Source organism: Mesorhizobium metallidurans STM 2683, assembly GCF_000350085.1.
GTDB lineage: Bacteria > Pseudomonadota > Alphaproteobacteria > Rhizobiales > Rhizobiaceae > Mesorhizobium > Mesorhizobium metallidurans.
This window is the reverse complement of the sequence record NZ_CAUM01000006.1, coordinates 113967-200105: the sequence shown is the minus strand read 5'-3', so window position 1 is coordinate 200105 and position 86139 is coordinate 113967. Positions and strand designations below refer to the sequence as shown.

Genomic DNA, 86139 nt, shown 5'->3' with positions numbered 1-86139 from the left:
GTCCATCTTGATCGAAGAGGCCATCGTCAATTCCCCTCGAACACCGGTTTCTCCTTGGCGACGAACGCCTTATAGGCGCGCTCAAAATCCCCCGTCTGCATGCAGATCGCCTGCGCCTGCGCTTCCGCTTCGATTGCTTGGTCGAGCCCCATCGACCATTCCTGGTTCAACTGCGTCTTGGTGATGCTGTGCGCAAATGTCGGTCCGGAGACGATACGTGCCGCCATCTCCAGCGCGTCGGCTTCGAGCGCGGCGGCCTCGACCAGCCTGTTATAGAAACCCCAGCGCTCGCCTTCGGCGGCACTCATGGTGCGGCCGGTGTAAAGCAGTTCGGCGGCGCGGCCCTGGCCGATGATGCGCGGCAGGATCGCACAGGCGCCCATGTCGCAGCCGGCAAGGCCCACGCGGGTAAACAGGAAGGCGGTCTTCGCCTCGGGCGTGGCTATGCGGATGTCTGATGCCATGGCGATGATGGCGCCGGCGCCAACCGCCACGCCGTCGACCGCCGCAATGATCGGCTTGCCGCAGTTGAGCATCGCCTTGACGAAATCGCCGGTCATGCGGGTGAAGGCAAGCAGCGCCTTCATGTCCATCTTGACCAGCGGGCCGATGATGTCGTGCACATCGCCGCCGGAGCAGAAATTGCCGCCATTGGGCAGGAACACCACCGCATCGACATCGTCGGCATAGACGAGGTCGCGAAAAGTGTCGCGCAACTCGGCGTAGCTGTCGAAGGTTAGCGGGTTCTTGCGCTCCGGCCGGTCGAGCCGGATCTTTGCCACCTTGCCTTCGACCTGCCACAGGAAATGCTTCGGCTTGCGGTTTGCCATCCTTGTCATTCCCGTCCCTCCCAATTGCTGCGGAACGAATTCAGCATGCCGGTCAGCCGGCGCGCCTCATCCTCGCTGACGGTATCGAGCAGTTCGCCGACCCACCCCTCATGCGCGGCGGCGATCACGGCGAAGGCGTTTGAACCGTCCTCGGTCAGCCGCACCATCGAAGTGCGGCGGTCGCCATTGCGGCGGGCGCGGGCGACCAGGCCTTCGGAAACCAGCCGGTCGACGATTCCAGTCACATTGCCGTTCGACACCAGAAGGAAGCGCGACAGGTCGCTCATCAGCATGCCTTCCGGCGCACGGTAGAGTGCCGCCATCACGTCGAAGCGTGGCAGCGTGGTGTTGAACTCCTTCTTCAGCCGCTCGCGCAGCTCCGCCTCGATCGTGCGCGATGCGCGCAGCAGACGTATCCACAGGCGCAACCGGTCCTTGCCAGGCCCGGAGCGCGCGGGCAGGGGGCCGGCTACCATGTCTCGCCTCCCGAAACAGAAATCGCCTGGCCGGTTATCGACCCGGCCGCATCGCCGCACAGCCACAGCACCGCGGCGGCGACTTCCTCCGGCTGGATGAAATGGCCTTGCGGGTTTGTCGAGGCAAGGCTCGTCCGGGCTTCCTCAATCGAGCGGCCGGTCTTTTCGACGATGCGCTGGACGGACTCTTCCAGCATCTCGGTTTCGACGAAGCCCGGGCAGACGGCATTGACTGTCACCCCGGATTTCGCGGTCTCGGCGGCCAGCGCCCGCATCAGCCCGACGACGCCATGCTTGGCCGCGACATAGGCCGAGACGTAGGCGTAGCCCTTCAGCCCGGCCGTCGATGCGACGAACACGATCCTGCCCGCCTTCCGCGCCGCCATGCCGGCCAGCGCCGGCTTCACCGTCAGGAATGCCCCGGTGAGGTTGACGTCGAGCGTGCGCTGCCAGTCTGTTAGGGAGGTCCTATGCGCCGGCGCGCTGCCGGACATACCGGCATTGGCGACAACGATGTCGAAAGGTCCGCGCGCTGCTTCCGCGTTGCTGTAGAGCGACGCCATCGATGCTTCGTCGGTGACGTCGGCCGCGATACCGAAGATGCGATCGCTCCCCCCCGCGACTTCGGCGAGCGCCGCCTTGCGCCGGCCGCAGATGGTGACAGTGATGCCGGTCCCTGCCAGTGCCAATGCGATGGCCCGGCCGACGCCGGAGCCGCCACCGGTGACAAGGGCGTGCCTGCCCGCGATTGTTCCGGCCGCGCTCATACTTTCAGCCCCGCTGCGGCGTCGCGTTCGGCCAGACGGTAAATCTGGTCGCGGCCGGGCAGATAGGGATCCGGCCATTTGACGCCGCGATCGCCAAGCGTCACGGCCGCATGCAGAGTCCAGTAGGGGTCCGTAAGATGCGGCCGCGCCAAGGCGACAAGGTCGGCGCGGCCGGCCATCAGGATCGAATTGACATGGTCCGGCTCATAGATATTGCCGACCGCCATCGTCGCCATGCCGACCTCGTTGCGGATGCGGTCGGAAAACGGTGTCTGGAACATGCGGCCATAGACCGGTCTGGCGTTGGCCGAAGTCTGGCCGGCCGAGACGTCGCAGATGTCGACACCGGCCTCGTGCAGCAACCTGGCGATCTCGACCGCATCGGCCGGCGTCACCCCTTCGATGCCGACCCAGTCATTGGCCGAGATGCGCATGGAAACAGGCTTTTCGGCTGGCCAGACAGTGCGCACGGCACGGAAGATCTCCAGGGGATAGCGCATGCGGTTTTCCAGCGAGCCGCCATAGGCGTCGGTGCGCCGGTTGGTCAGCGGCGTGATGAAGGACGACAGGAGATAGCCATGCGCGGCATGGATCTCCAGCATGTCGAAGCCGCAACGATCAGCCATCTCGGCCGAGGCCACGAACTGGTCGCGCACCAGATTCATGTCGGAGCGGTCCATCGCCTTCGGCACCTGATTCTCAGGCGACCATGCGACCGCCGCCGCCGCCATGACGGGCCAGTTGCCGGATGGCAGTGGCACGTCGGTTCCCTGCCAGCCGAGCCGGGTCGAACCCTTGGCGCCGGAGTGGCCGATCTGGGCGCAGATTTTTGCTTCCGTCTCGGCATGGACGAAGTCGACCAGCCGCTTCCACGCCATTTCATGCTCGGGCGCGTAGAAGCCGGGACAGCCGGGCGTGATGCGGCCTTCCGGGCTGACGCAGGTCATCTCGATATAGACCAGGCCGGCACCACCCTTGGCGCGTTCGGCATAGTGGGCGAAATGCCAATCGGTCGGGCAGCCGTCGACGGCCTTGTACTGTGCCATCGGCGAGACGACGATGCGGTTGTTGAGCGCCATATCACGCAGCCGGAACGGCGCGAACATCGGTGCACGGCGCAAGCTGTTGCCGCCGGCGCCTGCCTGGCGCTGGAACCATTCTTCCGCGCCGGCCAGCCACTCGGCGTCGCGCAGCCTGAGATTCTCGTGGCTGATGCGCTGCGAGCGCGTCAGCAGCGAATAGTTGAATTGTACTGGATCGAGGCCGAGATAGCGCTCGACCTCCTCGAACCATTCGAGCGAATTGCGCGCCGCCGATTGCAGCTTCAGCACCTCGGTGCGCCGCGCGTCCTCGTATTTGCGAAACGCCGCCTCGAGGTCGGGCTCGGACTTGACATAGTCGGCCAGCGCCACGGCGCTTTCCAGCGCCAGCTTGGTGCCCGAACCGATTGAGAAATGCGCTGATGCCGCCGCGTCGCCCATCAGGGCAAGATTCTCATACGACCAGCGCTCGCACAGCACGCGCGGAAAATTGATCCAGGCCGAACCCCTGATGTGATTGGCATTGGTCATCAGCGCATGGCCGCCAAGATGCTTGGCGAAGATCCGTTCGCAGACGGCGATCGATTCCTGCTGCGTCATCGCGCCGAAGCCGAAGCCGTTCCAGGTCTGCTCACTGCATTCGACGATGAAGGTCGCTGTCTCGCTGTCGAACTGGTAGGCATGCGCCCACACCCAGCCATGCTCGGTCTTCTCGAAGATGAAGGTGAAGGCATCGTCGAATTTCTGGCTGGTGCCAAGCCAGACGAACTTGCATTTGCGGGTGTCGATATCCGGCTTGAAGATGTCGACAAAGGTGTTGCGCGCTTTCGAGTTCAACCCGTCGGCGGCGACCACCAGGTCGTGGCTCTCCATATAGGGCCGGGGGTCGGCGATATCGGTTTCGAAGACGAGCTTGACGCCGAGTTCGCGCGCCCGCCGCTGCAACAGGATGAGCAGCCGCTTGCGGCCTATGCCGCAGAAACCGTGCCCGGTCGAGACCGTGCGCACGCCGTCATGAATGACAGCAATGTCGTCCCAATAGGCGAAGTGTTTTTTGATCCAGACGGCACTGACCGGATCGTTCCTGGTCAGATTGTCGAGCGTCTCTGCCGACAGCACCACGCCCCAGCCGAACGTGTCGTCGGCGTGGTTGCGCTCGAACACCGTCACCTCATGGGTGGCGTCGCGGAGCTTCATCGAGATGGCAAAGTAGAGCCCGGCTGGTCCGCCGCCGAGAACCGCAACCTTCATGCCTGCGATCTCCTTTTCGCCTCGGGTCGCCGGCAAGGCAGGCGATCCCGATTTTCAGTATCGCGCCACATGTGCATTATTTCAAGCTTAAAGTTTTATGTTGAAACGAATCGGGCGTCGCGCGATACAGACAGCCCCGCGAGAAGCGGAGCGTACGCGGCGAGCCTGCGGGATACGAACTCCGTGAAGAGCCGCACGCGCTTCGTCTTGCGTGTCTCCCCCTGCGTGAGGAGCCAGAGCGTTCCGTACATGTGCAGGTCGCTGCCCGGCACCCTCACCAGTAGGGGGTCGGCATCGCCGACGAAGCACGGCAGTGTCGTGATCCCGAGCCCCTGCCGTACAGCAGCGATCTGCGCCTCGGCGTCCGTGGTCCTGAATGGAACCCCCGTGGTGCGAACCTCACCCTCGCTGGCCCAGTCCGGGATTCCATGAATGCTTATGACGATCCACCGGATGGGATCAGGCGCGCCCGCACGCCACGCGGCTAGTCGATCGCAGGACATGTAGACGCCGCCGAACAGCTCCGGTCCCTTCAGGCCGTGAAGATTGAGCGGCAGGGTTTTGCGGTCGTAGACGACGCGGATCGCCACGTCGGCCTCTCGGCTGGTCAGATTTGCCAGCTCGCCGGACGATAAGATTTCCATCTCGATGTCCGGATGCAGACGCGCGAAATCGGCGAAGTGCGGCATGAGCAGGTGTGTCGCGAGGGGCGGCGCCAGCGTCACCCGCAGAAGCCCGCGCACGCTCTGGTCGCGCCCGAAGACGCGCGTCTCCAGCTGGTGCGACGACGCCTCCATCTGGTTCGCGAACTCGAGGACCTCCTCGCCTGCAGCCGTCAGGCGGTAGCCCGAAGGCAGCTTTTCGAACATCTGCGCCCCGAGGCGTTCCTCGAGCTGAGCGATGCGTCGCAGCACGGTCGAGTGATTCACCCCGAGGCGCCCGGCGGCAGCCCGCACCGAGCCTCCGCGCGCGACGGCAAGAAAGTAGCGAACGTCATCCCAGTCGATCATGGTGCAATCCGGCACCGCGCGGTGCGCCTTCCAAAGCCCGTATCTAACACATCGAACAGCAGTACGGGCCGTTATAATAGCCTATGTCGACGAGCGCGACCCAATTCCGAACGGCGGACACCGATCGTCGCGGCTGGTGTCAGTCGTCCAGCCGGATCGATTTCGCACCACCGATGTGCGCGCTTCCGCACTCAACGCCTGACTCCGGCGGACCTATTTTGGGGTTCTCGGGGGCAGATGCTGTCCCGACACCACAAAAGGAGAAATCATGGGAAAGCTTGAGGGTAAGGTTGCAGTCATCACGGGTGGATCGAGCGGCATGGCGCTGGCGAGCGCCAAGCGGTTCGTTGAAGAAGGCGCCTATGTTTTCATCACGGGCCGGAGGCAGGAGGCGCTTGACGAGGCCGTCAAGCTGATCGGCCGGAACGTGACCGGCGTGCGCGGCGACGCGGCCAATCTCGACGACCTCGACCGCCTGTTCGACACGGTCAAGCGGGAAAAGGGCGAGATCGACGTCCTGTACGCGAGCGCCGGCATGGGCGAAGGCGTCCCACTGGGCGAGATTACCGAGCAGCACTTCGATGCGACCTTCAACCTGAATGCGCGCGGCACGCTGTTTACGGTTCAGAAGGCGTTGCCGCTGTTCAACGATGGCGGATCGATCTTGATGACCGGGTCAGTTGCTTCGATCAAAGGTTTTCCTGGTTACAGCGTGTATGCGGCGAGCAAGGCGACGTTGCACGCATTCGCACGCGGTTGGCTCAACGAACTGAAGGGCAGGAATATCCGGGTGAACGTGCTGCACCCGGGGCCGACCGCCACACCGATGCAGGACCAGGTTCTCACCGAGGAGGCGAAGCAGATGTTCGAATCCCTGATCCCGCGGGGCAAGATGGGTCGTTCCGAGGAAATCGCGGCGGTCGCGCTGTTTCTTGCTTCAGACGATTCGAGCTTCGTGAATGGGGTGGAGTTGTCTGTCGACGGCGGCTTCTCGGCCATCTGACTTCGCGCCGGATCGCCGGAAGTGGCTGACCGTCCGGCCGCGCCGAAGTCGTTCACGGCGGGACGTGTACGCGAAGGTCGCCACACAGCGGAACGGATGACCCAGCGCCGTTGAGGGCCGGGGAATCAATATCAACACGGATCGGAGAAGTATCATGAGCTACGCGATTATAGGATTCGGTGCGGTAGGCCAGGCCCTCGCCCACGCCTTCGCCCGTAAAAACGTCAAGGTGGCCGTGGCGAGCCGCCGGCCGCCCGAGGCGTTGGCGCCGCAGGCTCAGGCGATTGGACCCACGGTCGTCGCCAAGTCGCTGCGGGATGCACTCGAGGCCGACACAATCATCTTGGCGGTCCCGTTCGGGGAGCATCGCGAGGTTGCGAAGGCCCTGCCGAGCTGGAAAGGCAAGACAGTCATCGATGCGATGAACGCGTTTCCAGTCCCTGAAGAGCTGGGCGGTCTCCCGTCCTCCGCCTTCGTCGCGAAGTCGTTCACCGGCGCCAAGTTCGTGAAAGGTTTCAATCACCTGGTTGCGGCCACCCTGGCTGCCGATCCGATCGTCGAGGGCGGGCACCGGGTCGTCTTTCTGTCGAGCGACGACGAGGACGCGATCGCTCCCGTGGCGGCCTTGGCCAAACAACTCGGGTTCGCACCCGTCAAGCTGGGAAAGCTCAACGAGGGTGGCGCGCTGGTGCACGCACGCGGCCGCACTTGGGGCCAGCTGATCTTCCAGGACCTGTTCAAGAAGGAGCAGTAACGGATTTACTGTCCACTATCAGAGGTGCTGCTTGCCCGGGCCCGTCCATGAGTCCACGCGGGCTAAGTCATAATCCGAGGTCCGGAAGCGGCGAGGGCTTCGACGTCCCCTTTCCACCCCCAAGCGAATTTCAGGAGGTCGGCTTTCCAGACAGCGGCCGTCGCGCCGCCATCTCTTGATCAGGTTTCTGCACAGCCTGAGGGGCGTGCTTGCGGCTGGTTCCGCAAGCACGCTCCCGCTTACTTTTCCGGGCTCTTTGGGCTCCACAACGCCGTCTCGGCGCCCTTCTCATAGGCCATGCCTTCGGGATAGCTGATCGCCTCCAACTGCAGGCCCCAGGGCGCCTGGAAATAGAGGATGGTCTGCCCGGCGGCCGGCCCCTCCTTGACCGGCAGCGGCCCCATTCGTGTCTTCACGCCCTTGGCATCGAGATATGTCTTGGCGGCTGCGACATCATCGACATAGAAGGCGATGTGGAAGCCGCCAATGTCGCTGTTCTTCGGTGTCGCGTCCTTCTGGTCCGGCGCGGTGTATTTGAACAGCTCGATGTTCGATCCGTAGCCGCAGCGGACCAGGGTGATCTCCTCGATCACCGCCTTGGGGTCGACGCCAAGCAGATCCTGCATGAACGTGCCCTTGTCGTCGGCGAACGGGCCGAACGCCATCGCCTTCTTGCAGCCGACCACCTCGGTGAAGAAATCGACGGCCTGCTTCATGTCTGGCACGGTGATGCCGGTGTGGTCGTGGCCGCGCATGCCAGGTATCGCATCAGCCGAGGCCGCACTCATTGAGCCGAGCATGGCGGCCACAAGCATCGTGTGTCTGATCGCGTATTTCATTCCAGTCACCCTCCGTTTCGCGGGCTGACTTGTCGGCGCACGTCCGAGGCCCGCTTTTCGGCGTGCGGATGCGTTGAGCTTTCTCATGTCGGGGCTTTCGCGGCGGGCCGCAGCCAGTCCGCGTCGATCTCGGGCAGCGGAATGGCCGCGATCAGGTCGCGCGTATAGGCCTGCTGTGGATTTTCGAACAAGGCGTCGGTGGCGCTGGCTTCGACGATCCTGCCTTCGCGCATGACGATCACCTGTTTGCAGAGCCGCCGGATCACCGATAGATCGTGGCTGATGAAGGCGACGGTCAGGCCCATCTCGGCCGCCAGTTTTTCCAGCAGCGTCAGGATTTGCGCCTGCGTCGACACGTCGAGGCCGGAAACGATCTCGTCGGCCAGCACGAATTTCGGTGACAGCGCCAGAGCGCGCGCAATGCCGACCCGCTGGCGCTGGCCGCCCGACAGTTCGTGCCGGTAGCGGCTGGCAAAGCTTTGTGGCAAGCCGACACGCAGCAAGGCTTCGGAGACGCGGGCCTTCAGATTGTCGCCAAGCCCATTCTGCTTGAGCGGGGCGGCGATGATGCTGGCAATGGTGCGGCGCGGATTGAGCGACGACATCGGATCCTGAAAGATCATCTGCAGATTGCGGCGCAGCGGCCGCAGCTCCGCCTCCGGCAGATGCGTGATATCGCGGCCGTCGAAGCTGATGCTGCCGGCGCTTGGTTCCAAGAGACGCACCAGGGCGCGGCCGAGCGTCGATTTGCCCGATCCGGATTCGCCGACGATGCCGGTCACCGAGCCCTTGGGCAGGTCGAAGTCGAGGCCTTTCAGGATCTCGGCCAACGGGGCGCGGCCGATCAGCGGCTTGCGCGTCATGTCGGGTAGGGCAACCTTCAGCCCACGCACGGAAAACAGCGGCTCAGCCATGCGGGCGCCTCCAGGCCTGGTCTGCAGCGGCGATCTCCGAAGCAAGCCCGGCCAGCACCGCCTCATCCACCGGCTTCAGCGAGGCGAGCGGATCGGTGTAGCGCGGCGTCGCCGCCATCAGCGCCCGCGTATAGGGGTGCTGGGGTGCTGCGAAGAGATCAGCCGTCTCGGCTTCTTCCACCACCTTGCCGGCATAGAGCACCGACACTTTCTGGCTGATCTTGGCGACGACGCCGAGATCGTGGGTGACGAACAGGATCGCCGTGCCATGATCGCGCTGCAATTGCGCGATCAGGCGCAGGATCTGCTTCTGCACGGTGACGTCGAGTGCGGTGGTTGGCTCGTCGGCAACGATCAGCCTTGGTTCGGCTGCGAAAGCGGCTGCGATCAGCACGCGCTGGCGCATGCCGCCTGAAAGCTCGTGCGGATAGCATTTCAGCACGCGGTCCGGCTCGCGGATCTGCACCTCGTCCAGCAATTGCCGAATGCGGGCGTCCGCCCTTTGTCCACTCCAGCCAAGGATGCGCACCAGCCTATCCGTCATCTGCGGGCCGATGCGGCGCGACGGGTTGAGCGCGGTCAGCGGGTCCTGCGGGATCAGCGCCGTGCGGGCGCCGATCAGCGTGCGCCGTGCCTTCGGTTGAAGCTTTCCGAGGTCCTCGCCCTCAAGCAGCATATCGCCTTCGACGATACGCACGCTCGAAGGCAGCACGCCGAGCACCGCCTTGCCGATCATCGTCTTGCCGGCGCCGCTCTCGCCGACCAGCGCGCGCACCTCGCCGGGCTGGACGGAGAGCGACACCGAGCGCAGCACACGCTGGCCGTTCGCCAGCACGGCGCTGAGGCTGCGGATATCGAGGCAGGGTTTGACGGCCAGACTCATCGCAACACCGGATCGAAACGTGCCTTCAATGCTTCGCCAAACTGGCTGAATGACAGCACGGTCAGGATCAGCGTGATCAGCGGGAACACCAGCACCCACCACGCCTGATGGATCGACAGCCGGCCCTCGGCGATGATGCCGCCCCAGGTCGGGTCGTCGGTCGAGATCGACAGATTGACGAAGGACAGGATCGCCTCGACGATCACGGCGATGCCCATCTCCAGCGACAGCAATGCGACGATCGACGGCACCACATTGGGCAGCACTTCGCGCAGCATGATGCCGATGCGGCCATAGCCGGCGATGCGGGCATTCTCGATATAGTCCATGCGCGACTGGCCCATCGCCTCTGCGCGGATCACCCGGCAAAAGCGCGTCCAGTCGATGATGGCTATGGCGAGGATGACGGAGCTGAGGCCTGTGCCGAGCACGGCGACCAGCAGGATGGCGAACAGCACCGGCGGAAACGCCATCCAGACATCGACGATGCGCGAGATGATGCGGTCGGCCCAACCGCCGAAGTAACCTGCGATCAGGCCCAGCGTCGAGCCGACCAGGCAGGCGGCAAAAGCCGCGGCGAAAGCGACGATAAAGGCGATGCGGCCGCCGAAGATCAGCCGCGACAGGAGATCGCGGCCGAGGCTGTCGGTGCCCAGCCAATAGCCGGGCTCGGCTCCATCAATCCAGAATGGCGGCAGCCGTTCCAGCATCAGATCCTGCGCCAGCGGATCCTGCGGCGCGACCAGCGGCGCGAAGATCGCAGCCAGCAGCGCTATCAGAAGCCAGCCGCCGGCCAGCCACAGGCGCGGCGACACACCTCGCCTTCGTGCGCGGCCCTCATCCATGGCGCAGCCTCGGATTGAGCAGCGCATACATCATGTCGACGCTGAGATTGATCAGCACGAACAGCAGTGCGAAGACCAGCACGATGCCCTGGATCAGCGGCAGGTCGCGGTTGATGACGGCGTCGATCGCCATGTTGCCGAGACCTTCATAGGAAAACAGCCGCTCGACGATGACGGTGCCGCCGATGAGGAAGGTGAACTGCACGCCGACCAGCGTCAGTGTCGGCAAGGCGGCATTCTTCAGCGCCTCGCGCAGGATGACCTGCGTTTCCGAGAATCCCTTCACCCGCGCCAGCGTCACGTAGTCGAGCGTGATCACCTCCTTGAGCGACATCTTCAGCAACTGCGAAATGATCGCCGCCAGCGGCAGCGCCAGCGCCAGCGCCGGCAGGACCATGTGGCTCATCAGATCCCGCGTTACGTCGAAGCGTAGCCGCAGAATGCTCTCAAAGAGATAAAACTGGGTGACGAAGGGCAGGTCGAGCTGCGGCGACACGCGGCCGGAAATGTCGAACACCGGGATCAGCACGCCGAACAGCAGGATCAGCACCAGGCCCCACAGGAAATCGGGAATGGAAAGCGCCGTGCCGCTGGCGATGTCGATGCCGGCTTCGACCGCCGTGCCGCGTTCGCGCGCCCCGAGGATCGCCGCCGTGCCGCCGATCGCCACCGCCATCAGAAGCGCTGTGACGGCGAGCTCCAGCGTCGCCGGCAGCCGGTTGAATACCAGCCCGAGTACGTCCTGCCTCAGCGAGATCGACGTGCCGAAGTTGCCCTGCAACACGCCGGACAGCCAGATGAAGAATTGTTGGACGATGGTCTTGTCGAGCCCGTAGAGCCCGCGCAGCCGGGCGATATCGGCATCGGTAGCACCTGGCGGCAGCATCATGGCAATCGGGTCGCCGGGCGCGACGCGGATGACGACGAAGACCACGACGGCCACGCCGAACAGCGTGATCAGCATCGTCAAAAGACGGATCAGAAATCTTGCAGAAGCATGCTGGCTGAAGCCTAGTGCGTTTCAGTGGCTGATGGAACGAACCGCCCCCTCATCCGGCCGCTTCGCGGCCACCTTCTCCCCGAGGGGAGAAGAGGTCGCAAACGGCTGAGCCAGTCTCTTCTCCCCAGCGGGGAGAAGGTGGCCCGAAGGGCCGGATGAGGGGGCCTGCGTCGCTGGAGGAGACACGCCACCGTGCCTCCTCATATCTATTAGGCCGGGGTCATCAGCGCCGGCAGCAGCGCGCCTGAGACATGCTGCACCACATTGACGCCCTTGGCATGCACGATCGGCTGCGCATATTGCATCAGCGGCAGCACATAGGCCTGCTCGGCGATGTATTTGTCGACCGCCTTCCAACCGGCGATGCGCTTGACCTCGTCCTTCTCACCCCACAGCGGGTTGATGATGTCGATCAGGTTCTGGCTGTCCCACACTGAATGCGGGCTCGGCCCGTACATGGCAAAGCCGGTCGACGTGGTCGGATCGCCGATCGCATTGCCCCAATTGTAGAAGGCTGCCGGCGCCAGCTTGTCTGCGGCGCGCAGCTCGTAGTGCTTGGCGATCTCGTAGACCTCGATCGTCGCCTCGATGCCGACCTTGCGCCACATGCCGACGATCGCCTGGATCATCTCGTAGTCCTTGGGCTTGAAGCCCTTGGTCGTCTGTATCGTGAACTTGACCGGCTTTTCCGTCGAATAGCCGGATGCGGCCAGCAATTCCTTGGCTTTTTCCGGATTGTGCTCGACCTTGATCGATGGATCGTAGGCGGCGTATTCCGGTGTTTCCAGCGTATCGATCGGCTGGCCGTAGCCGCGCAGCAGGCGGTCGACCAAAAGCTTCTTGTCGACCGCCATCACCGCGGCCTGGCGAACGTTCTTGTCCAGCATCACCTCGATGTCGTTGAAGAAGATCATGCCGATGTCGGAGACGTTCTTGCACGAGCCGGCAAGCCCGTCCTTGGCGATCAGCCGGTCATACTCCTCATAGGGGATTTCGATCGTCACCTGCGAGGAACCCGACTCGATTTCGGCGACACGGCTCGCCGCGTCGGTGACGAACTTGATCGTCAGATTCTCGAAGGCCGGCTTGCCGCCCCAATAGTTCGGATTAGCCTTGAGGCGCAGGAAGGCGTTGCGCTCGAACTTGTCGACCATATAGGGGCCGGTGCCGATCGGCGCCTTCTCGAAACCCTCGGCCCCGACCTTCTCGTAATAGGCCTTCGGCATGATGTAGCCGGTCAGGAACGACATCCACTTGAAATACACCGGGTCGAATTGCACCACGTCGCCGGTGATTTTGTTGCCGTCGATCTTGAAGTTGTTGACGTTTTTCCAGACGAACTGGATCGGGTTGCCGGTCTTTTCGTCGCCCGCCCGCTGCAGCGACCAGACCACGTCCTCGGCCGTGAACGGCGAGCCGTCATGCCAGGTCACGCCCTCGCGCACCGTCATCATGATCTTGGTGCGGTCGTCGTTCCAGCCCCATTCGGTGAGCAGGCCGGGCGCGAAGGACAGGTCCGGCTTCTGCGGGATGAACTGGTCGAACACCGACTGGTAGAGCCCCTGGATGGTCGGATTGACCGCCGATGGCCCCGTGGTCGGGTCCCAGGACGGCAGGTTGACATTGTAGGCGATGGTCAGTTCGCCAGCAGCCTTGGCGATCTGCGGCAAGCCGATGGCGGCCGCGCCAAGTGCTGCGGCACTGTATCCGAGCAATTCGCGTCTGTTGATAGTCATGGTCGTTCCCCTGTTGGTTGTATTTTCTTTGCGCGGCGTCTGTGACTAATCAGTGGGTTCAGGCTCCTTGGGCGGCCGCGCCTCGCCCTCCTTCACACCAGAGTTTCCTTCACCCGGAAGAATCCTGTTTCTACCTCCCGCCAAGCTGTTGCGCGAGCATGTAGCCCGAGGCCGCACCGGCGCCGGCGCCCGGCCATGTCGCTGCACCAGTGAGATGCAGATTGCCGACCGGCGTGTTCCAGCCGGCGTATCCGCGTGCCGGGCGAAACAGAAAATTCTGCGCCAGATGGTGGCTGCCGCAGACCTGGTCGCCGCCGACGAGGTTGGGATTCTCGCGTTCGAGGTCGAGTGGCGAAAACACGGCGCGGCCGAGGATCTTCTGTCGCAGGCCGGGCGCGTAGCTCTCGATGATGCCGAGCACGCGCTCGGCATATTGCTCCTTGACCAGATCCCACCGTCCCGGGGCGATCTGGCCTGCCGCATCGCCGGATATTTCGGCCGGCAGCATGCGCACCTGCACCCACAGCACATGCTTGCCTTCAGGTGCGCGAGAAGGATCGATCGCGGTCGGCTGGCCGACGACCAGCACCGGCTCGTCCGGCAGCATGCCGGCGATCGCCTGCTGATAGGTGCGCGACATGGCGTCGAGCGACGGCGACAGATGCACATAGGCGAATTGACGAAGCTCGGCGCCGGCGCGCCAGTCCGGCAAATCGTCCAATGCCAGATGGATCATCATGGTGCCCGGCGCGTGGCGGAATTTTTTCATTGCCGCGTCGAAGCCGGCATCACCGGAACCATTGGGCAGAAGCTTGCCGGGCAGCGCCCTTGGCGCAACACCGGCGATGACCGCCTTGCTGGCGATATGGAAGTCGCCGGACGCGAGCCGCACGCCGGTGGCCTTGCCGGCGGCAACGGTGATCTCGGCCACCTCGGCGCCGGTGGCGATCTTGCCGCCGGCTGATGTGACCATGCCGGACAGGGCACGGATGATGGTGTCGGCGCCGCCCTTGCCGAGCACCATGCCGAAGCACTGGTTGGCCATCGATTCCAAATAGGGGAACACCGCGCCGCCGGCGATATCCGGGGCGAAGTCGAGATGCATGCCCCAGGCGGCGAGCGTCGTCCTGACATGCGCGGACTCGAAATTTTCCTCCAGCCACGCGCGGGTTGAAGACAGCAACAACCGCCCGGTATCGAGCGCGCCGGACATGCCTTTCTTGCGCCACAGGTTCCACGCGGTGCCGGCAACAGCGCGGGCGCTCATCGGTGAGCCCAGCACCCTGAACAGATGCTCGGCCTCTCCGGGGAAGGCCGCGACCAGCCGGCGCCAGGTGGCGGCGTCGGCTTGCGAGAAGGCGGCGATGCGCGAGGCGGTCTTTTCCAGGTCGTTGCTGACGCCGAACCAGCGACCGTCCGGGAAGGCGCTGGCGAAGCAATCGGCAACGGCTGAGAATTCCAGCCCGTGGCTTTTCAATTCATTTGCATATTTCCGATGGAAGGCCGAGCCGGCGAACAGGCTGAGATTCATCGCGCCGAAATCGTGCCGGAAGCCGGGCAGTGTGAATTCGCGGGTCTGGACGGCGCCGCCTATCGTTTCGCTGCGCTCGAAAACTCCGGTTTTCCAACCCTTGAGCGCCAGATGCGCGGCGCATGCCAGACTGTTGTGGCCCGCCCCGACGAATATGGCGTCAAACTCGCTCACGCCCACCCAGCCCATTTCCTTTATGCTTAAAGATAATTGCAGATGCATATGTTTTCGTCTAGTAGGATATTAAGGGCCGCAACGAGCCTTCAGAGCTATCCACCAAGAGGGAACAGAGACCATGGAAACGCAAAAACTCCTCGGCGAAGTCGCCGGCCAGCTTCTTTCAGGCGCCATCCAGGTGGTCGACCTGTCGGCGCCGCTCGGGCCGGACACGCCGCTGATCAAGCTGCCGCCGGAGCTTGCCGTCGACACGCCGAAGGTCGAGATCCATTCGATCTCCCGCTATGACAAGAACGGCCCGTGGTGGGCCTGGAACTGGCTGAAGCTCGGCGAGCATTCGGGCACGCATTTCGACGCGCCGCAGCACTGGATCACCGGCAAGGACTACCCGGACGGCGCCACCGACACCATTCCGGCGCAGAACTTCGTCGGTCCGGTCAACGTCATCGACTGCTCGAAGGAAGCCGCCGCCGACTACGATTTCCTGCTCACCGTCGATCACATCAAGGCTTGGGAAGCCAAGCATGGCGCGATCAATGCCGGCGAGTGGGTGGTGATGCGCACCGACTGGTACAAGCGCAACGGCTCGGAGGCCGAATTCCTCAATGCCAACGAGACCGGCCCGCATACGCCCGGACCGACGGCCGAAGCCATCCAGTTCCTGATCGGCAAGGACATCAAGGGCTGGGGCAGCGAGACCATCGGCACCGATGCCGGCAAGGCCGGCGGCATGGAGCCGCCATTCCCGGCGCACACCCTGATGCACAAGGCCAACCGCTACGGCCTCGCCAGCCTCTGCAATCTCGACCGGCTGCCGCCAAAGGGCGCGATCCTGATCGCAGCACCGCTCAAGATCGAGCACGGCACCGGCAGTCCGATCCGCGCGCTGGCGCTGGTGCCGAGGCAATAGGACGAGGTGGCGGTCTTCGGGAGAAGATCATGCTCGCAGGTAACGCTGTAGGGACGGATCGGGAGCGGCAGCGTTACAACGCTGGCGCTCTACGACGCCCCCCTCTGTCCTACCGGACATCTCCCCCTCAAGGGGGGAGATTGGCCGTCGCCACTGCCTTCGCCAATTTTCAACGTTGCAGGAATGAGCGGAGCGCCGAAGCCGCTAATCTCCCCACTAGAGGGGGAGATGTCCGGCAGGACAGAGGGGGGCGCGAAGGAACGCCAACCTGCGCGATTGAATCTCAACTCCCAGCGAGCAAGCAGCGATGAACGCGCCCGATCACATCATCGTCGGCAGCGGCATCAATGCGCTGGTCTGCGCGGCGATGCTTGGCGGCAAGGGCGCGAAGGTGCTGGTGCTTGAGCGCAACGACCGCATCGGCGGCTGCATGCGCACCGAGGAGATCACCGCGCCCGGCTTTATCCATGATGTGATGGCGACGACCTTCGTGCTGTTCATCACCTCGCCGGCCTTTGCCGCACTAGGCAAGGATCTGGCGCGGCACGGGCTGGAATTCTGCCACACCGCCACGCCTACAGGCGTGCTGCGCCCCGATGGCAGCCATGCCGTGCTGCGAACTGACCGCGCTGCCAACATCGCGGCGCTCAATGCCATAGCTTCCGGCGACGGCGATCGCCACGGCAGCGATGTCGGCGACATCGAGCGCAATGCCGGCCTGCTGTTCGGCCTGCTCGGCGGCAGCCTGTGGTCCTACCCGACGACGAAGCTTATGGCAGGCGAGGCCTGGCGGCGCAAACCGCGCGGCCTTGCCGCTTTCCTCGGCGAAGCGCTGGTGCCGGCGCGCGGCTGGCTGGAAAGCACCTATCAGTCTGAAACCATCCGCGCGCTGTGGGCGCCCTGGGTGCTGCATGCCGGCCTCGGTCCGGAAGACGCCTTCTCCGGCCAGATCGCCAAGGTCATCGCGTTTGCGCTGGAGGTCGCCGGCGCGCCGATCGTCAAGGGTGGGGCGAAGAACCTGCTTGCCGCATTCGAAGCCTTGATCGGGGAAAGGGGCGGCGAAATTCGCACCGGCGCCGACGTCGCCTCAATCGTTCAGAGCGATGGTCGCGCCAGCGGCGTGCGGCTGGTATCGGGCGAGACGATCACGGCGAGCAAGAGCGTCATCTGCTCGGTCGCGCCGACGCAGCTTTACGGCCGGCTGTTAGGCAAGGACGCGCCGGAGGCTGCCGTCGAGGCGACCCAGAAATACCGCTACGGCAAGGGCAATTTCCAGATCCATTATGCACTGAAAAAGCCGCCTGCCTGGCACGGCGAGGGACTCGACAAGGTGGCGCTGCTGCATTTGACACCGGGTCTGGACGGCGTCTCCAAGGCTTGCAACGAGGCGGTGCGCGGCCTGCTGCCGGAGGTGCCGACCATCTGCGTCGGCCAACCGCACGCGCTCGACCCGTCGCGCTGTCCCGATGGCAAGGCGATCCTGTGGCTGCAATTGCCCGAGGCGCCGCGCCACATCAAGGGCGATGCCGCCGGCAAACTCGAGACACCGGCCGACGGCCGCTGGTCCGAGAAGCTGCGCGAGGCCTATGCCGATCGCGTCGAAGCAATCCTAGCCAGCCACATCGACGGCTTCAAGGACAGCGTGATTACGCGCCGCCCCTATTCGCCGGCCGATCTGGAAGCCATGAATATCAACCTGGTCGGCGGCGATCCCTATGGCGGCTCCTCGACCATCGACCAGTCGTTCCTGTGGCGACCGTTCAAGGCAAGCCGCAATCACGACACCGGCATCAAGGGCCTCTACCATATCGGCGCCTCGACTCATCCCGGCGCCGGGCTGGGCGGTGGTTCCGGCTTTCTGCTTGCGGGGAGGCTGTGATGGAACAGAAGGTAGCCGAAAAACGCCAGCGCATCTCGACCCTCGGCCAGATCGGCCTGCAGCAATTCGCGCCCTATCTGATGAATCGCATCATGGGCCGCTACAACGCCACCTTGCGCGACGATTTCCGCAAGCAGGGCCTGACCATCCCGCAGGTCCGCACGCTGGCGGTGCTGTCGGTGACCGACGGCGTCACCATCAACGACCTCTCGGTCTATACGGTGATCGAGCAGTCGACCCTGAGCCGCACGCTCGATACGCTGGAAGGGCAGGGCCTGGTGCGGCGCGAGCAGGGCGTCACCGACAGCCGCATTCGCCATGTATTCCTGACCGACGATGGCCGCGCCGAGTTCACCCGTGCCTGGCCGGCCATGCATGATGCATTCGAGGCGATGTTCGACGGCATTGACGATGCCGAATATGCAGCACTGATCGCTACGCTGCTGAAGATGCTGAAGAACATTCGCAAGCACGAGATTTGAGTTGATGTACGCGCCGCCCTGCCGGGCGGCAACGGAAGGAGGCCACCATGGCCGAACGGTCTTTTGCCAAGGAAGTCGAAAAACTCCGGCTCGGCGCCGGCGAGGAGTTCGCCGGCGAAGGTATCCTCGCCATCACCAAGGCGCTGCTGCAATGCGGCGTCGGCTATGTCGGCGGCTACCAGGGTGCGCCGATCAGTCACCTGATGGACGTGCTGGCCGACGCGCAGGACATTCTGGGCGAACTCGGCGTGCATTTCGAGGCCAGCGCCTCGGAAGCAACCGCCACCGCCATGTTGGCCGCCTCGGTGCACTACCCGATCCGGGGTGCGGCCACCTTCAAGTCGACGGTCGGCACCAATGTCGCCTCCGATGCGCTCGCCAACCTTGCCTCCGGCGGTGTCACCGGCGGCGCGCTGATCATCGTTGGAGAGGATTATGGCGAGGGCTCCTCCATCATGCAGGAGCGCAGCCATGCGTTTGCCATGAAGAGCCAGGTCTGGCTACTCGATCCGCGCCCTAATTTGCCGTCGATCGTCAAGGCGGTGGAGGACGGTTTTGAGCTGTCGGAAGCCTCCAACACGCCGGTCATGCTGCAGGTCCGCATCCGCTGCTGCCATGTCCACGGCCATTTCATCGCCAAGGACAACAAGCGGCCGCCAATGTCGGTGGCCGATGCGCTGGAAGCGCCGCGCCGCGACACCGGCCGCATCGTGCTGCCGCCAGCCTCCTTCCTGCACGAGAAGGAAAAGGTGCAGAAGCGCTGGCCGGCGGCGGTGGATTTCATCAAGAGCCGCAAGATCAATGAGTTCTTCGGCTCGGATCATGGCTCGGTCGGCATCGTCATGCAGGGCGGCATGTACAATGCGGTCATCCGTGCGCTGCAGCGTCTCGGCCTCGCCGACACCTATGGTGTGACCGACGTGCCGCTCTATGTGCTCAACGCCGTCTATCCCCTGGTCGACGACGAGTTCCTGTCCTTCTGCGAGGGTAAGGATGCCGTGCTCGTCGTCGAGGAAGGCCAGCCCAACTATATCGAGCAGGCCTTTGCCGCGATGCTGCACAAGGCCGGACGTGGCACAAAGCTCGTCGGCAAGGAGCATCTGCCGATGGCCGGCGAATACACCGGCCAGGTCATGCTCGATGGCATTGGCTCGTTCCTGCGCGCTGAAGCCCCGCATTTGCTGCCGGGCGAGGTGCGGGCGCCGAACAAATCAGGCGAGGGCGTCGATACCGCCGACCTGATCAACGTCGTTCCCGGCCGTCCGCCCGGCTTCTGCATCGGCTGTCCGGAGCGGCCGATCTTCGCCGCCACCAAGCTGGTCGAACAGGAACTCGGCAAGCACCACATCGCCTCAGACATCGGCTGCCATCTGTTCTCGATCATGCCGCCTTTCGAGCTCGGCGCCACCACCATGGGCTATGGGCTGGGGCCGGCTTCCGCCTCGGCGTTCAATTCGCCCGATGCCAAACGCCGCTCGATCTCCTTCGTCGGCGATGGCGGCTTCTGGCACAACGGCCTGACCTCGTCGATCGGCAATGCCGTGTTCAACAAGAACGACGGCGTCATCGTCATCGTCGACAATTTTTACTCAGCGGCGACGGGGGGACAGGATATTCTTTCATCCCGTGCGGGTAACAAGACCAAATCGACCAAGCATCCGATCACCGAAGCGGTGAAAGGCATGGGCGTCAAATGGCTGCGTCACATCGACCGCACCTACGATGTCGGCAAGATGCAGGCCACGCTGCGCGAGGCGCTGACGACGGACGAGAAGGGGCCAAAAGTCATCGTCGCCTCGTCCGAATGTATGCTCAACCGCCAGCGCCGTGAAAAGCCGCTGGTCGACAAGGCGATCAAGGGCGGCGAGCGGATAGTGAAGCCGAAATTCGGCGTCGACGAGGACATCTGCACCGGCGACCATGCCTGCATGCGGCTTTCCGGCTGCCCGTCGCTGTCGGTGAAGTCGCTCGACGATCCGCTGCGCGACGATCCGGTGGCGCATATCGACCAGAATTGCGTCGGCTGCGGCAATTGCGGCGAGGTAGCGGATGCCGCGGTGCTCTGCCCGTCCTTCTACCGCGCCGATGTGGTCCACAATCCGAGCCGCTGGGACCGCTTTCTCGAAAGCGCTCGCCGTTCGACGATCGGCATCCTGCAGCGGCGCCGCGAAAGCCGGCGCCTGACCTTCGCCGATGCTTGACGCTGTCCCATCATCTCGCCCTGGGGCCGGCGCTTCGGACGAGCCCGTCATCAAGCTTGCCGTGCTGGCGGTCGGCGGCCAGGGCGGCGGCGTGCTGGCCGACTGGATCACCGACGTCGCCGAGCGCAACGGTTATGTCGCGCAGTCAACCTCGGTCGCCGGCGTCGCCCAGCGCACCGGCGCCACCATCTACTATGTTGAGATGTGCCGCGACACCGGCCGGCTGCCGGTCTTTGCGCTGTCGCCGTCGCAGGGCGACGTCGACATATTGGTCGCCGCCGAGCTGATGGAGGCTGGCCGCGCCATCATCAGGGGATTTGTCACGCCCGAGCGCACCACGCTGATCGCTTCCTCGCACCGCATCGCCGCCGTGTCGGAAAAGATCGAACCCGGCGACGGTCGCGCCTCGTCCTCAAAAGTCCATGCAACTGCCGAAGCGGCGTCCAGGCGCTTCATCGCCTTCGACATGGAGAAGATCGCCGCCGACAATGGCTCGATGATCTCGGCCAGCCTGCTCGGCGCGCTCGCTGGCTCCGACGCGCTGCCCTTCACGCGCGAGAGCTACGAGCAGGCGGTCAGTGCCGGCGGCCGGGGTGTAAAGGCCAGCCTTGCCGCCTTCGGTGCCGCCTATGACCGCGCGCGTGGCATTGCCGGGGCTGACCCATCTGGCGACAAGCTTGAGAAGCCGGCCGTTTCTGAAACCGGTCCGGGTGTCATTGGACAAGTGAGCGGCCCGCAAAGTCTCTTGCTGGGCTGGCAGCAGCTGGCTGCCCGCATCGATGATTTGCCGGCTTCTGTTCGCGACATGGCCATGCTCGGCCTGAAAAAAGTCGTCGACTATCAGGACATCGCCTATGGCCGCGAATATCTCGACCGGCTCGACCGGGCCGCCGCTCTGGACAATGCCGATGGCTACGGGGCCGACCATGCCTACGCGCTGTCGATCGCTGCGGCAAAGCATCTGGCCAATGCCATGTGCTACGACGACATGATCCGCGTCGCCGATCTCAAGACCCGCTCGACCCGCGACAAGCGGGTGCGCCGCGAGGTCGGCGTCAAGGACGGGACGGTCCTGCAGGTGACCGAATATTTCCATCCGCGCATCGAGGAGTTCTGCGGCACGCTGCCGGCGGGGTTGGGCAGCTACATCGAGAGCCGGCCGAAGCTCGCGGCCTTTCTCGACCGCCGCATCAATCGCGGTCGCCACATCCGCACCGACAGCTTTGCCGGTTTCGCCGCGCTCTGGGTCATTGGCGGCCTGCGCCGCTGGCGCCGCCGGCTGCTGCGCCACAAGATCGAGACCGCCCATATCGAGCGCTGGTATGATCTGGCGCTTGGCCATGTCCGGCAAGATTACGCGCTGGCCGTCGAGATACTCAACTGCCGCCGGCTGATCAAGGGCTACAGCGACACCCATGCCCGCGCGCAATCCAAGTTCGGCCGCGTGCTGTCGGCGCTCGACCTTGTCAAGGGCCGCACTGATGCGGCCGACTGGATCAGGCGCCTGCGCGAAGCAGCGCTCAAGGACGAGAAGGGCGACATGCTCGATGGCGCGCTGAAGACCGTGGCGTCGTTGGGCTCGCATCTGGAAAATTGAAGCGCTCCGGGTCCGAACCACTCAGGAATATCGAGCAAGCCAGTCATCTCAAAGATGACTGGCTTGCTCGTCCTTCTAATCAAAGACGCTATATCCATTCGCGGAAGCGCGTGCCCGCCTTGAGGAATGCATCCATGACTTGGAATTCTGCGAGGCGTTTCTTTCGTCTCTCAGGAGTCCGCATTTTGAGAGAGTGGAATTCCACATATGCGGCATAGAGATCGCGATGGCTTCCGGACCGGATCATGTCGTCGAGGATCTCGTACTCCGCCCCTTCGACATCGAGTTTGAGAACGACCACGTCGTACAGTTCACGCTTCGCTCGGATCATCTGTGACAGCGAAAACGTTTCGACGAGGTCCGGGGTAAATCGTAGCGATTGATACAAGCTTTCGTTGTGGTCAAAGACGATCGAGCAACCCAGATGGGTGGGACCCGACCGCTCCGGAGGGGGACCAAACAGTTCAGTATAGCCATCTTTCACGCTTGCCGCCTTGACGACGATCTCCATCGTCGCATTTTCTGAACGCAAGGCATCAAGATGCGGCAGGCAATTCTTGTTGGGTTCGACCAGAACGTAGTCGTAGCGGTCGGGAGTGTAGTACCGAGAAAAGTATTTATATCCCTGGCCGATGTTTGAACCACAGTCGATAAACAATCCGCGCTTTCCCTCTGCCTTGAGCTTGGACGATGCCTGCCTTGCATCGGTCCCAACACGGCGACGGAGCCATAGCGACCTAAGCGGTTCGCTCAACGACCAGGCTGACAATTGGATGAACCGACCAAACCCCTCGGCTCTCAAAATATGCGCTGCTTGCTGGGTCTTTCTATTAAGCTTTGTTGCCAATTGGACAATCGGCGCCGTTGCAGCAATGAACATCCTCTGCCTCCGGATTGCCCCCCGCCCAAGGTTGACCGTTCCGTTGGATATAAATGCTTGAACTTCGTACAGAGCTTCCGATCCGCAATGCTACTTGGGAAGCGAGCGTGGGAAACTACGCTTAAATCCGGGCCTGTCTTCGTCCGTTCGAGGGATGCCCTTGTGGACAATCACAGTGATGTGGGTTGATCGCGCGCATCAGCGTTGTGGCGAGGTCCAGAAAGGAGGTGGCCGCCAGCGCAGCCACACCGGTTTGGCGACCGGGCTGCCGCTTTGGGAATCCTCATTGTAAACAGGCCTTAATGCGATTGCGGCGGGAAGACCCTGCGGCAATCTCAGAAACGGAGAACTGTTACTGATCTCTGTCTCACCCGAGGGGTGCACTTCACATGGTAACACTTTTGGCTTTTGGCTGGAGGTGTTGATGCCGTGGAAGGAGTGTTCGGTGATGGAGGAACGTCTTCGCTTTGTGGCTCGTCTTCTCGACGGGGAAGGCATGAGCGATGTGTGCCGGGAGTTCGGCATTTCGCGCAAGGCCGGCTACAAGATCTTCAACCGCTATAAGGAGGACGGGCTTGAGGCGCTGAGCGATCGCTCGCGCCGCCCGGTGCGCTATGCCAACCAGTTGCCCGTCCAAGTCGAGCGGCTGATCATCGATTGCAAGCGCGACAAGCCGCATTGGGGGGCGCGCAAGGTCAGGGAGTTGCTGGTCAGGCGGCTGGCCGGCGACGTGCGGATACCCGCCAGGAGCACGGTGCATGCGATCCTCGATCGCCACGGGCTTGTGAAGCGCGCCCGCCAGAGGCGGCGCTTCACAGCCGAAGGCACGACACTGTCGCAGGCGATGGCGCCCAACGATCTGTGGTGCGCCGACTTCAAGGGCGAGTTCAGGCTCGGCAACGGTCAATACTGTTACCCGCTGACGGTGACGGATCAGGTCTCGCGCCACCTGCTTCTGTGCGAAGCCCTTGAATCGACCAAGGAAGCGCCCGTCATCGAAGCCTTTGTCCGTCTGTTCAAGGAACGGGGCATGCCGGCCGCTGTCAGAAGCGACAACGGGCTTCCCTTCGCTTCGCCCAATGGCCTCTATAACCTGTCGAAGCTGTCAGTGTGGTGGCTGAGGCTCGGCATCGAGATCGAACGCATCAGGCCTGGCCATCCGCAGCAGAACGGCCGTCATGAGCGTATGCATCTGACGCTCAAGCAGGAGACGACACGCCCGCCGGGCATGAACATTCTGCAGCAGCAGGCCAAGTTCGACAGCTTCATCAGCGAATACAATGAGGAGCGGCCCCACGAGGCGCTCGCCATGGCCTGCCCGGCCGACTGCTACACCCATAACTCTTGACGAAACAGCATTTGGGCTGGCCGGCGTCGTCGTCGGGGAGGCTGAGGGTACGGTGGTCGGCCACCTCATCGTGGCCATGGACCGCTCACCTATGGCAGTGCTCAAGAGTTGTCGCTGGCCTGTACTGCGCTTGTCGCCGTATCGCCAAATCCTGTTGCGGCAAGCTTTTCTTCGGTCGCAGTGATAAACTGATATCAATCCTTCCGCGCCACCCCAAGTCGAATGCAGCGCCCCTCGAACTGCCATTGCAGCGTCCGAACCTGGGAGGTTGCAATTCTCCAAGAGGATCATTATCTAGTGCGCTAGATACTAGTTCGCCAGTGAACTCTGATTTGTCTCTTTAGGTACGGTATGGGACCTCAAAAAAGCGCGTCACATCAGGTTCGAATGCAAATCTCGTTCGCCCTCTACGGGGCGGCGGGTCGGATGGCACGCATGCACAAGCCGTTCCTCGATCCGCTGGACCTGACCTTTCCCCAGTACCTTGTGATGCTGGAGCTCTATACGTCCGCGCCTCGGTCCGTAGGTGATCTTGGAAACGCTTTGGGGATGGACACCGGCACGATCACGCCATTGCTCAAGCGGCTCGATACCTGCGGGATGGTGACCAGGATGCGCGATCCTGAGGACGAACGCCGGGTCCTTGTCGATCTCACACCTGCCGCTCACAGCATCAAGGACGAGGTTTGGAGTATCTCCGGCAAGATCAAGAGTGCCTGTCAAATGTCCGAGGACGAGATCATTGCGCTGCGAGACACTCTTCATGACTTCGCTCACCCTGCCAAAATTTGAAAACCAAAGGATGTAGAATGAAAATCGGAATCATTGGGGCGGGCAACATCGGCTCGCTGCTCGCAAAAAAGCTCGACGCCGCTGGCCACCAGGTGAAACTGGCCAACTCGCGTGGCCCCGAAAGTCTTGCCGACACAGTTGCTGGCACCGGCATCCAGGCCGTTGAGGGAGAGGCGGCAGTGGATGCCGATGTGGTCATCCTCTCAGTACCCTTCGCCAAGAACCCAGACCTGGCCACGGTTCTTGCCGGCGCCCCTGCTGGTGCAATCGTGGTAGACACCTCCAATTACTATCCCGCCCGAGACAGCAAAATCCCCGAAGTGGAGGGCGGCAAACCGGAGACCGTTTGGGCCAGCGAACAGGTGGGGCGCCCCCTAGTTAAGGCTTGGAACGCCCTGCTAACGCAAACATTAGCCGAGGCCGGTTTGGAGGCCGGTGCTCCAGATCGCATTGCGATCCCGATTTCCGGTGACGACGCCGCGGCCAAAGCACTTGTCTCCGATCTCATCAGCGTCACTGGCTTCGATACGGTGGATGCGGGTACTCTTGAGGAGTCCTGGCGACTGCAGCCGGGCACTCCTGCCTATTGCACTGAGTTGACCGCCGACGAGCTCAAGGCCGCGCTTACTGCCGCTGACAAGAAACGCGCACCATCGAACCGCGACGCTATCATGGCATCGTTCTCCAAGCCGGGTGCAGAGTTCACCCGAGCTGGCGCAGTCGCAACCAATCGGTCTTTCTCTGCCTGATGAAGATATGGGCCGCACGCGTTCAGCGGGCGACCCCTTGGTATGGCTTAGACGACCGGAATCAGGCTGACATTTGTGAGCCTTCTGCTTACCTGGTTCGGTAAGGGCCGCCGTGGTTGGCCGGTGTGAAAACTGTCGCTTTCAAACCATGTGTGGTCGACTGCGGCTACTGGAAACGCCGGGCACATAAAAGCACGTCATCTCGGCCACCCGGGGCGTTCCGGCTATAAGGCTCTACACCAGATCCCCTAAGACAGGGCCGTCCTCTAGAACGGGCCACACTAATCCCGCACCGGCGGGTTCGTCCAATCCTGTTAATGGGCGAGGAACCGAGGGTTACGCGAACTGTGGCAAGTCGTCATGTATCTCGTACCACACCGCCTTCGACGTGACGAAATAATGCGCGGTCGGCGGCGCCAGCAGCGGCGTATCGAGCGTGCCCAGCCGCAAGCGCACTACATCCGGCATTGCATCGCGGCTACTGATGACCGGCGAACCACAGTTGGAACAGAAGATGCGATGTACGCCTGGCGAAGAATCGAATGTCTTCAGTGCCGACTCGCCCTCGATGACGAAATCACTGGCCGCGACGGCCGCATTGGTCGCGAAGGCCGTAGCCGTTGCCTTGCGGCAACGCGAACAGTGACAATAGATCGCCGCACCAAGCTTACCGCGAACTTCGTATTTCACTGTGCCACAGAGACAACTGCCTTTGTGCATCAAAGTTTCTGTCATTGTATCTCCATTGGGGCGTGACATTAGTTCGAGGACAACAAGAAACAGAGAGGTCGGATGGGATCGACTTAAGTTGGCTCTGTTGCAAAAAAATCTTGTGACCACATTTGGTGCCTGGAGTTTGATCATCAGGCCGAGCAGACGCGAATTTTCTTTCGATTAGCCGCGCTCAACCGCAGCCTCGATCAACATCTTGGCGGCGTCGCGCGTTGCCAGAGTTTCAACGCCCCCCCTCATCGCTTGTGCGTTCACGAGCGAGCCCTGGATGAGCGCCAGGATCTGGACAACCACGCTCCCCTGATTTTTCAACTTCAAGGGGTGGATGAGCGATACGACAAAGTCATGCAAGTCTTGAAAATACGCCGCGAGCGTTGCCTGCACCTCTGGCGTTTCCGCGTCCGGGCCGAACTCGGCCAGTCCTCGAACGAAAGGACAGCCGCGGAAAGTAGGCGCACGAAAGGACTCGTTCAGTGCGTCGAAAACGGCTAGCACTCGATCCAGCGGCACGGGTCCGGCTTGTTCGGTTGCTGTCGCCAGCATGTCGAACCACAGCGCGCTTTTATGGCGCAGATAAGTGGCTACAAGATTGGCCTTCGACGGGAAGTGCTTATAGAACGTCATCTTTGCAACGCCGCTCTCGGCGATGATGCGATCGATTCCCACCGTATGTACGCTGTTTCTGTAAAATAGTTCAGACGCTATTTTCAGTATTCGCTCCCGTGGAGCCAGGGCGTCTAGCGACAGCGATTCAAGGTCGCCGTACTCACTTGCATCCATAGTTTTCATTCTCGCCTGCCAGTGCGCGTTCGGTGCCAGAAACAGAATAGTCTGTCTATTTTCCCTTTGCAAGGGACATACAGGTCTGTATATACCCCCCTTGTCCCGTTAGGTGGGCAAGCGAGAGGATCGAGAAAATGAGCAGCAAGGTTGTAGTTGTTACCGGCGCGAGCAGCGGTTTTGGAAGGCTCACCGCCTTGGAGCTTGCCAGGCGCGGTCACGTGGTGGTCGCGACCATGCGCGACATCGGAGGTAAAAACAGCCAAATCGGCAGCGAGCTAATCGACGCTGCAAAAACCGAAGGGCATGAGTTGCATGTCATTGAGATGGATGTGACGGACGACGCGTCAGTCAACTCTGCGATTGATCGGGTGGTTAGGCAACACGGCAGGATCGATGCGCTCATCAACAACGCAGGCACGATGTTCGTCGGCGTGACCGAAGCCTATACGGTGGCAGACATCGAGGAGCAATTTGCGGTGAATTTTTTTGGGGCCGTAAGGGCCGATCGCGCCGTCCTACCCCATATGCGTGCAGCTGGTAGCGGCGTTCTCATTCACGTCACGTCGTTGATGGGGCGGGTCATCTTTCCGTTCTTTGGGGTCTATTCCGCAAGCAAATTCGCTCTTGAAGCGCTTGCCGAGGCGTATCGATATGAACTGTCCAGCTTCGGGGTAGACTCAGTGATCGTGGAACCGGGGCCATTTCCGAGCAATCTGCTTCCATCCAGCCTAGCGCCCTCCGACGAGCAGGTCTTGGCGACATATGGCGCAGTTGCGTTGGTCCCAGGCCAAATCAAAAACAACTCCGACCAGGGACATGATCCTGCGAATCCACCCCGCCCTCAGTTGGTGGCTGACGCCATCGCACGGCTAGTCGAGGCTACGGAACGGCGCCCGTTGCGCACCGTCGTCATGCCAGAGGGCATGGACTTCGGGGTGGAGGAACTGAATCAGGCCGTCGCTCCTATTCAAAACAACCTGCTTACTGCGCTCGGCATGTCGAACATGATCTGACAGCGGTTACCGCCATTGGCGGCCGCTGAGGCGCAATCCGAAGCGAAGATTGCCTCCTGGATCTTGCACTGGGCGTGCCCACACCGCTAGCACCCGACAATTTCGACCGCTGCCTTTGTGGCAGCGGTCGCGCGATTTGCATCTACGGGATGTTTAATTTGGGTAGTATTTGGAAGTCTTACAGACAAAGTCGCTTCGGCTGACACCATCCAGATGCCGTCGAAACGTGGCCTGCTGCTTACGCGGAAATTGCCAGCATCTGATCGGCACTCTCGCAAACGCCATAACTCACTGTTTTTATTGACGAAACTGGCACACCCGAAGAGATTCGAACTCTGACCCCCAGATTCGTAGTCTGAAGGGGATGGTGCTGGCGGTCGGACTCGAGCCGACAAATCCGTCATGACCGCGGATTCTATCCGCTGCGGCAAACGGGACTGACGAGCGCCGCCGTCGTCTTCGGCCAGTATGTACTCCAGCGGCCGCTTCGCCCACGCCGCATCGCGATTGGCGGAGCGTCGAGGCCAGGAACGTCGCCGCAGTTCGCCATCCGTATCCGGCAGCCCGCATTTTTCTGGAGACAACGTGGAGACAAAGGCTTGGCGCAAAGCGATGTCTCCAACTCGACCGACCGGATGGTTGGATCTAGACCCTTGGTTTTACTGAGAAAATTTGGTGCCGCTTAGGTGACTCGAACACCTGACCCCATCATTACGAATGGCGTATACGCGCACCGATTTCTCCCGTATTTTCAACATCTAAGCCGCCTCCGCCTTCTTTTCCGGGGTTTTTTCCGGGACTGGGCAAGCTGCTCCATCGCCTCCGCGACTTCATCCTCCAGAACATGGGCATAACGGGCCGTAGTCGCGATGTTGGAATGGTTGAGCGCCTTCTGCACCAAGCGCATGTTTCCCGTCTTCCTCAACAGCTTGGTCGCCACGTCATGACGAATGTCATGGAACCGGAAATCCTCCACCTTCGCCCGCTTCTTCAGCCGTCGCCATTGCGACTTCGCCCCTTCGGACGTGATCGGGTATCGATCACCCTTTACCCGTCCTTCGACGGGGCGCTGACAGATGTAGGTGAAGACGAACTGATCGTGGTGCCCCATGCACTGGTCAAGGATCGCGCGAACGGTGGGGGTGATTTGTGCCGTCACCTTCTTGCCGCGCTTTCCCGTGGTGACGATCTGTTTGAGCGTCACGTTCTTCCACCTGATCAGGGTTTCGTTCCGGCGTAGGCCGGTCACACGGGCGAACTCAAACCAGAGGGCATAGTCGTCGCGGACTGAGGCGTCCAAGGCTTCAGCTTCCTTGTCGTCCAGTTCCCGCACTCGTTCTTCCGGCATCGCCAACCAATGGTCCCGCCAGTTCGGTTCGAGAGGCAGGGGGTACTTCCATGTGCGTTTGGCTCGGGTGAAGATCGCTTTCAGCACCACAACCGTGGAGCGGTTTACGGTCGAGTTCGACACCGTAGCGACGGGGTTGCCGTCCTTGTCTTCCGTCTTCCCGTGGAGGGTGTGCCTACGCCGCCACGCGATAAGAGCGGACACGTCGGCGTCGGTGATTTCTTCAAGCCGCTTGTGCTTGCCGAAGAACTGAGTGAGCAGTTCAAGATAGTGCCACGTGTTCTTGTGGCTGCTGCCCCGGTGATGTTGCCCGACTTCATTCCAGTAGCGCCCCGCCGCCAGGTCGAGTGTCATGGGTCCATTGCCGGTACGCTTCTCGCGTTCGATGTCATCCTTGGCCTTCGCCTTGATTTGGCGCTCTACTGTTTCAGCGTCTTTCTTGTTCCGGGCTTTTGTAGAACCGAAAAAGCGACGACCGTCGAGTTGGAAGTCATAGGCGTAGTATGGGCTTTTGGAGCTTTTATAGACTGACACGGGGGAGCCTCACGCAACTTCTGACCTTCGATAAACGACTGAATGTTTTTGTCGGTAAACCTTCGACGCTTTCGCTTCTTGCCAGTGCCGACGATGATGGAACGGATGCGACCTAGCTCGATATGCTCACGCAGGGTCTTGATGGATATGCCGAGTATCTTTGCTGTTTCTTCGGGGGTGTGGAGGGGTTCAACCATGCATCGTCCCCTTCAAAGCCCCGGCTAGTTCGTGCCATCCCGCCGTTGCGCAATGCTTGGCGAACTTGGCGAGGGTTGCCTTTGGCAGGTGATCCCTCAACAGCGCCACGGCGTCGTGAACGGCTGAGTTGTGCACTTTCTGGCCTGCCTGATCGGCGGGCATCATCGCCACTACATTGTCAGCCGCATGCTGTGCGGCGATGGCCTTCTTGACCCCGGCCCCCGTCTTGGGGATGGTGCCGTTCTTGATCGCGGCCTTTACGTCTTCCAAGAAGTCCGGGTGAACGCTCGCATGCGCCAGAGCATACAGGGCGCTTAGCGGCAGGTCGACGTCTATGGTATCAGGATTGACTTCCACGAACTCGGCAACGCCCATGTAGTTCTGAGCGGTGCGAACGGACATTTGGAACTCGGCTTTGAGGTAGTTGCCGAATTCGCCGTGCTTATGCTTCTTTACCGTCGCAAGATCGCGCCCGATCTCGATTGCCCGTTTCCTGATCACGGCAGCGCTGGCCTCAATCGCCTTGACGTTGGCGTGAATGCGGTTGGTCGCTTCCTCCAGCGTCTCGGGGGAGGGGATGTGCGTCACACTTGGCAGGATGGCTTTGGGGTTCGTGGACTTCAACTTCAACATGTCATTATTCCTTACTCGTCAGGGCCAGCGCGTCTTGCGTTGTAGATATACCTATGTTATACCTAAAAGGTGCACTTTGCAATACCTACTACATACCTTGGAGGTATAGGGGCCGAAATGGTGAACGAGCGACGGAAGCAGGCTGGACATCAGATGCAGATACGCTTCCCTGAAGGGTCAGACCTCCGCGATAGGCTGAACGAAGCGGCCCGCCTGAACAATCGATCCTTGACTGCCGAAATCATGCACCGGCTGGAAATGAGCATTGCCGGGATCGAGGCGCGGCTTGGCGGCAACGAACGGGGCATCCGCGACGTGGGAGACCTAAGCTCCGATCAGGATGACAGGTTATGGGAATTGTCTGCCAGCGTGGAACGTCTCGAAGATCAGGTAGCGACGATCCTCAATCGTATTGGTTTGCCAGACGGAAAATCCTCTAAGCCGAGCAAGCGCAAAGTCGGCTGATCAAATACGCAACTGTTGCGTATTTGGAAGTGAAATTGATTTCACAAACGACGGAACAGTCTGCTGATTTTGCTGGTCGTCGGGTTAGCACTGCGCCCGTCCAGATGTTCGTGCATATGCGGCATTCTTCGTCTTGAAATCATGTATCATCTCGACTGATGGACGCCGACAATTCAATCACACCGCCGATATCCATATTGAAGTCATTGTGGTCCCGCACGTCGGATGGTCGATGGGCTATCACTAATCTGAAGGGAATTGATCTCAAGCCGCAAGCAGGTTTCGGTGCAGATTACTTTGCGTTCGAAAGCGAACTTGAGTTGATGACCTCCAGACCGAGTATGAACATCACCGAACTGATGGCTACGTTCGGTCCGACCGACTTCCTTTTGAAGCAGAGCATCCTGCCGGTTGTGGCATGGAAGGAGGGAGAGACCTCAATTCGTTGTGTCGGAACGGCTTCCGTGATCAGTTGTTCAGGCTACGTGATCACTGCCGCTCATGTGCTCATGGACCCGTATGACAGCGGATATGGCGCGGTGCGCCGAGGCAACCAACTGGCGTTTGCTGATCAACTAAATTTTGGCGTCATCATTCCACTTGGTCCGGGATACGGTTTTCGCGGGTTTCGCTTTTTTCCCTTCGAAAAGTTCTGGCTCTGGGGAAGCTGGAAGGAAACGCCTCTTCTACACGAGAGCGACAGGTTCGAATTCCTGACCGACATTGCAATCTGCAAAATCCCCGAGATGCCCGGCGGCGCTGCGCACCAGCCCCTTGGCCTTTCGCTAAACGCCTTCGTGCCGGCTGAAGCAGCATACTCCTTGGGGTATGCCGAAATGGAAGATATTCCCTTGGAGTATGGCAGCAAGGGCATGTCCATCAAGGAGTTCAGGATGGACCTCTATGTTTCAATTGGGGAAGTGATGCGGATTTTTCCGAGAAATCATCTCGACAGGGAAGTGCCGACACCTGGCCCTTGCTTCGATTTCAAAGCCAAAATTCCCGGCAAGATGAGTGGCGCGCCTGTCTTCGGCGCTGAGGGTGTAGTGGTCCGTGGCGTGGTCAGCAGAAGCTTTTCGGGCGAGCGGCACGCGTTCGGTGCGATGTTAGGACCAGCGATGCACCTGGCGCTAGATGAACCAAGCGTCAAAGGTCGGACGCTTAGAACTCTCATGGAAACGGGGAATGAAGGCATCGCTCGCATTCAGGGCGCGGGTCTTTGAGGTGGCCGCTGCTCTTATAGAAGTGCAGAGAATGATCGACTAGGCGGCGGAAGGTGTCCTTGGGCTGATTGGCTTTCAGGGCACCGCACAAAGGCATCGGAGGCGTTAGCCCTTTACGAGCGCAGCATAGATCGCTTCGAGGTATGCCCGCCGCAACTGCTGTGAGATAGGTCCCGGGTATGCAGCGGTGAACCTTCTTAGGTTCGGCATGCACACTGCGTCAGCGGCCTCCAGCGACAACGCTATCGATGCCCGGCGATTGTAGTAGGCATGTTGTGCGGCCTCGATTAGGCAATGGCGATAGGACACCCCCAGCTTTGATTGAGCCGCTCGCTTACCAGCGCTGTCCGCGAACACAGGGCCACCAGCGGTCGAAACTAACATCACAGACGCCCACAAGATAACTACTGCTGATTTGACAATCATGGTCTTGTTCTTTCGCTGACGGGAGGTACTCGCTCTGCAGGCATCCAACGTGACGCTTAATCCAAATCCAACGCGGATTGCGGGAAGGGACCTTCCATCTCAACTTCGTATGCTCTGTTCCATTTGGGTCCGCCGTCACACATCATGCCGAACTCTCCGAAGTTCCGGTACTTGATGCCCCGCTTTGTGGCAGATGCAGCGCGTAGGCATTCTTCCACTTCACTGCGGACGTAAAACTGGGCGTACCCGGTAAGCACGGTCCCCGCTTCTGCAACGAAGTCGAGATAGGCTTCCGAAGGCTGATCGTCCCGAGTGAAGATTGAAATAGCGTCGATAGACCCTTTGCCGAGAACGGGGGCTGGCCCAACTCCGTCGGTGCAGTACAGGTGAATTTCCGCCGTGGCAGGATGGTGGATTGCGATATCACCGAGCGACGATTTTGAACCGACGTTCGCGCCCGTCTTTTGTGCTATCGATGAAGCAAATTCGGCGCAGTCTGGCCGCCCACTGGAGAGTTGATCGCCGGAAGTCGGCAGTAGGAACGCCAAAAGAGCGAATGCTAACAAGACCGCATAAACTTGCCACGACCATTTCCAAACGCCCCCACCATTTCGCTGCGATTGACCCGCGCTACCAGCCCCTACTGCTAGAGGCTGTGATGTTCGGGAAAGCTCTTCTTGGAGATATTTCCTTGCCAGATTGAACTCGCGGTCATCAATCTCGCCCTTTGCACGCATGGCGACGAGTTGAGCCAGAGGGTCATTGCCTATGGCATCAATAACGCTGTGTCCCATGAGGCACCTCTCACTTCGCACAGGCAGCAAGGACCAAATGAACTCGGGACCTCGTGCGGATACGACCGCGTGCGCAGCACTACCAGTGGTGCCGCTAGTAGTACCGTAAATGCAATAAGTTGCATTGTGGTTACATGTTTTGTTGCAATACCGATAATCCGTCACTGATGCTTCCAGTGCCACCGCCCTACTGCTTTGCGGGGTGGAGAGACCGCATGGGCGATTTGCAAAGACGGTTCGGTCGGCTGGTAGCCGCGCATCGCAAGCGCATGGACCTGACGCAGGAGCAGTTGGCAGAGAGAGCCAGCATCAGCATTGATACGGTCCGGAAAATCGAGACCGCCGCATCTGGTGCAAGCTTCCCGATGATTGAAAAAATCGCTCTCGCTTTGGAGGTGGATGAGGCAGAGCTATTTAGCACCCTACTTCCTTCCGGCAGTTTCAATCGTGGCAAGTTTCAGGAGATTTCCCTTCGCCTGGCGGGGCTTTCTGAGAAGGAGTTGCGGTGGGTAGGGGATTTGCTCGAAGTGGCTCTGAAACTCCCGCGATAAGCGGGACGGTCGTGGAGCGGCATTGGACCAGTCCGGCCCTAGGGCGGAGTAGCGCCGCTAACTCTTTTCGCAGCCTATTTCGTCGTGAACCGGATATCGCAACCTTCAGTGGGGCGCGCCGCCCGCTAGGAGATACTTATAGCCGTGGGTTGTCATCCAACGTGCGCGGGCGAGATGCGTCTCCCAAGCCCTGTGTGCCCGCTCAGGGTCCTTTTCTGGATCGATGTGCAGGACAATCTTGGCGACTTCGCCCCAGTCCGCTTCTTCTGCCGCGGCGTCCAGCAAGCGGATGTATATGATCAGCCGTTCTTCGTCATATCCGGTGAGAAATGAAGACGTTGGTGCCACGTCCGCGATATCAGGATTTAGCAGTGGTTTGAGCATGGCAACGCACCGGCTTGATCGACAATACCACCCTAGCAACGCACCACGTTCTGAGAAACCCCCGCGTATGCTCGGCAGCCATGGCGTGGTCGTCGGAACAACTCCAGTTCCCCGGCATTTCCGAGGAGCAGGCGCGCTCGTCAACTAACTTGCTGGTTCTGTCATGCTCGTATTTCCCAGCGGGTTTAGGTTGAAGTTCGCGCGATAATGGCAGAACAGACGATCAATCTGATCGACGCGAAAATACCGCTCCGATGCTGTTTTGCTGGTGGGCTGGTCTCGCCTCGCCAACTTGTCTGTTACCGATCTTGGTATCAGATAAACGTGTCTGCTGTTGCGGCCATCGACAAACAGAAGAACAACAGCAAGCCAGTCGAAAACGTCATAGTCATTGTAGCCCACGTAGGCTGGCCCCGTTTTGTATGTACGGGATTTGACCGATATGCGCTGTGGCTCCGCGTCCAATGGCTGTGCGATGACATCGTAACCGGGCCAATTGTCGGGCACTTTCAGGGCGGGGATGCCTGCAAGCGTCAGTTCGGCGGCTACGATCATTTCGCAGGCATCGCCCATCTGCTTGGTCGTATAACGTTTTGGTGCAGCCACCCCAACGTTAACGGGGCTGGCATCCAGCGGAACTGTTAGCATGCGAGAAAATCCTCGTTTCCGGTGGCCCAGCCTACCGGGTGAATAATGAGCCTCAATTAAACGCAATGGTAAAAATTGAGGAGCTGCATCACTCTATCCAAAACAATCGGGTGATCAGGGACAAGATTTTCCAAATTTCCTGGATTTTATGCCACGCCCGAGAATGGGACTTCACTATCGACTTTAAAAATCCGCCAGCGTCGTGCTCTCGATGCTATTGCTCAACTTGGTGTTCGCCACATTCGGCCCGTTGGTGGATGCGCCCGAGAACTCAACAAAACTCTGTCTCTGGCATGGCCGTTGCGCATGACGGCTGCTATTGATTGGCGAAGACAGACAGGGGCTCGTTGGGGGTACTACTTGGTACGATACATTGACAGCGGTGCAAGGATTGCGACGTCTGCTTTGGGCAACTGGTTGCAAACGGAACTGACGCACGATGTCACAGAGTTTCGATTGCAGTCAGGCTTCTTCGGCGTTGAAGGGCTTCGGGTTTTGGCAACCCCGCTCGAAAGATTAAGGGCGGCAAACGCACCAGTCACCGCGCTGATTGGGTCAAACGATGGGGAAACTGTCGAGGGCCACGTTGCCCAGTTCGCGGATTTGATCGGCCTTCCTCGAGCCAACGGTCGGCTGGGGGTGATTTACTATGCCGGCGCGTACTTTCACCCGAAGGTTTACCACGTCAGACGAGCAGACGGCAGCCAAGGCGCATATGTGGGATCGGCAAACTTGACTGCTTCCGGCGTTTCTGGACTGCACGTTGAGGCGGGCGTGCTCTTAGACACTGCCGAGGGAGATGATGCGGCCACCCTCAATGAAATTGCTCTTAGCATAGACAACTGGTTTGGCGTTGGGCGTGCGGGTTTAGAGATTGTTGCTGATCGAGCGGATGTGTTCCGGCTCACTCAGGCTGGCATCCTAAGTCTTTTACCTGTTCCCAGGCCGCCACGAGCTCCTTCCAGCGGCGGAGGAACAGGAAGCTCACGCCCCCGCCTCAACCCTTTGCTTACGTTCCCACCGTTGCCGACCACCGCTACGGTTGCTCCAATTGCCGCAACGCTGGCGGTCACCGCGACCCAGGCTACACTTCCCGTTGTCACTCAGAGCCCGCCTTACCCCACCTATTTGCTGTTCGCGCCCACCACCACATCACCGACCTCAGGCGCAAACGCACTGACCGGGCATCAACTGCCGATCGGCATAGGGGGGATAATTTTCCGCTGGAATAGGGACAGTGGCCGTCATTGGCGTGGAGCGCCCGGAACGGCAAACATCTCCCTTCCGGTGACCACTCTTCATACCTTGAGGTTTGGGCGGTACGGGAGTTCTGCACGGACCCCAAGTCGCCCGAGAGCAGAGTTCGGAATGCATGTTCGCTACGTCTCCGGGAATGCAAACATTGTCGCGGCCCCAGCCACAACAAACGTCATGGCCTATGGATATGAACATAGTGATCCTGGAAATAAGGACGTCCGAATGATCGTGCCAAAGCCGCCGATCACAAACCTACTCCCGCAGGTCAATTCGGCTGGGTTTTCAATACCTGTAGATGATGATCTGGCACTATTGGAGTGGCCCACGCACGCTGATCCATCATTCCGCTTAACCGCCATCCAGAAAAGCTCGTCGCTTTACACTCAGGCGGAAATGATAATCCGTGCGGCTACGTCGGCGAACCAGCTTATTGGTCACGTTGGAAATGGTGCATGCTGGCTCCCGGCGGGCGTTTCGCCACGCTGGTAATCCTAGGAATTCCTAAGAATGATTAGCGTTTCTGCTCCTACAGCGTTGCTGCTGTGATAGCCGTAGCGACGGTATGTTTGTAGCGGGAGCTGCTCTTCCAATCTCCATCCAGCCATCAGTGCAATAGATGAAAGGTGATGGGGCGTATCAATGTCCTGTCTGGCACCGCCCAGGTTTGTGTGATTGTGCCCAACAATCAGCGCAAACGGTGCATTGCGCTTCATCATGGTTTGGATGTTGCGGAAAGCATGGAGCATATCGCAAAAATAGCGGTACAAAAGTATGGGAACCGCTTTGCGTCGGAAGCCGTCCGAGGCGGTGAGCTTTTCTTGCAAGGAAGTGCATAAGGCGTGCTGCTCAACGGGAATGCTCGCAGTATTGTCGTGCATAGCCGCTACAAGGGTTTTTCGGGCATTCCCCCTCAGCTCCCGGCTCCCGACCAGCTCACTCTCCAGGCCGAGAATACGGCTTGCCGGTAGTAGGCCTAGCCAAACAAGCGACAAGCGTTGGGTGTCGATGTATGGAAGCGCCATAGCATAAGGCGGGCTGGTTATCGCAGCGTCAAACTGCGCAGTGCGGCCCACTTCTAGGCCGCTGACAGAGCTGCCGAGAAGAGCCGCGCTGGACGAAGGAATTACACCGACAACCTTCTGTGCCTCGGCCAATTTCTCGGAAAACGCCCGACATGCGCGCATGAAAGCTGTCCGAAAATCCTCATCCGGCATCGGGGACGTTCGCCGTCTGATGCGCAGATCGCCAGGGTCCTGCATCGAATAATCTCTGAGCAAATTGCTCGCAATCGTCAGCAGTACGGCACGACAATCTCCGCCCTCAAGCTCGATCAGCCCTCGCACACGCTCAATCTTTGACAATTGCTCCGGTAAAAACCAGGACGCTAGGTAGTCGTCTCGCTCGGGTGAAGTTTTGTCAGAGAAGGGCGTTGCATCCCATAGTCTACGTTCGATTTTGTCGAACACACCGTGCAACACGCTTGCCGGTGTCGCCAAAGCTCTCAGTTTTGCGTTCGCGATGAAAACTGCCAGCGGGTTGATGTCGATACCCGTCCCCACCGCACCAATTTGCGTGCATTCAACCAAACTGGTGCCACTTCCGCAAAAGGGGTCGAGCACATTAGCTCCGGGTGTGATCCCAAAGATGTTCAGGATTGCCTTTGCAACTTGCGGATTGAATTTTCCCTTGTACTCGTGAAGCCCGTGAACAGAATAGCGGGTAGCTTGTCGGTTTGTCCCTGTCTTCGCTGCACGCTCAAGCCGGGCTTGGATCGTTTCCGTCGTCGACGAACCACTGGCGGCCTTCGAAAAGTACACTAACCTGCTGATGTCAGTGTCGGCGGGTACGACAAATCCATCTTCAATCTCAGTCACGAGCTTATCGCCTATGAGGGCGGTGACCTCGCGAAGTGCAAGCTCGCGTTCATAAGGGTAGTATTTGTATTTGTGATAGAGAAGGTTCATTTATCGGCTCAGAATGATGATCGTTTCAGTTTTTATATTGGCGTGAGACAAATTGAAAGATTTCCTATTCCGGGCAATAATTCTCTCGGTTCTATATTCCGTTTTAAAGCCAAAGGATCTCGCCGCGTTCTCGACGATCTGCGCGTTGTCTACTATCTCGCCGTGGATTTTTGATCGACCTACCACAAAGCAGGCATACCCATTTGGTGATAAGACGCGGTCAATCAGCGAAAATGTTCGCTGCATCTGCTCCACGAAATGACTTGCTGTGTGCCGCTTTACCTTAAAGAAATGGGCCCTCGCTCCGATTTCGCGGTCCTTCACCCAAAGCGGGTCGTACCCAAGCCACCACATCCTGTATTTGTGATACAGCCAATACTCATAGGCATTGGGGTAAGGTGGCGACGTGATTACGGCCCCAATTTTTTCTGACATGTCAGACGGCTCCACGGCCAACGTATCGCGCTCAAGCACCGTTGACTGGGGCAACTCGTAGTCTCGGTTGATGAGGGCGTTGTTGAGCTTCTGACAGGCCGACCTGAAAGCCTCATAGACGGCGTCCGGCGACACATTCTTTGACACGGCGGCATAACGGGTATCGCTCTCCTGGTTGGAGACGCGAACGAGAACGCTCGAAAGCGCGAGTTTTAGCACATCCGAGTATTGCTTTGGACTGTCGGAAATCGAGTGAACAAGCTGAGCGAGCGCCCCTGCCACGGGTTCGGAAAACCAATGAAGCAAGTTGGGGATACTCGGAATGGCTACGGCTTTATCTTTGTCAGCTCGGCGTATCACGTCTTGCAATGCGTCACCTAAGTTGGCCGGAACTGGCCGAGTTTTCACCCGGCTTATTAGGCAAGCTATCGGATTAAGATCGATACCGATCGAGCGCACACCTCGGCGCTGACACTCCACAAGCGTCGTGCCGCTGCCAACAAACGGATCAAGGACAGCCAGACCCTTTTCGACAGGGAGCCGATCCAAGATGGTCCCAGGTATTTCAGGAATGAATTTGGCCGGATATGGGTGGATGCTCTCCAGGTCGTCTCCAGCGACCCGCCCTGCGAAGCTCCAATCTACACCAGCGAATTTGTCTGTCGCCTCGCGCCGAATGACATCTGCAGTGCTTTGAAAGTTCATGCTAAATTGACCTGCGGCTTGGTTGACCAGCGTAGCCGCTTGGCACCACTAAGTGGAGCCGATTTATCCGTTAACCCCAGGTATTGCAAAATGAGCGGATCTAGCCGCCGACGCTGGGACATTTTCTCAGGCATCCACCAACTACTCGCCTCCGAGTTGGCGTCAGCAACGCTGGAGGCGTCCAAAATCCGCCAGTCCTCCACGATTTCGCTTGCCGTTCGAGGCTCTAGTTATTTGTTGTTATCCCGGATGGCGGGTCAGCTTGCTACCCTCACGCCTCGACAACCTTGCAGCAGATTTGAGGTGAAGTCGCTGAAGCGCAGCTCGGCAAGGTGCATCGCTTCTGGATCGAAACGTTTGGGGTCAAGTCCCTGCTTGCCGAGATGGAAGAGCTGTCCATTGCTATCGAACATGGGAGGATGAGGCTCAAGGCCCATCTTGAGGGGGTCGAACAGGCCGCCGTCGTGAAGCGCATCGCTACGACCAAGAAACCTCTTACGTCCGATTTCGAGGAGGTAGTCGCGGACCTCATCCAGCGGTGTCCTCACTGGAAGACCGCGACCAAGCAACTCAAGCCCGGTGTAAGAGGCGTGCAGCATTGCCGGCCATTCTGGCAGCCCTGCCCGGCTCAACACCTCTGATGCCCATGTCAGCGCGCCCTTCTCAGTATCGACTTTCGAGGCGTGTCTTGCTAGAACGGCAAAGGCATAACCCCTGTTTTGGGCTATCGCGAAGGCGCGGCGACGAGACCCAAACGGCGCAAACTCATCCGGGTGTCGCAGACTGTCGAAATGCACTTTAGTCATATTGAGGGCTATGTTCGCTAGAACAGCGCCCCGCTCGTACGACCAAAGCAGATCGCTCACGCCAGTAAATTTGGCGAGCATGTGGACTGGAGCGGTATATACTGTCAAATCGGGTTGATACAGCGCAGTAAGTCGCTCCTTCATCCATAAGGCACGTTCAACGACCTGTTCGTCGTGGCCCAAACTGCTAATGATGCCAAAGCCCGTCAGTAACTCAGCCCACGTGGCTGTTGTTTCAAGTAGCGAGCCCACTGTGATTGGCTGGCGCGCCACGCGAGTTCCGTTCTCATTGTCCGAAAAGGCGACAAAATAGATGGGACGGGTCTCATCAATTGCCCCATAGGCATCGAACTCCTGACCAGCAGAGAAATCGATACGCCAAGGCATCTTGTGGCTATGTAGGCGTGGTGCGTCGGCCACAACTCGATAGTAGCGAGGAAATAGAATGCGTCGCTGCTCGTCGTACAACGTCACAACATCTTTAAATAGCTCTTCCCTACCTGCACGCATCGCATGATAAGCATCGAAAAGTCCCGTGAGGTATCGTTGCCCCCAGAGCGAGCTGACCTGATCTGACCAGTGTGCCAGTTCGTGAGCGACGACTTCTACTTTTGGTCTATCGGCAGAATTGGTCTTCCCCGATCCGACCTCCGCATAACTCTCACGGTTTAGATAGTGAAAGTGGATCGTCAGCGAATTTGGGCGAAACTCGGCAATCGACGTGGCGTTCGGGTAGAAATTTGGCAACTCGCCTAGAGCTGCCGCGACGTCTTTGTAAGTTTTTCCGCCGTCGTAAGCCATACACTCTGCTGTTCCAAATAGATGTTACTGTTGGTCTATAGTACCCTAGCCGCCGCGCTGTCATCGAATAAATCAACAGTGCGCAGATAGGGCGCTAGGCCAGCTTCGCTGCGATGCCCTGTAACCAACCGTATCCGGTAGCTCGTAGCTCCTGCCATAGCAGCCGAGGTCGCGAACCCGCTGCGCATGGAATGAGCCGAGAACCCGCTCGGATCGTATCCAGCCTCACTGACCCGCAGCTTGACCACATCTGTGACGGCTTCACCCGAAAGCCGCTCGGGGAGGATGTGTCCGTGCTTGTCCATGCCGCGAAAGATCGGGCCTGCCGTGATCGCCGCGATCTCAAGCCAGCGTTTCAGAGCCGCGATTGGACAGTGCCGGGTTCGACCGAACGGGACTGCGATTTCGCGTCCGGCTCCCTCTTGATCCGTCTTCGACCTTCTCACCGTGACCAGCATGCCTTGGCTCGTGAACTCAACGTCACTCACGTCCAGCGCCACCAACTCGCTGCGTCTCATTGCACACGCCCAACCCAGCAACAGCAGAGCGCGGTCCCTGACATCCTTCGTCCGGTCTCCGAGCCGGTCAAGCACGGCAAAGAGGTCATTGCGGAGTAGTGCCTTTGCCTGCCGCTGCTTAACGCCGAGAGTTCGGCGCACACCACGGAGGGCCGCACAGACAAGCTCGCTCTTGGTGGGATCGTCCGCGCCGATGGCGCGATGGGCCTTGCTGATCGAAGCCAGACGCCGCTGGAGGGTCGCCACGGCATAGGTCGCCGCGCCCTCGGCCAGATACTCTGCAATGGTCGCCGGGGTTGCCGGGAGCCTTCTGCCGGTGGCCTCGAAATGGGCGATGTCCATAGCGTATGCGCGCTTACTGTTATCGGCGAGGGAGTTGGAAAGAAGCCGCTGCACGTTTACCGAAATGATGCCCGGCAGCGCTTCGCGGTTTGCGTGGACAGGAACCAAGCTCCCGGTGTCGGTGTGGTGCTCAACGAACGTCATGACGAACCTCGTTCAGCTTGGGAAGATCACCGCGAACCATATCGAGGAAGGCGGCGGGGTCGGTTAGCTTGATGCCGTGATAGCCACTGTCCGCCAGCCAGCGCAGCGTCATTGCGCAAGGCCACTCGACACGCTGGCGAACAAGGCCGCCCTCGACCCGGAACAGACCGCCCGCCAAAACAGGAAGTCGGCGCTGAGCGGACACGTATTTGCGGAGCCAGCGTCCGGTTTCGGTATCGCGTTTCAGGAAGAGAGACAGCGCAGCCTTGCCTTCCCACGAGAACGCATCAAGGCAATAGGTTGGCAGCCCGCTGCGCCCGATCACGACCTTTGGAAACTCGTCATCGGTGACGGGAAGCATCCCGGTAGGACGGGCGAGACTGACGAGGGGCAGCAGGATGGGCAATGCCTCCCGCGTCCGCTTCCAACCCTGCTCGGAGAGGTTCACTATCTCCTGCTCGACACCGGCTGACCTCATTGCGGCGAACAGAGACTTAGGGTCTGCGGTCTGGCCTTCGACCTGTCTCGTCCATCGCGCGCCGCTGACGTGTAGCGCCGCCAGAGAGGCACCCAGAAGCGCGGCGCGACCTTCGACGCGGGAAAGATGCTCCGCAATGCTTTGGCCCGCTAGATCGTCGCGTAAGGCTTCAAGCTCATGATGGTACGATACGGCAAGTAGGAGATCATCGGTCGCCCTACATTTTGGGGCGGTGCACATGCGGGAAATCAGCAACGACGCCACCGCCCATTCCCCGCCAAACTCGCGGCGGAAAGCCTTGCCCGCCGTTGCGGTCATGACGAGGCGGATCGTCCCCACCGACGCGAGACCGATGTCTTCAAAGACGATCCCGGCCAGCCGCTTCCACAACCGCGCCGGGTCGGACTTGAGCAGCGTAGCGGCTGCCCGTGTGGCGAGTGCGATATCGCCGCGTCTGATAGCCTTCTGCATCGCCGACATCGCCAGCCATGGCGATATTCGGAGCGGTTTGACTGCCGGGGTATTGTGATCAGAAGCGAGCGCTTTGAAGGTCGGGTCGGCGGCGTTGAACAGATCGAAATGCATGGCGGAACTCCCACGTTCGGGAGGCCAGAACTTTGGCCCCGCACGAAAGCGTGGGGAGCAAGGGCAGAGCATGCGAACTGTTATTCAGCTTTCTCTCGGCTTCGCCGTCTGATGGTTAACCATCGCCAGAGAGTGCCTTGCCGCTCGCTTCGTATCGATCCCGGTCAATCCCGGCGAAAGCTGCTGTGCAGGAAATGCATAGACATTCTGCTAGGGCAAATCGTGCCGAGCGTGGATAATGGAAAAGCGCTCGACATTGACGCCCTCGGCAGTTCGGGCAAATCAGTCGCGCCGGTCGGGATCGGCTCGGCAGCGCTCGGCGTCCTAAGTTAGATGGTCTTCGAACGCTGCACTCTTCGCGAGCCAGATGACGATGCGGCAGATCGGATCACCATGTGAAATTGATTTCACACCACGCGGAACATCGCCTTTGGAACGGCGGTTGTTGTCTGCGGGATGTCCCTAACGTCCCTGCCCGGATTGTGCACGCGGGGACACGAGCGGTTCGGTTTCTTCCGACGACCTGGATTACCTTCCCCTGATTGAGGTTGCTGCTTTCTGCCGTGAGGTCAAACGCGCTTTCGCGGACATGTCTCCCGAACCACTATCGGGCCATCACAATGTCTCCGGCTACATCCCCGCGTCGTTCACGATCCCAACTCCCACGGTTTGGATTGCCGTATATCCCCGACCATCTGGAATTTTCCAGCTATCCGGGGCAAGCTTCACCTCATGTGCAACCTCTACAACATCACCACGTCTCAAGAAGCCATTCGCCAGTGGACCCGCGCCTTGCGGGACATATTGGGGAACCTAGAGCCGTCCATAGACATCTATCCCAACCGGCCTCCCGGTCCGGTAGTTCGAAATGCGTTGGACGGGGAGCGAGAGCTTGCCAATCTGCTTTGGGGAATGCCGACCGAACCCGATCAGGTTAAGGGCAAGGCCGACTATGGCAGGACGAACATACGTCACCCGAACTATGCACACTGGCAGCAGTATCTTGGCGTCGAGCATCGCTGCGTGGTGCCAGTAACCAGCTTCGCGGAACCCAGCCCTGTGGAGAAGGAGAAGGACCCCGAGACAGGCGTTCAGCGCAACTACTGGTTCGCGTTGAACGAGGACCGCCCGCTTTTCTTCTTTGCAGGTCTATGGACCCCTTGGCATGGGGTGCGCAAGGTGAAGGACGGTCCCGGCGATCACGAGGTCTATGGCTTCCTGACAACCGCTCCCAACGCCCTCATCAAGCCTATCCACGAGAAGGCAATGCCAGTGATCCTGAGGACGCAAGAGGAGACTGAGACGTGGCTGACCGCGCCTTGGTCTGAGGCGAAGCGCCTACAACGTACAGCACCAGACGACGCCTTGGTGATTGTCGAGAAGCCCGCCACGCAAATCAAGTTTCCGCAACAAGTACCGACAGCGCCGGCCCAAGGATCGTTGTTCTAGATATCGCTGAATTCTTCACCGACGCGGATCACGGCAGTTACAAGCAGTCCGGTTCTATTGGCTTCTCGATGAGGTTGGCCGTCGCGTCCAACAACACATATCGATTGTTGGTCTCAACGACAGCGTAAGGCGGCGTGCTTTGGCCGGGGTCCCATCCCGCGCTGAAAATGATCGTCCTAGCCCCACAGCTTTTGCCAACATGCTCTGCGATCAAGGCTCCAACTCCCCAGTCCGCCCTACCTGTCTTCTTTGCCTCGATTTGATCCGGGTCCCTCTCTTCGTTGTAGTCCGATATGACAACGTTGAAGGGGCGCTCGTCGAACCGCGCAATGCCTTCGGCATAGGATCGGGCGACATAGACGTGAAATCCCATTGCTTCGAAAATGCCTATAACGGTCCGGTTGTTTATCGGAGTGTCATCCACCCAAAGAATATTGACATTTGGAGAACCGTCGGTGGCCTCGTTAAAGCGCTTGGTCACATGAGCAACCTGCTCTTTTGTCATCAGGGCACTTAGATTTGGAGAAATCGTTAAATTTTTCAGCTTTTGCTGGACCGCCTCAATTGATATCGGGCCTATTCCGACCTTAGTTGCACGTCCTATAAGCTGACCAATCACTGGATGAAACACCCACAATCCTATCAGTACCACTAGCCAAAGTAATATTTGCGGAGATACTTTCACCACCTCTATCAGAGTTGGCGATCTTTCCGTTTGAGTTTTAGTTTTTTCAGCCACCGCTATAGTTGCTCCTGCACCCTCTAAAGTAACAGTTTGGCTTCGTGGCCGAAAGAGGGGGTAATCAAATCCTTCAATGTTCGTCCTTCCAGATCACCCGCCGAACCATCCGTATCTCGACAAGTCGCCTCACCCGGATGCCCTGCCTCTCTCGTGCCGAAGGGTTCTGTGTTTCGGCGTGTATGCAATCGTTCTTGCCGCACCGTTCGCAGCTCATTTTGTGCCCCACCAGTTCGGCCTCGATGTCCCCGAAGATTTCCCTCAGATCGCCCGGCTGATACCAGCGCTTGACACTACACAGTCCGCAGCGGACCAGCACGAGCTGCCCGGTCTCATGGGCATTGCTGAGCCTCCATTCGCTGCCGCGCTTACGTCTTCCGCCAATATCGGGCATCATCCAAAATAGGAACTCATTCCTCCCTCAGTCAATTCGCCCTTGACAACTTTGTTCCGTTTTTGTTCACTGTGCCCATGCAGCGTTTGGAGTAATCGCCATGGACCACATCGTGACACTCGACAGCCGCCAAGAGGCCGCTCTTCAAGCGGTGGCCGATAAGTTCGTTGCCCTCCACAAGGGGGATACAATGAAGGCGCTCAAGGAAATGATCGTCCTCAATGGCCGCCTTCAGGAACAAATCGATGCGTCCTCGGCACCGCACCGCGTAACGCGATAGGAGGAATGGCAATGGGCATCATGCACCTCGACGCCGAAGCCAAAGCGGAGCTGCACTCTGAAGCGGAGAAGCTCATTGCTCGCTACGACAGTCCCCTTGAGACCGTGAAGGCGCTCATGGCCTACAACTGTGAGCTTGAGACCCAAATCCTCGCCATTGCCCACCGGCATCCGGGGATAGTTTCCATCGGCTACGACGATACGCCGCCAGTCTTGGGATGACATGCAGGACCTTATTGCTTTCCTAGAAACCAACTCCGCGCTGGTGCTGGCAAACCCGGCTTCCTTTGCGACGTTCGCCGCGCTGTTCGGAGGCGGTGGCTTCGTGGTCGGTCGCTACTTGCTGACTGAGCGTGTTGCCAATCTGGAGAGCCGCATTGCGAGGCGTGACGACGAAATTGCGGAGCTGAAAGAAAAGCAGAAAGCACCAGAGCCAGAGGCTTCAATGATACCTCTATACGAGATGACCGAGGTTCTTCCCCCTACACCGCTCAACTTCAACCAGCTCTTAGTCCAGCGGAAAGACAACCGGCATGTCGGATAACCTCCTGCCGCAGCAGAAAGCCCCCAAGCTTATCGTCGTCACCGCCTTTGATCGCGACGAGACCGGCGACCTTCAGCCTGTCTTTGGGCCAGCCGAGCAGCAGACGGAAGACCGGGCAATAAGGACCGCAAAGGGCTTGGCGGGGAAACATGCGGGTGTCATTGCGTGGTCGCGTGAGGCTAACCCAGCGCTAGGCGAGTACGGCGAACCGACGACACTCTTTGTGGGTGGGGACGTGCCTGACATGGAGTGAGGCGGGGCGGTCAGAGGGCTAAGCAGGTGGAGGAACGTGCTCTCTTCCTTGGCCGCCGCCTCTGTCGGATCATGCCGAGCGCGCTAACGAAGGACCCGCTTGGCAAGGCGGGGGTGTCACCCTCTGTCACAACGTGAAATTGATTTCATTTTGTGTTTTCGGCCTCTCGTAAAAAGCGGAACAAGTGTCGCAATCTAGTTTGAGAGGTACGCCATTCACTCGCGGCTCCGGACAGGGGCTACTATCGGAGCAGACTGGCCCGGCATCGACCTCGGGTGAAACCTAGGGCTATGGGGTGAGGAAGTCTTCGGGAGAGAGCGTAAGCGATCTCCCTTCTTCCCGACTTATGTTCCAATTTTTTTGCGGGTGCAAGTTCCCCTGAGCCTCGCGAATGGGGGACCCCGACTATTACTATGACCGAATGCATTCTGACCCCTGTGTAGATGGTGATATTCGTTCTGTCCCATGGTTAGTGGGTTCAATTTATGAATTGGAGGACATAATGCATTCGGTCATCAGCTGAACCACAACCCTCCGCAGTCCGCATTCAGTCCATAGTTCTCCTGCTGATCGCTCAGATACATCTCGATCCCGACCTTGTTGAAACGAAGGATCACGGACGTAGACGGGTATTCGTAGAACCTCTTGTAGCCGTCGTCTCCCAGCATCTCGATTTCTATATGCACCCCGGCCATGAACTTGGACCAGTTCATCAACACAAGCGTGAGAACAGCTGGGGCTTTGTCCAAGCCCCATGCATCCACCATTCCAGCGAGGTGGCCGAAGGGCTTACCTCCAATGATCGGTATCCCAGTGATTTTTCGCCAGATGTTAGCGAGGTGCCTCTGGACCTGCCTCTTCGTCTTCGGCCCCGGTATTCCCTCCCTAAGAAGCGTAAAGCCTTGTGCACGCTCTCGAATAATCGGGGGCTTGCTGATCATGCGACAGAGGGTGCTGACGGAAATGGTCAGCTTGGCGCAAATGTCTGATTGAGGCATGGCACACCACATGAAGCCGTCTAACTCATAAGGTGCCGTAGCGATCTTATCTGCGATCAACTGCCGAAGGGCATCCACGCTCTCCTTCGTCATAGAGGTAGCCCAACCCGTGCGAAACGAGTGGGAAAAGCCTCGCACCAAATCAGGACAATTCCGGGAGTATTCCGGGAGTTTAGGCGCTCAATCCGGGGTTTTGGTTCCCTTATGTTCCCTTGTAACCTCGCCTTTCCCGCTGGTGTCAGGGCAAAGATAATAGGAAAAGCAAAGAGATAGTTGGTGCCGCTTAGGTGACTTGAACACCTGACCCCATCATTACGAATGATGTGCTCTACCAACTGAGCTAAAGCGGCCCGGGAAGCCCGAGGCCTCCAAGATGCGCTGGGTGATAGACGCAACCGGCCGTGAATTCAAGATGGGCCGCCGCGAAATCAAGATGGGACTTGGCAATTCGTGCCGATCCCATGCGCTGCCCAAACGAAGCCCACGCCGCCGCTCCGCCATTGTTCGCGCGATGCCACACCAGCAGGTTGTTTGCCGTCGAGGCGGAAAACTGGCGAAAAATGTTGATTTCTTTACCGAAAAGCCGCCGAAATGGGCTTTGGAGGCGTCGGCAAGGCAGAATGCGGCCGCTCGCCCGTTGATTGATTGGTCGCCTGCGGCTAACGATCATGACAATGTGAGCGAACGTGCAGAGGGATCCGGCTTGGACGCGATCGAAAAAGCGATCCGGAATGCTTTCGAAAAAGGCAATGCCGAGGATCGGGCGTTTCGCGAGCGGGTCTATCGGTCGGCCTTCGCAGCACTTGACCGTGCTCTTCAGGCCAATCCGAACGTAACGGTGGAAGTCGCCATCAAGCGCCGCAAGGCGGTGCAGGCCAAGATCGCTGAAATCGAAACCGAATTCCTGCCGGCGATTCCCGACATTGGCGCGCCGGAGGACAACGCTGAGGTGGTGCCGGCAGATAACGCCGCGGCAGCAGCGCCGGAGGACAACGTTGCGGCAGCGCCGGCGGTGGAGCTTCCGGCAGAGGCTGAAGCTGCCGAGCCCGCGCCGTCGCCCGACATCGTTGTCGACGGGCCGGTAGAACCTCCTCCATCCGACGAACCCAGGTCGCGCGTGCTGCCGGTCGTCCCCGATATCATGCCCGAAGCGGTTTTTCCCGGCGTGCCGGAGGTCGACATGTCGGCCCCTGCATCGACCGGAGCCGATGACGCCGAGGTGACGCCCGACCGCGACGAGAGGCGGATAAGAGGGCGCCGCTTGCCGCTGACGGCTATCTTCCTTGGCGTGACGCTGCTCGCGGCCGCCGGCATCGGTCTGTATTTCGCCGCGCAGACCGGCGTCTTCAAGACGCCGGCTGAGCTCGATACGGCGCCGCCACAGGAGCCGCCGACGGTGGACGACGACGATTTTGCGCCGCCGGCAGATACGGCCTCGCCGCAAAAGCCCGGCGAGGCGGATCAGGCGCGCGACTGGATCAACGTGTTTTCGCCAGGCGACCCCACGCTCGTCAGTGCACCCTCGGATGCCAAGGCTGAAGCCATGCAGGACGAGAGCGGTTCCTTCCTGCGCATCCGTTCGGGCGCCTCCGGTTCGGCCATCAGCTTCGATGTCGGACAAGGCGTGCTGGAGAAGCTCGCCGGCAAGCATGCGACGTTCGACATCCTCGCGCGTTCCGAGGAAGGTAAGGAGACGCAGATTTCCGTCGACTGCAATTTCGGCGAACTCGGCGACTGCGGCCGCAAGCGCTATGCGGTCGGCCGGGAGCGCAATGAATATCTGTTCGACGTGCGGTTTCCCGACAAGCGACCGGGTGCCGCCGGCACCATCGCCATCAATTCCGACTTCGACAAGCAGGGCAAGTCGGTCGACATCTACGAGATCCGCGTCTCGATATTGCCGTAGGAGCATCGGACCCAAAAGTGGAAACCGGTTTTGGGAAAATCCGATGCTCAAACAAAAGTCTAACTATCGAGTAGCGCCTGCAGCGTCTCGATGCGGTCGGCCTCGGCTGCCGGCTTGTCCCAACGCAGCCGCGAAATGCGCGGAAAGCGCATGGCGACGCCCGATTTGTGCCGCGTCGAGCGGTTGAGCCCTTCGAACGCCACCTCCAGCACCAGGCCTTCTCTGCGATCGGCCCGCACCGAGCGGACCGGGCCAAAACGCTCGATCGTGTTGTCCCTGACATATTTGTCGATCTGCTTCAGTTCCTCGTCGGTGAAGCCGAAATAGGCCTTGCCGACCGGCACCAGCTCTTCCGCGCCCTCCGGTCCGGACCAGACGCCGAACGTGTAGTCGGAGTAAAAGCTCGAACGCTTGCCATGGCCGCGCTGGGCATACATCAGCACGGCGTCGACCGTATGCGGATCACGCTTCCATTTGAACCACGGACCTTTCGGCCGCCCAGTGAGATAGGGCGAATCCCAGCGTTTCAGCATGACGCCTTCGATGATCGGGTGCGGCGGCGCCCGGCGCAATTCCTCGAGTGCCGTCCAGTCCGGGAATTCGACCAGCGGCGACAGATCGAAACGGCTGGGGTCGAGCGTCCCGATAAAGCTTTCCAGCCGGCCGCGCCGCTCGCGAAACGACAGCGCGCGCAGATCCTCGTCGCCGATCTGCAGCGCATCGTAGCAGCGCATGAAGGCCGGATATCGCTGCTGTATCTTCGGCGTCACGCTCTTGCGGTTCAGCCGCTGCTGCAGGTCCGAAAACGTCCCGGTCGCCTGGGGATCGCCGACCAGCAGCTCGCCATCCAGCGCGGCTGAAAAATCCATGGCTTCGGCAAGGTCGGGGAAGGCGCCGGAAACATCGTCGCCAGTGCGCGAATAGAGCCGGCGGACACCGCCTTCGCAAACCGCCTGAACGCGGATGCCGTCCCATTTCCACTCGGCCGCATAGTCGGCCGGATCGAGCTTTTCGAGGTCGCCGTCGCCGACCGCATTGGACAGCATCACCGGCCGGAACAGCGCCAGCGCCGTCTTCTCGGGTCTTTCCGCCTTGCCTTCCAGCCAGGCAAAGAGCCCGGCATAGGGTGGCGTCAGCCCGTGCCAGAGCTCCTCGATCTCGGCGACGTCGACTTGGCCGAGGTCGGCCAGCGCCTGCTTGGCCAGCCGCGCCGAGACGCCGATGCGCAGGCCGCCGGTCACCAGCTTGATGATGGCGAAACGCGCCGAGATGCTGGCGCTGTCCAGCAGCCTCGCCAGCACCTTCGGTCCGTCGGAACGGCTGGCCGCCTGCAGCTTCGCCACGACCTCGGCGAGCGTCGGCGAATGGTCCGGGGGATCCCCAGGCGGTTGCGGCCAGACCAGCGACACGGTTTCGGCGAGATCGCCGACATAGTCGTAGGAATAGCCGAACAGCACCGGGTCCATGCGCTCGATGACCAGCGTTCGCAGCATGGCCGGCTTGACCGCGGCGATCGAAAGGTCGCCGGTGATCGCGGCCAACGCCAGCCCGCGATCCGGATCCTCGACGCTGCGGAAATAATCGGTCAGAAGCGTCAGCTTGCCATTGCGCGACGGCGTCAGCACCAGGCGGTCGAGCAGTTCGGCAAAGCGGTTCATGAGGGGGCGCGCCGGGTCAATCGGGAGAGATTGCGTTCCGTCACACCCCCCTCTGTCCTGCCGGACATCTCCCCCGCAAGGGGGGAGATCGGATGTCGCCACTGGTTTCGCCAATCTCCAGTGTTGGGGGAATGAGCGCGGCGCCGAAGCTGCCAATCTCCCCCCTTGCGGGGGAGATGGCCGGCAGGCCAGAGGGGGGTGTGAAGGATCGCGGCACTGGCGATTGATGGGTCAACAATTGCCATCAATCGCCCTCGTCCTCATATCCCACCAGATGCAGCGGCCGCGCCGCGATGCCTTCGAGCTCGCACCAGCGCACCAGCGCTTCCTCTCGCCCATGCGTAACCCAGATCTCCTCGGCGCCGGTCTCCTTGATCGTGGCGGTCAGCTCGTCCCAGTCGGAATGGTCGGAAATGATCAGCGGCAGCTCGACGCCGCCTTGCTTGGCGCGCTGGCGGATGCGCATCCAGCCGGACGCGAAGCATGAGATCGGATCGGGAAAGCGCCGCGCCCAGCGGTCGGCGAAGGCCGATGGCGGACCGATGACGATGGCTCCGGTGAAATCGTCCTTGCCGCCGCTTTCGACGGTTGCCGGCTCCAGCCTGCCGAGGTCGATGCCCTGGTTCTGGTAATAGTCGCTGAGCTTGGCCAGCGCGCCATGAATGTAGATCGGCCTGTCGAAGCCGGCATCGCGCAGCAGCCGCATCACCCGCTGCGCCTTGCCGAGCGCATAGGCGCCGACCAGATGCGATCGTTCGGGAAACTGCGCCGCCGATTTCAGCAGCCGGGCAATCTCTTCACTGTCGGGTGGATGACGGAACACCGGCAGGCCGAAGGTCGCCTCGGTGATGAAGACATCGCATTTGACCGGTTCGAACGACTCGCAGGTGGCGTCCTTCTGGCGCTTGTAGTCGCCGGAGGCGACGATGCGCCTGCCCTGATGCTCGACGGCGATTTGCGCCGAGCCGAGCACATGGCCGGCTGGATGAAAGGTGACCGTGACCCCGTTCAGCGCGATTGTCTCGCCAAGGGCCGCCGCTTGCGTCGTCCCGGCGAACCCCTCGCCATAACGCAGCCCCATAATGTCGAGCGTCTGCCTTGTGGCGAGCACGGCGCGGTGGCCGGAACGAGCATGGTCGGAATGGCCGTGCGTGATCAGCGCCCGGTTGACCGGCCGCACCGGATCGATGAAGAAATCGCCGGGCGGGCAATAGAGGCCCTCGGGCCGGGGATGAAGCAGGTCGCTGGCGCGCATTTTTCCAAGATAGTTGCTAATTCCGCCGCGGGAAGCCTGTTGCAAGAGACTGCTGACTCCAGCATACACCCGTGCCGGCCTCATTTGCCGGCGGAACAACCGTCGATGAAATCACTCCAGACCTCTTCCGGCGACCTCAACACCGATCGTCGTGCCGACTATGCCGAAATGCTTCACGCATCCGGCGATCATCCGGCAGCCGCCGAGCTGCTGCTCGGCGCGCTGGAACTGGCGCCGCAATGGGCGATGGGCTGGTTCCGCCTCGGCGAGATACAGGAGGCCGCGGGCGCTTTCGATCAGGCGGCGCAGGCCTGGACGATGACGCTCAAGCTGGAGCCGGCGGATCGGCTTGGTGCGGGGCTTAAGCTGCAACTGATCGGCAGGGCGCCAGCCACCCCGGCACCGCCCAGCGCCTTCGTCGAAACGCTGTTCGACCACTATGCCGGTACCTTCGACGAGGCGCTGGTCGACAAGCTCGGTTACCTCCTGCCCGAGTTTCTCGATCGGGCCATTCGGTCGGCAAGGCCGGGCCGCTTCCGGCTGGCGATCGACCTCGGCTGCGGCACCGGCCTGATGGGCCAGAGGCTGCGGCCGATCGCCGATCGCCTCGAGGGTTACGACATCTCGGCCAGGATGCTGGGCAAGGCGCGGGCCAAAGGCGTCTACGATCATCTCGCCAAGGCGGACCTGCAGACCTTTTCCCATGCCGGCGAAAGAGCCGATCTGGTGGTGGCGGCCGACGTGTTCATCTATATCGGCGCGCTCGAAGGCATCGTCGGGACGGTTGCCGAGATGCTTGCCGATAATGGTCTGTTCGCGTTCTCGGTCGAGACGCTCGCAGGCGCCGCCGACTTCGCGCTGCAGCCGTCGCGGCGCTATGCGCATTCGGAAATCTATGTGCGCCACGTGCTCGCGGCCAACGGCTTTTCGATCCTGTCGGCGCAAACAACCGTCATCCGGCAGGATCGCCGCCAACCGGTCGAGGGGCTGGCCGTGGTCGCGGCCTTGCGCACTTCACCGGGCAATGTGTGAACGGGATTTTCGTATACAGGCCACACCATCGTTGCATTGGCTGCGAAAAAGTCCGATTCCCATGCCCGAAAGATGGAACATTGACAGGGAGCACGCCCATGCGCTGGAACTTGGTGGTCTTGGCATCTTGCCTGGCAATGGCCGGCTGCGCCGGCTCTTCGCTGGCCGAACGGCAGGATGAGAACGTCGAGTCCTCGCTGCAGTTCGACAGCGTGCCTTGCGACCAGTTGCTGGCGCAAAGAAATGCCTTGGCGCAGCAATATCGCCTGCCGCGGGACGCCAAGCCCGCCTTCTCCAATTCGGGTACAGGCTTCGGCCCGTTCACGCCCGATGTCCGTTCCAAGGCACGGCGCGATGCCGAACAGGCCAGCGGCCGGATCGACGCCATGAACCGGTCGATCACCCGCCGCGACTGCGGCAAGCCGGCCAAGCAGAATAAGTTCGCCCTGCCGAGCTAATATCCCGCGTCGCGATCCACCAGATTGTCGAGCGTCTCGCCGCGCTCGAACGCCGCCATCTGCCGCAGCATGATCGGCACCAGGTGCACGGGATCGGAGGTCGCCGCCGCATGCGGCGTGACGAACACCTTGGGGTGGCTCCACAGCGGGCTGGTCTTGGGCAGCGGCTCGACCTCGAACACGTCGAGGCTCGCTTCCTTCAGCGTGCCGTCCTCCAGCGCGCGCAGTATGTCGGCGTCCTTCTGCAGCCGGCCGCGCCCGGCATTGATCAGCACCGAGCCGCCGAGGCCGTTGCGCTTGCGCAGCTCCTTCAGCACACCATGGTTGATGATGCCTTGCGTCTGCCGGGTGAGCGGCAACAGCACCACCAGAATGTCGGTGGCATTGAGGAAGGGAATCAATCCGGCCTCGCCCGAATAGGTCGAGACACCTTCCATCGGCCGGTCGCTCCGCGACCAGCCATTGACCGCAAAGCCGAGCGACAGCAGCGCCGACGCCGCCGCGCGGCCGAGATTGCCGAGCCCCATGATACCGACGGAGATGTCGCCGGCCAGCCGCTGCGGCGGCTCGTGCCAGATCTTCTTGGGTTGCTGCGCGCGGTAGAGCATGCCCTGGCGGTGGTGGTCGAGCACCCGCCAGACGACATATTCGGTCATGTGCTGGGTAAGATTGTCGGCAACGATTTTCACGATCGGCACATCGGGCAGGGTGGGATCGGCGAAGATGTGATCGACGCCGGCGCCGATGGAAAAAATGGCGCGCAGATTGGGCAGCGACGACAGAAGGTTCGGCCGCTGCTTCCACACCACCGCATAGGTGATCGAGGGGTCGCTGGCGCCCTCCGGCTCAAGCACGACTTCGCGCTCCGCCGACAGCAGCTCTTGCCAGCGCCGTGGATGGATACCGGTAAGGGCAAGCAGGATACGGCCTTTTTCCATTTGCGGAGTATTCTTCCCTATTGTCCGAGCTTTTTGCAGCCTACTCGCTGACGATGCCGACCGGCGCCGTCTCGATCTTGAAGGCGGCAGAGATCAGCGCCCGAGTATAGTCGGTTTGCGGGTTTCCAAAAATCTGCTCGGAAGGACCGGCCTCGACGATCCTGCCATTGCGCATGACGATGACGTCGTTGGCAAGCGCGCGGATGACTTTCAAATCGTGGCTGATGAACAGATAGGCGAGGTCGTGCTTCGCCTGCAGGCTGCGCAGGAGGTCGACGACCTGCGCCTGCACGCTCATGTCGAGCGCCGAGGTCGGTTCGTCCAGCATGACGAAACGCGGGTTGAGCACCATGGCGCGCGCAATGGCGACGCGCTGCCGCTGGCCGCCGGAGAATTCGTGCGGATAGCGGTTGCGCGTGGCGGGATCGAGGCCGACCTCCTTCAGCACACCAACGATGCGTTTGTCGCGCTGATCGGGCGACAGTTTCGGCTCGTGGATCTTCAGCCCTTCCTCGATGATCTCTGAAATCGACATGCGCGGACTGAGCGAGCCGAAGGGATCCTGGAAGACGATCTGCAGTTCGCGCCTGAGCGGCCGCATGTCGTTGAAGGTCAGCTTGTTTATGTCGCGGCCGTTGAACCGGATGCTCCCGGTCGAGGAGATCATCCTGGCCAGCGCCAGGCCGAGCGTCGTCTTGCCCGAACCGGATTCGCCGACGACGCCGAGCGTCTGCCCGGCGCGCACGGTGACGTCGATGCCGTCGACCGCCTTCACATTGTCGACCGTGCGCCGGAAAAAGCCCTTTTTGATCGGAAACCAGACTTTTATGTCCTTGCCCGTCATCACAGGCTTGGCGGCATCGTTGGCGGCCGGCGGCTTGCCCTTCGGTTCGGCGGCAAGCAGATGCCGGGTGTAGGCGTGCTGCGGATTGGCGAAAATGTCCTTGGTCGGACCGGTCTCGACGATCTTGCCCTTGGTCATCACGCAGACCCGGTCGGCGATCTTCCTGACGATGCCGAGATCGTGGGTGATGAACAGCATCGACATGTTCTTGCGGCTCTTCAGGCCCGCAAGCAGTTCGAGGATCTGCGCCTGCACGGTCACGTCGAGCGCCGTCGTCGGCTCGTCGGCGATCAGAAGCTCAGGCTCGTTGGCCAGCGCCATGGCGATCATGACACGCTGGCGCTGGCCGCCGGAAAGCTGGTGCGGATAGGCGTCGAGCCGTTTTTCCGGCTCGCGGATGCCGACCTCGTTCAACAGTTCCAGCGTACGCGCCTTGGCCTGGCGGTCGCCCAGCCCCTGATGCAGCTTCAGCACCTCGACGATCTGCTGCTCGATCGTATGCAGCGGATTGAGCGAGGTCATCGGCTCCTGGAAGATCATGGTGATGTTGTTGCCGCGTACGCGGCGCAGTTCCTTCTCGTTGGTGGCGAGCAGGTCGGCGCCCTGGAACAGGATCTGCCCCGACGGATGGCTGGCGGTCGGATAGGGCAAGAGCTTCAGCACCGACAGCGCCGAGACCGACTTGCCGGAGCCGGATTCGCCGACCAGCGCCACCGTCTCGCCCTTGGCGATGTCGAAGGAGATGTGGTCGACGGCGATCGACTGGCGCCCTTCTTGCGCGAAGGCGACGCTCAGATCCCGGACCGAGAGGAGAGGAGCGGTCATGGCTCAAGTTCCGCGATGACTCTATCCAAGGCATAAATTTCCGGTCGCATGATCGAAATTTCGGCTGCCATTTGAAGGCGAACGAGACGATTTGGTACGATAGAATAGGTCTCCTTCAATCTCGTATCCGCAGTCAGAAATTGTGTGCAGCCGAAGTGCATCGCTGTGGAAAGATGGATCGCGTCTGGCAATCTTAATGAAAGGAATTCCGAACGCAGTTGAGCTGCGTGCCAGAGAATCTCGCGGGTTACAGTCTCAATTGAGATAAAGGCATTGCCGATCGAAATATTGTCGTAGAGTTCGATCAGCCGTTCATTGTTCTTTTTCAAGGGGTCAACCATCAACTCTGCGAGAACGATCTCGCTTGTCGCCAGGAAAGGTTGCTTTCTGCCCCCGTTCAGTGAAATGACCTGAAGTAGTTTTTTTGCAAGCGCGTCATTGTTCTCAAAGGCGTAGATGAAAATATTGGTGTCGACGTAAAGCCGGACTGCAGCCATCAATCCTCCCACTCATCGCGGAGGGCACGAACACGCGCGACGGCCTCATCGAGGCTTGTTCCCGGCGCGTTGGCCTGAGCATTCCGCATGAGTTCAAGCAATTGTTCGCGGCCGAGGGGCCTGTTGGCCTCTTCTTCCACGGTCACTTTGACCGAGGCGCCCAGAGCTATACCTTTTCGCAGTTCATCCGGGAGCTTCGATGCCGGGTAATGTTCAAGGATGATCTTATTCACGACCCTTTCCTTCCACAAAATTGCGGATTGACGGACTGAACGAACGCCAACACATCGTCCTGGCTTCGCTCGATTTCGGCCAACTTGCTCTCCGGCGATCGAGCGACGGCTGCCACTGGTGTTTCACCGGTCATAGCCGCCAATTCTTGATGGGTAGGTCCGCCTTTGTTCGGATTGCCATTCCCGGAATATAACACGCCGAATGCCGGCCTGCATCGCTCTCATCGGAACGTCTTGCGCGGATCGAACGCGTCGCGGGTCGCCTCGCCGACGAAGACCAGCAGCGATAGCATCAGCGAGATGACGACGAACCCCGAAATGCCGAGCCATGGCGCGTTGAGGTTGCGCTGGGCCTGCTTCAGGAGTTCGCCGAGCGAGGCGGAGCCGGGCGGCAGGCCGAAGCCAAGGTAATCGAGCGAGGTCAGCATAGAGATCGAGCCACTGAGCAGGAACGGCAGGAAGGTCAGCGTCGCCACCATGGCATTGGGCAAGAGATGCCGGAACATGATGGTGCGGTTGGGCACGCCGAGCGCGCGCGCCGCGTTGACATATTCGAAATTGCGGGCGCGCAGGAATTCGGCCCGCACCACGCCGACCAAAGCCACCCACGAGAACAGCAGCATCAGCCCGAGCAGGATGAAGAAGCCGGGCGGCAGGATGGCGGCGATGATCAGCAGGAGATAGAGAACCGGGATCGCCGACCAGATCTCGATGAAGCGCTGGAACAGAAGGTCGGTCCAGCCGCCGAAATAGCCTTGCAATGCACCCGCCGTCACCCCGATCAGCGCCGAGCCGGCGGTAAGGATCAAGCCGAACAACACCGAGACCCTGAAGCCGTAGATGACGCGCGCCAGCACGTCGCGGGCCTGGTCGTCGGTGCCCAGCCAGTTCCAGTTGCCGACGATGCAATTGGGATCGGCCGCGCCTTGCGGATACTGGTTGCAAAGGGTCTTCTTGTTATAGAGCCAGGACGGCTTGGTGGGCGCCGCCTCGGGAATGGCGTTGTTGACGGTCTGGTAGGAGTAGCGGACCGGCGGCCAGATCATCCAGCCATTGGCCTTGATCTCGTCCTGGATGACCGGATCGCGATAATCGGTGACCGCATAGAAGCCGCCAAACTTCTCCTCGGGATAGGCGACCAGAACCGGGAACAGGATTTCGCCCTTGTAGGAGGCGACGATCGGCTTGTCGTTGGCGATCAATTCGGAAAACAGCGACAGCACGAACAGCACGAGGAAAATCCACAACGACCAGAAGCCGCGCCGGTTGGCCTTGAAATTCTGCCAGCGGCGCTGGTTGAGCGGCGACATCCGGGGCCGGGCGATCCGGTCCGGCGTCGTTTCGGCGGCAGCTTCCGCCATCAGATGTCTCTCCGCTCGAAGTCGATGCGCGGGTCGACCCAGGTGTACATCAGGTCGGACAAGAGCCCGATGAACAGCCCGATGAGCGAGGTGATGTAGAGATTGGCGAAGACCACCGGATAGTCGCGCTGCAGCACCGAGTTGAAGCCGAGCAGGCCGAGCCCATCCAGCGAAAAGATATTCTCGATCAGCAGCGAACCGGTGAAGAAGGCCGAGATGAAGGCGCCGGGAAAGCCGGCGATGACGATCAGCATGGCGTTGCGGAAGACATGGCCATAGAGCACCTGGCGTTCCGACAGGCCCTTGGCGCGGGCGGTCACCACATATTGCTTGCGGATCTCCTCGAGGAACGAGTTCTTGGTGAGCAGCGTTGTCGTGGCGAAGGCCGACAGCACCAGCGCCGTCAGCGGCAGGGTCATGTGCCAGAAATAGTCGAGGATCTTGTCCGGCCACGACAATTGGTCCCAATTGTCCGAGACGATGCCGCGCAGCGGGAACCAGTCGTAGAACGATCCGCCAGCGAACAGCACCATCAACAGGATGGCAAACAGGAAGCCGGGAATGGCATAGCCGACGATGACGACGCCGCTGGTCCAGACATCGAACGCCGAGCCGTCCTTGATCGCCTTGCGGATGCCGAGCGGGATCGAGATCAGATAGGACAAAAGCGTGATCCACAGCCCGATCGAGATCGACACCGGCATCTTTTCGAGGATCAGGTCGAGCACCGAAATGTCGCGGAAATAGCTGTCGCCGAAATCGAACCGGATATAGTTCCACAGCATCATGCCGAAGCGTTCGAGCGGTGGCTTGTCGAAGCCGAACTGCTTTTCCAGCTTGGCGATGAATTCCGGATCAAGCCCTTGCGCGCCGCGATATTTCGAGCCGACGTCGCCGGCGACATCGAAATTGCTGCCGCCTGTGTCCCCGCCGCCGCTGCCGAGGCGGTCGCTGCCGCCCTGGTTGGTCAGCCTGGCAATGACCTGCTCCACCGGTCCGCCCGGAGCAAACTGGATGACGGCGAAAGATATCGCCATGATGCCGAACAGGGTCGGAACCATCAACAGGATGCGGCGCAGTATATAGGCGCCCATCAGATGTTGTCCTCCTTGAGGAGGAGCACTGTGTCTGGACGGCCCCCCAAGGCAATCGCTTCAGACCAATTATCGACGCCAGCGCCGCCCCTCATTGTCCTGCCCGTCCTCCGCAGCAGCTGCGCTGCAGCTGCTGAGGGTGGACCGGACATTTCTCTCCGCATAGTGACGGGGAGAAAGGGGCTGACCGTAGTCTCGGCGCTTTTACTAAAACGCTTGTGATTGGCGAAACCGTCGATGAAAGCGCCCCTCTCCCCGTCACTATACGGGGAGAGGATGCCGGCAGGCAGGTGAGGGGCAGCGCCGACGCCAGCAAGAAATTCACCCTTTGCCAATTTTTGCCGCCTTGCCCTTGTCGAACCACCATAGCGTTTCGACCGGAAAGCCGTAATCGGGTTTCTGCTCGGGAAAGTCGAACATGTCCCAATAGGCGACGCGGTGATTCGCGAGATAGTAAGTTGGAATCCAGTCCAGCCGCGCGCGCAAGACCCGGTCGAGCGCCCTGAGCGCCGTGACGAGTTCGATCCGGCTGCCGGCCTTGCCGGCTGCTACGATCAGCGCATCGATGGCGGGGCTTTCCGTACCGGGATAGTTGCGCTGCCCGGGCGTTTTCGCCATTCGAGAATCATAGAGTATCTCCAGGCCGTCGGCGGTGGGCGTCGCCCCTATCGACCACGCGAGCATGTTGAAACCGAAGTCGAAATCGCTCTGCCGCTTTTCATATTGCGTCGAATCGACCTGCCGGATCGAAGCGTCGATCCCGATCGCCTTCATATTCTCGGCCCATGGCGTGAAAATGCGAACGAGCCCATCCTCCTCGGCCAGCATTTCCACCCGCAGTCGCTCGCCCTTTTCATTGACCACGAAATTGCCCGCTCGCTTCCAGCCGGCCTCGGCAAGCAGTTTCGAAGCGGCGCCCAGCAGCTTGCGGTCGTGGCCCGAACCGTCGGAGACAGGTTGCATCACCGCTTCGCCGAACGTCTCTGGCGGCAGTTCGGCTCGAAACGGCTCGAGCAGGGCCAGTTCCCCGGGCGAGGGCAGTCCTTCCGCCTTGTAGTCCGACCGTTCGAAATTCGAATGCGAGCGCTCGTAGGAGTCGAAAAACAGAACCCGCTGGATCCATTCGAAATCGAAGCAATTGGCGATCGCCCGCCGCACGCGCACATCGCGGAATTGCGGACGGCGCTGGTTCAGCGCGACGGCCTGCATCGACGGCGATTTCTCGCCGGGAAACTCCCGTTTGACGACCTTGCCGTCCTTCAGCGCTGGAAAGTCGTAGCCGGTCGCCCATACACGCGCGGTAGCTTCCTCGCGAAAATGCGTGTCGCCTTTCTTGAAGGCTTCAAACGCTGCCTGGCGATCAAGATAAAAGTCGATACGGATGCGGTCGAAATTGTAAAGGCCGCGGTTTACGGCGAGATCACTGCCCCAATAGTCGGCGACGCGTTCATATTCGACAGTCTGTCCGGCTGCCACCCGCCCGATTTTGTAAGGCCCTGACCCGAGCGGCGGTTTCATCGTCGAGGCGTCGAACTCGTTGGTCGTATAAAAGGCCTTGGACACAATCGGCATTGCAACGACCGACAGAATATTCTGCGCGGACTGTTCACCGTTGAAGGTCAGGTTGACGGTGACGGGATCGACCGCGACCGCCTCCGTCATGTGCCGCAACGCCTTGGAAAGGTTCGGATGGCCCTTATCCTTGTAGAGCTTCAACGCGAAGACAACGTCTTCGGCAGTCAGCGGCGAGCCGTCGTTGAAGCGCGCTTGCGGCCGCAAGCTGAAGCGGAAGCCGTTGCGGTCCTGCGACAAGGTAACGGACTCGGCAAGCAGGCCATAGACCGCGTCAGGCTCGTCAAGTGCGCTCGCCATCAGCGAATCGAAACAGAGTTCGGTGCGCGGCGGTGAATCGCCCTTCAACACCAGTGAATTCAACGTGTTGAAGGTCAGGAAACTCTGATTCAAGGTGGAGTTGGGCGGTGCGAAATTCATCTGCCCGCCCTTGGGGGCGTCCGGATTGACATAGTCGAAATGCTTGAAATCCGCAGCATATCTGAGATCGCCGAAAGCCGACAGGCCGTGCAGTTTTACGCCGGTCGGGATGGTGGCGAAGGCCCGGCCGGGCAGCAGCGCTGCGGCGGCAGCCGCTGTGCCAAGGGCGAGAAAGTCGCGGCGGGGAAGAACCGCCATCAATTGCCGCCCTTGTATTTGGCCGCCAGCGCCTTTTCCTTGTCAGGATCGATCCACCAGGAGTTCTGGTCAACACCGCTATAGGTGGGCTGTTTTTCTGGAATGCCGAACTTGTTCCAATAGGCGAGCCACACCACGGCCCGGTAATATTGCGGCACGACATAGTAGTTCCACAGCAGCACCCGATCGAGTGCGTGGGTGGCGGCGACGAGATCTTCGCGGTCTGTGGCGAAGATGATGCGATCGACGAGCGCGTCGACCACTGGGTTCTTGATGCCGGAATAGTTGCGTGAACCGGGCGTGTCGGCGGCCTTCGAGCTCCAGAAGTCGCGCTGCTCGTTGCCCGGCGAATCCGATTGGCCAAGCTGCCCTATGATGGCGTCATAGTCGAAATTGTTGACGCGGTTGATGTACTGGGTCTGATCGATGAGCCGCAATGTGGCATCGACGCCGATCTTGCGCAGATTGGCGATATAAGGGCTGGAGATGACCTGGTCTGTGTCGTTCCAGCCCAGGATTTCGAATTTGAACGGTTCGCCGGTCTTTGCGTTGACCATCTTGCCGCCCTTGATCACCCAGCCTGCCTGGGCAAAGAGGTCGACCGCCTGCTTTAGATATTTCCGCTCCGCCTGCGGCGAATCATAGACCGGAAGCTTGAATTCCTGGGTGAAAAGTTCGGGCGGCAGCTTGTCTCGATACTCTTCCAGGATTTCGAGCTCCTTGCCTTGTGGCAGTCCGCTCGAGGCCAGTTCCGTGCCCTGGAAATAGCTGCTGGTTCGGGTGTTGAAACCGTAGAACAGCGTGCGGTTCATGGTCTCGAAGTCGAAGGGGTAAGTTAGTGCGGCACGCACGAGGCGATCCTGGAAAAGCGGCCGCCTTTGGTTGAGCATGAAAGCCTGCATTGGTTCAGGCGAGGTCGTCTTGAATTCCTTCTTGATCACGTCGCCGGCCTTGATCGCCGGGAAATCATAAAATGTCTTCCAGCGCTTTGAACTGTTTTCCGGCTTGACGTCGTCAAGTCCACCCTTGGTGAAGGCCTGCCATGCCGCGTTGTCGTCAAGGATGTAGGTGAAGCGCTGGGTGTCGAAATTTTCGCGGCCGATCTTCACGGGCAGCTTGGCGCCCCAATAATTGGGCACGCGCTGCCAAACGATTTCCGACCCAGGCTTGAAGCTCGCGATCTTATAGGCGGCGGAGCCGAGCGGAATTTCCAGCGTCGGCCTGGTGACGTCACGCTTTTTGCCGCTGGCGTCGGTCCCTTCCCACCAGTGCTTCGGCAGCACGACGAGATCGCCGAGGATCTGCGGCAATTCGCGGTTGCCTTTCTGGTTGAAACGGAATTCGACCTCGCGGTCGGAGATCGCGACCGCGTCGGTGACGTTCTCGAAATAGCGGCTGTATTGCGGGCTGTTGGCCTTCAGCACCTGGAACGACCAGATCACGTCGTCGACGGTGATCGGCTGGCCGTCATGCCATTTCGCACGCGGGTCGAGCCGGTAGGTCGCGGAAGAATAGTCGGTCGGATATTTATAGGCGTCGGCGATCAGCGGATGGCTGGTGCTACCCTCGTCCGTCGCCTGCTCCATCAGCGTGTCGTAGAGTAGGCCGCCACCGAACGGAAGGAGGCCGGCGGCTGGCGATCCCTGGACGATGTAGGGATTGAAGCTGTCATAGGTGCCAAGCACCACCGAATTCAGCGTGCCGCCCTTCGGCGCGTCCGGATTGACGTAGTCGTAGCGCTGGAAATTGTCGCCATATTTGGACTTGCCGATCAGCGACGAGGTGGTGCGCCATTCACCCGCATGCGTTGCCTGCAATCCGGCGGTCAGAAGGACCGCTGCCAGCAACGACCTCAGAAGCGTTCGGCCAACCGTCATGCGTTCTCCTCTTCGCGATCCTCAGGCAATCTAGATCATTTGACGCCCATGAAAACCGCCGCGGGCCGGCTTTGTCGCCGCACATGCGGTTTTCCTAACAAAAAAGCCGGGCAGGACCCGGCTTTTCTATGGATATGCCCATTACAATTCTGTCATTGAGCCGGCGCCGCCGCCGCAGGGGCGGTGGGTGCCGGCGCGGCAGGTTCTGCCGGCTTGGCCGGCGCTGCACCCTCGGCGGGCTTGGCAGGCGCGGCGCCCTCAGCGGGCTTGGCCGCATCCGCCGAAGCGCCAGGCGTCGGCAGCGGCTTCGGATTGTCCGACAGCGTGCGCAGATAGGCGATGACGTTGGCGCGGTCCTCTTCCTTCGGCAGACCGGCAAAACCCATCGCCGTGCCTTTTACGTCCTTCTTGGGCGAGGTGATGAAGCGGTCGAGATTCTCGTAGGTCCACTTCTCCGTGCCGCCCTTGGAATATTCCTTCATGCCGGCCGAATAGGCGAAGCCCTCGTGAGAGGCCACCGGACGATCGACGACGTCCCAGAGATCGGGGCCGACCTTGTTCGGGCCGTCCTTTTCGCCGGAATGGCAGGCCTGGCACTTCTTGAACACGGCCGCACCCGCCTCGGCATTGGCGGTGGCCAGGCGGTCGGCGATCGGCTTGGCCCCAGCCGCGGGAGCGGCCGGGCCGCCTTCGGCCGGCTCGGTGGCCTCGATGATGAAGCCGGGCTTTTCCGGCGCGGGCGAGGCGAACAGCGAATCGGACACAATGGCGACCGAGAAGACCACGAAGATGGTTCCGAGCAGCCCGCCGATCAGCTTGTTGATTTCGAAAGAGTCCATACGCCCCAGGCTCCCTTTTCCGGCGGACCGATCCGTCCACTCCGTCCGTCGGTATCGTGACCCAGCCCTCGGAGCCGGTCAAATCGGGCGGAAACTAGGTCTTTTGCTCCGGCGTTGCAACACCTATAAGGGCGCTTCCAGTGAGACCTTTTGCCACTTTTCCCATCCTCTTTTCGAACGCTTGCCGTCGTCATGTCCACGCTGATCCTCATCCCGGCCCGCATGGCCTCGACCCGCCTGCCGGGCAAGCCGCTGGCCGACATCGCCGGCGCTCCCATGATCGTCCACGTCGCCCGCCGCGCCGCCGATGCCCGGCTTGGCCGGGTGGTGGTCGCCACCGATACGCAAAGCGTGGCGGAAGCGGTGCGCCTGCACGGTTTCGAAGCTGTCATGACGCGGCCGGACCACGAATCGGGCTCCGACCGCATCTTCGAGGCGCTGACCGCGCTCGACCCCGGGCGCAAGGTCGAAACAATCGTCAATGTGCAGGGCGACCTGCCGACGATCGACCCCGACACCATCAATGCCGCGTTGAAGCCGTTCGATGATCCGACGGTGGACATCGCCACGCTCGGCGTCGAGATCGTCCGCGACGAGGAAAAGACCAACCCCCACGTCGTCAAGATCGTCGGCTCGCCGCTGTCCAGGACGCGGCTGCGGGCGCTCTATTTCACCCGCGCCACCGCGCCCTGGGGCGAGGGGCCGCTCTATCATCACATCGGCCTCTATGCCTACCGCCGCTCGGCACTTGAGCGCTTCGTCGCGCTGAAGCCGTCGCCGCTGGAACGGCGCGAGAAGCTCGAGCAATTGCGGGCGCTAGAGGCCGGCATGCGCATCGACGCCGAGATCGTGCGGTCGCTGCCGCTCGGCGTCGACACGCCGGACGACCTTGAACGCGCCAGAACCATCCTTTCAACCTGAGACATTTCAACCGAGACATTTGGCATGCCTGAAAAGACCAACAGAATATCCTTCCAGGGCGAGCCGGGCGCCAATTCCGACACCGCCAGCCGCAACATGTTCCCTGACATGGAGCCGTTGCCGTGCCCGACCTTCGAGGATGCGTTCAACGCGGTCGAGACCGGCAAGGCCGACCTTGCCATGATCCCGATCGAGAACACCATTGCCGGCCGCGTCGCCGACATCCATCACCTTTTGCCGGAATCGAAGCTGCACATTGTCGGCGAATATTTCCTGCCGATCCACTTCCAGCTCATGGTTCTGCCCGGCGTCAGGCGCGACGAGATCAAAACCGTGCACAGCCATATCCATGCGCTCGGCCAATGCCGCAAATACATCCGCAAGAACGGCTGGAAGGCGATCGTCGCCGGCGACACGGCGGGCGCCGCCAAGCAGGTCGCCGAGGTGAAGGACCGCACCATGGCGGCGCTTGCGCCGGCTTTGGCCGCAACACTCTATGGGCTCGACATCATCGAGGAGAATGTCGAGGACACCGACAGCAACGTCACCCGCTTCGTCGTGCTGACCAGGACCAGGCAATGGGCCGAACGCCCCTCGGCCGACACCAGGATGATGACCACGTTCATCTTCCGCGTCCGCAACGTGCCGGCCGCGCTCTACAAGGCGATGGGCGGCTTCGCCACCAACGGCATCAACATGACCAAGCTGGAAAGTTATCAGCTCGGCGCGTTCACGGCGACGCTGTTCTATGCCGACATTGAGGGCCATCCCGACGATCCGCTGGTGAAGCTGGCGCTCGACGAGCTACGCTTCTTCTCGCGCGAAATGCGGATCCTGGGTGTCTATCCCGCCAGCGAATCGCGCGAGCAATGGAAGGTGGCGGATTGAGGTGTGTAGCCGGCATGCGCCCGGCCCATCCGCTGGGCGCGGCAAGGGAAAATTAGAGGCCCAGCGGCACGTAGTCGATCTCCATGAAGGCTTCGACCTCCGGAATCCAGCGGTCGCGAACGAAGGCGACATGGTCGGGATGGTCGTTGTAGCCGGTATAGGCCCGCTGGTCGGCGAACTCCATCGAGAAGCCGAAGCGATAGTCGTTCTTGGGGCTGACCTGCCGCAATTGCTCGAAATGCGTCACGCCCTTTATCGCAGTGAGGATTCTTTTGGCGTCGGCAAGGAAGCGTTTTTCCTCGAGCGAGTGCGGCTTGTGCTTTAGCGCGAACACGACGGTGTGACGGATCATTTCTTTCTCCCTGCAATGTTCCTTACGCGCTGTCTGCCCAGGCGCGGATGAGGTTATAGGCAATCGCCCCCTTCGGCGGCGTGAACAGATTGCCCGGGTGCCCCTTGGCGAGCATCGAACGCACCTCGTCACGATAAAACCAGCGGCAGTCTTCCAACTCGTTGAGGTCGGCCTGGATGTTGTCGTTGAGCGGCTCGCCGAAGCAGCCGATCATCAGCGAATAGGGAAACGGCCAGGGCTGGCTGGCATGGTAGACCACACGGCCAAGCCGGATGCCGGCCTCCTCCAGCGTTTCGCGGCGCACCGCCGCCTCGATCGTCTCGCCCGGCTCGATGAAGCCGGCAAGTGCGGAATACATGCCCGGTGCGAAATGCCGACCGCGGCCGAGCAGGCATTTTTCGGGCGTCGCCGTCAGCATGATCGCCACCGGATCGGTGCGCGGAAAATGCTCGGTGCCGCAGGCCGGGCAGAGCCGCTTGTAGCCGCCGGCCCGCATCTCGGACTCGGTACCGCATTTGCTGCAGAAGCGATGGCTCGCATGCCAGGCGAGCAGCGCTGCCCCTTGCGCCAGTGCGCCGGCCGCCGCTTCGTCGATCAGGCCCTGCATGTAGACCGAGCGGTAGTCGATGGCCTTGATGGTTTCGGGAAGCTGCTCGGGCTCGACGCCTGTAGGCACGGCAAGCACCGGGCCGCTTTCGGAAAAGCCGAGCAGGACGCCACGATCGAGCGACGCCTGGAGTGGCAGGCTCTCCTCGGCGCCGAACCAGGGGTCGAAGCCGTCGCTTGCGGGCTTCAGATAAAGCCGCCCGCCATGCATCAGCAAAAGCCTTGTCGACGGGTCGGCGAGCGCCTTTTCGACGGAATCGTCGGCGCGGTTTTCGGATTGCCGGTCAATCGTGTTGCCGGCGAAGCCGACGAATTGGCTCGGCTCGCGCAAGGGCGCGTCAAACAGGCGGAAGCTCATGGGAGACTCGGGCAAAACTCAAGGGTGGACACTGGAGAGGCTTATAACGCTGCCTTGATCGTTTCGGCAAACCGGCGCAGGTCCGAGCGCTGGTAGGGTTCGCGCATGCCGTGCCCCCATACCGGGCCCGGCCAGCCGGGGTCGCCTTCCGAGCGGGCGATGACATGGACATGCAATTGGCGCACGATGTTGCCGAGCGCGCCCGTGTTGATCTTGGTGCAGCCGGTCACGCGCTTCAGCGCCTGCGCCACCATATTGGTCTCGAAGGTCAGCATCGCCTGGTCGAGCGGCGTCATATCGTGGATTTCCTCCGCGCCCGGCCGCTGCGGCACCAACAGCAGCCACGGCCAGCGCCGATCGTTCATCACCCGCAACTCGCATAGCCCAAGCCACATAAGCTGCTCGCTGTCTGCCTCCAGGCGGGCATCCAGCGTGAATCCGGCCTTGAGGCCCGGCAGCATTGGCGTTTCCCTCACCTTGTAGTGTTCTTATCAAACTGATGAACGCTAGAGCGGCTGCCAAGGGCCCGCAAGAGGCCTGCAAGCGAATCATTGGCCAGTTGCGCGGCGATTCTCGTGCCCCTTGCATTTCATCGCCGAATTGCCGATATGGAAAGCGGGAGGTTGGTGGTGGACGATCCACTCGCCAACCGGGTCAGGTCCGGAAGGAAGCAGCCCTAACGAGCCCGGAACGGGTCATTGTTCCAGCCTCCCGCCTCTTCGCCTTTCTCCCGCGACATTGACGGCGCCAAGCCCTGCGGGCGAAACTATGGGCAGGAATCGGCCGCCCCAGACGTGGCCTTGGAGCTTTACGGGCGAATGAGCGAAGCCGGAAATTCGGGAACCGACCGAGCGATTCAAGGCGGGGCCGTCGCCTATCGTGTTCTGGCGCGCAAATACCGCCCTTCGAATTTCTCCGAACTGATCGGCCAGGAGCCGATGGTCCGCACCTTGACCAACGCCTTTGCCACCGGCCGCATCGCCCAGGCCTGGATGCTGACCGGGGTGCGTGGTGTCGGCAAGACGACGACGGCGCGCATCCTGGCGCGGGCGCTGAACTACAAGACCGCCACCATCGACCAGCCTTCGGTCAACCTTTCCGTGCCCGGTGAACATTGCCAGGCGATCATGGAAGGCCGCCATGTCGACGTCATCGAAATGGACGCCGCCTCCCACACCGGCATCGACGACATCAGGGACATCATCGAGCGCGTGCGCTATGCGCCGGTCTCGGCCCGCTACAAGGTCTACATCATCGATGAAGTGCACATGCTCTCCACCCAGGCCTTCAACGGCCTCTTGAAGACGCTGGAAGAGCCGCCGCCGCACGTCAAATTCATCTTCGCCACCACTGAAATCCGCAAAGTGCCGATCACCGTGCTGTCGCGCTGCCAGCGCTTCGATCTCAGGCGCATCGACCCGGCGGTAATCAAGACTGATCTTGGTCGCATTGCCGGCCTCGAAGGCATTGATGCCGAGGATCAGGCGCTGGCGATGATTGCGCGGGCCGCCGAGGGGTCGATGCGCGACGCGCAGTCGATCCTGGACCAGGCGATCGCCCACGGCGCCAGCAAGGTCACTGCGGAGGCCGTGCGCGCCATGCTGGGGCTGGCCGACCGCGCCCGCATCGTCGACCTGTTCGAACATGTGATGAAGGGTGACATGGCCGCCGCCCTTGCCGAGTTCCGAGCCCAATATGACATCGGCGCCGATCCGGCCGCGGTGCTGACCGATCTTGCCGAATTCAATCACCTCGTCACCCGCTTGCGTTTCGTGCCGACGGCCCTTGACGACGCCTCGCTGTCCGACGACGAGCGCCGGCGCGGCGCCGACTTCGCCAGGGCGCTGTCGGTCAGGGTGCTGTCGCGGACCTGGCAGATGCTGTTGAAAGGCATTCCCGAGGTGCAGTCTTCCAACCGGCCGGTCAGCGCCGCCGAAATGGTGCTGATCCGGCTGGCGCATGCCGCCGACCTGCCGACACTGGACGAGGCGCTGAAGTCGCTGGAAGGCACGGGCCTGAACGGCGCGCCGCGTTCGAACGGGACGCCGGCAAGCTCTGGCCCGGTGAATTCTGGCCCTGCAAATTCTAGTCCACCAAGTCCTGGTAATGGCGGCGCCGCCGGCACCGTGGCGCAGGCGCGGATGCCGGCCGCCAATGGCGGCGCGCAGACGATGCGGCTGGTCGAGCCCGAACCGATACCGGTTGCCTTTGTTGCTCCGCCGGAGCCGGTCGCCGAGACCCCGCCGGTGCCGGTGAAATCGCTGGCCGACATCGTCGCCCTTGCCGACGCCAATCGCGACATGGCCTTCAAGGTGCTGGTGAAGCGCTGCGTGCGCCTGGTGCGCATCGAGCCCGGCCGCATAGACGTCAGCCTGACCGCCGACGCGCCGAAGATGCTGCTCAACGATCTGACAGCCAAGCTGCGCGCCTGGACCGGCCGCAACTGGCTCGTGTCGCTGTCGAAGGAAGAAGGCGGCCAGACGCTGGCCGAGATGGAATCGACCAAGCGCGAAAATGCCTTTCTCGATGCCAGGAGCGACCCGACCGTTGCCGCCATCCTCGCGCGTTTTCCCGGCGCCAAGATCATCGACGTGCGTATTCCCGACGCGCCGGAAGCCGATGCGGCCGAGGCCGAAATGCCGGTCGAGCCGGCGGCGGACGACGACGAAACCTGACAACCAGTGTGAACCTGCAAAGGATCGGACCATGAAAGATCTTCTCGGCCTGATGGGCAAGGCGAAGGAAATGCAGGCCAAGTTCCAGGCCATGCAGGATGAGATCGCCACGCTGGAGGCCACCGGCCAGGCCGGCGGCGGCCTGGTCAGCGTGACGCTGACCGGCAAGTTCGAGATGAAGTCGCTGAAGATCGACCCGTCGCTGTTCAAGGAGGATGAGGTCGAGATCCTGGAGGATCTGCTGCTCGCCGCTCACAATGACGCCAAGAACAAGGTCGAGCAGGTCATGCAGGAGAAGACCAAGGCGCTGACGGAGGGATTGCCGATACCGCCCGGAATGAAGCTGCCTTTTTAGGATCGGGATCCGGCCATGCCAACAGCGCCCGAAGACCCTTCGGCCAGGCTGATAGAGCAGCGCGTCCGAAATAGGATCTATGATATCCTGGAAATCCTGGCCGATTGCGATAACGGCGTGGATCTGGTCGGAATCAGCGGTTATTTCAATCTCTTCGAGGATTTCGTCCACCGCCCGTCGATCGAAGCCGGCACGTCGGCTCTTTCGAGGGACGAACGCGCGGTCGTGCTGGAAATTGCCGATTTTCTCGAAGCTGCCTGCGCGGCAACCCCTGACTTCACCAAGGCCGAGTTCGTCGAGAGTGGCTGGCCGCGTCAGATTGCGCCGAGAGCAAGGGATGCGCGGCTGCTGTTCCTGCAACGCGGGCTGTTTTCGGAGGCGTTCGAAGAGGCCGAACCCGGGCAACGGTTCGTGCCGTCAGCCAGTTGAACCTGATCCTTATCGAGTGTGTCTATTCTGCCACCTTCCACTTAATAACGCTTTAGCCATCTTTTTGCCGGAAAGTGTTTCATTCTTGCCGCAACCAGGGCGGGCTGGGCAGCAGAAACGAGGGGACACTTTTGATCTCTACCCCATGGAAGATGCCGTTGTTGCTCGGCGTCGTCACCTCACCGCTGTTCCTGGCCGGATGCAGCCAGACCACCTCGCATGGCATGTCCAGCCTAACCGATGCGATCACGCCGGGCTTCCTCAATACCCGGGCCTACAATTCCACGCCGAAGGACAAGGAGTGCCTGGAGCGCGCGATGTTCTTCGAATCCAACCGGTCGAGCCGCGACGGCATGATCGCCGTCGGTACGGTGGTCATGAACCGGCTGCGCTCCGGCAAGTACGGCAACACCATCTGCCAGGTGGTCGGCCAGCGCGGGCAGTTCGCGCCGGGCGTGATGACGCGGCCGATGAATTCGAAGGCGATGCCCGATGTCGAGGAAGCGGCCCAGGCCGTCCTCAAGGGCGAACGCAAGGCCAAGCTGAAGAACACGATGTTCTTCCACACCGCCGGCCTGCGCTTCCCTTACAAGAATATGCACTACACCATGGTTGCCGGCGGCAACGCCTTCTACGAAAAGCGCGGACGGAACTGGAAGCCGCTGCCCGACGAGCCGATGGTCGCCGTGGCCCAGGCTGCGCCGCGGACGTCGGCGCCCGCCGCTCCGGTGACGCTTGTCGCCTCCGCCGCGCCGGTAAGGGCGGCCAAGGCAACGTCCGCCACAACAACTCCGGACCAGGCGACCCCTGACCAGGCAACCTACGTGACGGCAGCCGCGCCGTTGCCGGCAAAGCCCGCAAAGGCAACTTCTGCGAAGGCCGTCCGCGGGAATGGGACGCCCGAGAATGAGACCATTGTGGCAATGCAAGAGCCGATGCAGGAACCGGACGCGGCACGTTTCGGCGGTACTGCCGCAGCACAACCTGTCACCGCATCCCAGGCGGCGCCGGCCGAGTCGACAATGGCGTTTGAATCAACGCCCGAGAACACCGATGCCATCGGTGCGATGATCGTCGGCCAGACCCGGCCGCTGGAGGAGAACTGACGGCCAAGGGTTCTTGCGGTCGCCTTGGCAGCAGTGTCCTTGCCGTTGGTTGGGGCACGTGGTTGTAGTTCCAAAGCGCGCGGAAAAATCCTAAACCGATGCGATGTCGAAGCGAATCGCCGGTCCCGAGATCGAACGCCTGATCCAGCTCCTGGCCAAGGTGCCGGGGCTCGGTCCCCGTTCGGCCAGGCGCGCTGCACTTCATCTCATCAAGAAGAAGGAGCAGTTGCTGTCGCCGCTCGCCGCCGCCATGAGCGAGGCCGTCGACAAGGTGCGCATCTGCTCGACCTGCGGCAATGTCGATACGTCGGACCCGTGCATGATCTGCACCGATCCGCGCCGCGATGCCGGCACGCTGATCGTCGTCGAGGACGTCTCCGACCTGTGGGCGCTGGAGCGGGCAGCCGCCATGAATGTGCGCTACCACGTGCTTGGCGGCACGCTGTCGCCGCTCGACGGCATCGGCCCCGAGCAGCTCAACATCCGCTCGCTGGTCGACCGCGTCGCCGGTGGCGATGTGAAGGAGGTCATTCTCGCCGTCAACGCCACGGTCGAGGGCCAGACCACCGCGCATTACCTTACCGATCAGCTCTCCGGCTTCGAGGTCAAGGTGACACGGCTGGCGCATGGCGTGCCGGTCGGCGGCGAGCTCGACTATCTCGACGAAGGCACGCTGGCCGCGGCACTGCGCTCGCGGACGGCGTTTTGAGGGGGTGGGGGAGCCTCATATGGAAATGACGGCATTCCTTCGCGCCCCCCTCTGTCCTGCCGGACATCTCCCCCTCAAGGTGGGAGATTGGCTATCATCACTGCTTTCGCCAATCGCCAACGTTGAAAGAAGATCGACGCCCACGAAGCTGCAAATCTCCCCCCTCAGGGGGGAGATGTCCGGCAGGACAGAGGGGGGCGCGACAGAACGCGACCTTCGCAACCTCGTCTTTGCATTTCTTCTGGCCGCGCTAGCCAGCCTTTTCATCTCCACCCCGGCCTCCGCAGCACCAATCGACGACCAGTTCCGCGCCTGGCTGCAAAACGACCTCGGGCCCGAAGCCAAGGCGAAGGGCATCTCCAAGAAAACCTTCGATGCCGCCTTCGATGGCGTCAAACCGAACCTCAAGCTGCCCGACCTGGTGATGCCGGGAAAGAAGGCGACGACGCCGCAGAAGCAGCATCAGGCGGAGTTCGGTTCGCCCGCCGCTTATTTCGCCGAAAAGACGGTTCGCGCCGTCACATCAGGCGGGCGAACGCGCGAGGCGGCCAATGCCAGGACGCTTGCCGCGATCGAGAAGCGTTACGGCGTGCCGGGTGAGGTGCTGCTGGCGATCTGGGGTCGCGAGACCGGTTTTGGCGCGGCGAAGATGCCTTACGACGCCTTCGAAGTGCTCGGCACCAAGGCGTTCATGGCGACCAGGAAGGACTTCTTCCGCACCGAGCTCCTGGCCGCACTCGAAATCGTCGAGCGCGGGCTGGCGCCGGTCGGCGCGATGAAATCGTCCTGGGCGGGCGCGCTCGGCCAGCCGCAATTCATGCCGACCTCTTTCTTGAAACATGCCGTCGATTTCGACGGCGACGGCCGCGCCGACATCTGGAATTCGGTACCGGACACGCTGGCCTCGATCGCCAACTATCTCGTCCAATACGGCTGGGTGAAGGGCCGTGGCTGGGGCTTCGAGGTGACGGCGCCCGAGAGCGTCTCCTGCTCGCTCGAAGGACCCGACCAGGGCAAGAAGATTTCCGCCTGGGCCGCGATGGGCATCAAACGCGTCGGCGGCAAGGCATTTCCAGCGAACGAGTTGAAGAAGGAAGGATTTCTTTTGATGCCGGCCGGCCGCAGCGGTCCGGCCTTCATCGTGACGCTGAATTTCTACGTGCTGAAGCAATATAACACCAGCGACCTCTACGCCCTGTTCATCGGCCACGGCGCCGACCGCATCGCTCGTGGCGACAGCAATTTTTCCGGCAGCTGGGGTGCGGTTGGCGGTCTGCACAGGTCTGATATCGCCGCCCTGCAGCGGGCGCTGGAAGCCGAGGGCTACGATGTCGGCAGCGCTGACGGCCTGCCCGGGTTCAAGACGCGCCGGTCGATCGGCAAATGGCAGGCCAAGACCGGCCGCGTCGCCACCTGTTTTCCCGATGCCGATCTGGTCGCGACGATTAAGTAGCTGGAAAAACAGCGCATTTCCTGTCCTCTAACGACCGTTGATGGTCATTCCCGGTCGCTCGCCGCAGCAGCTTTGGCCGCAGTGGCCGGGCTGCAAAATGCTCGTTGCCGGGCTTGCGGTCGCCGGATATGGTGTGGACCAACTGGACAAAAATTGCCACGATAACAGGTCTGGGGCCATCGTTCGGCCGGCACAAGAACGCTTCAACCCTGAGCCGGGAACTCAGGTCAACAAAACAGGGAACAATCGCCATGATGATGGAAAAGTTTGCTCTTCGCTCGCGCACCTTGCTCGCCGGCGCGGCCATGTCCGCGCTGCTTCTGGCCGGCGCGCCCGCCCTTGCCGTGACGCCCGCCGATACGCTGGTAGAAGGCTTCGCGATCGACGACATCATCTCCATGGATCCGGGCGAGGCGTTCGAGCTGTCGACCGCCGAGGTCACCGGCAACACCTACGATCTTCTTGTCCGCCTCGACCTGAGCGATACCTCCAAGGTCAAGGGTGATCTCGCCGAAAGCTGGACCGTCTCCGACGACGGCCTGACCTACACCTTCAAGCTCAAGCCCGGCCTGAAATTCGCCTCCGGCAATCCGATCACGGCGGCGGACGTCGCCTATTCGTTCGAGCGCGCCATCAAGCTCGACAAGAGCCCGGCCTTCATCATCGGCCAGTTCGGCATCGATGGCGGCAACGTCACCGAGAAGGCCAAGGCCGTCGATGACACGACGTTCCAGTTCACCGTCGACAAGGCCTATGCGCCGAGCTTCGTCTTGAACTGCCTGTCGGCGACGGTCGCCTCGGTCGTTGACGCCAAGCTGGTCAAGGAGCATGTCGCCGCGGTGACGCCGAGCGCCGACTACAAATGGGACAATGATTTCGGCAATGCCTGGCTGAAGACCGGCTATGCCGGCTCCGGCGCCTACAAGCTGCGCGAATGGCGCGCCAACGAGGCCGTCGTGCTGGAACGCAATGACAACTACTTCGGCGAAAAGGCCAAGCTTGCCCGCGTCATCTATCGCAACATGAAGGAAAGCTCGGGCCAGCGCCTGGCGCTCGAGGCCGGCGACATCGACGTTGCCCGCAATCTCGAGCCGAACGACCTCGACGCCATCGCCAAGAACGCCGACCTCACGACCACCAGCGCGCCGAAGGGCACGGTCTATTATATCAGTCTCAATCAGAAGAACCCGAACCTTGCCAAACCCGAGGTTCGCCAGGCGTTCAAATATCTTGTCGACTATGACGCTTTGGGTTCCACCATCCTCAAGGGCATCGGCGAGATTCACCAGACCTTCCTGCCCAAGGGCGTGCTCGGCGAACTGGATGAGAACCCGTTCAAGCTCGACGTCGCCAAGGCCAAGGAACTGCTGGCCAAGGCCGGCCTGCCCGACGGCTTCAGCGTCACCATGGACGTACGCAGCACCCAGCCGGTGACCGGCATGGCGGAATCGATCCAGCAGACGCTGGGACAGGCCGGTATCAAGCTGGAGATCATCCCCGGCGACGGCAAGCAGACGCTGACCAAGTACCGCGCCCGCAATCACGACATCTATATCGGCCAGTGGGGCCAGGATTATTTCGACCCGAACTCCAATGCCCAGACCTTTGCCAGTAATCCGGACAATTCGGATGATGCCAAGATCAAGACGCTGGCCTGGCGCAATGCCTGGGACATCCCGGACCTGACCAAACAGACCGAAGCGGCCCTGCTCGAGAAGGATTCGGCCAAGCGCGCGGCGATGTACCAGGATCTCGAGAAGAAGATCCTCGACACCAGCCCCTTCGTCGTCATCCACCAGCAGCTGGAAGTGGCCGGCCTGCGCAAGAATCTCAAAGGCTTTGCGCTCGGCCCGAGCTTCGACACCAACTTCGTCGGCCAGGTCTCCAAGGAGTGATGCCGGCGGACGCGCCGCATGAGCGTGGCTGAAAACCAGGCGACGGCAGAACGTGGCGGTGCCCGTGCCGTCGCTGTTCTATCGTCGATCGGCCGCTTCCTGGTCATCGCGGTGACCACGTATCTCGGCCTGCTCGCGGTGACCTTCTTCATCGGCCGCGTCATCCCGATAGATCCGGTGCTGGCGGTGCTCGGCGACAGGGCGCCGGCCAATGTCGTCGAGCGCACCCGCCGCGAGATGGGGCTCGACCTGCCGCTGATCGAGCAGTTCTACATCTATGTGAAGAATGCCCTGAACGGTGATTTCGGCACCTCGGTATTGACCACCAATCCAGTCATGACCGACATCCGCCGCGCCTTTCCGGCAACGATCGAACTGGCGACGCTGGGAACGTTGATTGGCGCGCTGATCGGCGTGCCGCTCGGCGTGCTGGCCGCGGTCCGGCGCGGCAGCCTCATCGACCAGATCGTGCGCATCATCGGCCTGATCGGCTACTCCGTACCGATCTTCTGGCTGGGACTGCTGGCGCTTGTCCTGTTCTATGCCAGGCTGCAATGGGTCGCCTTTCCCGGCCGCCTCAACGTCGTCTACGAATACACCTTCACGCCGATCACCGGCTTCTACCTTCTGGACGCGGCATTGCAGGGGCAGTGGGACGTGTTCCGCGATGCCTTTCGCCACATCATCCTGCCGGCCTCGCTGCTCGGCTATTTCTCACTCGCCTATATCAGCCGCATGACGCGCTCGTTCATGCTGAACGAGCTTTCCCAGGAATATATCGTCGCCGCGCGCGCCAAGGGCCTGTCGGAACGGCGCATCATCTGGGGCCACGCGCTGCGCAATGCCGCGGTGCCGATGGTCACGGTGATCGCGCTATCCTATGCCGGGCTACTCGAAGGCTCGGTGCTGACCGAGACGGTGTTCTCCTGGCCGGGCATCGGCCTCTACATCACCAATTCGCTGCAGAACGCCGACATGAACGCCGTGCTTGGCGGCACCATCGTCATCGGCTCGGTCTTCATCGCCATCAATCTTCTGTCCGACCTGCTCTACCGGGTGCTCGACCCGAGGACCAAAACGAGATGAGCAGAGGTATCGCACTTTCCGGCTTGGCTGCGGCCAATCACCCCCACTCCGGCCCTTCGGGCCACCTCTCCCCCTGCCCGGGGGAGAGGAAAAGCTGGTCGCACGCTTGGCGCCTTGCCTCTCCCCCGTCGAACGGGGGAGAGGTGGTCTGCGAAGCAGACCGGAGTGGGGGTCGACAGCTTCAAAAGGCATCGTCATGACCGCCTCCCACGCCGGCCCCCTCTCCCGCCGCGACTGGCTGCTCAGCGAGCGGCCGGCCTCGCGCATGCAGGCGAGGCTCGGACGCGCCTATGTGGCGTGGCGGCGCTTTTCGGCCAATCGGCTGGCGTTTGTTGGCCTGCTCATCATCCTCGCACTGCTGGTGGTCGCGGCTTTCGCCGATGTGCTGGCGCCCTATTCGCCGACCATCGGCGACTTGAAGAACGCTCGCCTGTTGGCGCCAAGTGCTGCGCACTGGTTCGGCACCGACGATCTCGGCCGCGATATCTACTCGCGCATCATCTACGGCTCGCGCTGGACGCTCTACGTGGTCATCCTGGTCGCCATCATCGCCGCTCCGATCGGCCTGCTTGTCGGCACCGTCGCCGGCTATGCCGGCGGCTGGACCGATGCGGTCCTGATGCGCATCACCGACATCTTCCTCGCCTTCCCGAAGCTGATCCTGGCACTGGCCTTCGTCGCCGCACTCGGCCCCGGCATCGAGAACGCGGTGCTCGCCATTGCCATCACCTCATGGCCGCCTTACGCGCGTATCGCGCGCGCCGAAACGCTGACCGTGCGCAACTCCGATTACATCAAGGCGGTGCAATTGATGGGCGCTTCGCCATTCCGCATCGTGCTGCGCCACATCATGCCGCTCTGCGTCTCCTCGCTCATCGTCAGGGTGACGCTCGACATGGCCGGCATCATCCTGACCGCCGCCGGCCTCGGCTTCCTTGGCCTTGGCGCGCAGCCGCCGCTGCCCGAATGGGGCACGATGATCGCGTCCGGCCGCCGCTTCGTGCTCGACCAATGGTGGGTCGCCGGCGCGCCGGGCTTCGCCATCCTGATCGTCAGCCTCGGCTTCAACCTTCTCGGCGACGGCCTGCGCGACGCGCTCGATCCCCGGAGCGGCGACCAATGAGCGCGCTTCTCGACGTCGAAAACCTGCGCGTCACTTTCCCGACCCGCACCGGACTGATCGAGGCGGTGCGCGGCGTTTCCTTCTCGCTCGGCCGCGAGCGGCTGGGCATCGTCGGCGAGAGCGGCTCCGGCAAGTCGCAGACCGGCCGTGCGATCATGGGCCTGACGCCACCGCAGGCGGAGGTGACGGCCAGGACGCTGGCTTTCGACGGCATCGACCTGCTTGCCGCGTCGCCGCGTGACCGCCGGGCGCTGCGCGGCAAACGCATCGCCATGATCCTGCAGGATCCGAAATATTCGCTCGACCCGGTGATGAGCATCGGCCGCCAGATCGTCGAGACGCTGCGCACGCATGAGAGGGTCTCAAGGGCAGAGGCCCGCGACCGCGCGTTCGCCATGCTGGAGGCGGTGCAGATCCGCGATCCCTCGCGCGTCTTCGACCTGCATCCGCATGAAGTTTCGGGCGGCATGGGCCAGCGCGCCATGATCGCCATGATGCTGATCGCCGGTCCCGAGATGATGATCGCCGACGAGCCGACCTCGGCGCTCGATGTCACCGTGCAACTCGACGTGCTCGGCATTCTCGACCGGCTGGTCAGCGAGCGAGGCATGGGCCTGATCTTCATCTCGCACGATTTGCGTCTGGTCTCCTCCTTCTGCGACCGGGTGATCGTCATGTATGCCGGCAAGGTGGTCGAGCAGCTCAAGGCATCGGAACTCGGCCGCGCCCAGCACCCCTACACGCGCGGCCTGCTCAACTGCATGCCCAAGATCGGCGCCGACCGCCACCCGCTGCCGGTGCTCGACCGCAAGCCGGAGTGGGCGGCATGACATCGGCACTTTTCATCGACAGGCTGGAAGTGATCTTCGATCGCTTTCGCGCATTGAAGGGCGTCAGTCTGGAAGTGCAATCGGGGGAGTCTTTCGGCCTGGTCGGTGAATCCGGATCGGGCAAATCCACTCTGTTGAGAGCCATCGCCGGTCTCGCCCCGGTCGCCTCTGGCAGCATCACCGTCAATGGCAAGACGCTCGGCCCGCGCCGCGACAAGGCCTTCTACCGCGAGGTGCAGATGGTCTTCCAGGACCCCTACGGCTCGCTGCACCCGCGCCAGACCGTCGACCGGCTGCTGCAGGAGCCGCTCGCCATCCACGGCTTTGCCGATGGCGAGAAGCGCATCGTACGCGCGCTGGACGAGGTCGGCCTCGGAACCGGCTTCCGCTTCCGCTACGCGCATCAATTGTCGGGCGGCCAGCGCCAGCGCGTGGCGATCGCCCGCGCACTCATCCTCGAACCCTCGATCCTGCTGCTCGACGAGCCGACCTCGGCGCTTGACGCCTCTGTGCAGGCGGAAGTGCTCAACCTCCTGGAAGAGGTGAGGCGGCGGCGCAAGCTGACCTTCCTGATGGTCAGCCACGACCTCGCCATCATCACTCACATGTGCGAGCGGCTGATGGTGATGCAGAACGGCGAGGCGGTCGAGAAACTGACTGCGGACGATCTCGTCCGGCGTCACGTGACCAAGGATTACACGCGTAATCTCTTGCGAGCCAGTGAGGGGTTTGTGAGAACCGCTTGAACCGGCTCGGGCCGCTCGGTGTGCTGGCCTGCTCCGGCAGTCTGGCCGGCGACAGGCCCAATCGCCCGCCGCCGGTGCCAACTTGAGGAAAACGTGAAATAAGGTCAGAACAATTCCCGGCAGTCATCCAAACGAGAACGGGCGCCGGCCCGGCGAGGGGAAAAAAATGAAGAACTCAGCCATTTCCGAACGCAAGAACCGGTCGATCTCGCGCGGCGTCGGCATGACCACGCAGATCTATGCCGACCGTGCCGAGAATTCGGAGATCTGGGACGTCGAGGGCCGCCGCTATATCGACTTCTCGTCCGGCATTGCCGTCGTCAACACCGGCCACCGCCATCCCAAGGTGATCGAGGCGGTCAAGGCGCAGCTCGACCGTTTCACCCACACCTGCCACCAGGTGGTGCCCTATGAGAGCTATATCAGGCTGGCCGAGCGGCTGAACGCCATTCTGCCCGGCAAGTTCGACAAGAAGACGATTTTCGTCACCACCGGCGCCGAAGCGGTCGAGAACGCCATCAAGATCGCCCGCAACGCCACCGGCCGTCCGGCGGTCATCGCCTTTGCCGGCGGCTTCCATGGCCGCACCTTCATGGGCATGGCGCTGACCGGCAAGGTCGTGCCCTACAAGGTAGGCTTCGGCGCCATGCCGGCCGATGTTTTCCACGCACCGTTCCCGGTGGCGCTGCACGGCGTATCCGTCGCCGACTCGCTGGCGGCACTCGACCGGCTGTTCAAGGCCGATGTCGACCCGGCCCGTGTCGCCGCCATCATCGTGGAGCCGGTGCAGGGCGAGGGCGGCTTCTACGAGGCGCCGCGCGACTTCATGACCGCGCTGCGCAAGGTCTGCGACCAGCACGGCATGCTGTTGATCGCCGACGAGGTGCAGACCGGCTTTGCCCGCACCGGCAAGATGTTCGCCATGGATCATCACGAAGTAGCGGCCGACATCACCACCATGGCCAAGAGCCTGGCCGGCGGCTTTCCGCTGGCGGCGGTCACCGGCCGCGCCGAGATCATGGACGCGCCGAATCCCGGCGGCCTCGGCGGCACCTATGGCGGCAGCCCGATCGGCGTTGCCGCGGCACATGCCGTGCTCGACGTGATCGACGAGGAAAAGCTTTGCGACCGCGCCAATGCGCTGGGTGGCAGGCTGAAGCAGCGGCTGCAGTCGATCCGCGACGAAGCTCCCGAGATCGTCGATGTCAGAGGTCCGGGCTTCATGAACGCGGTCGAGTTCAACGATGTGAAGAAGGGTCTGCCCTCGGTGGAAATCGCCAATGCGGTGAGGCTGAAGGCGCTCGACAAGGGGCTGATCCTGCTCACCTGCGGCGTCTACGGCAATGTCATCCGCTTCCTGGCGCCGATCACCATCCAGGACGGCGTCATGAACGAAGCGCTCGACATTCTGGAAAGCTCGATCCGCGAGATCCGCGCCGCCTGAACGGGACAGCGCCTCATTTCTCCTGGCGGCCTATGCCGATCTCCTGGCGGGCTATGCCGAACGTGCCGTCAGGAGCTCGGATTCTGTAACCAGGCCGGAATGTCCATCTTGGCGTGCAGCATCCGCCACACCCTGCGCTCGTTTTCGCAGCGCTGCGAAATAGTCGTCGTCAACGGGAGTGCCCGGCGCGGATGACGCGCCCTCAAGGAGCAAACCGCGCAGCCGTTGACGATCCTGATCGTGGCGGATCAATTCACGCACATACTCGCTGCTCGTGCCATAGCCGCGATCCGCCACTTGCCGATCGACAAAATGCTTCAAGCTGTCAGGCAGGGAGATATTCATTGTGCTCATTGAGAGATTTTATTGCCTATGGCAAAAATCGGCAACCCTAAGCACTCGCCTTGGCTGGCTCCATGTTCTGGAAGGCGGCCAGTGCCGCCTTCAGCCCATCGGGTCCCTCAGCCACGCTCTGCGGCGTCGGCGAGAAGCCGGCGCCAAGCATCTTGCGGCCGAGCATGTGGTCGCCCGGCCGGTTGACCGATTCGATGCCGAGCAGCCGGTTGCCGGCATAGTGGTAGATCGAGAACCTGTTCTCGCCGAGGTCGCCCAGCACGACATGGCTGTCGCCGCCCGAGGTCAGGCCGACCATCTGCAGTTTCATGTCGCCAATGTCGGACCAGAACCACGGCACTGCCGCAAATGCGTCCGCATGGCCGAGAACGGTGCGCGCGGCAAGCCGCGCCTGGTCGGTGGCGTTCTGCACCGATTCCAGCCGTACGTCCGAGCCGGTGAGCCAGTGCCGGTAGGACGCGGCATCGCCGATCGCGAGGATTTCCGGCAACGAGCTCTGCATCTGAGGGTCGACGCGGATGCCGTTGGCGATCGCGATGCCGGCGGCTTGCGCCAGTTCGACATTCGGCACCACGCCGATGCCGATGATGACCATTTGCGCAGGCAGCCTTTCGCCGGACGACGTCACCGCCGCCGAGACGCGGCCGCTTTCGCCTTCCAGCCGGGCAATTGTGGTGCCGGTGAGGATGCGCACGCCGGCGGCTTCCAGCCGTTGCCGCACATGGCTGGCGATGACCGGCGCCACCGCGCGGCCGAGCAGCCTGTCGACGGCCTCGACAACGGTAACCTTGCGGCCGGCCGCTTTGAGCGTCGCGGCGATCTCCAGCCCGATGAAGCCGCCGCCGAGAATGACGACATCCTCGCTTTGCGCGCCCAGTTCGCGGATCAGCCGCGCGTCGGCCAGTGAGCGCAGCGACACCACGCCGGAAAGATCGGCCCCCGGCAGCGGCGGCATGCGCGGCCGCGAACCGGTCGCCAGGATCAGCCGCTCGAAGGGCAGCGCGCCGCCCCCTGATATCTCCAGCCTTTGTCCTGCGGCATCGATGCTCTCGACCTCGATGCCCGGCCGATAGTCGATGCTGCTGCCGGTGTAGAAGGCCTCGCCGCGCAGCGGCTGCGGTTTGGCTTCCTGGTCCTTGATGAAGGTCTTCGACAGTGGCGGCTTGTGATAGGGCAGCTCGTTCTCGTCGCTGACGAGGATCACCGGCCCGTCGTAACCCTCCTCGCGCAGGCTGGCGGCCGCTTGCACGCCCGCGTGACCCGCACCGACAATGACCACACCGTTCTTCATCGCAGCCCGATTTTCTCTTTCGATTCTAGGACGTCTCGCCAGGTGGCGATTGTCTGGCGCCGCCGCAACAGCCCTGGTTCGGGTCGCACCCGGAATGGCCGCCTGTCAATCGCCATCTCACGGCAAATCTGGCGCGTGGGGCAATTTAAAGTTGATGTTTGCAGTTTAGAATTATTCTAAACTGTTGTTTCAATTGATTTTTCTCTTCGATGCCAGTTGACTTCCGGCGCCTTCATCGTGTTATGGAAGCTTGCGCGTCAAGCGCATCCCTTTGATGTCTGGGCCTTGAACCCTTTCGATTGGAGGCATTTCGGTGTCTTTCTTCCGCGAACCGCGCAATGGCGCGGCGTCTTTTGCCTTTGACGGCATGCGAATGCCTTGGGGCCGGTCGGCGCGTGCGCCTTTTACTGAATTTCCAAGGAACTGGAGAACGATGATGACAGTACGCAATGGCAGCAGGCTGGCTGCGATCTGCGCTACGGCTATGCTGACGGCGGCGGTATTCGTGCTGCCGGCCAAGGCCGAAACCGATGCCAAGGCAGTCATCAAGACCTATTCCGACATCGCGCTGGCCAAATATGAGGATTCGCTGACCACGGCGCAGGCGCTCGACAAGGCGGTCGACGCGCTGCTCGCCAAGCCGTCGGTGGAAACGCTGAACGCCGCCCGCGAGGCCTGGAAGGCGTCGCGCGTTCCCTACCAGCAGACCGAGGTCTACCGCTTCGGCAACAAGATCGTCGACGACTGGGAAGGCAAGGTGAATGCCTGGCCGCTGGACGAAGGCCTGATCGACTATGTCGCCAAAAGCTACGGCACCGAGTCCGACGCCAACTCGCTCTACACCGCCAATGTGATCGCCAACAAGGAGATCGAGATCGACGGCAAGAAGGTCGACGCCACGAACCTGACGCCAGAATTCCTCTCCGGGACGCTGCAGGAGGCCGGCGGCATCGAAGCCAACGTCGCCACCGGCTATCACGCCATCGAATTCCTGCTCTGGGGCCAGGATCTGCACGGCACCGGCCCGGGCGCCGGCGAGCGGCCCTATACGGACTACGACCTTGCCAATTGCACCGGCGGCAATTGCGACCGCCGCGCGCAGTACCTGAAGTCGGCGAGCGACCTTCTGGTTTCCGACCTGCAGGACATGGTCAATGACTGGAAGGAAGGCGGCGCCGCGCGCAAGAACCTCGTCGACGGCGAACCCAATGCCGGCATCTCGACCATCTTCACCGGCATGGGCTCGCTGTCCTATGGCGAACTGGCCGGCGAGCGCATGAAGCTCGGCCTGCTGCTGCACGATCCGGAGGAAGAGCACGACTGCTTCTCCGACAATACCTACAACTCCCATCTCTATGATGCGATCGGCATCCGCGCCGCCTACCATGCCAGCTATGTCAGGCTCGACGGCACCGTTGTCGAGGGGGCGTCGGTCTCCGACATGGTCAAGGCCGCCGATCCGGCGATCGACAAGGAACTGTCGGACAAGCTGGACGTCTCCGTCGCCAAGATGGAGGCGATCAAGGCGCGGGCGGTTGCCGGCGAGGCCTACGATCAGCAGATCGCCGAAGGCAACACCGAAGGCAATGCCGCCGTGCAGGCGGCAATCGATGCGCTGATCGACCAGACCAAGTCCATCGAGCGCGCCGTCGGCGCCCTGAAGCTCAACAGCATCGCCTTCGAAGGCTCCGACAGCCTCGACGCGCCGGACAAGGTGTTCCAGTAAGACGTCAAAACCTGAGCATGGCCCCAAACCGGAGGTCCGCGAAAGTGAAAAGTGGAAGCCGGTTTTCGGAAAAGGCCATGCTCGACTGAGAAAACAAGCCACACGGCGCCGAGGAACGCCGTCAGCCAGGGCAAATGAATGCTGATCTGCCATTGCAACATCATCACCGAGAAGGAGATTGAGCAGACGATCGTCGGGCTGCTGGATCAGGATCCCTGGCAATTGATCGTGCCGGCGAAGATCTATCATGCCATGCAGAAGCGCGGTCGCTGTTGCGGCTGCTTCCCAAATGTGGTCGAAACGATCATTCGGGTAACCGAGAACTACCACGCCCGCTCGGAGGCGAGCGGCGTGGACATCGTTTCACACCTGGATCGCGTCAGAGGCCTGCGCATCCAATACGGGAGCAGAACCCATGAAGGGCGAAAAGCAGATCATCGAGCGGCTTAACGAGGCTCTGTTTCTGGA

The 86139-nt window shown here is 61.3% G+C and carries 84 protein-coding genes, 2 tRNA genes, 1 other RNA gene and 1 pseudogene (1 of these 88 cut by a window edge); 41 read left to right on the top strand and 47 right to left on the bottom strand.

The window, feature by feature from the left end; translation table 11 throughout:
- Positions 1 to 26: 26 nt before the first annotated feature.
- The 5 genes from MESS2_RS01865 to MESS2_RS01845 all read right to left on the bottom strand — a co-directional run bounded on the left by MESS2_RS01865 (position 27) and on the right by MESS2_RS01845 (position 5374).
- Positions 27 to 839, bottom strand: a complete 813-nt coding sequence (locus MESS2_RS01865) for an enoyl-CoA hydratase family protein (protein WP_040591798.1) — start codon at positions 837 to 839, stop codon at positions 27 to 29.
- Positions 836 to 1306 carry a MarR family winged helix-turn-helix transcriptional regulator gene (locus tag MESS2_RS01860; RefSeq protein WP_008872346.1) on the bottom strand — a complete coding sequence of 157 codons (471 nt, stop codon included), beginning with the start codon at positions 1304 to 1306 and terminating at the stop codon, positions 836 to 838. The genes MESS2_RS01865 and MESS2_RS01860 overlap by 4 nt, the downstream gene beginning before the upstream one ends.
- Positions 1300 to 2073, bottom strand: coding sequence for an SDR family NAD(P)-dependent oxidoreductase (locus MESS2_RS01855; RefSeq protein ID WP_008872345.1), 774 nt, complete (start codon positions 2071 to 2073; stop codon positions 1300 to 1302). The genes MESS2_RS01860 and MESS2_RS01855 overlap by 7 nt, the downstream gene beginning before the upstream one ends.
- Positions 2070 to 4364 (bottom strand): bifunctional salicylyl-CoA 5-hydroxylase/oxidoreductase, encoded by a 2295-nt coding sequence (locus MESS2_RS01850; RefSeq protein WP_008872344.1) that lies wholly within the window; start codon positions 4362 to 4364, stop codon positions 2070 to 2072. The genes MESS2_RS01855 and MESS2_RS01850 overlap by 4 nt, the downstream gene beginning before the upstream one ends.
- Positions 4365 to 4459: 95 nt before the next feature.
- Positions 4460 to 5374 carry a LysR family transcriptional regulator gene (locus tag MESS2_RS01845; RefSeq protein ID WP_008872343.1) on the bottom strand — a complete coding sequence of 305 codons (915 nt, stop codon included), beginning with the start codon at positions 5372 to 5374 and terminating at the stop codon, positions 4460 to 4462.
- 268 nt (positions 5375 to 5642) lie between these two features.
- On the opposite strand from MESS2_RS01845, the gene MESS2_RS01840 reads away from it, so the two are divergent.
- Together MESS2_RS01840 and MESS2_RS01835 are read left to right on the top strand one after the other, a co-directional pair.
- Positions 5643 to 6377: an SDR family NAD(P)-dependent oxidoreductase gene (locus MESS2_RS01840; protein WP_008872342.1), complete on the top strand. Its 735-nt coding sequence runs from the start codon at positions 5643 to 5645 to the stop codon at positions 6375 to 6377.
- Between the two features lie 154 nt (positions 6378 to 6531).
- Complete coding sequence (locus MESS2_RS01835; RefSeq protein WP_008872341.1) at positions 6532 to 7131, top strand: NADPH-dependent F420 reductase; 600 nt, start codon at positions 6532 to 6534, stop codon at positions 7129 to 7131.
- 239 nt (positions 7132 to 7370) lie between these two features.
- On the opposite strand, the gene MESS2_RS01830 is transcribed toward MESS2_RS01835, so the two are convergent.
- The 7 genes from MESS2_RS01830 to MESS2_RS01800 all read right to left on the bottom strand — a co-directional run bounded on the left by MESS2_RS01830 (position 7371) and on the right by MESS2_RS01800 (position 15053).
- On the bottom strand, positions 7371 to 7970 hold the full coding sequence (locus MESS2_RS01830; protein ID WP_008872340.1) for a VOC family protein: 600 nt from the start codon (positions 7968 to 7970) through the stop codon (positions 7371 to 7373).
- Between the two features lie 83 nt (positions 7971 to 8053).
- Positions 8054 to 8884, bottom strand: a complete 831-nt coding sequence (locus MESS2_RS01825; protein WP_008872339.1) for an ATP-binding cassette domain-containing protein — start codon at positions 8882 to 8884, stop codon at positions 8054 to 8056.
- Entirely contained in the window at positions 8877 to 9767 is an 891-nt protein-coding gene (locus MESS2_RS01820; RefSeq protein ID WP_008872338.1) for an ABC transporter ATP-binding protein, read from the bottom strand. The genes MESS2_RS01825 and MESS2_RS01820 overlap by 8 nt, the downstream gene beginning before the upstream one ends.
- The gene (locus MESS2_RS01815; RefSeq protein WP_008872337.1) at positions 9764 to 10612 is read right to left on the bottom strand and encodes an ABC transporter permease; all 849 of its coding nucleotides are present in this window, start codon (positions 10610 to 10612) and stop codon (positions 9764 to 9766) included. Before MESS2_RS01815 ends, MESS2_RS01820 begins: the two co-directional genes overlap by 4 nt.
- Positions 10605 to 11594: an ABC transporter permease gene (locus MESS2_RS01810; RefSeq protein ID WP_040591795.1), complete on the bottom strand. Its 990-nt coding sequence runs from the start codon at positions 11592 to 11594 to the stop codon at positions 10605 to 10607. The genes MESS2_RS01815 and MESS2_RS01810 overlap by 8 nt, the downstream gene beginning before the upstream one ends.
- A gap of 227 nt (positions 11595 to 11821) precedes the next feature.
- Positions 11822 to 13348 (bottom strand): ABC transporter substrate-binding protein, encoded by a 1527-nt coding sequence (locus MESS2_RS01805; RefSeq protein WP_008872335.1) that lies wholly within the window; start codon positions 13346 to 13348, stop codon positions 11822 to 11824.
- 130 nt (positions 13349 to 13478) lie between these two features.
- A complete protein-coding gene (locus MESS2_RS01800) occupies positions 13479 to 15053 on the bottom strand; it encodes a phytoene desaturase family protein (protein WP_083918325.1) in 1575 nt (524 codons plus the stop codon).
- Positions 15054 to 15174: 121 nt separating this feature from the next.
- Here MESS2_RS01800 and MESS2_RS01795 point away from each other — a divergent pair, with 121 nt between their 5' ends.
- From MESS2_RS01795 to MESS2_RS01775, 5 genes are all read left to right on the top strand, one after another.
- Positions 15175 to 15966, top strand: a complete 792-nt coding sequence (locus MESS2_RS01795) for a cyclase family protein (RefSeq protein ID WP_008872333.1) — start codon at positions 15175 to 15177, stop codon at positions 15964 to 15966.
- Positions 15967 to 16273: 307 nt separating this feature from the next.
- Positions 16274 to 17845: a phytoene desaturase family protein gene (locus tag MESS2_RS01790; protein ID WP_008872331.1), complete on the top strand. Its 1572-nt coding sequence runs from the start codon at positions 16274 to 16276 to the stop codon at positions 17843 to 17845.
- Positions 17845 to 18327 carry a MarR family winged helix-turn-helix transcriptional regulator gene (locus MESS2_RS01785; protein ID WP_008872330.1) on the top strand — a complete coding sequence of 161 codons (483 nt, stop codon included), beginning with the start codon at positions 17845 to 17847 and terminating at the stop codon, positions 18325 to 18327. The genes MESS2_RS01790 and MESS2_RS01785 overlap by 1 nt, the downstream gene beginning before the upstream one ends.
- A 47-nt stretch (positions 18328 to 18374) precedes the next feature.
- On the top strand, positions 18375 to 20528 hold the full coding sequence (locus MESS2_RS01780) for a thiamine pyrophosphate-dependent enzyme (RefSeq protein ID WP_008872329.1): 2154 nt from the start codon (positions 18375 to 18377) through the stop codon (positions 20526 to 20528).
- Positions 20521 to 22125, top strand: a complete 1605-nt coding sequence (locus MESS2_RS01775; protein WP_008872328.1) for an indolepyruvate oxidoreductase subunit beta family protein — start codon at positions 20521 to 20523, stop codon at positions 22123 to 22125. The genes MESS2_RS01780 and MESS2_RS01775 overlap by 8 nt, the downstream gene beginning before the upstream one ends.
- A gap of 88 nt (positions 22126 to 22213) precedes the next feature.
- On the opposite strand, the gene MESS2_RS01770 is transcribed toward MESS2_RS01775, so the two are convergent.
- Positions 22214 to 23005, bottom strand: coding sequence for an FkbM family methyltransferase (locus MESS2_RS01770; RefSeq protein WP_008872327.1), 792 nt, complete (start codon positions 23003 to 23005; stop codon positions 22214 to 22216).
- 424 nt (positions 23006 to 23429) lie between these two features.
- Here MESS2_RS01770 and MESS2_RS01765 point away from each other — a divergent pair.
- The 3 genes and pseudogenes from MESS2_RS01765 to MESS2_RS01755 form a co-directional block, all read left to right on the top strand.
- Positions 23430 to 24341: pseudogene (locus MESS2_RS01765) on the top strand (integrase core domain-containing protein); the annotation flags it as partial.
- A gap of 447 nt (positions 24342 to 24788) precedes the next feature.
- The gene (locus tag MESS2_RS01760) at positions 24789 to 25145 is read left to right on the top strand and encodes a MarR family winged helix-turn-helix transcriptional regulator (RefSeq protein ID WP_008872323.1); all 357 of its coding nucleotides are present in this window, start codon (positions 24789 to 24791) and stop codon (positions 25143 to 25145) included.
- A 17-nt stretch (positions 25146 to 25162) separates the two neighbouring features.
- Entirely contained in the window at positions 25163 to 25894 is a 732-nt protein-coding gene (locus tag MESS2_RS01755; RefSeq protein WP_008872322.1) for an NADPH-dependent F420 reductase, read from the top strand.
- A gap of 336 nt (positions 25895 to 26230) precedes the next feature.
- Here MESS2_RS01755 and MESS2_RS01750 read toward each other — a convergent pair whose 3' ends face one another.
- Both MESS2_RS01750 and MESS2_RS01745 read right to left on the bottom strand, forming a co-directional pair.
- Complete coding sequence (locus MESS2_RS01750; RefSeq protein WP_008872321.1) at positions 26231 to 26629, bottom strand: GFA family protein; 399 nt, start codon at positions 26627 to 26629, stop codon at positions 26231 to 26233.
- A gap of 159 nt (positions 26630 to 26788) precedes the next feature.
- Positions 26789 to 27415: a TetR/AcrR family transcriptional regulator gene (locus MESS2_RS01745; RefSeq protein ID WP_040591791.1), complete on the bottom strand. Its 627-nt coding sequence runs from the start codon at positions 27413 to 27415 to the stop codon at positions 26789 to 26791.
- A 128-nt stretch (positions 27416 to 27543) separates the two neighbouring features.
- Between MESS2_RS01745 and MESS2_RS01740 the strand changes: the two genes are divergently transcribed.
- Entirely contained in the window at positions 27544 to 28422 is an 879-nt protein-coding gene (locus MESS2_RS01740; RefSeq protein ID WP_008872318.1) for an SDR family oxidoreductase, read from the top strand.
- Positions 28423 to 29095: 673 nt separating this feature from the next.
- Here the strand turns inward: MESS2_RS01740 and MESS2_RS32110 are convergent.
- The 4 genes from MESS2_RS32110 to MESS2_RS01730 form a co-directional block, all read right to left on the bottom strand.
- Positions 29096 to 29189 (bottom strand) — tRNA-Thr (locus MESS2_RS32110).
- The gene (locus MESS2_RS01735) at positions 29174 to 30304 is read right to left on the bottom strand and encodes a tyrosine-type recombinase/integrase (RefSeq protein ID WP_008872317.1); all 1131 of its coding nucleotides are present in this window, start codon (positions 30302 to 30304) and stop codon (positions 29174 to 29176) included. The genes MESS2_RS32110 and MESS2_RS01735 overlap by 16 nt, the downstream gene beginning before the upstream one ends.
- Entirely contained in the window at positions 30190 to 30501 is a 312-nt protein-coding gene (locus MESS2_RS34055) for a helix-turn-helix domain-containing protein (RefSeq protein ID WP_008872316.1), read from the bottom strand. The genes MESS2_RS01735 and MESS2_RS34055 overlap by 115 nt, the downstream gene beginning before the upstream one ends.
- Complete coding sequence (locus tag MESS2_RS01730) at positions 30494 to 31135, bottom strand: DUF3102 domain-containing protein (protein ID WP_008872315.1); 642 nt, start codon at positions 31133 to 31135, stop codon at positions 30494 to 30496. The genes MESS2_RS34055 and MESS2_RS01730 overlap by 8 nt, the downstream gene beginning before the upstream one ends.
- 153 nt (positions 31136 to 31288) lie before the next feature.
- On the opposite strand from MESS2_RS01730, the gene MESS2_RS01725 reads away from it, so the two are divergent.
- The gene (locus MESS2_RS01725) at positions 31289 to 31600 is read left to right on the top strand and encodes an Arc family DNA-binding protein (RefSeq protein ID WP_040591789.1); all 312 of its coding nucleotides are present in this window, start codon (positions 31289 to 31291) and stop codon (positions 31598 to 31600) included.
- A 158-nt stretch (positions 31601 to 31758) separates the two neighbouring features.
- Positions 31759 to 32823, top strand: coding sequence for a hypothetical protein (locus MESS2_RS01720; protein WP_008872313.1), 1065 nt, complete (start codon positions 31759 to 31761; stop codon positions 32821 to 32823).
- 482 nt (positions 32824 to 33305) lie between these two features.
- Here MESS2_RS01720 and MESS2_RS01710 read toward each other — a convergent pair whose 3' ends face one another.
- Positions 33306 to 34043, bottom strand: a complete 738-nt coding sequence (locus tag MESS2_RS01710; protein ID WP_008872311.1) for an SHOCT domain-containing protein — start codon at positions 34041 to 34043, stop codon at positions 33306 to 33308.
- A 215-nt stretch (positions 34044 to 34258) separates the two neighbouring features.
- Here MESS2_RS01710 and MESS2_RS01705 point away from each other — a divergent pair, with 215 nt between their 5' ends.
- Positions 34259 to 34594 carry a helix-turn-helix domain-containing protein gene (locus MESS2_RS01705; protein WP_008872309.1) on the top strand — a complete coding sequence of 112 codons (336 nt, stop codon included), beginning with the start codon at positions 34259 to 34261 and terminating at the stop codon, positions 34592 to 34594.
- Between the two features lie 105 nt (positions 34595 to 34699).
- Here the strand turns inward: MESS2_RS01705 and MESS2_RS01700 are convergent, their stop codons facing one another.
- Together MESS2_RS01700 and MESS2_RS01695 are read right to left on the bottom strand one after the other, a co-directional pair.
- The gene (locus tag MESS2_RS01700) at positions 34700 to 34978 is read right to left on the bottom strand and encodes a hypothetical protein (protein WP_008872308.1); all 279 of its coding nucleotides are present in this window, start codon (positions 34976 to 34978) and stop codon (positions 34700 to 34702) included.
- A 144-nt stretch (positions 34979 to 35122) separates the two neighbouring features.
- Positions 35123 to 35626 (bottom strand): PDDEXK-like family protein, encoded by a 504-nt coding sequence (locus MESS2_RS01695; protein ID WP_008872307.1) that lies wholly within the window; start codon positions 35624 to 35626, stop codon positions 35123 to 35125.
- Between the two features lie 360 nt (positions 35627 to 35986).
- On the opposite strand from MESS2_RS01695, the gene MESS2_RS32105 reads away from it, so the two are divergent.
- Positions 35987 to 37372, top strand: coding sequence for a phospholipase D family protein (locus MESS2_RS32105; RefSeq protein ID WP_157357573.1), 1386 nt, complete (start codon positions 35987 to 35989; stop codon positions 37370 to 37372).
- A 2-nt stretch (positions 37373 to 37374) separates the two neighbouring features.
- Here the strand turns inward: MESS2_RS32105 and MESS2_RS01690 are convergent, their stop codons facing one another.
- The 5 genes from MESS2_RS01690 to MESS2_RS01670 form a co-directional block, all read right to left on the bottom strand.
- Complete coding sequence (locus MESS2_RS01690) at positions 37375 to 38847, bottom strand: TRM11 family SAM-dependent methyltransferase (RefSeq protein ID WP_008872304.1); 1473 nt, start codon at positions 38845 to 38847, stop codon at positions 37375 to 37377.
- Positions 38848 to 39987, bottom strand: a complete 1140-nt coding sequence (locus tag MESS2_RS01685) for a DNA methyltransferase (RefSeq protein WP_008872303.1) — start codon at positions 39985 to 39987, stop codon at positions 38848 to 38850.
- Positions 39988 to 40244: 257 nt separating this feature from the next.
- Positions 40245 to 41594, bottom strand: a complete 1350-nt coding sequence (locus MESS2_RS01680; protein WP_008872301.1) for a hypothetical protein — start codon at positions 41592 to 41594, stop codon at positions 40245 to 40247.
- Positions 41595 to 41629: 35 nt separating this feature from the next.
- Positions 41630 to 42598 (bottom strand): site-specific integrase, encoded by a 969-nt coding sequence (locus tag MESS2_RS01675; protein WP_008872300.1) that lies wholly within the window; start codon positions 42596 to 42598, stop codon positions 41630 to 41632.
- Positions 42585 to 43661, bottom strand: a complete 1077-nt coding sequence (locus MESS2_RS01670; protein ID WP_008872299.1) for a hypothetical protein — start codon at positions 43659 to 43661, stop codon at positions 42585 to 42587. Before MESS2_RS01670 ends, MESS2_RS01675 begins: the two co-directional genes overlap by 14 nt.
- 732 nt (positions 43662 to 44393) lie before the next feature.
- Here MESS2_RS01670 and MESS2_RS01665 point away from each other — a divergent pair.
- Positions 44394 to 45110 (top strand): SOS response-associated peptidase, encoded by a 717-nt coding sequence (locus MESS2_RS01665; protein WP_008872296.1) that lies wholly within the window; start codon positions 44394 to 44396, stop codon positions 45108 to 45110.
- A gap of 37 nt (positions 45111 to 45147) precedes the next feature.
- Here MESS2_RS01665 and MESS2_RS01660 read toward each other — a convergent pair whose 3' ends face one another.
- Both MESS2_RS01660 and MESS2_RS01655 read right to left on the bottom strand, forming a co-directional pair.
- Positions 45148 to 45849, bottom strand: a complete 702-nt coding sequence (locus tag MESS2_RS01660) for a response regulator (protein WP_157357572.1) — start codon at positions 45847 to 45849, stop codon at positions 45148 to 45150.
- 73 nt (positions 45850 to 45922) lie between these two features.
- Complete coding sequence (locus MESS2_RS01655; RefSeq protein ID WP_008872293.1) at positions 45923 to 46246, bottom strand: hypothetical protein; 324 nt, start codon at positions 46244 to 46246, stop codon at positions 45923 to 45925.
- Positions 46247 to 46343: 97 nt separating this feature from the next.
- On the opposite strand from MESS2_RS01655, the gene MESS2_RS01650 reads away from it, so the two are divergent.
- From MESS2_RS01650 to MESS2_RS32645, 4 genes are read left to right on the top strand one after another with little or no spacing between them, the layout of a single operon-like run.
- The gene (locus MESS2_RS01650; protein ID WP_008872292.1) at positions 46344 to 46523 is read left to right on the top strand and encodes a hypothetical protein; all 180 of its coding nucleotides are present in this window, start codon (positions 46344 to 46346) and stop codon (positions 46521 to 46523) included.
- A gap of 11 nt (positions 46524 to 46534) precedes the next feature.
- Complete coding sequence (locus MESS2_RS01645; RefSeq protein ID WP_008872291.1) at positions 46535 to 46744, top strand: hypothetical protein; 210 nt, start codon at positions 46535 to 46537, stop codon at positions 46742 to 46744.
- A 1-nt stretch (position 46745) separates the two neighbouring features.
- A complete protein-coding gene (locus tag MESS2_RS01640; protein ID WP_008872290.1) occupies positions 46746 to 47066 on the top strand; it encodes a hypothetical protein in 321 nt (106 codons plus the stop codon).
- Positions 47056 to 47319 (top strand): hypothetical protein, encoded by a 264-nt coding sequence (locus tag MESS2_RS32645; RefSeq protein WP_008872289.1) that lies wholly within the window; start codon positions 47056 to 47058, stop codon positions 47317 to 47319. The genes MESS2_RS01640 and MESS2_RS32645 overlap by 11 nt, the downstream gene beginning before the upstream one ends.
- A gap of 515 nt (positions 47320 to 47834) precedes the next feature.
- Here the strand turns inward: MESS2_RS32645 and MESS2_RS01630 are convergent.
- Positions 47835 to 48410, bottom strand: a complete 576-nt coding sequence (locus MESS2_RS01630; protein WP_008872287.1) for a hypothetical protein — start codon at positions 48408 to 48410, stop codon at positions 47835 to 47837.
- Between the two features lie 181 nt (positions 48411 to 48591).
- Positions 48592 to 48667: transfer RNA gene (locus tag MESS2_RS01625), tRNA-Thr, on the bottom strand.
- Between the two features lie 353 nt (positions 48668 to 49020).
- On the opposite strand from MESS2_RS01625, the gene MESS2_RS01620 reads away from it, so the two are divergent.
- A complete protein-coding gene (locus MESS2_RS01620) occupies positions 49021 to 50223 on the top strand; it encodes a hypothetical protein (protein WP_040591811.1) in 1203 nt (400 codons plus the stop codon).
- A 59-nt stretch (positions 50224 to 50282) separates the two neighbouring features.
- Here MESS2_RS01620 and MESS2_RS01615 read toward each other — a convergent pair whose 3' ends face one another.
- Both MESS2_RS01615 and MESS2_RS01610 read right to left on the bottom strand, forming a co-directional pair.
- A complete protein-coding gene (locus tag MESS2_RS01615) occupies positions 50283 to 51881 on the bottom strand; it encodes a cisplatin damage response ATP-dependent DNA ligase (protein WP_008872284.1) in 1599 nt (532 codons plus the stop codon).
- A 244-nt stretch (positions 51882 to 52125) separates the two neighbouring features.
- Complete coding sequence (locus MESS2_RS01610; protein ID WP_008872283.1) at positions 52126 to 53136, bottom strand: ligase-associated DNA damage response exonuclease; 1011 nt, start codon at positions 53134 to 53136, stop codon at positions 52126 to 52128.
- Positions 53137 to 53241: 105 nt separating this feature from the next.
- Here MESS2_RS01610 and MESS2_RS01605 point away from each other — a divergent pair, with 105 nt between their 5' ends.
- Together MESS2_RS01605 and MESS2_RS01600 are read left to right on the top strand one after the other, a co-directional pair.
- Positions 53242 to 54168: a methyltransferase domain-containing protein gene (locus tag MESS2_RS01605; RefSeq protein ID WP_008872282.1), complete on the top strand. Its 927-nt coding sequence runs from the start codon at positions 53242 to 53244 to the stop codon at positions 54166 to 54168.
- A 98-nt stretch (positions 54169 to 54266) separates the two neighbouring features.
- Complete coding sequence (locus MESS2_RS01600) at positions 54267 to 54626, top strand: hypothetical protein (RefSeq protein WP_008872281.1); 360 nt, start codon at positions 54267 to 54269, stop codon at positions 54624 to 54626.
- On the opposite strand, the gene MESS2_RS01595 is transcribed toward MESS2_RS01600, so the two are convergent.
- The 9 genes from MESS2_RS01595 to MESS2_RS01550 form a co-directional block, all read right to left on the bottom strand.
- A complete protein-coding gene (locus MESS2_RS01595; RefSeq protein WP_008872280.1) occupies positions 54623 to 55564 on the bottom strand; it encodes a 2-hydroxyacid dehydrogenase in 942 nt (313 codons plus the stop codon). The two genes, MESS2_RS01600 and MESS2_RS01595, sit on opposite strands and share 4 nt — an antisense overlap.
- 40 nt (positions 55565 to 55604) lie before the next feature.
- Positions 55605 to 57233, bottom strand: coding sequence for an ABC transporter ATP-binding protein (locus MESS2_RS01590; RefSeq protein ID WP_008872279.1), 1629 nt, complete (start codon positions 57231 to 57233; stop codon positions 55605 to 55607).
- On the bottom strand, positions 57230 to 57730 hold the full coding sequence (locus tag MESS2_RS01585) for a type II toxin-antitoxin system VapC family toxin (RefSeq protein WP_008872278.1): 501 nt from the start codon (positions 57728 to 57730) through the stop codon (positions 57230 to 57232). The genes MESS2_RS01590 and MESS2_RS01585 overlap by 4 nt, the downstream gene beginning before the upstream one ends.
- Entirely contained in the window at positions 57730 to 57963 is a 234-nt protein-coding gene (locus MESS2_RS01580; protein WP_157357570.1) for a hypothetical protein, read from the bottom strand. Before MESS2_RS01580 ends, MESS2_RS01585 begins: the two co-directional genes overlap by 1 nt.
- Positions 57964 to 58184: 221 nt before the next feature.
- Positions 58185 to 59324, bottom strand: coding sequence for an ABC transporter permease (locus tag MESS2_RS01575; RefSeq protein ID WP_008872275.1), 1140 nt, complete (start codon positions 59322 to 59324; stop codon positions 58185 to 58187).
- Positions 59324 to 60418 (bottom strand): microcin C ABC transporter permease YejB, encoded by a 1095-nt coding sequence (locus tag MESS2_RS01570; RefSeq protein ID WP_008872274.1) that lies wholly within the window; start codon positions 60416 to 60418, stop codon positions 59324 to 59326. The genes MESS2_RS01575 and MESS2_RS01570 overlap by 1 nt, the downstream gene beginning before the upstream one ends.
- A gap of 321 nt (positions 60419 to 60739) precedes the next feature.
- On the bottom strand, positions 60740 to 62608 hold the full coding sequence (locus tag MESS2_RS01560; RefSeq protein ID WP_008872272.1) for an extracellular solute-binding protein: 1869 nt from the start codon (positions 62606 to 62608) through the stop codon (positions 60740 to 60742).
- The gene (locus tag MESS2_RS01555; protein ID WP_008872271.1) at positions 62608 to 64485 is read right to left on the bottom strand and encodes an extracellular solute-binding protein; all 1878 of its coding nucleotides are present in this window, start codon (positions 64483 to 64485) and stop codon (positions 62608 to 62610) included. Before MESS2_RS01555 ends, MESS2_RS01560 begins: the two co-directional genes overlap by 1 nt.
- 152 nt (positions 64486 to 64637) lie before the next feature.
- Positions 64638 to 65324: a c-type cytochrome gene (locus MESS2_RS01550; protein WP_008872270.1), complete on the bottom strand. Its 687-nt coding sequence runs from the start codon at positions 65322 to 65324 to the stop codon at positions 64638 to 64640.
- 192 nt (positions 65325 to 65516) lie between these two features.
- Between MESS2_RS01550 and MESS2_RS01545 the strand changes: the two genes are divergently transcribed.
- Positions 65517 to 66245 (top strand): 3-deoxy-manno-octulosonate cytidylyltransferase, encoded by a 729-nt coding sequence (locus MESS2_RS01545; protein WP_008872269.1) that lies wholly within the window; start codon positions 65517 to 65519, stop codon positions 66243 to 66245.
- Positions 66246 to 66269: 24 nt separating this feature from the next.
- On the top strand, positions 66270 to 67133 hold the full coding sequence (locus tag MESS2_RS01540) for a prephenate dehydratase (protein WP_008872268.1): 864 nt from the start codon (positions 66270 to 66272) through the stop codon (positions 67131 to 67133).
- Positions 67134 to 67185: 52 nt separating this feature from the next.
- Here the strand turns inward: MESS2_RS01540 and MESS2_RS01535 are convergent, their stop codons facing one another.
- Genes MESS2_RS01535 through MESS2_RS01525 form a run of 3 tightly spaced genes read right to left on the bottom strand, consistent with a single transcriptional unit; the run spans position 67186 to position 68910 of the window.
- Positions 67186 to 67485 (bottom strand): Dabb family protein, encoded by a 300-nt coding sequence (locus MESS2_RS01535; protein ID WP_008872267.1) that lies wholly within the window; start codon positions 67483 to 67485, stop codon positions 67186 to 67188.
- A gap of 22 nt (positions 67486 to 67507) precedes the next feature.
- On the bottom strand, positions 67508 to 68449 hold the full coding sequence (gene nudC / locus MESS2_RS01530; protein ID WP_008872266.1) for an NAD(+) diphosphatase: 942 nt from the start codon (positions 68447 to 68449) through the stop codon (positions 67508 to 67510).
- Positions 68450 to 68490: 41 nt separating this feature from the next.
- Positions 68491 to 68910 carry an HIT domain-containing protein gene (locus tag MESS2_RS01525; RefSeq protein ID WP_008872265.1) on the bottom strand — a complete coding sequence of 140 codons (420 nt, stop codon included), beginning with the start codon at positions 68908 to 68910 and terminating at the stop codon, positions 68491 to 68493.
- A 157-nt stretch (positions 68911 to 69067) separates the two neighbouring features.
- Here MESS2_RS01525 and ffs point away from each other — a divergent pair.
- The 13 genes from ffs (at position 69068) to MESS2_RS01465 (ending at position 82300) form a co-directional block, all read left to right on the top strand.
- Positions 69068 to 69164: signal recognition particle sRNA small type (gene ffs, locus MESS2_RS30140), an RNA gene on the top strand.
- 103 nt (positions 69165 to 69267) lie between these two features.
- A complete protein-coding gene (locus MESS2_RS01520; RefSeq protein WP_040591780.1) occupies positions 69268 to 71124 on the top strand; it encodes a DNA polymerase III subunit gamma/tau in 1857 nt (618 codons plus the stop codon).
- Positions 71125 to 71155: 31 nt separating this feature from the next.
- Positions 71156 to 71479, top strand: coding sequence for a YbaB/EbfC family nucleoid-associated protein (locus MESS2_RS01515; protein ID WP_008872263.1), 324 nt, complete (start codon positions 71156 to 71158; stop codon positions 71477 to 71479).
- A 15-nt stretch (positions 71480 to 71494) separates the two neighbouring features.
- Positions 71495 to 71908, top strand: a complete 414-nt coding sequence (locus MESS2_RS01510) for a hypothetical protein (protein ID WP_008872262.1) — start codon at positions 71495 to 71497, stop codon at positions 71906 to 71908.
- Positions 71909 to 72060: 152 nt separating this feature from the next.
- Positions 72061 to 73014 (top strand): cell wall hydrolase, encoded by a 954-nt coding sequence (locus tag MESS2_RS01505; RefSeq protein WP_040591778.1) that lies wholly within the window; start codon positions 72061 to 72063, stop codon positions 73012 to 73014.
- A 103-nt stretch (positions 73015 to 73117) separates the two neighbouring features.
- Positions 73118 to 73723, top strand: a complete 606-nt coding sequence (gene recR / locus MESS2_RS01500) for a recombination mediator RecR (protein ID WP_008872260.1) — start codon at positions 73118 to 73120, stop codon at positions 73721 to 73723.
- A 175-nt stretch (positions 73724 to 73898) separates the two neighbouring features.
- Complete coding sequence (locus MESS2_RS01495) at positions 73899 to 75176, top strand: lytic murein transglycosylase (RefSeq protein ID WP_040591776.1); 1278 nt, start codon at positions 73899 to 73901, stop codon at positions 75174 to 75176.
- A gap of 251 nt (positions 75177 to 75427) precedes the next feature.
- On the top strand, positions 75428 to 77071 hold the full coding sequence (locus MESS2_RS01490) for an ABC transporter substrate-binding protein (protein WP_008872258.1): 1644 nt from the start codon (positions 75428 to 75430) through the stop codon (positions 77069 to 77071).
- 18 nt (positions 77072 to 77089) lie between these two features.
- Entirely contained in the window at positions 77090 to 78157 is a 1068-nt protein-coding gene (locus tag MESS2_RS01485) for an ABC transporter permease (RefSeq protein WP_008872257.1), read from the top strand.
- A 196-nt stretch (positions 78158 to 78353) separates the two neighbouring features.
- Positions 78354 to 79280 (top strand): nickel transporter permease, encoded by a 927-nt coding sequence (nikC, locus tag MESS2_RS01480; RefSeq protein WP_008872256.1) that lies wholly within the window; start codon positions 78354 to 78356, stop codon positions 79278 to 79280.
- Positions 79277 to 80110: an ABC transporter ATP-binding protein gene (locus MESS2_RS01475; RefSeq protein ID WP_008872255.1), complete on the top strand. Its 834-nt coding sequence runs from the start codon at positions 79277 to 79279 to the stop codon at positions 80108 to 80110. Before nikC ends, MESS2_RS01475 begins: the two co-directional genes overlap by 4 nt.
- Positions 80107 to 80856 carry an ABC transporter ATP-binding protein gene (locus tag MESS2_RS01470; protein ID WP_008872254.1) on the top strand — a complete coding sequence of 250 codons (750 nt, stop codon included), beginning with the start codon at positions 80107 to 80109 and terminating at the stop codon, positions 80854 to 80856. Before MESS2_RS01475 ends, MESS2_RS01470 begins: the two co-directional genes overlap by 4 nt.
- A 166-nt stretch (positions 80857 to 81022) precedes the next feature.
- Complete coding sequence (locus MESS2_RS01465) at positions 81023 to 82300, top strand: 4-aminobutyrate--2-oxoglutarate transaminase (RefSeq protein WP_008872253.1); 1278 nt, start codon at positions 81023 to 81025, stop codon at positions 82298 to 82300.
- Positions 82301 to 82351: 51 nt separating this feature from the next.
- Here the strand turns inward: MESS2_RS01465 and MESS2_RS01460 are convergent, their stop codons facing one another.
- Together MESS2_RS01460 and MESS2_RS01455 are read right to left on the bottom strand one after the other, a co-directional pair.
- A complete protein-coding gene (locus MESS2_RS01460) occupies positions 82352 to 82645 on the bottom strand; it encodes a ribbon-helix-helix domain-containing protein (protein ID WP_244439838.1) in 294 nt (97 codons plus the stop codon).
- Positions 82646 to 82691: 46 nt separating this feature from the next.
- A complete protein-coding gene (locus tag MESS2_RS01455; protein WP_008872251.1) occupies positions 82692 to 83945 on the bottom strand; it encodes an NAD(P)/FAD-dependent oxidoreductase in 1254 nt (417 codons plus the stop codon).
- A gap of 436 nt (positions 83946 to 84381) precedes the next feature.
- Between MESS2_RS01455 and MESS2_RS01450 the strand changes: the two genes are divergently transcribed.
- The 3 genes from MESS2_RS01450 to bfr form a co-directional block, all read left to right on the top strand.
- A complete protein-coding gene (locus MESS2_RS01450) occupies positions 84382 to 85671 on the top strand; it encodes an imelysin family protein (protein WP_008872250.1) in 1290 nt (429 codons plus the stop codon).
- 138 nt (positions 85672 to 85809) lie between these two features.
- Positions 85810 to 86121, top strand: coding sequence for a (2Fe-2S)-binding protein (locus MESS2_RS01445; RefSeq protein WP_006338010.1), 312 nt, complete (start codon positions 85810 to 85812; stop codon positions 86119 to 86121).
- Positions 86087 to 86139, top strand: the start of a protein-coding gene (gene bfr, locus MESS2_RS01440; protein WP_008872249.1) for a bacterioferritin. The gene runs 433 nt beyond the window's last position; 53 of the gene's 486 nt are visible here — the first part of the coding sequence; it begins with the start codon at positions 86087 to 86089; its stop codon lies beyond the right edge, outside the window. The genes MESS2_RS01445 and bfr overlap by 35 nt, the downstream gene beginning before the upstream one ends.

Coding starts and splice junctions, on each gene's coding strand:
- MESS2_RS01865 (WP_040591798.1), bottom strand. CDS start 839: ATGACAAGGATGGCAAACCGCAAGCCGAAGCATTTCCTGTGGCAGGTC.
- MESS2_RS01860 (WP_008872346.1), bottom strand. CDS start 1,306: ATGGTAGCCGGCCCCCTGCCCGCGCGCTCCGGGCCTGGCAAGGACCGG.
- MESS2_RS01855 (WP_008872345.1), bottom strand. CDS start 2,073: ATGAGCGCGGCCGGAACAATCGCGGGCAGGCACGCCCTTGTCACCGGT.
- MESS2_RS01850 (WP_008872344.1), bottom strand. CDS start 4,364: ATGAAGGTTGCGGTTCTCGGCGGCGGACCAGCCGGGCTCTACTTTGCC.
- MESS2_RS01845 (WP_008872343.1), bottom strand. CDS start 5,374: ATGATCGACTGGGATGACGTTCGCTACTTTCTTGCCGTCGCGCGCGGA.
- MESS2_RS01840 (WP_008872342.1), top strand. CDS start 5,643: ATGGGAAAGCTTGAGGGTAAGGTTGCAGTCATCACGGGTGGATCGAGC.
- MESS2_RS01835 (WP_008872341.1), top strand. CDS start 6,532: ATGAGCTACGCGATTATAGGATTCGGTGCGGTAGGCCAGGCCCTCGCC.
- MESS2_RS01830 (WP_008872340.1), bottom strand. CDS start 7,970: ATGAAATACGCGATCAGACACACGATGCTTGTGGCCGCCATGCTCGGC.
- MESS2_RS01825 (WP_008872339.1), bottom strand. CDS start 8,884: ATGGCTGAGCCGCTGTTTTCCGTGCGTGGGCTGAAGGTTGCCCTACCC.
- MESS2_RS01820 (WP_008872338.1), bottom strand. CDS start 9,767: ATGAGTCTGGCCGTCAAACCCTGCCTCGATATCCGCAGCCTCAGCGCC.
- MESS2_RS01815 (WP_008872337.1), bottom strand. CDS start 10,612: ATGGATGAGGGCCGCGCACGAAGGCGAGGTGTGTCGCCGCGCCTGTGG.
- MESS2_RS01805 (WP_008872335.1), bottom strand. CDS start 13,348: ATGACTATCAACAGACGCGAATTGCTCGGATACAGTGCCGCAGCACTT.
- MESS2_RS01795 (WP_008872333.1), top strand. CDS start 15,175: ATGGAAACGCAAAAACTCCTCGGCGAAGTCGCCGGCCAGCTTCTTTCA.
- MESS2_RS01790 (WP_008872331.1), top strand. CDS start 16,274: ATGAACGCGCCCGATCACATCATCGTCGGCAGCGGCATCAATGCGCTG.
- MESS2_RS01785 (WP_008872330.1), top strand. CDS start 17,845: ATGGAACAGAAGGTAGCCGAAAAACGCCAGCGCATCTCGACCCTCGGC.
- MESS2_RS01780 (WP_008872329.1), top strand. CDS start 18,375: ATGGCCGAACGGTCTTTTGCCAAGGAAGTCGAAAAACTCCGGCTCGGC.
- MESS2_RS01775 (WP_008872328.1), top strand. CDS start 20,521: ATGCTTGACGCTGTCCCATCATCTCGCCCTGGGGCCGGCGCTTCGGAC.
- MESS2_RS01770 (WP_008872327.1), bottom strand. CDS start 23,005: ATGTTCATTGCTGCAACGGCGCCGATTGTCCAATTGGCAACAAAGCTT.
- MESS2_RS01760 (WP_008872323.1), top strand. CDS start 24,789: ATGCACAAGCCGTTCCTCGATCCGCTGGACCTGACCTTTCCCCAGTAC.
- MESS2_RS01755 (WP_008872322.1), top strand. CDS start 25,163: ATGAAAATCGGAATCATTGGGGCGGGCAACATCGGCTCGCTGCTCGCA.
- MESS2_RS01750 (WP_008872321.1), bottom strand. CDS start 26,629: ATGACAGAAACTTTGATGCACAAAGGCAGTTGTCTCTGTGGCACAGTG.
- MESS2_RS01745 (WP_040591791.1), bottom strand. CDS start 27,415: ATGAAAACTATGGATGCAAGTGAGTACGGCGACCTTGAATCGCTGTCG.
- MESS2_RS01740 (WP_008872318.1), top strand. CDS start 27,544: ATGAGCAGCAAGGTTGTAGTTGTTACCGGCGCGAGCAGCGGTTTTGGA.
- MESS2_RS34055 (WP_008872316.1), bottom strand. CDS start 30,501: ATGGTTGAACCCCTCCACACCCCCGAAGAAACAGCAAAGATACTCGGC.
- MESS2_RS01730 (WP_008872315.1), bottom strand. CDS start 31,135: ATGTTGAAGTTGAAGTCCACGAACCCCAAAGCCATCCTGCCAAGTGTG.
- MESS2_RS01725 (WP_040591789.1), top strand. CDS start 31,289: ATGCAGATACGCTTCCCTGAAGGGTCAGACCTCCGCGATAGGCTGAAC.
- MESS2_RS01720 (WP_008872313.1), top strand. CDS start 31,759: ATGGACGCCGACAATTCAATCACACCGCCGATATCCATATTGAAGTCA.
- MESS2_RS01710 (WP_008872311.1), bottom strand. CDS start 34,043: ATGGGACACAGCGTTATTGATGCCATAGGCAATGACCCTCTGGCTCAA.
- MESS2_RS01705 (WP_008872309.1), top strand. CDS start 34,259: ATGGGCGATTTGCAAAGACGGTTCGGTCGGCTGGTAGCCGCGCATCGC.
- MESS2_RS01700 (WP_008872308.1), bottom strand. CDS start 34,978: ATGCTCAAACCACTGCTAAATCCTGATATCGCGGACGTGGCACCAACG.
- MESS2_RS01695 (WP_008872307.1), bottom strand. CDS start 35,626: ATGCTAACAGTTCCGCTGGATGCCAGCCCCGTTAACGTTGGGGTGGCT.
- MESS2_RS01690 (WP_008872304.1), bottom strand. CDS start 38,847: ATGAACCTTCTCTATCACAAATACAAATACTACCCTTATGAACGCGAG.
- MESS2_RS01685 (WP_008872303.1), bottom strand. CDS start 39,987: ATGAACTTTCAAAGCACTGCAGATGTCATTCGGCGCGAGGCGACAGAC.
- MESS2_RS01680 (WP_008872301.1), bottom strand. CDS start 41,594: ATGGCTTACGACGGCGGAAAAACTTACAAAGACGTCGCGGCAGCTCTA.
- MESS2_RS01675 (WP_008872300.1), bottom strand. CDS start 42,598: ATGACGTTCGTTGAGCACCACACCGACACCGGGAGCTTGGTTCCTGTC.
- MESS2_RS01670 (WP_008872299.1), bottom strand. CDS start 43,661: ATGCATTTCGATCTGTTCAACGCCGCCGACCCGACCTTCAAAGCGCTC.
- MESS2_RS01665 (WP_008872296.1), top strand. CDS start 44,394: ATGTGCAACCTCTACAACATCACCACGTCTCAAGAAGCCATTCGCCAG.
- MESS2_RS01655 (WP_008872293.1), bottom strand. CDS start 46,246: ATGATGCCCGATATTGGCGGAAGACGTAAGCGCGGCAGCGAATGGAGG.
- MESS2_RS01650 (WP_008872292.1), top strand. CDS start 46,344: ATGGACCACATCGTGACACTCGACAGCCGCCAAGAGGCCGCTCTTCAA.
- MESS2_RS01645 (WP_008872291.1), top strand. CDS start 46,535: ATGGGCATCATGCACCTCGACGCCGAAGCCAAAGCGGAGCTGCACTCT.
- MESS2_RS01640 (WP_008872290.1), top strand. CDS start 46,746: ATGCAGGACCTTATTGCTTTCCTAGAAACCAACTCCGCGCTGGTGCTG.
- MESS2_RS32645 (WP_008872289.1), top strand. CDS start 47,056: ATGTCGGATAACCTCCTGCCGCAGCAGAAAGCCCCCAAGCTTATCGTC.
- MESS2_RS01630 (WP_008872287.1), bottom strand. CDS start 48,410: ATGACGAAGGAGAGCGTGGATGCCCTTCGGCAGTTGATCGCAGATAAG.
- MESS2_RS01615 (WP_008872284.1), bottom strand. CDS start 51,881: ATGAACCGCTTTGCCGAACTGCTCGACCGCCTGGTGCTGACGCCGTCG.
- MESS2_RS01610 (WP_008872283.1), bottom strand. CDS start 53,136: ATGCGCGCCAGCGACCTGCTTCATCCCCGGCCCGAGGGCCTCTATTGC.
- MESS2_RS01605 (WP_008872282.1), top strand. CDS start 53,242: ATGAAATCACTCCAGACCTCTTCCGGCGACCTCAACACCGATCGTCGT.
- MESS2_RS01600 (WP_008872281.1), top strand. CDS start 54,267: ATGCGCTGGAACTTGGTGGTCTTGGCATCTTGCCTGGCAATGGCCGGC.
- MESS2_RS01595 (WP_008872280.1), bottom strand. CDS start 55,564: ATGGAAAAAGGCCGTATCCTGCTTGCCCTTACCGGTATCCATCCACGG.
- MESS2_RS01590 (WP_008872279.1), bottom strand. CDS start 57,233: ATGACCGCTCCTCTCCTCTCGGTCCGGGATCTGAGCGTCGCCTTCGCG.
- MESS2_RS01585 (WP_008872278.1), bottom strand. CDS start 57,730: ATGGCTGCAGTCCGGCTTTACGTCGACACCAATATTTTCATCTACGCC.
- MESS2_RS01575 (WP_008872275.1), bottom strand. CDS start 59,324: ATGGCGGAAGCTGCCGCCGAAACGACGCCGGACCGGATCGCCCGGCCC.
- MESS2_RS01570 (WP_008872274.1), bottom strand. CDS start 60,418: ATGGGCGCCTATATACTGCGCCGCATCCTGTTGATGGTTCCGACCCTG.
- MESS2_RS01560 (WP_008872272.1), bottom strand. CDS start 62,608: ATGGCGGTTCTTCCCCGCCGCGACTTTCTCGCCCTTGGCACAGCGGCT.
- MESS2_RS01555 (WP_008872271.1), bottom strand. CDS start 64,485: ATGACGGTTGGCCGAACGCTTCTGAGGTCGTTGCTGGCAGCGGTCCTT.
- MESS2_RS01550 (WP_008872270.1), bottom strand. CDS start 65,324: ATGGACTCTTTCGAAATCAACAAGCTGATCGGCGGGCTGCTCGGAACC.
- MESS2_RS01545 (WP_008872269.1), top strand. CDS start 65,517: ATGTCCACGCTGATCCTCATCCCGGCCCGCATGGCCTCGACCCGCCTG.
- MESS2_RS01540 (WP_008872268.1), top strand. CDS start 66,270: ATGCCTGAAAAGACCAACAGAATATCCTTCCAGGGCGAGCCGGGCGCC.
- MESS2_RS01535 (WP_008872267.1), bottom strand. CDS start 67,485: ATGATCCGTCACACCGTCGTGTTCGCGCTAAAGCACAAGCCGCACTCG.
- nudC (WP_008872266.1), bottom strand. CDS start 68,449: ATGAGCTTCCGCCTGTTTGACGCGCCCTTGCGCGAGCCGAGCCAATTC.
- MESS2_RS01525 (WP_008872265.1), bottom strand. CDS start 68,910: ATGCTGCCGGGCCTCAAGGCCGGATTCACGCTGGATGCCCGCCTGGAG.
- MESS2_RS01520 (WP_040591780.1), top strand. CDS start 69,268: ATGAGCGAAGCCGGAAATTCGGGAACCGACCGAGCGATTCAAGGCGGG.
- MESS2_RS01515 (WP_008872263.1), top strand. CDS start 71,156: ATGAAAGATCTTCTCGGCCTGATGGGCAAGGCGAAGGAAATGCAGGCC.
- MESS2_RS01510 (WP_008872262.1), top strand. CDS start 71,495: ATGCCAACAGCGCCCGAAGACCCTTCGGCCAGGCTGATAGAGCAGCGC.
- MESS2_RS01505 (WP_040591778.1), top strand. CDS start 72,061: ATGCCGTTGTTGCTCGGCGTCGTCACCTCACCGCTGTTCCTGGCCGGA.
- recR (WP_008872260.1), top strand. CDS start 73,118: ATGTCGAAGCGAATCGCCGGTCCCGAGATCGAACGCCTGATCCAGCTC.
- MESS2_RS01495 (WP_040591776.1), top strand. CDS start 73,899: ATGTCCGGCAGGACAGAGGGGGGCGCGACAGAACGCGACCTTCGCAAC.
- MESS2_RS01490 (WP_008872258.1), top strand. CDS start 75,428: ATGATGATGGAAAAGTTTGCTCTTCGCTCGCGCACCTTGCTCGCCGGC.
- MESS2_RS01485 (WP_008872257.1), top strand. CDS start 77,090: ATGAGCGTGGCTGAAAACCAGGCGACGGCAGAACGTGGCGGTGCCCGT.
- nikC (WP_008872256.1), top strand. CDS start 78,354: ATGACCGCCTCCCACGCCGGCCCCCTCTCCCGCCGCGACTGGCTGCTC.
- MESS2_RS01475 (WP_008872255.1), top strand. CDS start 79,277: ATGAGCGCGCTTCTCGACGTCGAAAACCTGCGCGTCACTTTCCCGACC.
- MESS2_RS01470 (WP_008872254.1), top strand. CDS start 80,107: ATGACATCGGCACTTTTCATCGACAGGCTGGAAGTGATCTTCGATCGC.
- MESS2_RS01465 (WP_008872253.1), top strand. CDS start 81,023: ATGAAGAACTCAGCCATTTCCGAACGCAAGAACCGGTCGATCTCGCGC.
- MESS2_RS01460 (WP_244439838.1), bottom strand. CDS start 82,645: ATGAATATCTCCCTGCCTGACAGCTTGAAGCATTTTGTCGATCGGCAA.
- MESS2_RS01455 (WP_008872251.1), bottom strand. CDS start 83,945: ATGAAGAACGGTGTGGTCATTGTCGGTGCGGGTCACGCGGGCGTGCAA.
- MESS2_RS01450 (WP_008872250.1), top strand. CDS start 84,382: ATGACAGTACGCAATGGCAGCAGGCTGGCTGCGATCTGCGCTACGGCT.
- MESS2_RS01445 (WP_006338010.1), top strand. CDS start 85,810: ATGCTGATCTGCCATTGCAACATCATCACCGAGAAGGAGATTGAGCAG.